The organism is candidate division TA06 bacterium (assembly GCA_016235665.1).
GTDB lineage: Bacteria > Edwardsbacteria > AC1 > AC1 > EtOH8 > UBA5202.
Map to the genome: position 1 here is coordinate 1 of JACRJI010000014.1, position 115,343 is coordinate 115,343.

Annotated in this window: 101 protein-coding genes, 1 tRNA gene and 1 other RNA gene (1 of these 103 running past the window's edge); 74 read left to right on the plus strand and 29 right to left on the minus strand. The window is 52.7% G+C overall.

Annotation, left to right across the window (positions count from 1 at the left end):
- Positions 1-274 precede the first annotated feature (274 nt).
- Both HZA73_08925 and HZA73_08930 read left to right on the plus strand, forming a co-directional pair.
- On the plus strand, positions 275-973 hold the full coding sequence (locus HZA73_08925; GenBank protein MBI5806155.1) for a cytochrome C biogenesis protein: 699 nt from the start codon (positions 275-277) through the stop codon (positions 971-973).
- A 17-nt stretch (positions 974-990) separates the two neighbouring features.
- Entirely contained in the window at positions 991-1,938 is a 948-nt protein-coding gene (locus tag HZA73_08930; protein ID MBI5806156.1) for a permease, read from the plus strand.
- A 104-nt stretch (positions 1,939-2,042) separates the two neighbouring features.
- Here the strand turns inward: HZA73_08930 and HZA73_08935 are convergent, their stop codons facing one another.
- Complete coding sequence (locus tag HZA73_08935; protein MBI5806157.1) at positions 2,043-5,210, minus strand: T9SS type A sorting domain-containing protein; 3,168 nt, start codon at positions 5,208-5,210, stop codon at positions 2,043-2,045.
- A 415-nt stretch (positions 5,211-5,625) separates the two neighbouring features.
- On the opposite strand from HZA73_08935, the gene HZA73_08940 reads away from it, so the two are divergent.
- The 11 genes from HZA73_08940 to HZA73_08990 all read left to right on the plus strand — a co-directional run bounded on the left by HZA73_08940 (position 5,626) and on the right by HZA73_08990 (position 28,843).
- Complete coding sequence (locus HZA73_08940) at positions 5,626-9,336, plus strand: tetratricopeptide repeat protein (protein ID MBI5806158.1); 3,711 nt, start codon at positions 5,626-5,628, stop codon at positions 9,334-9,336.
- A complete protein-coding gene (locus tag HZA73_08945) occupies positions 9,326-11,014 on the plus strand; it encodes a sigma 54-interacting transcriptional regulator (GenBank protein MBI5806159.1) in 1,689 nt (562 codons plus the stop codon). The genes HZA73_08940 and HZA73_08945 overlap by 11 nt, the downstream gene beginning before the upstream one ends.
- A gap of 241 nt (positions 11,015-11,255) precedes the next feature.
- Positions 11,256-11,609, plus strand: coding sequence for a hypothetical protein (locus tag HZA73_08950; GenBank protein ID MBI5806160.1), 354 nt, complete (start codon positions 11,256-11,258; stop codon positions 11,607-11,609).
- A gap of 517 nt (positions 11,610-12,126) precedes the next feature.
- Positions 12,127-13,083, plus strand: coding sequence for a hypothetical protein (locus HZA73_08955; protein ID MBI5806161.1), 957 nt, complete (start codon positions 12,127-12,129; stop codon positions 13,081-13,083).
- Between the two features lie 11 nt (positions 13,084-13,094).
- On the plus strand, positions 13,095-13,646 hold the full coding sequence (locus HZA73_08960) for a hypothetical protein (protein MBI5806162.1): 552 nt from the start codon (positions 13,095-13,097) through the stop codon (positions 13,644-13,646).
- The gene (locus HZA73_08965; GenBank protein MBI5806163.1) at positions 13,643-14,569 is read left to right on the plus strand and encodes a hypothetical protein; all 927 of its coding nucleotides are present in this window, start codon (positions 13,643-13,645) and stop codon (positions 14,567-14,569) included. Before HZA73_08960 ends, HZA73_08965 begins: the two co-directional genes overlap by 4 nt.
- 12 nt (positions 14,570-14,581) lie before the next feature.
- On the plus strand, positions 14,582-22,888 hold the full coding sequence (locus HZA73_08970; GenBank protein MBI5806164.1) for a DNRLRE domain-containing protein: 8,307 nt from the start codon (positions 14,582-14,584) through the stop codon (positions 22,886-22,888).
- A 332-nt stretch (positions 22,889-23,220) separates the two neighbouring features.
- Positions 23,221-23,697, plus strand: coding sequence for a ribosome maturation factor RimP (locus HZA73_08975; GenBank protein ID MBI5806165.1), 477 nt, complete (start codon positions 23,221-23,223; stop codon positions 23,695-23,697).
- 136 nt (positions 23,698-23,833) lie between these two features.
- Complete coding sequence (nusA, locus tag HZA73_08980; GenBank protein ID MBI5806166.1) at positions 23,834-25,264, plus strand: transcription termination/antitermination protein NusA; 1,431 nt, start codon at positions 23,834-23,836, stop codon at positions 25,262-25,264.
- Positions 25,265-25,338: 74 nt separating this feature from the next.
- On the plus strand, positions 25,339-28,092 hold the full coding sequence (gene infB / locus HZA73_08985; GenBank protein ID MBI5806167.1) for a translation initiation factor IF-2: 2,754 nt from the start codon (positions 25,339-25,341) through the stop codon (positions 28,090-28,092).
- A 169-nt stretch (positions 28,093-28,261) separates the two neighbouring features.
- Complete coding sequence (locus tag HZA73_08990) at positions 28,262-28,843, plus strand: hypothetical protein (protein MBI5806168.1); 582 nt, start codon at positions 28,262-28,264, stop codon at positions 28,841-28,843.
- Positions 28,844-29,010: 167 nt separating this feature from the next.
- Here HZA73_08990 and HZA73_08995 read toward each other — a convergent pair whose 3' ends face one another.
- Positions 29,011-29,877, minus strand: a complete 867-nt coding sequence (locus HZA73_08995) for a LamG domain-containing protein (protein MBI5806169.1) — start codon at positions 29,875-29,877, stop codon at positions 29,011-29,013.
- 289 nt (positions 29,878-30,166) lie between these two features.
- On the opposite strand from HZA73_08995, the gene HZA73_09000 reads away from it, so the two are divergent.
- The gene (locus HZA73_09000) at positions 30,167-30,511 is read left to right on the plus strand and encodes an ArsC family transcriptional regulator (protein ID MBI5806170.1); all 345 of its coding nucleotides are present in this window, start codon (positions 30,167-30,169) and stop codon (positions 30,509-30,511) included.
- Positions 30,471-32,024, plus strand: coding sequence for a tryptophanase (locus tag HZA73_09005; protein ID MBI5806171.1), 1,554 nt, complete (start codon positions 30,471-30,473; stop codon positions 32,022-32,024). Before HZA73_09000 ends, HZA73_09005 begins: the two co-directional genes overlap by 41 nt.
- 192 nt (positions 32,025-32,216) lie before the next feature.
- Here HZA73_09005 and HZA73_09010 read toward each other — a convergent pair whose 3' ends face one another.
- The 8 genes from HZA73_09010 to HZA73_09045 all read right to left on the minus strand — a co-directional run bounded on the left by HZA73_09010 (position 32,217) and on the right by HZA73_09045 (position 37,887).
- Positions 32,217-33,089 (minus strand): hypothetical protein, encoded by an 873-nt coding sequence (locus HZA73_09010; protein MBI5806172.1) that lies wholly within the window; start codon positions 33,087-33,089, stop codon positions 32,217-32,219.
- A gap of 47 nt (positions 33,090-33,136) precedes the next feature.
- A complete protein-coding gene (locus tag HZA73_09015; protein ID MBI5806173.1) occupies positions 33,137-34,066 on the minus strand; it encodes an alpha/beta hydrolase in 930 nt (309 codons plus the stop codon).
- An 11-nt stretch (positions 34,067-34,077) separates the two neighbouring features.
- Entirely contained in the window at positions 34,078-34,818 is a 741-nt protein-coding gene (locus tag HZA73_09020; GenBank protein ID MBI5806174.1) for a hypothetical protein, read from the minus strand.
- A gap of 89 nt (positions 34,819-34,907) precedes the next feature.
- Positions 34,908-35,858: a hypothetical protein gene (locus HZA73_09025; protein MBI5806175.1), complete on the minus strand. Its 951-nt coding sequence runs from the start codon at positions 35,856-35,858 to the stop codon at positions 34,908-34,910.
- Positions 35,859-35,995: 137 nt separating this feature from the next.
- Positions 35,996-36,535 (minus strand): peptidylprolyl isomerase, encoded by a 540-nt coding sequence (locus HZA73_09030; GenBank protein ID MBI5806176.1) that lies wholly within the window; start codon positions 36,533-36,535, stop codon positions 35,996-35,998.
- Between the two features lie 93 nt (positions 36,536-36,628).
- Positions 36,629-37,003: a metallopeptidase family protein gene (locus HZA73_09035; protein MBI5806177.1), complete on the minus strand. Its 375-nt coding sequence runs from the start codon at positions 37,001-37,003 to the stop codon at positions 36,629-36,631.
- A complete protein-coding gene (locus HZA73_09040) occupies positions 36,984-37,448 on the minus strand; it encodes a nucleoside recognition protein (GenBank protein MBI5806178.1) in 465 nt (154 codons plus the stop codon). The genes HZA73_09035 and HZA73_09040 overlap by 20 nt, the downstream gene beginning before the upstream one ends.
- Before the next feature lie 4 nt (positions 37,449-37,452).
- The gene (locus HZA73_09045; protein MBI5806179.1) at positions 37,453-37,887 is read right to left on the minus strand and encodes a nucleoside recognition protein; all 435 of its coding nucleotides are present in this window, start codon (positions 37,885-37,887) and stop codon (positions 37,453-37,455) included.
- A gap of 226 nt (positions 37,888-38,113) precedes the next feature.
- On the opposite strand from HZA73_09045, the gene HZA73_09050 reads away from it, so the two are divergent.
- From HZA73_09050 to HZA73_09220, 35 genes are all read left to right on the plus strand, one after another.
- Positions 38,114-38,731, plus strand: coding sequence for a TetR/AcrR family transcriptional regulator (locus tag HZA73_09050; GenBank protein MBI5806180.1), 618 nt, complete (start codon positions 38,114-38,116; stop codon positions 38,729-38,731).
- A gap of 80 nt (positions 38,732-38,811) precedes the next feature.
- Positions 38,812-39,675, plus strand: coding sequence for an efflux RND transporter periplasmic adaptor subunit (locus HZA73_09055; protein MBI5806181.1), 864 nt, complete (start codon positions 38,812-38,814; stop codon positions 39,673-39,675).
- 167 nt (positions 39,676-39,842) lie between these two features.
- Complete coding sequence (locus HZA73_09060; protein MBI5806182.1) at positions 39,843-40,754, plus strand: ABC transporter ATP-binding protein; 912 nt, start codon at positions 39,843-39,845, stop codon at positions 40,752-40,754.
- Between the two features lie 38 nt (positions 40,755-40,792).
- Positions 40,793-41,746, plus strand: a complete 954-nt coding sequence (locus HZA73_09065; GenBank protein MBI5806183.1) for an ABC transporter ATP-binding protein — start codon at positions 40,793-40,795, stop codon at positions 41,744-41,746.
- 43 nt (positions 41,747-41,789) lie between these two features.
- Positions 41,790-42,929: an ABC transporter permease gene (locus tag HZA73_09070; protein MBI5806184.1), complete on the plus strand. Its 1,140-nt coding sequence runs from the start codon at positions 41,790-41,792 to the stop codon at positions 42,927-42,929.
- Between the two features lie 113 nt (positions 42,930-43,042).
- Complete coding sequence (locus HZA73_09075; GenBank protein MBI5806185.1) at positions 43,043-44,176, plus strand: ABC transporter permease; 1,134 nt, start codon at positions 43,043-43,045, stop codon at positions 44,174-44,176.
- Between the two features lie 435 nt (positions 44,177-44,611).
- Positions 44,612-45,163 carry a translation initiation factor IF-3 gene (locus HZA73_09080; protein ID MBI5806186.1) on the plus strand — a complete coding sequence of 184 codons (552 nt, stop codon included), beginning with the start codon at positions 44,612-44,614 and terminating at the stop codon, positions 45,161-45,163.
- Between the two features lie 259 nt (positions 45,164-45,422).
- Positions 45,423-45,620: a 50S ribosomal protein L35 gene (rpmI, locus tag HZA73_09085; GenBank protein ID MBI5806187.1), complete on the plus strand. Its 198-nt coding sequence runs from the start codon at positions 45,423-45,425 to the stop codon at positions 45,618-45,620.
- A gap of 197 nt (positions 45,621-45,817) precedes the next feature.
- A complete protein-coding gene (gene rplT / locus HZA73_09090; GenBank protein ID MBI5806188.1) occupies positions 45,818-46,165 on the plus strand; it encodes a 50S ribosomal protein L20 in 348 nt (115 codons plus the stop codon).
- A 63-nt stretch (positions 46,166-46,228) separates the two neighbouring features.
- The gene (pheS, locus tag HZA73_09095) at positions 46,229-47,251 is read left to right on the plus strand and encodes a phenylalanine--tRNA ligase subunit alpha (GenBank protein ID MBI5806189.1); all 1,023 of its coding nucleotides are present in this window, start codon (positions 46,229-46,231) and stop codon (positions 47,249-47,251) included.
- Positions 47,252-47,291: 40 nt separating this feature from the next.
- Entirely contained in the window at positions 47,292-48,398 is a 1,107-nt protein-coding gene (locus tag HZA73_09100; GenBank protein ID MBI5806190.1) for a nitronate monooxygenase, read from the plus strand.
- 193 nt (positions 48,399-48,591) lie between these two features.
- The gene (locus HZA73_09105) at positions 48,592-50,655 is read left to right on the plus strand and encodes a phenylalanine--tRNA ligase subunit beta (protein ID MBI5806191.1); all 2,064 of its coding nucleotides are present in this window, start codon (positions 48,592-48,594) and stop codon (positions 50,653-50,655) included.
- A 178-nt stretch (positions 50,656-50,833) separates the two neighbouring features.
- Positions 50,834-51,109, plus strand: a complete 276-nt coding sequence (gene zapB, locus HZA73_09110; GenBank protein MBI5806192.1) for a cell division protein ZapB — start codon at positions 50,834-50,836, stop codon at positions 51,107-51,109.
- A 63-nt stretch (positions 51,110-51,172) separates the two neighbouring features.
- Positions 51,173-51,454, plus strand: coding sequence for a cell division protein ZapA (locus tag HZA73_09115; protein ID MBI5806193.1), 282 nt, complete (start codon positions 51,173-51,175; stop codon positions 51,452-51,454).
- A 98-nt stretch (positions 51,455-51,552) separates the two neighbouring features.
- Positions 51,553-51,736: non-coding RNA, 6S RNA (ssrS, locus tag HZA73_09120), on the plus strand.
- 234 nt (positions 51,737-51,970) lie between these two features.
- On the plus strand, positions 51,971-53,533 hold the full coding sequence (rny, locus tag HZA73_09125; GenBank protein ID MBI5806194.1) for a ribonuclease Y: 1,563 nt from the start codon (positions 51,971-51,973) through the stop codon (positions 53,531-53,533).
- Between the two features lie 92 nt (positions 53,534-53,625).
- Positions 53,626-54,402: a TIGR00282 family metallophosphoesterase gene (locus tag HZA73_09130; protein ID MBI5806195.1), complete on the plus strand. Its 777-nt coding sequence runs from the start codon at positions 53,626-53,628 to the stop codon at positions 54,400-54,402.
- A gap of 16 nt (positions 54,403-54,418) precedes the next feature.
- Positions 54,419-55,102, plus strand: a complete 684-nt coding sequence (locus HZA73_09135) for a DUF4145 domain-containing protein (GenBank protein ID MBI5806196.1) — start codon at positions 54,419-54,421, stop codon at positions 55,100-55,102.
- Between the two features lies 1 nt (position 55,103).
- Positions 55,104-55,970, plus strand: a complete 867-nt coding sequence (locus HZA73_09140; GenBank protein ID MBI5806197.1) for a bifunctional 5,10-methylene-tetrahydrofolate dehydrogenase/5,10-methylene-tetrahydrofolate cyclohydrolase — start codon at positions 55,104-55,106, stop codon at positions 55,968-55,970.
- Between the two features lie 196 nt (positions 55,971-56,166).
- Positions 56,167-57,870: a tetratricopeptide repeat protein gene (locus HZA73_09145; GenBank protein ID MBI5806198.1), complete on the plus strand. Its 1,704-nt coding sequence runs from the start codon at positions 56,167-56,169 to the stop codon at positions 57,868-57,870.
- A 16-nt stretch (positions 57,871-57,886) separates the two neighbouring features.
- On the plus strand, positions 57,887-59,092 hold the full coding sequence (gene xseA, locus HZA73_09150) for an exodeoxyribonuclease VII large subunit (GenBank protein MBI5806199.1): 1,206 nt from the start codon (positions 57,887-57,889) through the stop codon (positions 59,090-59,092).
- A complete protein-coding gene (xseB, locus tag HZA73_09155) occupies positions 59,089-59,358 on the plus strand; it encodes an exodeoxyribonuclease VII small subunit (GenBank protein ID MBI5806200.1) in 270 nt (89 codons plus the stop codon). The genes xseA and xseB overlap by 4 nt, the downstream gene beginning before the upstream one ends.
- Positions 59,345-60,634 carry a polyprenyl synthetase family protein gene (locus HZA73_09160; protein MBI5806201.1) on the plus strand — a complete coding sequence of 430 codons (1,290 nt, stop codon included), beginning with the start codon at positions 59,345-59,347 and terminating at the stop codon, positions 60,632-60,634. The genes xseB and HZA73_09160 overlap by 14 nt, the downstream gene beginning before the upstream one ends.
- A gap of 125 nt (positions 60,635-60,759) precedes the next feature.
- Entirely contained in the window at positions 60,760-61,212 is a 453-nt protein-coding gene (locus HZA73_09165; protein ID MBI5806202.1) for a divergent PAP2 family protein, read from the plus strand.
- A gap of 3 nt (positions 61,213-61,215) precedes the next feature.
- Positions 61,216-63,087 (plus strand): 1-deoxy-D-xylulose-5-phosphate synthase, encoded by a 1,872-nt coding sequence (locus tag HZA73_09170; GenBank protein MBI5806203.1) that lies wholly within the window; start codon positions 61,216-61,218, stop codon positions 63,085-63,087.
- Complete coding sequence (truB, locus tag HZA73_09175; GenBank protein MBI5806204.1) at positions 63,084-63,962, plus strand: tRNA pseudouridine(55) synthase TruB; 879 nt, start codon at positions 63,084-63,086, stop codon at positions 63,960-63,962. The genes HZA73_09170 and truB overlap by 4 nt, the downstream gene beginning before the upstream one ends.
- Positions 63,956-64,891 carry a bifunctional riboflavin kinase/FAD synthetase gene (locus tag HZA73_09180; GenBank protein MBI5806205.1) on the plus strand — a complete coding sequence of 312 codons (936 nt, stop codon included), beginning with the start codon at positions 63,956-63,958 and terminating at the stop codon, positions 64,889-64,891. Before truB ends, HZA73_09180 begins: the two co-directional genes overlap by 7 nt.
- Before the next feature lie 80 nt (positions 64,892-64,971).
- Positions 64,972-65,175 (plus strand): type II toxin-antitoxin system VapB family antitoxin, encoded by a 204-nt coding sequence (locus HZA73_09185; GenBank protein MBI5806206.1) that lies wholly within the window; start codon positions 64,972-64,974, stop codon positions 65,173-65,175.
- Positions 65,165-65,578 carry a PIN domain nuclease gene (locus HZA73_09190; protein ID MBI5806207.1) on the plus strand — a complete coding sequence of 138 codons (414 nt, stop codon included), beginning with the start codon at positions 65,165-65,167 and terminating at the stop codon, positions 65,576-65,578. Before HZA73_09185 ends, HZA73_09190 begins: the two co-directional genes overlap by 11 nt.
- 99 nt (positions 65,579-65,677) lie before the next feature.
- Positions 65,678-66,883: a PLP-dependent aminotransferase family protein gene (locus HZA73_09195; protein MBI5806208.1), complete on the plus strand. Its 1,206-nt coding sequence runs from the start codon at positions 65,678-65,680 to the stop codon at positions 66,881-66,883.
- A gap of 104 nt (positions 66,884-66,987) precedes the next feature.
- Positions 66,988-68,556: a sodium-dependent transporter gene (locus HZA73_09200; GenBank protein MBI5806209.1), complete on the plus strand. Its 1,569-nt coding sequence runs from the start codon at positions 66,988-66,990 to the stop codon at positions 68,554-68,556.
- 192 nt (positions 68,557-68,748) lie between these two features.
- Entirely contained in the window at positions 68,749-69,177 is a 429-nt protein-coding gene (gene arfB / locus HZA73_09205; GenBank protein ID MBI5806210.1) for an aminoacyl-tRNA hydrolase, read from the plus strand.
- Between the two features lie 36 nt (positions 69,178-69,213).
- Entirely contained in the window at positions 69,214-70,623 is a 1,410-nt protein-coding gene (locus HZA73_09210) for a tetratricopeptide repeat protein (GenBank protein MBI5806211.1), read from the plus strand.
- Positions 70,607-71,536, plus strand: a complete 930-nt coding sequence (locus HZA73_09215) for a nitroreductase family protein (protein ID MBI5806212.1) — start codon at positions 70,607-70,609, stop codon at positions 71,534-71,536. The genes HZA73_09210 and HZA73_09215 overlap by 17 nt, the downstream gene beginning before the upstream one ends.
- On the plus strand, positions 71,533-72,159 hold the full coding sequence (locus HZA73_09220; protein MBI5806213.1) for a CHAP domain-containing protein: 627 nt from the start codon (positions 71,533-71,535) through the stop codon (positions 72,157-72,159). Before HZA73_09215 ends, HZA73_09220 begins: the two co-directional genes overlap by 4 nt.
- Positions 72,160-72,218: 59 nt before the next feature.
- Here HZA73_09220 and HZA73_09225 read toward each other — a convergent pair whose 3' ends face one another.
- The 4 genes from HZA73_09225 to HZA73_09240 are packed head-to-tail and all read right to left on the minus strand — an operon-like array spanning position 72,219 to position 74,661.
- Positions 72,219-73,019 (minus strand): 4Fe-4S binding protein, encoded by an 801-nt coding sequence (locus HZA73_09225; protein ID MBI5806214.1) that lies wholly within the window; start codon positions 73,017-73,019, stop codon positions 72,219-72,221.
- Positions 73,020-73,025: 6 nt separating this feature from the next.
- Positions 73,026-73,784 carry a L,D-transpeptidase family protein gene (locus tag HZA73_09230; protein MBI5806215.1) on the minus strand — a complete coding sequence of 253 codons (759 nt, stop codon included), beginning with the start codon at positions 73,782-73,784 and terminating at the stop codon, positions 73,026-73,028.
- Positions 73,781-74,272, minus strand: coding sequence for a cupin domain-containing protein (locus HZA73_09235; GenBank protein MBI5806216.1), 492 nt, complete (start codon positions 74,270-74,272; stop codon positions 73,781-73,783). Before HZA73_09235 ends, HZA73_09230 begins: the two co-directional genes overlap by 4 nt.
- Positions 74,272-74,661, minus strand: coding sequence for a DUF1232 domain-containing protein (locus HZA73_09240; protein MBI5806217.1), 390 nt, complete (start codon positions 74,659-74,661; stop codon positions 74,272-74,274). The genes HZA73_09235 and HZA73_09240 overlap by 1 nt, the downstream gene beginning before the upstream one ends.
- A 91-nt stretch (positions 74,662-74,752) precedes the next feature.
- Between HZA73_09240 and HZA73_09245 the strand changes: the two genes are divergently transcribed.
- Positions 74,753-75,922, plus strand: a complete 1,170-nt coding sequence (locus tag HZA73_09245) for a saccharopine dehydrogenase NADP-binding domain-containing protein (protein MBI5806218.1) — start codon at positions 74,753-74,755, stop codon at positions 75,920-75,922.
- A gap of 91 nt (positions 75,923-76,013) precedes the next feature.
- On the opposite strand, the gene HZA73_09250 is transcribed toward HZA73_09245, so the two are convergent.
- The 9 genes from HZA73_09250 to tkt form a co-directional block, all read right to left on the minus strand.
- A complete protein-coding gene (locus HZA73_09250) occupies positions 76,014-78,260 on the minus strand; it encodes a polysaccharide biosynthesis tyrosine autokinase (GenBank protein MBI5806219.1) in 2,247 nt (748 codons plus the stop codon).
- A 94-nt stretch (positions 78,261-78,354) separates the two neighbouring features.
- Complete coding sequence (locus HZA73_09255; protein MBI5806220.1) at positions 78,355-78,828, minus strand: SLBB domain-containing protein; 474 nt, start codon at positions 78,826-78,828, stop codon at positions 78,355-78,357.
- Positions 78,829-78,835: 7 nt separating this feature from the next.
- Positions 78,836-80,575, minus strand: coding sequence for a PEGA domain-containing protein (locus tag HZA73_09260; GenBank protein ID MBI5806221.1), 1,740 nt, complete (start codon positions 80,573-80,575; stop codon positions 78,836-78,838).
- Between the two features lie 120 nt (positions 80,576-80,695).
- Positions 80,696-82,381 carry a carboxypeptidase regulatory-like domain-containing protein gene (locus HZA73_09265; GenBank protein MBI5806222.1) on the minus strand — a complete coding sequence of 562 codons (1,686 nt, stop codon included), beginning with the start codon at positions 82,379-82,381 and terminating at the stop codon, positions 80,696-80,698.
- Positions 82,382-82,468: 87 nt separating this feature from the next.
- Complete coding sequence (locus HZA73_09270) at positions 82,469-84,697, minus strand: polysaccharide biosynthesis tyrosine autokinase (protein MBI5806223.1); 2,229 nt, start codon at positions 84,695-84,697, stop codon at positions 82,469-82,471.
- Between the two features lie 6 nt (positions 84,698-84,703).
- Positions 84,704-85,108 (minus strand): SLBB domain-containing protein, encoded by a 405-nt coding sequence (locus HZA73_09275; protein MBI5806224.1) that lies wholly within the window; start codon positions 85,106-85,108, stop codon positions 84,704-84,706.
- Between the two features lie 306 nt (positions 85,109-85,414).
- Positions 85,415-85,939, minus strand: coding sequence for a lipocalin family protein (locus tag HZA73_09280; GenBank protein MBI5806225.1), 525 nt, complete (start codon positions 85,937-85,939; stop codon positions 85,415-85,417).
- A 133-nt stretch (positions 85,940-86,072) separates the two neighbouring features.
- The gene (locus tag HZA73_09285) at positions 86,073-86,252 is read right to left on the minus strand and encodes a hypothetical protein (protein ID MBI5806226.1); all 180 of its coding nucleotides are present in this window, start codon (positions 86,250-86,252) and stop codon (positions 86,073-86,075) included.
- A gap of 176 nt (positions 86,253-86,428) precedes the next feature.
- Positions 86,429-88,429, minus strand: a complete 2,001-nt coding sequence (gene tkt, locus HZA73_09290; protein ID MBI5806227.1) for a transketolase — start codon at positions 88,427-88,429, stop codon at positions 86,429-86,431.
- Between the two features lie 370 nt (positions 88,430-88,799).
- Here tkt and HZA73_09295 point away from each other — a divergent pair, with 370 nt between their 5' ends.
- The 3 genes from HZA73_09295 (at position 88,800) to HZA73_09305 (ending at position 94,796) form a co-directional block, all read left to right on the plus strand.
- A complete protein-coding gene (locus HZA73_09295) occupies positions 88,800-90,314 on the plus strand; it encodes a sigma-54-dependent Fis family transcriptional regulator (GenBank protein MBI5806228.1) in 1,515 nt (504 codons plus the stop codon).
- Positions 90,315-90,771: 457 nt separating this feature from the next.
- The gene (locus tag HZA73_09300) at positions 90,772-91,152 is read left to right on the plus strand and encodes a hypothetical protein (protein ID MBI5806229.1); all 381 of its coding nucleotides are present in this window, start codon (positions 90,772-90,774) and stop codon (positions 91,150-91,152) included.
- A complete protein-coding gene (locus HZA73_09305) occupies positions 91,149-94,796 on the plus strand; it encodes a T9SS type A sorting domain-containing protein (protein ID MBI5806230.1) in 3,648 nt (1,215 codons plus the stop codon). Before HZA73_09300 ends, HZA73_09305 begins: the two co-directional genes overlap by 4 nt.
- Positions 94,797-94,856: 60 nt before the next feature.
- Here the strand turns inward: HZA73_09305 and HZA73_09310 are convergent, their stop codons facing one another.
- From HZA73_09310 to HZA73_09320, 3 genes are all read right to left on the minus strand, one after another.
- Positions 94,857-98,630, minus strand: a complete 3,774-nt coding sequence (locus HZA73_09310; protein ID MBI5806231.1) for a tetratricopeptide repeat protein — start codon at positions 98,628-98,630, stop codon at positions 94,857-94,859.
- Positions 98,631-98,644: 14 nt separating this feature from the next.
- Positions 98,645-98,980, minus strand: a complete 336-nt coding sequence (locus HZA73_09315) for a hypothetical protein (GenBank protein MBI5806232.1) — start codon at positions 98,978-98,980, stop codon at positions 98,645-98,647.
- Between the two features lie 94 nt (positions 98,981-99,074).
- Positions 99,075-99,530: a cyclic nucleotide-binding domain-containing protein gene (locus HZA73_09320; GenBank protein ID MBI5806233.1), complete on the minus strand. Its 456-nt coding sequence runs from the start codon at positions 99,528-99,530 to the stop codon at positions 99,075-99,077.
- 73 nt (positions 99,531-99,603) lie between these two features.
- Between HZA73_09320 and HZA73_09325 the strand changes: the two genes are divergently transcribed.
- Positions 99,604-100,062, plus strand: a complete 459-nt coding sequence (locus HZA73_09325) for a cyclic nucleotide-binding domain-containing protein (protein ID MBI5806234.1) — start codon at positions 99,604-99,606, stop codon at positions 100,060-100,062.
- Here HZA73_09325 and HZA73_09330 read toward each other — a convergent pair.
- The gene (locus HZA73_09330) at positions 100,016-100,765 is read right to left on the minus strand and encodes a hypothetical protein (protein ID MBI5806235.1); all 750 of its coding nucleotides are present in this window, start codon (positions 100,763-100,765) and stop codon (positions 100,016-100,018) included. The genes HZA73_09325 and HZA73_09330 overlap by 47 nt on opposite strands.
- 99 nt (positions 100,766-100,864) lie before the next feature.
- On the opposite strand from HZA73_09330, the gene lpxK reads away from it, so the two are divergent.
- The 15 genes from lpxK (at position 100,865) to HZA73_09405 (ending at position 111,446) form a co-directional block, all read left to right on the plus strand.
- Positions 100,865-101,962, plus strand: coding sequence for a tetraacyldisaccharide 4'-kinase (lpxK, locus tag HZA73_09335; GenBank protein ID MBI5806236.1), 1,098 nt, complete (start codon positions 100,865-100,867; stop codon positions 101,960-101,962).
- Positions 101,959-102,894, plus strand: a complete 936-nt coding sequence (nadA, locus tag HZA73_09340; protein MBI5806237.1) for a quinolinate synthase NadA — start codon at positions 101,959-101,961, stop codon at positions 102,892-102,894. The genes lpxK and nadA overlap by 4 nt, the downstream gene beginning before the upstream one ends.
- An 85-nt stretch (positions 102,895-102,979) precedes the next feature.
- Positions 102,980-103,057 (plus strand) — tRNA-Ala (locus HZA73_09345).
- A gap of 276 nt (positions 103,058-103,333) precedes the next feature.
- On the plus strand, positions 103,334-103,702 hold the full coding sequence (locus tag HZA73_09350; protein MBI5806238.1) for a hypothetical protein: 369 nt from the start codon (positions 103,334-103,336) through the stop codon (positions 103,700-103,702).
- A 33-nt stretch (positions 103,703-103,735) separates the two neighbouring features.
- Positions 103,736-103,927 (plus strand): hypothetical protein, encoded by a 192-nt coding sequence (locus HZA73_09355; protein ID MBI5806239.1) that lies wholly within the window; start codon positions 103,736-103,738, stop codon positions 103,925-103,927.
- Positions 103,927-104,229, plus strand: a complete 303-nt coding sequence (locus HZA73_09360) for a hypothetical protein (GenBank protein ID MBI5806240.1) — start codon at positions 103,927-103,929, stop codon at positions 104,227-104,229. Before HZA73_09355 ends, HZA73_09360 begins: the two co-directional genes overlap by 1 nt.
- 127 nt (positions 104,230-104,356) lie before the next feature.
- Positions 104,357-104,779, plus strand: a complete 423-nt coding sequence (locus HZA73_09365) for a hypothetical protein (protein MBI5806241.1) — start codon at positions 104,357-104,359, stop codon at positions 104,777-104,779.
- An 18-nt stretch (positions 104,780-104,797) separates the two neighbouring features.
- Positions 104,798-105,172: a hypothetical protein gene (locus HZA73_09370; protein MBI5806242.1), complete on the plus strand. Its 375-nt coding sequence runs from the start codon at positions 104,798-104,800 to the stop codon at positions 105,170-105,172.
- Between the two features lie 37 nt (positions 105,173-105,209).
- The gene (locus HZA73_09375; GenBank protein MBI5806243.1) at positions 105,210-105,410 is read left to right on the plus strand and encodes a winged helix-turn-helix domain-containing protein; all 201 of its coding nucleotides are present in this window, start codon (positions 105,210-105,212) and stop codon (positions 105,408-105,410) included.
- A 96-nt stretch (positions 105,411-105,506) separates the two neighbouring features.
- The gene (locus HZA73_09380; protein ID MBI5806244.1) at positions 105,507-106,010 is read left to right on the plus strand and encodes a hypothetical protein; all 504 of its coding nucleotides are present in this window, start codon (positions 105,507-105,509) and stop codon (positions 106,008-106,010) included.
- 128 nt (positions 106,011-106,138) lie between these two features.
- On the plus strand, positions 106,139-106,402 hold the full coding sequence (locus HZA73_09385) for a hypothetical protein (protein ID MBI5806245.1): 264 nt from the start codon (positions 106,139-106,141) through the stop codon (positions 106,400-106,402).
- Positions 106,403-106,496: 94 nt separating this feature from the next.
- A complete protein-coding gene (locus HZA73_09390; GenBank protein MBI5806246.1) occupies positions 106,497-106,793 on the plus strand; it encodes a hypothetical protein in 297 nt (98 codons plus the stop codon).
- A gap of 3 nt (positions 106,794-106,796) precedes the next feature.
- The gene (locus HZA73_09395) at positions 106,797-107,204 is read left to right on the plus strand and encodes a hemerythrin family protein (protein ID MBI5806247.1); all 408 of its coding nucleotides are present in this window, start codon (positions 106,797-106,799) and stop codon (positions 107,202-107,204) included.
- Between the two features lie 77 nt (positions 107,205-107,281).
- Entirely contained in the window at positions 107,282-111,016 is a 3,735-nt protein-coding gene (locus tag HZA73_09400) for a PAS domain S-box protein (protein ID MBI5806248.1), read from the plus strand.
- Positions 111,017-111,134: 118 nt separating this feature from the next.
- Positions 111,135-111,446, plus strand: coding sequence for a hypothetical protein (locus HZA73_09405; protein MBI5806249.1), 312 nt, complete (start codon positions 111,135-111,137; stop codon positions 111,444-111,446).
- Positions 111,447-111,561: 115 nt separating this feature from the next.
- Here HZA73_09405 and HZA73_09410 read toward each other — a convergent pair whose 3' ends face one another.
- Complete coding sequence (locus HZA73_09410) at positions 111,562-111,906, minus strand: helix-turn-helix transcriptional regulator (protein ID MBI5806250.1); 345 nt, start codon at positions 111,904-111,906, stop codon at positions 111,562-111,564.
- Between the two features lie 148 nt (positions 111,907-112,054).
- On the opposite strand from HZA73_09410, the gene HZA73_09415 reads away from it, so the two are divergent.
- From HZA73_09415 to HZA73_09425, 3 genes are read left to right on the plus strand one after another with little or no spacing between them, the layout of a single operon-like run.
- Positions 112,055-113,035 carry a hypothetical protein gene (locus HZA73_09415; protein MBI5806251.1) on the plus strand — a complete coding sequence of 327 codons (981 nt, stop codon included), beginning with the start codon at positions 112,055-112,057 and terminating at the stop codon, positions 113,033-113,035.
- Between the two features lie 11 nt (positions 113,036-113,046).
- Positions 113,047-113,673 (plus strand): outer membrane beta-barrel protein, encoded by a 627-nt coding sequence (locus HZA73_09420; GenBank protein MBI5806252.1) that lies wholly within the window; start codon positions 113,047-113,049, stop codon positions 113,671-113,673.
- Between the two features lie 26 nt (positions 113,674-113,699).
- A complete protein-coding gene (locus HZA73_09425) occupies positions 113,700-114,266 on the plus strand; it encodes a porin family protein (GenBank protein ID MBI5806253.1) in 567 nt (188 codons plus the stop codon).
- A gap of 89 nt (positions 114,267-114,355) precedes the next feature.
- On the opposite strand, the gene HZA73_09430 is transcribed toward HZA73_09425, so the two are convergent.
- Positions 114,356-114,703, minus strand: a complete 348-nt coding sequence (locus HZA73_09430; protein MBI5806254.1) for a helix-turn-helix transcriptional regulator — start codon at positions 114,701-114,703, stop codon at positions 114,356-114,358.
- A gap of 131 nt (positions 114,704-114,834) precedes the next feature.
- On the opposite strand from HZA73_09430, the gene HZA73_09435 reads away from it, so the two are divergent.
- Positions 114,835-115,343, plus strand: partial view of a hypothetical protein gene (locus HZA73_09435; protein ID MBI5806255.1) — the 5' portion only. 430 nt of this gene lie beyond the right edge of the window; the window shows 509 of its 939 coding nt (coding positions 1-509); the start codon lies at positions 114,835-114,837; its stop codon lies beyond the right edge, outside the window.

Consider the following 115,343-nt stretch of genomic DNA (forward strand, 5'->3'; position numbering starts at 1 on the left):
AGAAAAGAACCAAAAGAAAAAGCTCGTCGCTTAAAACTCTCCGGGCCACGCTTACGCTAAAGCTTCAGCGTGCCCGCGCTGTGCTTCTCGTTGCTGACGGGCTTGTCTGAACTCGGGCTTTGGCCAAGCCCTCAAACATGCAGACAAGCTTTTAACCGCCATCAACTGCGATGCTCACTGATCGTTTTAACGCGACATACCGGGTCTTGCCCCGGGTGTTCAACCAGTTTACGGAACTAAACGGAGCTAATTGGATAAGATAAGTATTTAAAAAATAATGGAACACATCTTCATTAAATTATCCCACGCAGTGGAGGGGGCGCCCGCCATCGCCCTTGCCGCTTCTTTCATCTGGGGCATCCTCAGCATCATCCTCAGCCCCTGCCATCTGGCCAGCATCCCCCTAATCGTGGGCTTTGTGGACGAACAGGGCCGGATCTCCACCAAACGGGCCTTCAGCATCTCCCTGCTGTTCGGGCTGGGGATACTGCTTACCATCGCGGTCATCGGCGGGGTCACCGCCGCTCTGGGGCGGATGCTGGGCGACATCGGACGGTGGGGCAATTATTTTGTGGCCATCATCTTCTTCCTGGTGGGACTGCACCTGATCGGCCTGATCCCCATGCCCTGGGCCGGGGCCAATGCCTCGGGGTACAAAAGAAAAGGCTTGCTGGCCGCTTTGATCCTGGGCCTGATCTTTGGGATAGCCTTGGGCCCCTGCACTTTTGCCTACATGGCCCCGATGCTGGCGGTGGCCTTCCGCACCGCCTCCACCAACCCGCTTTACGGGGCCGGGCTCCTGATGGCATACGGCCTGGGGCACTGTTCGGTGCTGGTGCTGGCCGGGACCTTTACCGAGGTCATCCAGCATTACCTGAACTGGAGCGAGAGATCCAAGGGTACGGCCATCGTCAAGATCGTCTGTGGAATACTGGTGATCCTGGGCGGGGTTTATATGATACTAACTGCTTAAAAAAAGGCACAAGATACATGTGGCAGAATTTTGTCAACCGGCTGGTCTTTAACTGGCTGGGGATGGCCCCGGAAGCCCACTTTACCAAGGCCCTGCACTTTTTCATCTACGACAGCGTCAAGGTGCTGTTCCTGCTGGCGGTGATAATATTTCTGATCACCATGGTCCGGACCTGGCTGCCGCCGGAGAAGACCAGGAAGATACTTAGTCACAAGCGGACCTTCATCGGGAACATACTGGCGGCCCTGTTCGGCATCATCACACCGTTCTGCTCCTGCTCGGCGGTGCCGCTGTTCATCGGCCTGGTGGAGGCCGGGGTGCCGCTGGGGGTCACCTTCTCCTTTCTGATCTCCTCGCCCATGATCAACGAGATAGCCCTGGTGATGCTGTGGGGCATGTTCGGGTACAAGATAGCCCTGCTCTACATCGGCAGCGGACTGGTGATCGCCGTCACCGCCGGTTATATTATCGGCCGGCTTAAGCTGGAGAAGTGGGTGGAGGGATTCGTTTACCAGACCAAGGTGGGGGCGGCCCCGGAGGAGTCCTGGACCTTTAAATACCGGGTAATATATTCCAAAGACTACATGCTGGACATCCTGAAAAAAGTGTGGCCCTACGTGCTGATCGGAATAGCGGTGGGCGGGGTGATCCACGGCTTCGTGCCCCAGGACTTTCTGGCCAAGTACGCCGGCAAGGGCAACTTCTTTGCGGTGCCGCTGGCGGTGCTGATCGGCATCCCGCTTTATTCCAACGCCGCCGGGATGGTTCCGGTTGTTAAAGCCCTGCTGGACAAGGGTCTGGCCCTGGGGACGGCCCTGGCCTTCATGATGGCGGTGATCGGGGCCTCGTTCCCGGAGATGGTCATCTTAAGAAAGGTGCTGAAAATTCCGCTGCTGGTGATATTCTTCGGGATACTGACCATCGGGATCATCATCACCGGGTACATCTTCAACGCCCTAATCTGAACTCAGCTGCCAGCCATAAGCTGTAAGTGTCAGAAAGGGGGGCAATTCACAAAATAAAAAACGGGCCGTCAACGGGCCCGTTTTTTATTGCTATTTATCCTGTTCTATTTTACCAGCACCATTTTTCTGGCCTGGCTGAAATTACCGGATGACAACTTGTAGATATACACTCCCTCGGAGACCTTTCTTCCGGCCTCGTCTTTGGCATCCCAGATCACCTGCTGCTGGCCGGATTTCTGGTAGCAGTTGACCAGGGTCCGCACCAATTGCCCGTTGAAGTTGTAGATCTTTAGCGACACCTCCCCGGAATTCTCCAGCTGATAGGAGATCTGGGTCTTGCAGCGGACCGGGTTGGGGGAGTTCTGGGATAGGGCTGTAATCAGGGGAAGCACCGGCGCGGCAAAGCGCGCATCCTGTGCCACATCGTAGTCGCTGGTGCTCCAGGAGGCCGGCGGGGTGTAAAGAACGGCGGAATTCAAGGCGGCGGTGGTGCCCAGTCCCAGGGTGCCGGCCTGGTTCTCCACTCCGGCCACGTAGGTCTCGGCGGTGGTGATGCTGCCCCACTGGAGCTTGATCTTGCCGTCTGGGGTCAGGATCATCTGGAAGGTCTGGGTGCTGGTGTTGGCGTAGTTCTTGACCGCATTGAAGGATACCACGAACTTGGTGGCCGAGGAATAGTAGGTGATGGTGCCGCCGCCGGAGACGTTGAGGTCCCTCCAAACCCCGGCGATCAGCGCGTTGGGGGCCGCGGTGTTGGGGATGGCGGCCGGGGTGTAGGCGGTGGAACTGGTGCCGAAGTTTAAAAACCCGTTGGAGCAGATGTTGACCGCAGTATAGCTGGTCCCGTAGAAATTGAAGGCAAAGCCGATGTTGACCGCCACCGCTTGGTCGTCACCGGTCAGGCCGCTGGCCGTGGTGGCCGAGGCGTCCCAGCCGTAAGTGGCCGAGGCCTTGGTGTAATTGGGGGCGGTGGTCCCGCCGCTGGTCCCGCCCTTAAGGTACTCCTCCCAGGTGGTGGCGGCGCAGATGGGCAGGTTGTCATAGGTGGCATCGTAGTTGGAGGTGGTCGAGTTGTGGAAGATGGCGATGCCCCGGGCGCTGGCATAGGTGGTGGAGTTCTTGTAAAGCTTTACCGCATTGGTTACCCCGCTGATGATGCCGTCGCAGGCGGCGGTCAGGGTGGGCCTGGTGGTGATGGCGGCCTTGACCTTGGCGGCGAAGTCCGAAAGATCTATATGGTAGCTGAAATAGCTGGTGGAGAATTTCTGGGTGTTGGTCAGCGCGGTGGTGATAGAAGCGCTCAGGCCCGCGCCCCGGGCGGCCATCAGCTCGTTGGCAAAGGTGTTGACCGAGGTGTTGAGGGCCGCTATCTGGGTCAGGTCCACCACCGACAGGGTGGACTGTCCGGAGGTGCCGTTGATGATGGCCTTGCCCATGTCAATGGCGCTGGTGGTGGGTGTGGTGTTAAGGGTGTTGAGCCAGGTGGTGTAATACCAGCCGGCTGAGCCCTCGGTCTCCTCGGAGACGTTGGCCACGTTGGCGTAGTTGCGTGAGATGTCCAGCACTTCCCACATGCCCATCAGGCAGGCGTCCCAGCCGATGTGGTCCAGGTTCCGGCCCAGGGCGGTCTTGATCTGGGCCATGGCCCCGGCGAACTCGCCGTTGGCGATGCCGATCACCGAACCGTGGGAATCGTCATTGGAGAAGCCCTTGATAACCGCTGTCTCGCCGTCTTTCTTGTACCAGCCGTCGCCGTGGTCCCACATCACCAGTGAGTAACGGTTGGCCGGGTAGTTCTGGATGGCCCAGGTGGCGAAGTTTACCAAAGTGGTTGGGCTGCCCATGTCCACCTCGCCCAGGTCCGAGATCTGGTTGGCCGCAGTGGGGGTCATGCCGTTGGTGATCTTAAAGCGCTTGCAGGTGGTCCAGTTTTCGTACTGGGTGTCATAGCTGGAGGAGCGGTCCATCTGGACGATGACGTTGATCTTGCCCGAACTGTACGAGGCGGCGGCCATCTCCAAAAAGTCGGCTATGCCGTCGGGTTCCAGGTTGTTGTCGGCGTTCAGGTAGACCATGATGGTCCATTCGGCGCCGCCGGTGGAGGCTGCCGCCTGGCTGACGGTGATGGTCTTGGGCGAGCCGGTGGTTCCGGCCGGGGCGGTGGCGGTGACGGTCACCGTGGCCGAACGGGCCGCGCCGGTGTTGGCCGCGGCGGTCATGGTGAACGATCCCGGGGTGCTGCCGCTGGCGGCCGAGGTGGTCAGCCAGGTGGCATCATCGGTCACTGTGTAGGATATGACATCGGTTGAGCCGCTGTTGGTGACGGTTACGGCTGAACTGGTTCCACCGGCGGCGGCCGGGGTCCAGGAGCTCATGCTGACGGCCAGGGCCGGAACCGGCGTGGTTCCTCCGGTGACCGAGATGGTCAAACCGTAATTTCCGGCCGTCCCGGAATAGTATTTGCCCTTGGCATACCAGTAACCGGTGGCGTCAGCAGTGAATACCACCGAATCGGCCAGGCCTGCCCCGGCGGTGCTGGAGCCCTTCTGGACCTGGGAGGGGTTGAAAAGGTAAAGGTCAAAATCCAGGCTGGCTCCCGGGGTGATCTTAACTTTGATTAACTGGCCGGCGGTAACGCTGAACTTGTAATAGTCGGTGGTGTCGGTGCTGCTTAGGTAGCAGCCGGTCCAAGAACCAGGGCTTACCGAAAGAGCAGCTGTAAAAGTATTCCCGGCATCGGCGCCGGACCCAGCATCGTTCTGGATTACCGTGCTGGCGGTGCCGGTCAGTACCACGTCGTCGATATAAACCCCGGTGTTCTGGACGCTGGCATCGCTCATGAACCAGAACCGGACTTGGGTGGCCGTGACCGGGATGGTCACAGTCTGCTGGGCCCAGGTCTGGTAGCTGCCGGACCGGGACCAGGCCGTGGTCCAGGCGGTGCCGCTGTAGTACTGCAAATATATATAATCGTAGCTCGTTTCGGTGTATTGCCAGATGTAGAATTTTAGGGTGGCGCTGGTGTATCCGGAAAGGTTTACTGTCCTGGTCATATAATTGTTCTGGCTGGCGGCATAGGGGTTGACTTCGTCGCAACGGGCGCTGTACGAAGCGCTATTGTAGCTGGTGGTCGATTTTACCCATCCGGTGGTTGGGGAAAGAGTCCAGCCGGTGGGGAAATTGGTCATGTCATCAGAGAAAATGGTGGTCTGGGCCAGGGCGCCCCCGGCCAGTAGGACCAAAGCCAGAACCAGTAAACTTAACCGTTTCATTTTCCAAGCCTTTCTTTATGTTTGATTACAGGTCATTTTTGGAATTCAAATATATCATAATGCAAGATATGTGCCATTTGTATAATTAACTATATAATAACTTGCGTTGCAACATGTTACGTGTAAGGTCAAAATATCATAAAAGACTTTTACTGTTATTTGGATGTATCAATATGATACGATAATAAATATATATCTGGTTATTTTATTAATAACAGATTGCAAATAAAACAAATAAAATGAGTTATATAAAAATTATATATTGTAAATAAAAGATACAGTCGAATTATAGCTGTGTGATTAAAAGCAAAATGATGGGAAAAGAAGCAATAATACTTTAATTTATTTAAAATATTTCTTGCAAATCAAAATTATTTATGTTAAACTGAAATAATGAACGTATCATATTGTTACAATGAATAAATTACTTAAAGATCAAAAGGTCGGCACAAAATATCAGGTGTTGGAATTTCTGGGAGAAGGTTCCACCAGCCAGGTATATAAAGCCGTTGACCTGGCCGGGGGCCAAACTGTGGCCCTGAAGCTTTTCTTAAAAGATTTCATTAATATTGATCTGGTCTGCCAGGAGTTCCGCCTTTTGGCGGAACTCAGACATCCCAATCTGGCTGCGGTACATGGTTACGAAAATTTCCAGGGCGAATGTCTTTATGTGATGGAATATGTGTCGGGCCCGGACATCCTGTGCCGCAGCCGGGACCTGTCCCTGGAAGAAAAGGGACGCAAGCTGATCGACTTGTGCCACGCCCTGGAATACATCCATTCCCGGAACATCGTTCATCTTGATTTAAAACCGTCCAATCTTCTGCTGGACGGGAAGGACGCCGTAAAGCTGCTGGACTTCGGGCTGGCCCAGAGCGGCGCTTGTTTTCCCCTGAAGATATCAGGCACTCCTTTCTACATTTCTCCGGAGGTCATCTCCGGTCAGTCTCCGGATGGCCGGGCGGACCTGTATTCGCTGGGAGTGCTGATGTATCAGATATTCACCGGGGTCCTGCCATTTGAGGCCTCCTCGCTGAGAGAACTGGTCAAAAAACATCTCTATCAGCCGCCTCAGCCGCCCCAGTTATACAATGCCGTCCTATCCGAACGGCTTCAATCATTGATCCTAAAACTTCTGAGCAAAGATCCCAATGATCGGCCGGCCGGCGCCGGCGAGGTGGCGGCGGAGCTGGCCAGGATCATCAAGCAAAGCCCCGGCGTATCGCCCGATTTCCTCCCCCCGCCTTTTGTTTTCAACAGCCGTCTGGTGGGCAGGGATAAAGAAATGGCCGAACTGCGCCAGGCTGCCCAGAATGCCATTTCCGGCCAGGGCTCCACCGTTTTCATTTCCGGCGAGACCGGCATCGGGCGCACCAAACTGCTGACCGAATTCTCCCTGGAGGTCCAGCTTTTGGAGTGCCAGGTGCTGTGGGCCCGCTGTTATCAGCCAGATACCGCTGCCTATGACCTGGCGGCCCAGCTGTTGACCCAAGTTCTGCCTTTGGCCCAGAACTTTTGTCCCCAGGCCCTCTCAGAGTTCGGCCCCAAATTGGCTGAGATCGCTCCGGGTTTCAGGTCACTGCCCGAGGTCAGCAGCCTCCCGGTTCCGGCCGCCTTGCCGGCTCCGGAGCAGAAGCTGCGGCTTCTGGATGCCGTGGCCGGATTCATCATCAAAACCCTGGAGGCTGGCCCCTCCCGGGCAACGGTCATCATGCTGGAAAGCATCCACTGGATAGACCGGGAAAGCCTGGAGGCCATCAGCCACCTGATGCGCAACATCTCCCGTTCCTCCATTCTGGTGGCGGGCAGCTTCAGGAACGACGACCTGGCTCCGGGGCACCATCTGCCGGCGGCTATTGAGTCCCTGATCGCCGAAAACCTGGCAGAGCAATTATTCTTAAAACGATTGAGCTTGCCTGAGGTATCCGAACTCATCCGGAATATTTTCCCCGGGATCCAAAACCCCGGGCCGCTGATTTCCAGGATACATTCCGAAACCGGGGGGAACCCCCTGCTGATAGAAGAAGCGGTGCGGTACCTATTGGACTCGGGGGTTATACAGCGGCGCCACGGGCATTGGCTGATATCCGGGCCGGCGGATGGCCGGCTGAGCCTGCCCGACGATTTGGACAAGACCTTTAAAGTTAAGCTGGGAAAACTTTCTTCAGACCAGTTGCTGCTGATCCAATCCCTGGCGGTGATGGGGCGCCCGGCCACCGCCCGCCAAATCTCCGTCATGACAGAACAGGATATTTGCCAGACCGGAAAAGATCTGCTCTACCTTAAGAGCCAAAGCCTGCTGGCAGTTTTACGGGAGGAAAAAGGCGAGCCACTTTACGGGTTGCATCACTCCAAAATAACAAGCGAAATCTGCCGTTCCGCCCCTCCGGAATTGCTGTCCCGGCTGCACCGGGCCGCCGCCCGGATACTGGAACAGCAGGAAAATCATTCTCTGCAGGAATTGTCCGCTTTGTCCCGCCATTGGGAAGAAGCCGGGGAGCCGGGTAAAGCCAGGAAATTCCATCTTTTGGCCGGAGACGGCCTGGCGGAATTTTCCAAGCAGCAGGCCATAGAACATTACCGCCAGGCCATAGAGCTGTCTCCATCCCGGCAGGATGCTCCGGTGCTGGAAAAACTGCAGAAGCTTTACTATGTTTCGGGGGAATTCCAAAAAGCCTTTGAGGCCGCCCAAAGCCTGCACCAGGCCAAAGGGCCGACGCCGGAAAGCTATTATAACCTGGGGCGGTGCCAGGAACGGCTGGGAAATTATGAATCCTCCATAGAATACCTGCGGCTGGGATTGTCAATTTCTGGCAACGATCCCCAATTGTCCGCCCGCCTGATGGGGGCCATAGCCGTGACCTGCATCAGCCGTGGAGAATACCGGACCGCGGAAAAATACTGCCAGGAAGCCTTAAAATTACTTCCTCAAAACTGCAAGCCTTCGGTGGAGGCCGAGATTTTCAACACGCTGGGGCAGGCCTACTGGCATTTGGCCGAATGGAGCCAGGCCCTTTCGGTGCACCGGAAGAGCTTGGAGATCAAGGAGCGGGAGGGCAGCCTGTACGGGATCGCCAACAGCCACAACAACCTGGGGCTGGTTTATTACCGGATGTACGACTGGGACCGGGCGGCGGAGTCCCACCAGAAGAGTTTCGCCCTGCGGGAAAAGATCGGCGACATCAGCGGCCTGGCCAAATCCTACAATAATCTGGCCCTGATCTCCCGGCATCTATATGACTGGGACCAGGCCCTGGAGTACCACAACAAAGGTCTGCAGACAATGGAGCGGATCGGATCGGGCGTTGAGACGGCCGCCTCGCTGGTCAATATCGGATTGATCCACAAAGCCAAGGGGGAATGGGACCGGGCCTTGTGGAGTTATAACCGGGCCATCCAACTGGCCGTCACCATCGGAGCCAAGAACATCCTGCTGGACGCCTATATCCGCAAGGCGGAGTTTTACCTGGCTCTGGGGAGTCTGGAGGACGGCAGTTTGTTCTGCCAAAAATCGCTGGGCATGGCCGAAGAACTGGGCGGCCGCCTGGAGATGGGGCGGGCCCTGAACATTTCGGGACGCATCAGCCAGATGCGCCAGCAATGGGACAAGGCCAAGGACGACCTTTCCCGGGCCAGGGAGATCTTTGCCGGGCTGGACATCAAAGCCGGAGAGGCCTTTATCCTGAAGAACCTGGCCGACCTGCACCGCGAGCTGGGAGAGCTGGACCAGGCCGAAGTTTTGGCCGACAAATCCCTGAGCCTGGCCCAAAGGGTGGAGGAACAGCAGTTGGTGGCCGATATCCTGCTGCTGAAAGGCGAACTGCTGGAGGAGAGAGGCAAAAGCGGCCTCAAGTACATGGAATGGTCGCTGGAGATAGCCAATAAGGTCAACACCGCCGAAACGGCCTGGCCCATTTTCTCGGCCATGGCCAGACACTACGTCCGGCACAAGCGCCATGATCTGGCCCTGGAACATTATAAAAAAATTCTGTTCTGGTTCAAGCAGGCTCTGGCCAATATCAGCCAGCCGGAGCTAAAATCCTCGTACATCTTCGCCCCCCGCCGGCGACAGATGTTCAAGGACATCAAACTTTTCCGTCAGGAGGCAGCCAGCCATGCCGGTTAATCAGAGAGTGCAAAGCGCCGAGAACCTGGTGGTGGAGGCGGAACTTGATCTGGCCGCCATCGCCCAGGTTCTGGAAGGGCAAAAGAATATATCCTCGCTGCTCGATCCGGACCAGGGCAAGGAAAGGCTCAGCCTGTTATTGGAGGCCTCCCGCCGCCTGAGCCGGGTCTTAAATCTCGACCAGCTGCTAAATGTGACCATGGATTCGGTGCTTGCCCTGACCCGGGCCGAACGGGGATTCCTGATGCTGTACGAAGGGGAGATCCTGAAATTCAGAGTGATCAGGAACCAGAAAAGCCAAAACTGGGAGGGGGAGGATTTCCAGATCAGCCATACCATCACCCAGCAGGTAATAGACAGCGGCCAGCCTCTCTGGGTCAAGGATGCCTCCCAGGACGCCAATTACAGCCAGTCGGCCTCCATCGCCGATCTCAAACTGCGGTCATGCATGTGTGTGCCGCTTTTTTCCGGCCAGGCCGACAAAAGAAAAATGCTGGGAGTGATCTATGTCGACAGCCAGCAGATCCACGAGAGCTTTTCCCCCCAGGATCTGGACCTTTTTGCCGCCCTGGCGGCCCAGGCCGCCATCGCCATTGAGAACGCCGAACTGGTGGAGAACATCAGCCGGCTGGAGCGGGAAAAACGGGAGCAGCTGGAAAGAGAGAACGTTTCGCTTCAGAAACAATTGGAGGACCGGGGAGAGCTGCTGGGGCAGTGTCCGGCTATGGAGAAGGTTTTTTCCCTGGTGCGGCGGGTGTCCGGATCCGAGGTGAATCTGTTGTTGCTGGGGGAATCGGGCACTGGAAAAACCCTGGTGGCCCGGGCCGTCCATCATCTGAGCCTGCGGAAGAACAAACCGTTCATAGTCATAGACTGCGGCTCCATCCCGGAAAACCTGCTGGAGTCGGAGCTGTTCGGCTACGAGAAGGGGGCCTTTACCGGGGCCTTTGCCCGCAGGCAGGGAAAATTTGAGATGGCAGACGGAGGAACGGTTTTTCTGGACGAGATCGGGGAGATGCCCACCGCCCTCCAGACCAAGCTGCTGCGGGTGATCCAGGAAGGGGTGGTGGAGCACATCGGAGGAAAGGATACCATCAAAGTGGACCTGCGGATCATCGCCGCCACCAGCCGGGACCTGGAGCAGGACATTCGAAACGGCCGGTTCCGGAAGGATCTCTTTTACCGGCTCAACGTAATCACCATCCACCTGCCGCCGATGCGGGAGCGGGATAGCGATGCCCTGCTGCTGGCCGGATTTTTTCTGGAAAAATATTCGGCCAAGCACCGGAAACACATTGCCGGTTTAAATTCCGCCGCCAAAGCGGCATTGATGAGCTACGGCTGGCCGGGAAACGTAAGAGAGCTGGAGCATAAGATTGAACGGGCGGTGATCATGTGCGACGGCCGGGAAATAGCGCCATCACACCTGGAACTGGAGCCGGCATATTATGAACCCAATCTGCCGTCCGGGCTTAACGGCGCCAAAGCGGAGATAGAGAATAGGATGGTAATCCAGGCCCTGTCCCTGAACAACGGTGACATCACAGCTGTAGCCCTGCAGCTGGGGGTGACTCGGCAGCAGATCTACCGGATAATGAAGAGGCACGGGCTGAAGAAGGACAGGCAGGTTATTCCGGCAAAAAAGCAAAAAAGTATTGACAATCTTAATATAAAGTGATATCGTCAATACACTAGACAACTACTGCGTGAAGTCCCGACCCTAACAAAATTATAAATATTGGGGTGGTGAGAACGTTGAAAATAATATAAAGCCTTAATGTCTCCGGTAAAAAGGGATAGACATTGGGGCTTTTTGCGTTTAAATCCCGGAACCGGGTTGCCTGTAAAGGACTCTTATTGATATAACCCCTAAAACAAGGGGTAAACAAAACCATAAACATCAATAGGAGGAGAAAGCCATGCGCAAGCGACCCCAATCCACTGCGGACTTTCAGGGGACCGCCGAAGGCCTGGTAAAAGGCGGCGAGATCAACAAGACCGAGATAGCCAAGTGGGACCTAAGGGCTGCCGAACTGCAAAAACTTTCGGACAAATTCGTGGCCGCCAACGCCCTGCAGGAAAAGCTCAAAGGCGACCTGCACCAATCCACCGATGACTTGAGCGCAGTTAAAAAAGAACTGCAAAAAGAGATAGCCCGGTGGATCTCCGTTTTGGAAGGCCAATACGGCAAGACATCCGAAAAGTTGCAGGACTTTGGAATAACCCCCAGGATGCTAAGGCCGCATAAGGGGCCCAGGGCTAAGAAGGCGTAACTCAACCCCGGCCCTTCTCTCGAGGGAGGGGAGAAAGGGTTAGGTTAGATAGGAGGAATGGCAGGCAGGCTTGACGATCAATGTTTAGGTACAGCTTATATGTAACAACGGGAAGTTCAGATGAAAATCAAGCCTGCCTGCTTATAAACCACTGTAGTGAAAATTTAAAAAAGCAATAGAACGGGTCTTAAACGGGTGCGTTCATAAAGTGAACGCAGGCGGGGCAACATAGAACAACAGTGTGTTTGTAGAGAACGATAAGGTGCAGGTTCTTAACGAGTGCGTTTTACGGCAAGACATATAAGAATGAATATCAAACGCAAGTGTTCTTGAAATGAACGCAAGCGTTCAAATAGGGAACGATAAGGAATACATAAATAACGATAGCGTTTGAACGATGAACGATATCGTTGCGGTAGGTAACGGGTGTGTTTAGCCGGACAACGACAGCATTTAGATTTCACAACAATAAATATACCAAATAGTTAACCAATGTATATGGTAAGGAAGACAATTCATGAATCATAAAACTAAATGCATACTAATAGCCCTGATACTAGGACTGGTAAGTGTTGCCCACTCGTCAGAGTTCAAAAACCCCTATAAGCTGCGGGATGTAAAATTCAGCAAAAAGCCTAAATTGGACGAATGGTGCGATGTATCGTTCAAATTGGTGTGCGATGGCGATTATATGATTGATTCGTTGCCGCTTAAGTTTATAATATGGGGCATACAGACCGACCAGCCTAACGAACAAATGCCAAAATGGTATGACATCAGGAAAGACTCCGAAAAGATTGTGAAGATCAGGATACGGCCGTATTTTTACGGTTGGTGCAAATTGGGGATGGAAAGCTTTGATGGGGATATTAACATAGGTATAAATGATAAAGGCAAATGCACTTTTGCGGGTGGCAGCGCCGAGTTGGGGGCCAAGCTTGGTAAGCCGGAGATTGAAAGAGAAGTTATAACCATGGATGGGCCGCTGACTATAAGGGAATATTCACCCAGCCAGACAGCCAGACAAAGGAAGCTGTTATCGGTGGATACTATGGACGGGAATCTATATGGGTCTGATTACTATAAAAATGTTAAATTTATTAAAAGCAAGAAGGGGATATTGAAGTCAATCAGGGGCGGCGGAAACATATTGAGATATGATTTTTATCTGTCGCCATTACCGGAGTGGGGCAAGAAATCTAAGCTCAAGATAAAATTGGTGACAAGAAGGAATGAACCGCCGAAAGTTGAAGTATATAAACGGTTTGATTGGAAATTATTTTTGATAAATGATACGATACCTCCGCTAAAATATTCGGATAATGCTGTATTTATATTGGAGTTTAAAATTAAACCAATTAAAGCAAGCGGGCAACATGCTTGGTTCAAGTTTGTATATAATCAATCTGACTCAACCGTAAGGGGCTTTGATATATATTTTGATGAAAAAGGAATTTTAAAACCTTTAGAATAAGGGAACCTGAAATGAAGCAGCAATTATCATGTATAACAGCATTCATTCTAGTGATAGCTGTAAATGTTATGGCTTCGGGAATAAACGACAGCCATTTAAAGCCCTTGAGTGCTCAGAATGAATTAGTGCCCAAACGTGGTCGCATTGTGAAATATTACGACCGTGGACAGGGTTTAAAAACGGTGGTTTTATCAGGTTCATCGAGCCATTACCAAGACGAATCTGGCAAGTGGCTGGAAATAAATACCAAAATAGTTGGCAATACCAAAGGCACCTGGAATTACCGGTCAATTAATAATACCATAAAAGCCTATTGGAACACAGATCAGATGGCAGTTGCCGATGGTGATGAAAGAATACTGTTGGAATTAAAAGGATATGGCGCCAATAACGGGAAGGATATCGTTAAGACAGCAAGGGATAAAACTGCAAGGTCTTTGGCAAAGCAAAACCGCCTGGTTTTTAAGGATTTATTCAGCAATGCTTCCGAATTTTATCAGGTAGCACCCGAGCAAGCCTATTGGGAAAGCGAAGGGCGCATGTACAAAAGGGGTAACACATGAAGCTTAAAACCCAATGCATAATAATAGCCCTGGCGTTGGCGTTGCTAAACAATGCAGCCCACGGCACCTTTAGATCGCCTTACGAGCTAAGGGAAGCCAAGTTCAGCAAGAAACCAAAACTTGACCAATGGTGCACATTGAAGATAAAGGTGGTGTGCGAAGGCCGGCCCACCGCCGACTCGTTGCCATTGAAAATTAACAGCCCGGGAATACAGACCGACTTGCCCGGTGATTCTCTACCCGTATGGCGCGATATAAAAGAAGGCGGAGTATACCGGGCCGAGTTCAGGATCCGGCCCTATTTTTACGGCAGCTCATTGCTTACGGTTTCCATCGCCAATGGGGGGGTGTTTATTGGAATAAACGACAAGGGTAAAAGCAGCTTTGCCGGGACCAGCGCCGAGCTTAATAAGCTATTGGGCCCCTGGCAGGTGTCGGGCTATAATATTTACGGCCAGCCGGTGCATGACCTTTCGGAAGAGCAGGAAAGGAAGAAGGAAGAAATATTGAGCGGGTATTTGAAGGACGGTATAAAGTATATACAAAGCAAGAAGGGGATACTGAAGTCTATCCGGGGCGGCGGGAATATATTGAGATATGATTTTTACCTGTCGCCATTACCTGAGTGGGGGAAGAAATCCAAGCTTAAGATAAAGTTAGTGACAAGAAAGAAGGAACAGCCGAAAGTAGAAGTATATAAAACATCAGATATGAAATGTTTTATTAATATTGATACATTGGCGCAATTGCCTTTTGTAAAGGGGAAAGAGGGTATATTTACTTCGGAGCTGGTTGTAATGCCCAACAAAGAGAATGGCCTGCATACATGGTTTAATTTTATTTATGGTGAAAAAGATACAATCGAACGGGGGTTGGATATTAATTTCGATGAACAGGGCAAGATAAAACTTAATATATGGTAAAAAGGAGATAGAATGAAAAGACTTATTTCTATATGCTTTGTCGCTATATTGACACTGTCTTTATGCAATGCGTTTGCTTTAAATATAAATGAAAGACAACTTAAGCCGAAAGTCGCTAAAAACGAAATAAAAGAACAGCGCGGACGCAATGTGAAATACTACGACCGTGGGCATGGCATAAAAACAGCAGTTATTTCAGCATCATCCAGCCATTATCAAGATGAAACAGGGAACTGGCAGGATGTAAGTACCGCTATACAGACCAACACCAAAGGTGCCTGGAATTACCAATCTATTAAAAACACTATCAAAGCCTATTGGAACGCAGACCAGATGGCAGTTGCCGATGGTGATGAAAGTATACGGTTGGAATTAAAAGGATATAGCACCACCAGCGGGAAGGATATAGTTAAAACGGAAAGGAATAAAACTGCAACGACATCAGCAATACAAAATCAACTGGTTTATAAGGATGTTTTTAGCAATGCTTCCGAAATTTATTGTGTAGCCCCCGACAAGGTCTGTTTTGGTTTGCAAGTTAACGATAAATTTATGTCCCAAATCGCAAAAGGCGGGCAATTGGAATACGAACTTTATTTATCCAAAGGGATGGGGTTGTTTAAACCCAACGGCGAGCCAGTTAAGGATTCGTATGAAACCAATGGGAATGTCATTATAAGGGATAATGAAAAGGGAACCCAAAAATATATTCGTCCATTCGGCATGTTTTTAAAAGACAGCGCTAAAGCAATTGCACAGTGCATCAGCAAATATATTGTGGAAAATGACGGATCGGTAAAAATATTGGTTATAATCCCGGAAAACCTTAAAACTAAAAGTTCGATTATTGATACATTCTCCATAAAGAGCGCCATTGAGAAATATTATCCGGTTGCGGACGCTGCCATTTATGAGGGTTCGCCGGATATTGTACAACCTGCCTATAGTTATTATTTGTACGTAGGGGTAGATTCGTCGTGGTTTACCGGAGGCAATACCTATCTTGCCCGTTCCGTAATAAAATATGATATTAGTGCAATACCCGCAGATGTAGTAATAAGGAAGGCCACTCTGCGGTTGAACTTTATTAGCCGGTACGGACTAAATATATACTCAAATACACCGCATAAGATAACCGTATATCCTCTCTCCGTTGATTGGTGCGATACGAACATTTCTTGGAATAGAATAGGTGCTAATTATTACAAGACCGATACAGCTTCAATTTATATCATACCCGATACAGTTGTTGGCAAAGAATATTCGTGGTCCGTTACTGCAATAGTCAATAAATGGTATAAAGGTACCATACATAATTATGGTTTTATGTTGGATGGCTATGGTGATGGAAAAATTATTATTGATGAATTCTATTCAAAAGAAAGCTATTATTTCGGTCCCGACACCAATTTTTATGATCCCCAATTAGAAATAGATTATAGCTGCGGAGCCGATCTGGTTAGCGATAGTACACCGGATGGCTGGTCAGCGCCTATCATCGTTTCCCACACGCCCAATGCCGTGTCCAGCGATAACATATTCAGCCCTGAGGATTCGGTTTACATAAGCGCCAATGTTTACAACCGGCTTGATACGAATATTGTTGATTCATTTTCAAACGCGATATATGCCGATACCCAGATAATACACGCCTGGAGTTGTCCCGGCGGCTTGCCGGCCCAAACCAGCAGTCCCTGTCTTGACGTCCGTTATTGCCTTAAGCCGGGCATAAACGTCATAAAGACGGTGGCGGACGTCAACGGCGATATTCAGGAAACGGATGAGGACAACAACGAGTGCATTGTTAACATAAAAGCCAACCGGCCGCCATATGCCTGTTTTACAGACTCACCGGCTGTGAATAATATAGATGTTCAACTGCAACCTATATTCTACTGGCATTACCCCAACCCGGCCGATCCGGATGGCGATACCGTTGTAAATTTCAGAATACAGATTGCTACGGATTCATTGTTTGCCGGTGTGGTTTGCGACAAATGGACGGGTTCGGGCAATTGCTTTTGGACCTATGACGGCTATCTGAGCTTAAAGACAGCATACTACTGGCGCATAAGGGCCACCGACGGCCAGACCGAGCAGACAACTTGGAGCAATGTCAACAGTTTTACGACAACTGACAAGATACTGGTATCCGGGACTGTAAAATATGAGAACAATAATTATGGCATAGACTCAACAAGGCCATTGTCAAAAGTTAAAATAGAATTTTATGACCTTAGTATTAATTTGACGACTCCGTTAGATACGGCAACAACCGATGAATACGGGAATTTTAATTTTGGGTTGGTTAATGGCTTTAATGTGAATAATAGTACAAATAATTTGCGGCTTAAACTTATTTTAAAAAATAATGCTGTATGTGACATACTTGATGGGCAGACAACAGGGAATCCGGCAATGGAGATATGGTTACCACCTTTAAATAGGGCAGACTTAATCTATTCATCAGATGGCAGTATTTATTATAATAAATCCATAAATAGTGAATACACCGGTGATCAAATATACCCCGAAAACAATAAGGACCTTGCCGCTTGCTACATTTACGATGCCATATACAAAGAACGTGATTATTTTAAAACACAGGCGGCTGTCTGTAATCCAAATCTTTTACCCATTAATGTTTATTTTAAATACAGCAGCATAGACAGTATAAGCAGTTTTGAGGTTGATAATACTGACCAGCGCATAAAAATAACAGCAGTGCGCTGTGTAATGCTAAGCGATGGCACACCCAAGCCCGGATTTTACGGTTCAAGCCCGTTCCATGAATACGCCCATGCCGTAATGTACAATAATTACAAAAACCCAACTACCGGGGCATACGGCGTTTTCCCAGGCGGTCAGGCGCCTAAAAAACACTGTCCATACGACACGACTACGCCAGCAGAGGCCCTTATTGAAGGCTGGGCCGAGTTCGCCCCCTGTGCGGTTAATAACAGCACCTCTTATCTATATTATTGGAATGACTCGACTCAAAGCAAGGTAGAAAACATTGAAACTAACACCTGGCATGCCCAGATAAAATATAACCCGGACAGCACCAAAAGCGACAGGATAGAAGGCACGGTGGCTTCGGTATTGTGGGACATTTATGATTCCAACAACGGCGACGAAGCCGGATGCGAGATGACAAAAAATATCAACACTATCTTTAGTACATTGCAAAGAAACGTACCCGGTAAGACGTGGGGGCTTTCTTTGCAGCCGGAGGGCTTGGAGCAAATATATTTGACGTGGGATAGCTTAGAAAGACCGAAATTGAAAAATATATTCCGCAATCATTGGTATGACCGGGATAAGTTATATTCTTCCATAGATGCGGGCGAAAGAATTATTCATAAGAACAACGTGTTCAGCGGCAACATCACCACCCTTACCGCCACTGTGGTTGATACCGAAAACAATATCCCGCCCCATACTGGCGACAAGATGTACAAAATCGAAGGCCAGGACAACAACACCGGCGACAGCTACGCCTGGTGGGAATACATGAATAACTTGGATATTCCCCTTTCTCCCGACGCCGGTTATGCCGCCAAATATCTCTCATTTTGGATATATGTAGCCGAAGCGCCAGGCAGCGGCGGATATATCGGGCTTGATTTGGTGACCAAGAAAAAAGGAAGCATCAAGGATTATTCCTATAACGGGTTTTGCATAACCGACCAATATGGTCAAAGGCTTAACCCTGCTTTTCGCGCCGTACCCAAGGGCCAGTGGCTGCATTACGTGTACGATCTATCCGTCCTTAATCCCTCGATTTATCCGAACGATACTTTGAGCCAAATCCTTATTGGTTACGATGACGGCGACCCGGCCGAGACTGGTTACTTTTTGGCCTACGTGGATGACATAGAGATAAATCATTTTCCTTATCCGATCTTGGCAAATGGTTCAGTTGTGGACTCAACCACCGTTCGTCTAACTTGGACTGACAATAATTCTGATGAGAATGGGTTCCTGGTCTGGTGGAAACTCAAGGCCGACAGTACCTTTACTGTCCCGCCCATAACGGCAGACTCCGTGCCGGGGAGCGGCGGCACCGGCTCTTGTTTGGTAACCGGCCTTACTACCGGTCAAACTTATAATTTTATGGTACGCTCCAAACGTAGCGATCAGATTTCCGCTTATGAATGGAGATACCCGATAGTAACGCTGGCACTGCCTGAAAAGCCCGCTATCTCAACAGTGGTATTAGATTATAATTCGGAAGAGGATAAGCCGATTATAAAATCCATGGTAAGCGGGGGATTATTTGGAACGGGCACTACAACATATTATGATATCGAGAGGAAAATTGGAGTTGGTGGCGACTGGCAATGCATAGCCACAAAACAAGAACCTTACAACTGGGAATATTTAGATAAGATTGATTTCAATAACGATTATTATTACAGGTCCATTGCCGTAAATGGAATGGGAAAATCAGATTATTCTACAATTTACATGACTCAGGTATATTTCATGGCCCCGCAACTGTTGTCTGTTACCCCCGGCCCCGGCCACTTTTATATTGAGTGGAAAGACACGATGAAAACATTGGAAAGCGGCGTAATAGAAGAAGGGGAGGAAGATAGCTCAGGAATAATACCACAGTCAATAGCGGCAATAGGCAATCCCTATTACGACGGGGTGGCATTCTATTATAAAAAGGCGACCGACAGCACATGGCAGATGGCATATTATCCCGATGCAGGCATGATGTCGGACTTTGATCTAAATACTACGCTATCTCCAATGACCACGTATAATGTAAAAATAGCCCGTGTTTGGATTAATAACGGTAGGTTGGTTTATACGCCGTTTACACCGACGGTTGATGTATTCGTGCCAAAGAGTGGCTATACAAATTACAGTAACGCCCGTAGGTTGTTCCGCGGGGGCGACAACAAACTGAATGCAACGTTCTATGACGGAGCGCAGATATACTGGGCCTCGTCAATCAACAATGGTTTGTCGTGGTCTGTTGCGAATCCCAAAAACGGCAACAATTCAACCATAGCCGAAAAGCGTTCAAACAATTCGGTTTACTCGGTACGCATTAAAAACGACAGTTTGTTGCTGGACAGCTTGGGCACAACCTCTGGATTTGGCAAGGTAATTAAAACGGGCAAAAAGATGTTCAATCCGGCCATAGCCACGGATACTTTGGGAAATATTCATTGCGTCTGGGCTGAGACAACTTTGACGGTACAAAACAATGGTGTATCTGGGGTGCCTAATTATACGGTGAGCTTTACTGTGAAAATATATTATGCAAAAAGAACAAGTGGTGTATGGCAGCCAATAGAGATAATTAATCCCATAGTTTCCGGGTCGGGCACGGACTTAAGTTATCCTAAGTTACCCCTGCTGTATATACCCCATCCATCTATAACAACAATTTATTCCGGCACCCAAGTAATTCCCAAAATAACATGGGAACACCAGCATGTAGAATTGGAAGGTTTGTTCATTAATAAAGATTGGATTAGAGATACTTTGGCAGTATATTATTCAACGGGATTAAATACTGGTACAAGAATAAGCGCCGCCGGGCTTGTAGCGGAATACCCCTGCTTGGGCGTTAATCCTGGTGGTCAGCTTGCCCTTACCTACCAACAAAGTGGTGATATTTACCGTATCACCAATAACGGCACTACCTGGAGCACCCCATATAACGTAAGTAACAATACCGGCAGTTCCCAAATGCCAACCGTGGCTTACGACAAGGGCGGTGCCATGCACATTCTTTGGTATGATGACAGTGAAAGCGGTTTTGTACAAAAAACATCAACCTTGCCTGCCGGAACTGACGCCAAATTGGCCATAGCAAAACTTACTGAACTGCCACAAGGTGAGGAGTCAATAGTCTGGGAAGACAGCGGCAAAGATACAACAAACACAGTGAGCGTAACTCTGTCTAAAACTGTCACAACTGAAGAATTAACTGCAACAGAAAGCGTTCCTCAGATATTCTACCGCCGCTATAAAGACAATGCATGGTCGCCGACCTATCGTCTTACCGCCAGCGAGGATATATCAGTATACCCGGCATTGCCTCTGACCGATGATGCTGCCCAAATGGGCTTTTTATGGACCGAGGGTAATTATGTAAAATACAAACGCCTGCCCGATTTAGACGGACCAACAGTGACGGTCACATACCCCAACGGCGGAGAAGTGCTTTATTCAGGACGGAGATATAATATAACCTGGTCCAGCACGGATAACCGAGGCATAAAAGAATATGCCTTATATTACACCACCAATTATATGGCACAAGACGACCCCACCGCCATTGATGCAGTTACACTTTGGCGTCCTGTGGCGACCGTGCCAGGCAACCTTAATTCCTATTCCTGGCGGGTGCCCTATAATGTGGCTTCAAACGCTTGTAGGTTCAAGATCGTGGCCTACGATTCCAGCGGGAATATAGCCACCGATATCAGCGACAAGAGCTTTACTATAAAGAGCCGCGATATAGCAGTGGTGGTCACCGACAAAGCCATAGCATATAACAACGCCGGTAAAATTGCCCGTTCCAGCGATGGCCTGCTGCATGTCTGCTATAACGGTATAGACAGCGTGTACTATATGGCGTCGTCGGACGACGGGCAAACCTGGGCAACGTCTCTTGCCCTGGATAAAGGATCTTTACCGACGATTGCAACTGACAGTAAGAACATGCCAGCCATGGCCTGGATAAAGCAATGGGATAATATAGCCGGGGGAGGTGTATTCTTTAGCCGTCAGACTGCCGCTGGCTGGACCGCGCCCGAAACCCTGGCTTATATGCAAGGTGTTCTTTGGGATTACATAGGAGGGTACTCACCACCGGCTATGACCATCAAAAACGATACGGTCTCGATAGTTTATGAATACTCTTACGGCGGTGGCATACCCCCGCATATTGCCAAAGGTTGGGCTTTGCACCATACCCGGTTTGCCGTGAACAATGTCGCCGGTAAAAAAGATACGACGATAGACTCATATACTGAGATAATCAATCCCCCTATCTGGCAAACTCCGGCATCGGCTTCCATTGCCACCGACTATAAAGGATATGACCATATCAGCTGGCACCGAACTGATAAGGTCTATTACCGGATAAGAAAACCGGATGGCAACTACGGCAATATTGTAAAACTTTCCGGATCTGGTATCGCTCAAAATCCCTGCATCAGCATTTCCGGGGTGGCTTCAGCCGTTTGGGTGGAAGAAGGCGACATTTACCAGCGTACGGGCTTTGATCAGAAGTGGGAAACCGCCATCAATGTCAGCGCATCCGGGGCCAGTTCCATGATGCCATATATTTGCGGCAGCGACGTGCTTTGGACCGAGGATGTATTAAGCGATTACGAGGTTTATTTGTCCTCCTATTCTACTGCCAAGATGACCTACGATGTGTCCGAAAACCTCTCTTGTACTGATTACGCTTCGATCTTCCCACACGAAACAAAACTGCAAACCAATGAGGGAACGAAAACCTACCGTATCTGGGCAGAAGAGATAGAGCCTGAAGTGTTATGGGGGCTTACCTTCATGGCCGACACCACGGAATTGGAGCCCACTTATGCTTTGGATGTCGGGCAGGCGGAGCCGTCAATATTCACTGTGCAAAGAGATGGGTATATAACTTACGGCACGGCAGCCAAGGCCAAAAACACCGTTACCGAACCCTTTAAAACCGTGGATTATGATACTACCGCCCTGATTTATAGTTTTGACAACTTTGATCCTGACAAGAAGTATAAAATCACTTTGAGCTTTTATCAGGAAACAGGGCAGGAGATCAAACTTAAGCCAATCGTCAATAAACTGCCGTTGGGTGAGATAAAGGTAACTTCCGGCGAAGAAGCGATTTTGGGCAAGCCCTTGCCCGAGGCAAGTTATAAAGACGGGCAGATCACATTAACCATAGAAAAAATAAAAGGCCCAATTGCGGTTTGCGGCAAGATACTCATTTACGAAAATCCCCAGGGCAACGGAAACGGCGGGGCCCAGTCTGCAGAAATAACCAGTATCACCCCCAACTACATCAATAAACTCTACCAGAACTGCCCCAATCCCTTCAGCCACAAAACAAGCTTCAATTACCAGATCAAAAATCAGGGCTTGGTAACATTTAAAGTCTATAATGCCCTGGGCCAGTTGGTAAAGACCTTGGTCAAGGAAACCAAACCGGCCGGGGCTTATCAGGTGGAATGGGATGGCAAGGACGGTTGCGGGCTTAAAGTATCTTCCGGGGTTTATATCTACAGGCTGCAGACCGGAGACTTTATGGAGACCAAGAAGATGGTGATTATTAAGTAAATCCTAAGTATATAAGAAGCCTGAAAGCCCCGATGACTTGTCATCGGGGCTTTTTATTGTCCGGTTAAAAATTTCTCTTGCATTTTCCACCATTTTGCAATATAATATTGAGGACTTGATGATTAAGAGGAGAGCGGGTACAAAACCCGCTCTCTTTTGTCTTTAAACTGAACAGGCATTGTCCCTCATTGTTTGTGCTGCTTTACCTAACGCCACTTGTTTCATTAAGCGAAGATCCTTCGGCTTGTCAGGCAAGCAGCCAGGCTCAGGATGACTAACGGTTTGTCAGGCATGTTGCCGTTCAACAACAGCGCATGGAATTAAAAACCCCTATGCCGAGCGAAGCAGAAATAATAAATAAAGTAAGCGACCTGGCCGGATCTTTTTTAAATGAGATGGGGCTGGAACTTTACGACGTGGAGTATTCGTCCGTCTCCGGAAGCTTGCGGGTCTTCATCCAGCGGCCGCAGTCCGGGGTCAGCATGGGCGACTGCGCCAAGGTCTCCCGGAAACTTTCCGAGGAGCTGGACAAGGAAGATCTGATCGACTCGGCCTATATGCTGGAGGTCTCATCCCCCGGCCTGGACCGGCCGCTGAAGAAGGAAACCGATTACCAGAGATCCCTGGGGCGCCTGGCCAAGATGAAACTGGTCAAGCCGGTGGACGGCAGCTATGAACTGCTGGGCCGGCTGCTGGAATACCGCGAGGGCACGGTCAAAGTGGGAATGGAGGGCCAAGAGCCGATCTGGATCCCGCTTTCCCAGATCAAGAAGGCCCGGCTGGAACTGGAGAAAAGTCCAAAACCCTAAATGCCTGCAGACCTTTTCACACAAAGCCGCCAAGGATACAAAGTAAATGCAGAACTACTCTTAGTGCTCTTTGTGTCTCTGTGTGATGAACCTTGTAAAATTATTTGAAAAACAAAAAAAATTTTGGAGAAAGACCGTGGCCAACATAGATATCATTGAAGCTTTGAACGAAATAGCCCGCCAGAAGAACCTGGACAAGGAATTCGTGATAGAGAAGCTTAAGGAAGGCCTGCTGCAGGCCTGCAAAAAGAGGTTCGGCACCTCCGACAACATCGTGGTGGAGATCGAGGAGGAGGCCGGGGACATCGGGATCTTCGCCACCCGGACGGTGGTGGAGGAGATCACCCAGCCGGGACTGGAGATCAGCATTGCCGACGCCAAGGAATACCTGGACGATCCCCAGGTTGGCGACACGGTGGAGGTGATCCTGCCCTTCGAGGATTTCGGGCGGCTGGCCATCCAGTCCACAAAGCAGGTGCTGTTCCAGCGGATCCGGGAAGCTGAGCGGGAGCAGGTCTACAGCGATTTCGCAAGCCGGATCGGGGAGATAGTCTCGGGCACGGTCCAGCAGATCAACCGGGGCGACCTGCTGATCAGCCTGGGGCATTCCGAAGCGGTGCTGCCGTTCAAGGAACAGATCCACGCCGAGCGCTACCAGCAGGGGCGCTCCATCCGGGCCTGCCTGAAGGAGGTCAACAAAACCATCAAGGGGCCCCAGATCGTTCTGTCGCGGACCACTCCCGAGTTCGTCAAAAAACTTTTCCAGCAGGAAGTGCCAGAGGTCCGGGACGGCCTGGTGGAGATCAAGGCGGTGGCCCGTGATCCGGGCGACCGGGCCAAGGTGGCGGTCTATTCCAGGGAGAACAAGGTGGACGCGGTGGGGGCCTGCGTGGGCCTAAAGGGGGTGCGGGTCCAGGCGGTGGTGCGGGAGCTGGCCGGGGAAAAGATAGACATAGTGCCCTGGTCCTCCGACCCGGCCATGTTCGCCTCCCGGGCCCTGGCCCCGGCCAAAAGCCTGGACGCCTTCTCCGACGAAGAGCACAAGCGGATCACGGTGATCTCCCCCGACGACCAGTATTCGCTGGCCATCGGCAAGAAGGGGCAGAACGTGAGGCTGGCGGTACGGCTGACCGGATGGAACATCAACGTGGTGACCGAGAGCGAATACCAGGAGCGGATGGATGCGGTCAGCAAGGCGGCCATTCCCGTCAATGAGCTGGACCTGGCCGATAAGATAAAAGCCAAGCTGCTGGAAGCCGGATTGGATGACGCCGAAAAGATAATCGCCGCCGGCCAGGAAGGCCTGACCGACCTGCCGGGCATCGGAGAGAAGACGGCGGAAAAGATATTGGCCACGGCCAAGGAAGCCAAGGACCAGAAGCTGATGTCATTGATGGAACAGGCCGGAACCAAGGCCGGGGCCAAAAAGGAGGCCCTGACCGGGCCGGATGGGGAGCAGGAGGAAGATGATGAAGCCGCTTCCGTCCCGGATGACCAGTCCGCAGAAGTACCGGCCTCCCATCCGGAACCAAAAGAGCCGGAGCAGGAAGAAGAGAAGGCCCAATAATCCCCCGCTCCGTCCATAAAAACACAGGACCTGAAATATTTTGACCCCAGAGGGACAAGCAAATAGGAGAAATCATGGCTGAAGACAAAAAACCTGCCGCAAAAAAGACCACTGCCAAGCCCGCCCCCGCCAAAGCAACGGAGCACAAGCCTACTGCGGCCAAAACTACTGCCATCGCCAAGGCTTCGGCAGTCAGGCCGGAGCCCAAACCCGAAGCAGCCAAGCCGATGGCCGCCAAAACCGCTGCCCCCAAGGCCCCGGCCAAGCCGGTCGCCAAATCTGCCGCCGCCAAAAAAAGCGCGCCCGAGCCCACACCTCGACACGGAGCTCGACAGGTTCATCCCAGCAGCTCGGTGCAGGCACCGGCCAGGGTGCTCAAGGTATTTGAGGCCGCCAAGGACCTGAAGATGTCGGGAGACGCCCTGCTGGGCATCCTCAAGGAGCTTAACTTCAACGTTAAGACCAGGATGAGCGTCATCACCGATGATATGATAGCCTCGGCCAAACTGCGGCTGGAGCAGGGCAAGCAGGACGTCAAGAAGGAACAGGAACAGCAGAAGAAGATCCAGGAAAAGAAGGAAGCCTCGGTCAAGGCCGAAGCCGACGCCCAGGTGTATGTCCCGCCCACTCCGGTGATCGTTTCCCGGGTGGACTATCCCAAGGAATTTTCCGAGCCATATCCCGAGGCGCCCAAGGGAATAAAACCCGGGGTTGCCCGCCCCGGCGGCCCGATGCGCCCCGGAACTTCCCGTCCGGCCCTGCGGCCCGGAACTCCTTACACCGGAACCCCGCGCCCCGGAGGCCCGTTCACCGGAGCTCCGCGGCTGGGGACGGTGCGTCCCACTGCGCCGCACGCCGCCGGTTCCAGGCCGCCCATGACCGATGAGGATTCGGAGCAGCGCAGAAGGCGGAGACGCAGACGCAAGAAGAAGGAAAAGCGCCCGGTGCTGGACCAGGCGGTGGTGGCGGCCACGGTCAAGCAGACCATGGCGGCCATCCAGCGCGGCAAGGCTAGGCGCTCATATAAATCCAAGGACAAGGAAGAAACCCAGGGCCAGGAGACGCAGGAACAGGTGGTTCGCCTGCCGGAGTATTCCTCCATCAGCGACCTGTCCCATGCAATGGGGGTCAAGCCTTCCGAGGTGGTGGCCAAGGCGCTGGGGCTGGGGATCATGGCTACCATCAACCAGCGGCTGGACCTGGACACCCTGGCCACCATCGCCGATGATTTCGGTTACGTGGTGGAGGAGATGGAGGAATTCACTCCCGAAACTCCGCAGGCCCAGGAGAATACCGCCCCCATGAAGCTTGCACCCAGGCCCCCGGTGGTAACTGTGATGGGGCACGTGGACCACGGCAAGACCTCGCTTTTGGACCGGATCCGCAAGAGCAGCGTGGCCGAAGTCGAATTCGGAGGCATCACCCAGCACATCGGGGCCTACGAGGTCAAGGCCGGCAAGGGCAGCATAACCTTTCTGGACACCCCGGGCCACGCGGCCTTCACCGCCATGCGGGCCAGGGGCGCGCAAGTGACCGACATAGTCATACTGGTGGTGGCGGCCTCGGAAGGGGTGATGCCCCAGACCCAGGAGGCCATAGACCACGCCCAGGCCGCCAAGGTCCCGGTGATCGTGGCCATCAACAAGATGGACCTGCCGAATGCGGATCCCATGCGGATAAAACAGGAACTTTCCAAGCAGAACCTGGCTCCCGAGGATTGGGGCGGCAAGACCATATATGTGGAGGTCTCGGCCAAGACCGGAGCCAACATCGACAAACTGCTGGAGATGGTGCTGCTGCAGGCCGAGATGATGGACCTGAAGGCCGATCCCGACTACCAGCCCCGGGGGGTGGTGATCGAGTCCCGGCTGGACAAGGGCAAGGGTCTGCTGGCCACGGTGCTGGTGCAGCAGGGGACCCTGCAGAAGGGCCAGCCCTTTGTGGCCGGCAACTTCAACGGAAAGATCCGGGCCATGTACGGCGAACGGGGGAATCTGGTGGCCAAGGCCGGGCCGTCCTCGGCCGCGGTGATCCAGGGTTTCAACGGCGCGCCCATGGTGGGCGATATCTTCCAGGTGATGGACGATGAGTCGTCCGCCAAGGAGCTGGCCCTGAAGCGCCAGCAACTGAAGCGGGAACAGGAGTTCCGGCCCGGCAAGAAGGTTACTTTGGACGGATTGTACGACCAGATGCTGGCCGGCGAGATCAAGGAACTTAAGCTGATCGTCAAGGGCGACGCCGGCGGATCGGTGGAGGCCATCGCCGACTCGGTGTTCAAGATGTCCACCGACCAGCTGAAGATAGCGGTGATCCACAAGGGGGTGGGCGCCATCACCGAATCCGACGTGCTGCTGGCCGAGGCTTCGGGGGCCATCATCATCGGCTTCCACGTCCGGCCCGAGGAGCGGGCCCGGGAGCTGGCCGAGCGCGAAGGGGTGGACATCAGGATCTACAACATCATCTACGACGCTCTGGAGGACATCAAGAAGGCCCAGACCGGGATGCTGGCGCCGGTGTTCAAAGAATCGGTGCAGGGCCGGGTGGAGGTGCGCGAGACCTACAAGATCTCCGGGGTGGGGACCATCGCCGGCTGCTTCGTGCTTTCCGGCAGCATCGCCCGGAACAACAAGGTGCGCCTGCTGCGGGACAACGTGGAGGTCTTCAACGGGAAACTGGCCTCGCTCAAGCGCTTTAAGGACGACGTGCGCGAGGTGCAGAACGGTTTCGAGTGCGGCCTGGGCCTGGACGGCTTCAACGACATCAAGAAGGACGACATCGTGGAGAGCTACATCATAGAGGAAGTGGAGCGCAAGGAGGAGAAGGCCTAGGGCCCGAATACGGAATTCAGAAGATTGAATATTGGAGTTATGCGATAAACATGCAGGTTGGTTCAACGGCTATTGAATCAACCTGTTTTGTCAAAGAGTATGATGAAAACAAATAATATTGTTAACAATTTATAAGATGAAGCACTTTTTTCTTATAGCTGTATTTTATTTGCCTTTATCTGCCTTCGCCCAGCAGGACCATTTCTACGTTCCCAAGAACCTTAAAGCCAAAGCTCCGGCCCTGATCATCACTTCCTGCATCGGCGCCACCAAGGCCGACCTGGACAGCAACAGGGCAATCGCCGATAAACTGGGCTGGGTTCTTTGTACTTCGGCCAAGACCAGGAACCATCGCGATTCCCGGCAGAACGATGCGGACGTTATGGGTACTTACAAAGTCCTGATAGACAAGTATCCGGTGGATGCTTCCAGGATATATATCTACGGCTTCTCCGGTCAGGCGGTGCAGGCCCTGATGGCTGTTTTTCTGCATCCCACAAAATTCAAGGGTGCGGTGGCCATCTGCGCCCATGCCGGGGCCATGCAACATGCCAACTGGGAAATGCTGAGGGACAAACGCTTCTATCTGGTCTCCCGGGAGCGGGACTGGAACCTCAACGACAATAAACAAATTTACCAGGCTTTTCTGGAGAACGGTATTTCCGACACTTTGGTCATTACCCCCGGCCAGCATGCACCCAAGACCAGGCGGGAATTGTTCGAGGCTTGTAAATGGCTGGGAATACAATGAAACAATTGACTTGAAGCTATATCCATGGAAATAGGAATAAATATTAAACGGGTCCCTGCTTTTGCCGGAATGGATTGTGCCTGAGAGTATTATTGGTGCTTTCAAAAAAAATACCCGCAGAATGCGGGTATTTTTATTTTGATGAACAACAATTTTGGCTCTACATATCAGAAGCGGGTGCGGTGCCTTTGGGCTTCTCTTTCGATCTCCCGTTGCGACAAGCCCATAGAAAATATTTTTACCTCGTCAATGGCGCCGTTGAAAGTATACTCTATGGAACTAAACTGGTTTGGTCTGTAAGGATGATGCCCTATGCCGACGCCCGGCAAGTAGCTTGAATTAAGATAGGACATTGGCGTTACAGTGGTCGTTACGCGTGAAACCATCTGTCCGTTGATGTGAAGAGCAAGGAACTTGTCGCAGCCCGTGGTATTATATACTGCCGTTACATGAAACCATACGCCGCTGTCTGCGGGAGCTGAAACAGTTGCATGATTGCCGCCAGCGGGCACGGACGCGCTATCATGAATGTGAAAAAGAATCGTTTTGTTGATATCTATGGCAAGCACATACGGATCATAATTGGCTCTGCTGTCGCCCCTAAAAAGTATCACGCTTTGGGTGGGGTAGGTTGGCCACTTGTCGATGCGCAGCCAAGCCATGATCGTGAAGTGCCCGGTTAGGACAAATCCGCTATCATCGGGCACATTAACGCCGCCGTTATTTCCGAGATTCAGCAACGCATTGCCAATAACGCCCGTCGTGCGCTGAGCAAGCCCAACCATTATGCCGTCATGGCCGTTTCCGGAAGCGTCGATTACGGTGGTTCCGCTTTCTTCATCAAAAGGCCAGTACGCTACCAAATTGCGTTGTGATTTTGGCAGCGGCGATTGCTTTTGAGTTTCAACGTACTGATAGGAATCATTGTTGTTTGTGTTTGAAATGGATACGGGAGTTTTTTCAAGCGAGCAGGATACCAGAAGCAATACGATGAAAAAACAGGAAACCCTCATTAATATTTTGCCCACGCTCATATTAATTCCCTCCTTATAATAAATGAAAATGATGAGATGAATAGTAGAGTTTGGATGCATAATTCATGCCATCGTTGCTTTTTATTAAGTCACTATATATCAACAAGTAATATTATTCAAAACAATATTGCAAAGTGCATAATTTACGCCCCATGTATATTTTTGCATAAATCCAGCTAAGCCGGTTGATATTTTAGAAGTACTTTGACTGAATCTCTATATGGAAAACATTGAATATTGTACTCTAACTGTTGTATAATATCTTAAACAGATAATAATTAATAAAACCATGCCAATCATTCAGATATTCGGAACCAACAAATGCCAGAACACCAAGGCTGCACAGCGTTTTTTCAAGGAACGGCGAGTGCCTATACAATTCATTGATCTTACTGAAAAGGGCTTGAGCGAAGGCGAGTTCCAGAGCATCAAGAAAGCGGTGGGTTTGGAGAATATGATGGACAGGGAGGGCAAGGAATATCAAAAGCAAAATCTCAAATACATTACTTTCGATGTCGAGGCCAAGCTAAAGAGCAATCCGCTGCTCTTAAAAACTCCCGTTGTCAGACAATCGCCTAAAGCCACGGTGGGCTATGCGCCGGAGACCTGGAAACAGTGGCTGGTGCAGGAGTGACCTTTACCACGGAAGCACAGAATGCCCGAAACACGGAAAATATTTCAGTTATCTTGCAGGGGCGGTTGGTCAATCGCCCAAAGCACGAGCGATAATAATAATTAATATAATTCAAGGAGACATCTTGCAGCAGCAGCCGTTTGCCGAGCCTTTCAAGACCAAGATGGTGGAGCCCATCCGCCGCACCACCCGCCAGGAGCGGGAGAAACTGATAGCCACAGCCGGGTACAACCTGTTCAACCTGAAAAGCGAGGACGTGTTCGTGGACCTGCTGACCGACTCCGGCACCGGAGCCATGAGCAGCGCCCAGTGGGCCGAGATAATGCTGGGCGACGAGTCCTACGCCGGGGCCAGCTCGTACTACAAGCTCAAGCACACCATCGAAGAGCTGTTGGGCATGCCCTACTTCCTGCCCACCCACCAGGGCCGGGCGGCCGAGAACGTGCTTTTCTCCGCTTTGATGGGCATGGAAGCCCCGGGCTTTGTGGTGCCGGGCAACAGCCACTTCGACACCACCAAGGGGCACATCGAATTCCGCAAGGCCGAGGCCCTGGACTGCACCATCGATCAGGCCTTTGACACCACCTCCCCGCATCCCTTCAAGGGCAACCTGGACCTGAACAAGCTGGAGGCGGTCTTTAAGAAATATCCCAGGGAAAACATCCCGCTGTGCCTGATCACCGTCACCTGCAATTCCTCTGGCGGCCAGCCTGTGTCGCTGGAGAACATCAAGGCCGTGTCGGTTATGTGCAAAAAATACGGAATCAGATTATTCTATGATGCCGCCCGTTTTGCCGAGAACGCCTATTTCATCAAGATGCGCGAGCCAGGCTATGCGGACAAGACCGTCAAGCAGATAGTTCGGGAGATGTTTGACCTGGTGGACGGCTGCACCATGAGCGCCAAGAAGGACGGGATCGTCAACATCGGCGGTTTCATCGCCTTCAGGGACAAGGGGCTGTTCGAGCAGGCCTGCACCTTTAACATCGTGTTCGAAGGCTACATCACCTACGGCGGCATGGCCGGGCGGGACCTGGGCGCGCTGTCGGTAGGTCTGCGCGAGGTCACCGAATTCGACTACCTGGAGGCCCGGGTGCGCCAGGTGACCCTTTTGGGTGAAAAGCTGATGTCCTGTGGCATTCCCATCCAGCAGCCGGTGGGCGGCCACGCCGTGTTCGTGGACGCCAAGAAATTCCTGTCCAATGTTCCAAAGGAGCAGTTCATAGCCCAGACACTGGGAGTGGAGCTTTACAAGGAAGGCGGGGTGCGGGGCGTGGAGATCGGAACGCTTTTGGCCGACCGCGATCCCCAGACCAGGGAGAACCGCTATCCGGCCCTGGAATTGCTGCGCCTGGCCATCCCGCGCCGGGTCTACAGCGACAACCACATGCTGTACGTGGCCGAGTGCTTGAAGAATGTCTATGACAGGAGGAACGAGATAAAGAATGGTTATGCCATCGTGCATGAGGCGCCGATCATGCGGCACTTCACGGTGGAATTGAAGCCGGCCTGACCAATGGCTGATCCCAATAGACAGGAGCGCCTCCGCTGAAGCTATGGCGCTTGAAGAAGCCCGACAATAAAGCGTAAGCGGATTTACATGATTAACAGGATTTAATTTCAAAAGATAATAACAGAAAAACCCCGCCATTGGCGGGGTTTTTCTGTTATGGGCCAAAATAATATTCATGCAGTTGTCACAAGACTACTTGGCCGGAATAACCGTATAATTCTTCTGAATGTAAATGAATCCTGAGAATACGATCAGGGCAAGGACGAGGAAAACGACCATATCCCGCATCAGGAAGGTGGGGTCATGGTTGAAATACATCACCAAACCCATGGCATTGACCGCGATGATCATGGTAAGAAAGAAGCCGTAGAACAGGAATTGCACCGGATAGGCGGTATTGGGCCTGGTCCACAACAAGTAAACGCTGACCAAACCCAGCGGGATGGAAAACCCCAGGTCGAAGATGCGTACCACCCAAAATGCGGTGGGCGCAATGTCATAGGCCCGGGTGGTGCCGGTGGCCATGACCTCCATCACCTCCCTGACCCACATGGAGGCGAAGACCAGCAGGAAGAAGGAGAACAAGACGGAATAGGCTATCAGTGGTTTTTTCTTAAAACGGTTCTCCACGTTCTTGGGGAATATGGAAAGCGAATACAGCAGTATCAGAAGGGAGGAGATCAGTACAAAAAGGAAATAAAATGTGTGCCCCTCACTGTTGCCGGAGTATTTCGGGGAACTCCATTCCCAGCCGATAGTGTAGCTCAGCACAAAATATATCAAATAGAGCGGGGTAACGATCAGAAGGTATTTTGATATTTGTTTCTTGAAGAAAAGCGCCAACCCGCCGGCGATCAGGATGGGGCTTAACAGGAACAGGTTTACCAGGTCCTGACCGATCAGCTGATTGTTCAATATCTCCGCCGTTTTGTATTTTATCTGATTCAGAAACAAGGGGCCTTTGACTGCCAAAAAGACCAGAATGATGCCGGTCACAATGGACAAAAGCCCCATAAATATCCGCTCAAATGGGGAGCCGAAAGATGTTTCAGTATTGTTGTTCATGTTGTGGCAGCTTCCTCTAATGGAGGTTTTTACTTGCCAGATTCATATTACGCTTTCAGATGCTTTTTAACAAACCAGCAGATCTCTTCCATCGCTTCTTTTGCCTCGGGGAACATCGGGGCGCAGGCCGGGTAGCAGTGGAACAAGCCTTGGCCCACGATCAATGTAACGTCCACCCCGGCGGCTTTGGCCTTCTCGGCCAGGCGGGTGGAGTCGCTAAGCAGGGTCTCGTCGCCTCCGGCGAAGATCAGCATCGGCGGCAGGCCGCGCAGGTCCCCAAACAGCGGCGAGATCAGGGGATTCCTGGGGTCGTTATCTCCGGCATAGTACCGGCAGAAGGTGTTCTGGGCCTCCTTCCAGCAAAGGGTGTCCTTCTGGGCGTTGAAGGTCCAGGATTCCCCGGAGTTTGTCAGGTCGGTCCAGGGCGAGAGGGCTATGGTCGCGCCGGGCAGGGGAAGCCCCTGTTCCTTAAGGGCCAGCTGGGTGGCAAAGACCAGGTTGCCGCCGCCGGAATCACCCATGAACACTATGTTATTGGGCTTGATGCCGTGCTCCAGCAGATACTTGTAGGCGGCCACCGAATCATTCAGCCCGGCAGGGTAGGGATGTTCCGGAGCCAGGCCGTAATCAAACAACAGGGATTGTATCCCGCACTTTTTTACGAACTTGGCCACGATGCCCCGGTGGGCCCGGATGGAACCCACCACCAGCCCGCCTCCGTGGAAATAAAGGATAGCCTTGTTACGGGGCGCATCCTTGGGTCTCATCCATTCGGCCGCCAGGCTTCCGATCATGACCGGGGCCAGGCTGAATCCGTCCGGCAGTTTGCCGAAGAAGTCAGCGCCCCGCTCGACCTCGGCCCGCAGGGCCTGAAGCGAGGTGTCCCCGTCCACCGTGGTGGTCCTTTTCTTCTGGAATTTCAGCAGGTGCCGGTATTTCAAAAGAAATACGAACAGGCGGCTTTGAAAACTTGGCATGGGATGGTCTTTCAGAATTTTACGGTTATTCCGGCAGTCAGGTAATGGAACATGGAAAAAGTGTAAACCTTGCCCCCGCCATCGGCGCCGCCCTCCAACAACCGGTAGCCTATCCGGAGAGAATGGCTTTCCCTGGGGCTGTATTGGAAGGCCAGCAGAACGTCCTCGGCCCGGCCATAGGGCGACCACAGGGCGTCGCTTTCCAGCAGCAGGCCGGCCTTCTCCGTCATATTATAGCGGACCATCAGGTTGATCAGCGGGACCACCCCCAGGTCGGTGCGGCGGGCAAAGGCGGAATCGCTCATAAGGGCGATATCGGCGCTGCGGATCTTGGCGGTCAGCCCGGCCCCCAGTCCGAAAGCGGGCTTGTCAACAATTGAGTAGCGGTAGGTAAGCCGGTAGGAATCGAAACGATAGGAGGAATTGACAGTTGTTCCCTGGTGAAACAGCTTGCCCTGGTAGTCGATGTCACGGTCCAGAGTTCCCTCTCCTTTGACCGTCAACGGCGCGGCCAGGGCAAATACCGTATGTCTATCGGCCAGGATCACTCCTCCCCGGAACCGCAGGGCAATGGCCGGCGAGGAGACGATCTCATCGGCCAGGGAGAACCTGGTCCCGCTGTCGCTGGGGATCTGAACGTCATTGTATCCGGTGAAGACCGCACCGCCCTCGAAGTCTAAAAACCATTCGTAACCAGATCCGGTCCCGGAAAGAAGAGACAGCAAGAGAGCCAGAAAAATACAGTGTTTCATGCTACCTCCTTAAAATGTGACCGCCATGCCGGTCTTGTACCGTTGCCAGTTCGACCAATCCGGAAATTAAGGAAAAGGAGAGCCTTTGATCAATATTTTTCTTCTGTTATCCGTTTCTTCAGCCCCTGCCAGGAAGCCGATTCCTCCCATGCATGGCGGGACAGTTCCACCTGGGTCATCATGGCGTTCATTACAGACATCTGACCGTCGGACAGGATCTTATTGGTGGAAAAGTTCCTGGCTTTTTCAGCGTAGCCGCAGGCCGCCAGCTTCTTAAGGAAGTCGGCGTTGCGGGTCTTTATCCTCGCCACCTCGGCCTGCCAGCGGGCCCCGATCTGGGCCAGCCGCTTGTCGGCCACGGCGATGTGCTTGTCGGCGTATTTCATTTTCACGGCTTTCAACAGGACGGGGTCGGCATAGCTCATCTCTCCGGTGGACAACTGCGGCAGTTTGCTGATCTCAATGGCCTGGAGGGAATCCAATTCATTATGGGCTTGTTCGTATTCCCGTTGCAACTTCCCTTCCTCCTGCTGCATCTCCACTCCGCGCTGATGCTCCTCCATGGTCTGGGCATAAAGTACTTGCCAGGCTTCCTGGGCGGCCTTTATGGCCGGCGGTTCCATCTGGACCGGCTGACTCATCTTGCCGGCCATGGCCATGGCCATGGCGATCTGCTGTTCCTTGGTCATGGACTGGATGCGCTTGGCATCGGCTTCGGTCATTCCCGCGCCGGGCATTCCGGCCGGGATGCCGTTGGGATTGGCCCCTATGGCCGCCTCGGCTTGTGCGGTGTAGGTATCCTCAAAATCCTTTAACTGTTTGTCTGTGTTCTCAAACAATTTGGCGGCGCTGTAAGTGATGTTGCCCTCGGCGTCGGTCACCGCTGTTTTGGCGAAGGCATCCTTGGAGCTGGCCGGCGGGGCCGGCACGGCCTCCAGCATCTTGATCAGGTCCTGCTTGACCGGGGTCTGGGCAGTCAATATTGAAGCTGTTGTCCCGAAGAGAACAGCCAGAACAAGCAATTTTACTAAGGTTTTCATATGTGTTTCTCCTTTATTGTGAAACGGTTCTAGTTCTGCTTTGAACTCATCCCCTCCGTCCTCTTCTCTTGGGGAATATTTGGGCTAACAACGGGGTAAGAGAAGGGGATGCATAGGGGTTGAGTTTGGGATTTCCTTTAAAACTTTGAGATCTCAATGTCCTCAATGGTCATGGGCTCCTGAGGCTTGTCATTGGCCCCGGTGGCGGTGTTGGCGATAGCATCCAGCGCTTCAAATCCCTCAAACAACTGGCCGAACACGCTGTAACCCTCGGCCGGTCCGCCGCTCTGGGGGTGGTCCAAAAAGTGGGCGCCCTTCTGGGGATGGACGATGAAGAACTGGGAGCCGATGGAGTTGGGCTGGGCGGTCTTGGCGTAGGAGAGCGCCCCCCGGATGTGGGACAGCTCCGGGTGATACTGGTCGCCGATGTTGGTGCCGGGGCCCTTGTAGGAATGCCCTCCGGTGCCGTTCTTGGCGGTGAAGTCGCCGCCCTGGATCATGAAGTTCTTGATCACCCGGTGGAATGGCACGTCCTTGTACTTGCCGGCCTTGGCCAGCTCGGTGAAGTTCTTGACGCCCTCGGGGATCAGGTCGTCGAACAGCCGGGCCTTCATCGTTCCCTGGTTGGTCTTGATCACGGCTATCAGGTCGCCGGGTTTGGGTGCATCCTTCTGCATTATGGTCCTTTCTGTTATATTTCGTTTATTCGTTATCTTTAACCACAAAGACACTAAGACAAAAAATGATTTTCTATTTCCAGTTCCCTGTTTTCACTGATTCTGAAGATCTTCCAGCGTTTCTTCCGACAGTCCGAAGTAATGGCCAACTTCGTGGATGATGGTCTCCTTGATCTGTTCCCGGATCTGGTCATCGTTGGCGCAGATGCTCTCGATGTTCTTCTGGTACAGTTCTATCCTTTCCGGCATGGCCCCGGAAATTGGATAGGGCGGCCGCCGGTTGTAGGGAATGCCGATGTAGATGCCCAGCAACTGGTCTTTACGCGGTTTGGGGTCCAAAGAGGAAAGAATATCGCCGGACGGGTAATCCTCGATGGTCACTGCGATGTTCTCCAGCTTCTGGCGGAATTCCTCCGGCAGTTCCGAGATGGCCTGTCCGGCTATGTCCTCAAACTTTTTGCGGGTCATCTTCAAGGACGCTCTTGTCGGGGTAGAAGACGGCTATCAGCCAGGTCAGAAGTATGGCCAGGACCAGACGGGGAATGGTGATCCACCAGAAGTTGGCCCCGATCACCACGAACAGCCCGGTGTCCTCCACGATCCCGTGGCAGGTGGCCAAAAACAGGCTGATCAGGAACACCTGGCGCTTGTCCAGCTGCTGCTCGCGGGAGGAGGAGATGATTAGGCTGGCCCCGAACACGATGCCAAAGATGAACCCGGCCAGCAGGGGCATCCCTGACTGTTTCTTCAAGCCCAGGTGTCTGGTAAAGCGGTTGAGCCGCACCAGGCTGTCCTCCAGCATCCCCGAAGCCTTGATGAACTCCAGCAGCACGAACAGGATCATCACTATCAGGAAGATCTTGAGCGACAGGTCTCCCAGTCCCCAGAGATAATTTTTAAGGAAGGGTATCATGGTCTTACCTGATGATGAAAAAATGCAGTGACCAGCCCAGGAAAAGCGACAGCGACAGGCGGAAAAGGGATATCAGCACAAAACGGGTCTTGATCTGGGCAAAGACCGCGCTCTCCAGGATCTGGCTGTGGGAGATCAAAAGCATCAGCGAGAGCAGGGTCAGCTGCTGGGGCTGGAGCTTGAGCCCGGCTATCACCCCGATGGAGGCATAGAGGTTTACCAGATTGCCTACGATCAGTGCCAAAGCGCTCTCTCCCGGCAGGCCGAAATACTTCATGGCCGGGGCGCAAATCCCGGCGAACCAGTCCAGGGCCGGGGTTGCCTTAAGGATGCAGATGCCGGTGTAGACCGGAGCCACCATCTTCATCAGCTCCCGGAAGGAGGCCAGTCCCTTTTTGAGGCCTGAGGCCAATGTGGTCTTAAAGTCTATTTTGTTCATGCTTTTGCTATCCGCAGATTATGCAGATTGACGCAGATATTATATTCACAAATAAAGCTTGCCAAATAGAATGTAATAATAGCATTTTTGGGGCGGGTTTTCAAATGATATCGGACCGGATATAACAATTATTTTTTCTTAAGCTATTGACAAACGCGGTCAATAGTATTAGAATTAGGAAACTATGAAAACTAAAACAGTTTCCAATGTGCAAGAAAGCGCAACCATGACCAAAACCAAGGATCCGGTGCGGGAGCGGATAATAGCCAACGCCGAGGCCCTGTTCTTTGCCCGGGGCTTCTCCGGCGTGACCATGGACCGGATGGCGGCCGAGCTGGGGATCAGCAAGAAGACCCTTTACCAGCATTTCGCCAGCAAGCACCAGCTGCTGTACGCCGTCGTATCCCGGATGATGGCCGAAAGCGAGAGCGTCATCAAGGCCCTGACCGAAGATCCCATGCTGGACTACTTTCAGCGGATGGCTTTGCTGGTGGAGCATATCTCCCGGCGGACCTCCAAGATCAGCCGTGACTTCATGCAGGATTTGCAGAAAAGCGCCCCCGATATGTGGGAGGAGATAAACGAGTTCCGCCGCCGGAAGATCTACCACAACTTCGGGCTGCTGGTCCGAAAGGGCATCCGGGCCGGGCTGATCCGGCCGGAGGTCGATCCCGACCTGGTGACTCAGATGTATGCGGTGCTGGTCCAGCAGATGATCAATCCCCAGGCCTTGATCCATTCTTCTTACAGCCCGGGCCAGCTGATGAAGGCCATAGTGGAGCTGGTCTTTGCCGGGGCCATGACCGAAAAGGGAAGGATCAAATTCAAAAAGGATTTCAAGTAAGGCTGGCTGGGGGCTAAAATATAACAATTAAAAATGTAAATTGCAAACTGCAAAACAAACAATACTACGAGGCGGAGATGATGCACCAAAGAATTCATAAAACACTTCCGGCTTTGCTGGCGCTGACAATGCTGCTGGCGGTCTCCTGCTCCCGGAAGGACCAGAACAAGCTGGCCGGTTCGGGGATCATCGAGGTCACCGAGGTCATGGTGCGTTCCAAGGTCACCGGCCGGGTGGTGGAGATGCCGTTCGACGAAGGCCAGCAGGTGGAGGCCGGCCAGATGCTGGCCCGGCTAGCCCACGAAGAGCTTTCGGCCCAGGAAAGCCAGGCCCTGGCGGCGGTTTCCTCGGCCCAGAGCCAGGCAGCTGCGGCCGAGGCCAATTTCAGCACAGCCGAGGACAATTACCGGCGCAACCAGCCGCTTTTCCAGTCGGGCACCATCTCCATCCAGTCCTTCTCCCAGATAGAGAACCAGATGAAGGCCGCCCAGTCACAATTGGCGGCCAGCAAGGGGATGCTGGCCCAGGCCCAGGCCGCGCTTTCCCTGGCCAGGACCCAGGTGGGCAACGCCTACATCCAGGCCCCGGTCAACGGCGTGATGCTGGAGAGGAACATCGAGGTGGGCGAGCTGGCCCTGCCCGGGACTCCGGTCTGCAAGCTGGGGGACATCACCAAGGTCTACATCAAGATCTACCTGCCTGAGAAAGAATACGGCAAGATCAAGCTGGGGCAGAAGGCGCAGGTCTCGGTGGACTCCTATCCCGGCAAAATATTCGAGGGAACCGTGTCCACCATTGCCGGTCAGGCCGAGTTCACCCCAAAAGACATCCAGACCAAGGAGGAACGGACCAAACTGGTGTTCGCAGTCAAGATCAATTTGCAGAACCCGCAGGGCGAGCTTAAGCCGGGCATGCCGGCCGATGCGTTGATAGACATACAGTGATTCTTTAAACTTACCACAAAGGCACAAAGACACTAATTCAATTTTCAATATATGTTTATTCTGAGGCAATCTAAATGTACTGTCAAGGCGCAAAGAAACCAAATTAATAAATGGTTATTTATTGTTTGTGTTTGTGCCTTGGTGCCTTTGTGGTAAAAAGATATTAAATGATGTTTGCAGTAGAAACAAATAGGCTCGGCAAAAAGTACAAAAGCCTGGAAGCCCTTAAGCCACTGGATCTGGCCATAGAGCCGGGCGAGATATTTGGGCTGGTGGGGCCGGACGGGGCGGGCAAGACCACCGTCATCAAGCTGCTGGCGGCGCTGATCCGGCCGACCTCAGGCTTGGCTAAAATATTCGGACAGGACACGGTCAGGGACCCCGAAGGGTCCCGGCGCCACATCGGCTACATGTCGCAGAGCTTTGTGCTGTACCCGGAACTGACGGTGGCCGAGAACCTGGACTTCTTCTCCGACCTGTACCAGGTGACCGGCGAGGAGAAGAAGAAACGGATGGGGGAGCTGATGGCCTTTTCCCGGCTGGGGCCCTTCAAGGACAGGCTGGCGGGAAAACTGTCGGGCGGGATGAAGCAGAAGCTGGCCCTGTCCTGCGCGCTGATCCACACCCCCAAGCTGCTACTGCTGGACGAGCCCACCACCGGGGTGGATCCCATCTCCCGGCGCGAGCTGTGGAAGCTGCTCTACGAAATCTGGAAGCAGGGGGTCACCATCATCCTGGCCACACCCTACATGGACGAGGCCGAGCGCTGCAGCCGGATAGCCTTTTTGAACAAGGGGCAGGTGCTGTTATGCGACAAGCCGGAGAACATCAAGGCCGGGGTTAATTTCAAGGTTTACCAGTTGGAGGTTTCGGAACTTCAGAAAGCGTATGAACTCCTGGCGAAATCACAGACTGCCAGGAACGCCGGGCTTTTCGGGGGACACCTCCACGTCCATTTGGACAAGCCGGAGCAGCAGTTGGCGGATATCTCCGCACTGTTCAAGCAGAACGGAATAAAGGTCATCTCCCAAAAACAGATAGAGCCCAGCATCGAGGATGTGTTCCTGTCGCTGATGTAGTAAAGTAGTAACGACAAGAGTAGTAAAGACAAGTTATAATGTATTCCATAGACGCAAATAACCTCACCAAGCGCTTCGGCGATTTCACCGCGGTGGACCGGGTCTCGTTCTCGGTAGAACCGGGGGAGATCTTCGGGTTCCTGGGACCCAACGGCTCCGGCAAGTCCACCACCATCCGGATGCTGTGCGGCATCATCAGCCCCACCGAGGGCCGGGCCACGGTGGCCGGGCACGACATCACCGCCAGCCCGGAGCTGGTGAAGCAGAACATCGGCTACATGTCGCAGAAGTTCTCGCTGTATTCCGAGCTTTCGGCGGAAGAGAATTTCACCTTCTTTTCCGGCATCTACGGGAAAACTTCCGAGGAGATCGGCGAGCTCAGGCAGAAGGTCTTCGGCTCATTGGGCCTGTTGGGCTTGGAGGGCAGGATCGCCGGAGACCTGCCGGGCGGCTACCGGCAGCGTTTGGCCCTGGCCTGCGCCATCTCGCACGGACCAAAAGTGCTGTTCCTGGACGAGCCCACCGCCGGGGTGGACCCGGCCGCCCGCCGCAGTTTTTGGAGCATCATCCAGAACCTGGCAGCGGAAGGAATGACCATCTTCGTCACCACCCATTACATGGACGAGGCCGAGTACGCCGGGCGGCTGGCCTTCATCTACAACGGAAAAATCGTGGCCCTGGACACGCCGGAAAAATTAAAACAAGATTACAAGCAGAAGCTCTACCAACTATACGGCCCGCCGCCGCTGGAGATGATGGAAAGGATCTCCCTGGTCAAGGAAGCCTGCCAGGTGGCGCCGTTCGGCAACGCCCTGCACATCTCCTGCCGGCCGGAAACGGACGTGGCCCCCAGGATCAAGGCCCTGCTGGGCGGGCAGAAATACACGTTGGAACAGATAACGCCCTCGCTGGAGGATGTGTTCGTGGCGCTGATAGACCGTCCGCTGGCCACATCCCTCTCCGATGCGGGGAGGGGCGAAGGCCTGCACTGAGAATGGTTAATTATCTTGCTTTCGAAGTGGAGGGGTCAAAACCATGATACTCCTCAACCGCAGACTATACGGGGTATTCCGCAAGGAACTGCTCCACATCCAGCGCGATCCGCGCACCCTGTTCCTGACCCTGGCCTTTCCGGTGATGATGATGCTGTTGTACGGCTTCGGCATCCGGTTCGACGTCAAGAACCTGCCGCTGGTGGTGCTGGACTACGACCGCTCGGCCTTCACCCGGGAATACACCCAGAGCCTGATCAAGAACGAGGCCTTTGCCTATAAGGGCCACGTGATGAGCTACGCCGAGCTGGAGCAGAAACTGGAAAAGGGCCAGGCCCGGGTGGGATTGGTGTTCTGGCCCGGAGCCTCCCGCCGCCTGACCCGGGGCCAGAGCGTGCCGGTGCAGGTGGTGATAGACGGCTCGGATGCCAACACCGCCAACATCGCCATGGGGTACTTAAGCGCCTTCGGCCAGAGCTATTCCCAGAAACTCCTGCAAAGCGGACAGACCCGGCTGCCGGCCAACATCAACCTGGTGCCCCTGAACATCCGGCCCCGGGTGTGGTATAACCCCGAGCTTCGCTCGGCCAATTTTGTGGTGCCGGGGATCATCGGGGTGATCATGATCATGCTGGGCGCCCTGCTGACAGCCTTCACCATAGTGGAGGAGAAGGAGCGGGGCACCATCGAGATGCTGATCTCCTCGCCCCTGACCCGGTTCGAGCTGATGCTGGGCAAGATCCTGCCCTACCTGATCCTCTCGCTTTTAGCCATCGCCAGCATAGTGGTGATGGGCTACCTGATGTTCAACGTGCCCATCAAGGGCAGCCTGGCGGCGCTGACCGTTTCCTGCGTGGTCTACATGTTCAGCGTGCTGGGGATCGGGGTGCTGATCTCCAATCTCACCAAAAAGCTGCAGGAGGCCATGTTCGCCGCGGTGATGATCTCCCTGCTGCCGGGGATCCTGCTTTCGGGCTTCGCCTTTCCCATCGAAAGCATGCCGGCCTGGATCAAGCCCCTGACCTACCTGGTGCCCACCCGCTATTTTCTGGTGATCATCCGGGGCATCTACCTTAAGGGCATCGGGCCGCTGGTGCTGTGGCGGCAGGCCCTGCCGCTGATAGTTTTCGGGGCTGGGATACTGGTGTTCAGCGCGCTGAAGTTCAAAAAGAGTTTGGATTGAACGGTTTAACCACAAAGGCACAAAGGCACCAAAGTAATTTCAATTAAGTAAAAATGGAAATTGGTGATCGATTTAGTGTCTTAGTGCCTTGGTGGTAGAAAAAAATTAAGAGTATGAACAAACACCGCCTAAAATTTCTGATCCGCAAGGAGTTCATCCAGATCTTCCGCAATCCCATGACTCTGCGGATGATCCTGGTGATCCCCATCGTCCAGACCCTGCTGTTCGGCTACGTCACCACCACCGACGTCAAGAACATCAAACTGCTGGTCTGCGACCTGGACCAGAGCGCCTATTCCCGGGAGCTGGCGGCCAAGCTGACCAATACCGGCTATTTCACCAAGGCGGCCGAGGTCTCCGACCTCAGGTCCATCGACCAATACCTGGACCAGGGCCTGGTCAAGGCGGCGGTGGTCTTTCCTTCGGGCCTGGCCTCCGACGTCACCGCCGGGCGGACCGGGAACATCCAGATAATGATCGACGGCAGCAACTCCAGCGAGGCCAGCATCGCCCAGAGCTATCTGCAGAAGGTCCTGGCCAACGAGTCCATCCGCCTGATCCGGCAGCAGCTCTCCAGGGCCGGCACCACCGGCAGCCTGGAGATGCCCATAGACACCCGGCCCCGGGTCTGGTTCAACCCCGAGCTGAAGAGCGTCTACTACATGATCCCGGGGCTGATCTGCATGGTGCTGTTCCAGATGACCTCGATGCTGACCGCTTTGGGGATCGTCCGCGAAAAGGAGCAGGGCACCATGGAGCAGATCATCGTCAGCCCCATCACCACCTGGGAGCTGATCGCCGGAAAGACCCTGCCCTTTGCCTTGATGGCGCTGATAGACGTGGTGCTGGTGATGCTTTTGGGCACCCTGTGGTTTGGGGTGATCCTCAAGGGCAGCCTGTTCCACCTGTTCGGGGCCTCCATAGTATTCATCTTCACCGTGCTGGGGATCGGGATGCTGGTCTCCACCATCTCCCACACCCAGTCCCAGGCCATGATGATCAACCAGTTCTTCATGGCCACCAACATGCTGCTTTCCGGGTTCATGTTCCCCATCAGCTCCATGCCACAGGCCATGCAGTATTTCACCTACCTGGTGCCCTTGAGATACTTCTTGGAGATCGTGCGCAGCATCTTCCTTAAAGGGACCGGTCCGGCGGCCTGGTGGCCCCAGCTGTTGTTTTTGGCGGTGTTCGGGGTGCTGACCTTCGGGTTTTCGGCGTTGATGTTCAAGAAAAGGCTAGACTGAGCATAAATGGGTTATTTTTTATGGAGTTTGTTGCTCCCGATAAATGTTTTAGGGACCCCTTGCATTTCTTTTGTTATTTTGCTATAATGTTGTTGCTTGATAACAGGTTATCAAAGCACCAAAAGCATCTTGCTATTTTTTAGCAAAATAATCAGAATAAAAAGCAGAAGCCACACGCACCAAAGTTCATTCTTTGGCTCGCTTCTCACCGGGCGGCGCACCACAATGCTGTCAGCTCTGGTACAAATGCAGAGGGTTTCCATTTACCGGCCCTCAAAGTAAAGCGGGTGGCATAGTTTTTTGCCATCGGCTTTTTTCTTTTTACCGGATACAGCCACAGAGACGCAGAGGCACAGAGGGTTTTTATTTATATTGGGTATAAGCTTCGGAATCGGATCAAAAGGTATTCTCTGTGTTTCTGTGTCTCTGTGGCAAATGTATAAACATAAACTCATAACGGAGGGATCACCTATCAGCAAGGATTATCGGGTAAATAACAAGATTCGGGTCCCGGAGGTCAGGGTGGTGGGGCCCGATGGTCAGCAGATAGGCGTGCTGCCTATCGCCGAGGCCCTGCGCCAGGCAGAGGACAAGGGGCTGGACCTGGTGGAGATAGTGCCCGAGGCCAAACCCCCGGTCTGCAAGATCATAGATTTCGGGAAATTCCTTTACCACGAGGAGAAGAACAAGAAGGAGGCCCGGAAGAAGCAGCACGAGGTCAAGGTCAAGGAAGTCAGGCTGGGGCCCAAGATCGGTGAACACGATTACCTGGTAAAATTCAACCACGCCAAGGAGTTCTTGGCTCATAAGGACAAGGTCAGGGTCTCGATGCGCTTTAGGGGCCGGGAGATGGCCCACATCGACATCGGCCGGCGGGTGATCGACCGCTTTATGCTGGAGATCGCCGATGTGGCCGTGATAGAGCAGCAGCCCAAGCTGGAGGGAAACACTATGGTGGCCCTGCTTTCGCCCAAAAGCACCGCATAGCCTGACCTGACATTGTCCGGGTCACCGGTAGTTGAGTGCCCCGCTGTTGGCTGAGTGGCCGGCATTTCGATACGTTCACACTACTTGGGCTGAGTTCATCGAAGCCCTCAATGTCCGGCCGTACTTGTGCTGAGTGTATCGAAGCATCGAAGCCAAGCGGGGCGTATCGAAACCACCGGATGCAACTGATGTCCGGCCGGGATATTCTTGTTCCGGGAATATATAAATCAAAATAATATAAACCACCAAAGGAGAAGCCATGCCAAAGGTAAAGACCAGCCGGGCGGCGGCCAAAAGATTAAGGATCACCAGCAAGGGCAAGATCAAGCGCAACAAGGCCTGCAAGAGCCACAAGCTGACCACCAAGACCCGCAAACGCAAGCGCAACCTGCGCCAGGGAGGCCTGGTGGACAGCGCGAATTCCAAGAGGATCAACCGGCTGCTGCCCAACGGGTAGAACAGGGACTTTCCCGCAAAACACACTAAAATACGCGAAAAATAATTACCATACCGGGAATCAACTGCGAAGTTGCGCTAAGTTTCACAGGAGCCAGGTCAAAAGGATGTTAGCGGATATTTCGCGATTTTTCGCGGGCAGAAAAAGCAACAAAGAAACAGATCATAGAGATCATCAGAAAGGATAGGTAAGAGACCATGTCCAGAGTTACCACCGCAGCCGCCACCCGGCAGAAAAAGAACAAGATATTCAAGAAAGCCAAAGGCTTTTGGGGAGGCAGACACCGCCTATACCGCATAGCCAAGGAAGCCGTGATGCGGGCCGGGCAGTTCGCCTACCGCGACCGCCACAACAAGAAGCGCGATTTCCGCAGCCTGTGGATCATCCGGGTCAACGCGGCCTGCCGCCTGAACGGGATCAGCTACAACGCTTTCATCAGCGGTCTTAAGAAGAACAACATCGCCCTGAACCGCAAGGTGCTGGCCGAGATCGCCATCAACGATCCGCTGGCCTTTGCCAAGGTGGTGGAAGCGGCCAAGAAATAAACTGCCTAACAAGGCGGTTTGTTTGAAATGTTCGAAAAGTTGGAAATGTTTGAAACCGTTTAGATGATCGACAAGCTGAACAAAATAGGCGAAGAAGCCAAGCTGCAGATATCCGGATGCTCCACCCTGGAAAAACTGGAGGAGCTGAGGGTCCTCTATCTGGGCCGCAAGGGACAGGTGACCGAGCTGCTGAAATCGGTATTCTCGGTGGAACCGGCCCAGCGCCCGGCTTTCGGGGCTTCGGTCAACCGGCTTAAGGCGGAGCTGTCGGACCTGCTGGACCGGAAAAAGCAAAGCCTGGAGTCCGCATCCCAGGGCGCCGCCCGGCAGAAGGAAATACTGGACGTAAGCTTGCCCGGGAGGAAACCGCTGCTGGGCCACCGGCATCCCCTGCACCAGATCATTGCTGAAATGATCGGGATCTTCCACGGCCTGGGGTTCACCGTGGCCGAGGGCCCGGATGTGGAGACCGAGTTCAACAACTTCGACGCCCTGAACACGCCCCCCGACCATCCGGCCCGCAATTACCAGGACACCTTCTATCTTAAAGAAGGCGGTCTGTTGCTGCGGACCCAAACTTCCCCGGTGCAGATCAGGACCATGCTGTCGCAAAAGCCCCCGGTGCGGATCATCGCCCCGGGCCGCTGCTACCGCCGCGACGCCATCGACGCCTCGCACATGCCGGTGTTCCATCAGATCGAAGGCCTGTACGTGGACAAGAACGTCTCCCTGGCCGACCTCAAGGCCACCATCACCTATTTCGCCCGGGCCCTGCTGGGGCCAAAGATGAAGATCCGCTTTCGGCCGCACTTCTTCCCCTTCACCGAACCCAGCGTGGAATACGATTTTTCCTGCGTGTTCTGCCAGGGCGGGGGCTGCAGGGTCTGCAAGCAGTCGGGCTGGCTGGAGATCTCCGGGGCCGGGATGGTGGACCCCAATGTCTTCAACAACGTGGGCTATGACCCGGAAATATATTCAGGATTTGCCTGGGGCCTGGGAGTGGAGAGGGTGGCCATGCTGAAGTACGGCATCAACGACATCCGCCATTTTTATTCGGGCGATATCAGGTTCCTGGAACAATTCTAATTATAATCCCGGCTGATGGCGCCGGAGCAAAGAGGTTAAAATGAAGCCAATAAATATAGGGGACCTGAAGATCAAGCTGCCCCTGATCCAGGGTGGAATGGGGGTGGGGATCTCACTGGCCGGGCTGGCCTCGGCGGTGGCCAACGAAGGCGGGGTGGGAACCATCGCCACCGCCGGCATCGGGATGAACGAGCCCGATTTTGCCACCAATTATCTGGAGGCCAACCTAAGGGCCTTAAGAAAAGAGATCCGCAAGGCCAGGGCCATGACCAAGGGCGTGCTGGGGGTCAACATCATGGTGGCCCTTTCCAATTACGCCGACCTGGCCAAGACCTCGGTGGAGGAAGAGATAGACATCATCTTCTCCGGGGCCGGCCTGCCCTTTGACCTGCCCAAGTTCCTGACCCCGGATTCCAAGACCAAGCTGGTGCCCATCGTTTCCTCGGGGAGGGCGGCGGCCATCATCGCCAAAAAATGGTTCGACAAATACAACTACCTGCCGGATGCGGTGGTGGTGGAGGGCCCGCTGGCCGGGGGCCACCTGGGCTTTAAGCTGGACCAATTGGAAGACCCCAAATATTCCCTGAAGAACCTGATCCCCGAAGTGGTCGAGGCCCTTAAACCCTTCGTGGAAAAATATAAAAAAGCCATCCCGGTGATCGCCGGGGGCGGCATCTACACCGGGCAGGACATCCGGGAGGCCTTTGACCTGGGAGCCGACGCCGTGCAGATGGGCACCCGGTTCGTGACCACCAACGAATGCGACGCCTCCGAAGTGTTCAAGCAGGCTTACCTGGATTCCAAAAAAGAGGACGTGGTGATCATCAAGAGCCCGGTGGGGATGCCGGGCCGGGCCATCCGCAACCAGTTCCTGGACGATGTGGTCAAAGGCGAGAAGAAGCCGTTCAAGTGCCCCCACCAGTGCATCATCACCTGCGACTTCAAGAACACGCCCTACTGCATTGCCCTGGCTCTGATCAACGCACAGCAGGGGCTGATGAAGGACGGCTTTGCCTTTGCCGGGGCCAATGCCTTCAGGAACAACTGCATCATCTCGGTAAAAGAGACCATCCAGGCCATCATCCGGGAATTCAACGAGAGCGTCAGTTTGGCCGGGGCCCAGCCGGCGGGAATTCCCATATCATAGTAAATGTCTATCTAATTGGCTCAGGCACAACACCCCAAAAGTTTTCTATCCGCAGATTTCACAGATTTTCGCAGATTTTTCTAAGCCGGTTAATATTTATAGGTATAAATAGAATCGTTACCATCTGCGTTAATCTGTGGATAAAGGTTCCTAAGTAAGTTAGATAATCATTTCATAGCATTTACAGAGCACCATGAAGATCTCCTATAACTGGCTTAAAGAATTCATAGACTTCAACTGGTCCGTCAAGGAACTGGCCGGAAAGCTGACCTTTGCCGGGGTCGAGATCGAAGGCATCGAGGAGCTTCCCTCCGGGGACTTCCAGCTGGACCTGGAGATCACCCCCAACCGGCCCGACTGCCTTTCGTTCCTGGGCCTGGCCCGAGAGATCAGGGCCCTTAATGGCGGACAGATAAATGTCCCCGTATGTCAGGTAACCGAAGGAACACAGGATGTAAATGCTTTGGCCAGGGTCGAGGTGGAGGACAAACAGGGCTGTCCCCGCTATCTGGCCCGGGTGATAACCGGGGTCAAGGTGGCGGAATCGCCGGAATGGCTGAAGAAAAAACTGGAGAGCATAGGCCTGCGGCCCATCAACAACGTGGCCGACATCACCAACCTGGCGCTCTATGAATTCGGCCATCCCCTGCACGCCTTTGACCTGGACAAGCTGTCCGGCCATAAGATCATTGTGCGCCGGGCCAAAGCTGGCGAATCCATGGTAACCCTGGACGGAACGGAACGCAAGCTAACCCCGGAATACCTGGTCATCGCCGACGCCCAAAGGCCCGCGGCCATCGCCGGCATCATGGGCGGGCTGGAATCCGAGATCTCATCGGCCACCAAAAATGTCCTGTTGGAGAGCGCCTACTTTGACCCGCCGCTGATCCGCCGGGGCAGCAAGGCTCTTGGTTTAAAGAGCGATGCCTCCTACCGCTTTGAGCGGGGGGCCGATCCCAATATCCTGGAACAGGCGATCAACCGGGCGGCCCGGCTGATCTCGGAAATTGCCGGCGGACAAGTGGCCAAAGGGATCATAGATGTTTCGGCCCAAAAGTTCCCGGCGGACTGGGTGCTGAAACTCCGGCCGGAGAAGGTCTGCAGCCTTTTGGGGGCGGACATCAAACCTGAAAGAATGACAGAGATCCTCAACGCCCTGGAGCTTAAGGCCGGGGTCTCCGGAAACGTAATAAATGTGCAGGTCCCCAGCTTTAGGGCCGACCTAAGCCGGGAAGCCGACCTGATAGAGGAGATCGGCCGGATATACGGCTACGACAACCTGCCGTCCGAGGGGATAACCCCCTGGCCGGTGCCGGGAGTGCAAAGGCCCAGGGAAAAAGCCGTGGATAATATTGTGACCGCCCTGGTCTCCCAGGGTTTTTGCCAGCACTACGGCCTGCCCCTGATGGACCCGTCGCATTATGCCAAGCTGGGATTGGCCCAGGACGCCAACATGGTGGAACTGGACAACCCGCTTTCCTCGGACCTCTCGGTATTGCGGCCGATGCTGCTGCCGGGGCTTTTGGAGGCGGGGCAGAGGAATTTGAATAACGGGATGAACCGGATAAGGCTGTTCGAGTGCGGACTGGTCTTTGCCCCGGGCAAACCGGCACCTTCGGAATCACTTAAGCTGGGGATCCTGGCCTGCGGGGAAAGAGAGAACCAGAGCTGGGACCGGAAGCCGGGAAGTTTTGATCTCTTCGACCTGAAGGGGGCCCTGGAGGTCTTGTTTGAGTCCCTCAAGATCAAGGGGATCTCCTATTCTGCTGAATTCAAAACACCAAAACCATTCCTGCATCCCGGCCGTTCGCTGGAACTGCTGCTAAACGGGGTGGTCATCGGCTGGGCCGGCGAGCTGGACGCTTCCGTTCTCAAGGCCTGGGACATCAAGGAAAAACTATACTGTTCGGAGCTGGAGCTGGGAACAATTCTCAATCTGATGGCCGGGGCCGTCTCCCAGTTCTCCGAGATCCCCAAATTCCCGGGGGTCAAGCGCGACCTGGCCATCATGGTGCCGCAGCCGGTCACCAGCCGGGAGATACTGGATGCCATCACAAAAACCGGCGGGGCCACATTGGAGCGGGCCGAGTTGTTCGATCTTTACGCCGGGGACCAGGTGGAAAAGGGCCAAAAGAGCCTGGCCTTCTCGCTCTCCTACCGACATGCAGAGCGGACCCTGACCGACGCCGAGGTCAACCAGGTGCACCAGGAGATAGTCAAAGCGCTTAAGGACAAGTTCGGGGCCGGGATCCGTTGAGAGGACCCTGTCTTTCGGACGCTGATTAACGCAGATATTATCGATATCCTTCACAGAATCAGTAAATAGCTCGATATATATAGGTATTTTCAGTGTTTCCGTGGTAAAAGTTACTTTACATAATTCTGAAACACCCCAACAGGTTTTTAATATATAATTCAAAAGCGAGGACATCAATATGAGCGGAGATCCCCTGGCGATATTGGAAGAACGAATAAACCGGGCGGTTGACAAGATCACCGAATTGAAGAACCAGAAGGAAAAATTGGAAAAGGACAACCAGGACCTCAAGGACAAGATAGACCACCTGACCAAGAGGCTCAAGACCATCGAGGACGAAAAAAAGCAGCAGACCAACCTGGAGGACGAGAACCAGAAACTTCAGCAATCCCAGGATGAGGCCAAGAAAAGGCTGACAGAGATCATAGACAAGCTGGAAAAACTCAAGGACTAGTTTCCGGGGCCTGGGGCCCAAGAAACCGCAGGGACAAAAAGAAAAACCAAAATATAGGGTAACATGACCGTATCCAAAAACGGGATCAAAGTGGAGATCTTCGGCACCGAATACCGCATCAAGGGTGACGCCAACGGCGACTACATCAAGCAGGTGGCCGGGCTGGTGGACGAGCGGATGCGCCAGATAGCCGAGGCTTCGATGACCGGCTCGGTGGCCAAGATCGCCATTTTGGCGGCAGTCAACATAGCCGACGAGCTTTTAAAGGAGCGCCTGGCCCGGGAATCGGCTATGGACAAGCTGTCGGAACGCCTGAAGCAGGCAGAGGAAAACGGACAGGAATAATTTTTCACTTCCCTCTTGCATTTTTAGCTTCACGGTGTTATATTAGCCGAAGCGGAGGATGAAACGCCTCCCGGTTTTTGGTATATTATTAGTTCTTTATTTCCCTGCGGTGTCCGTATCGATCGGATTATTTTTGAGCCAACACCTGTTCATTTAGGGCCTAAACCTTCGGGCGCGGTGTGCATGCCTCTCTTAATTGGGGGGAAGCCTTAACCGTCTGAGGCGGCACCATTTTTTGAATAGGTTCAAAATGTCCTTTCGACCGGCACAGGCGGGGAATTTTTATTTCCGGGGACCACTAAGCGGGACCCTACCACGGAAACACCGAAATCATGCAGAACACGGAACTAGATTAAATCAAAGGTTCAGGTGTTAAGATTAATAGATTCCGTCATTCCGTGTTTCAGTGGTAAGGTTTTGCGCAGAACTCTCAAACCACAACAAGAAATCATCACCTAGTTATCGACCGACCCGGATCCGTTACAAGGCCGGGAAACGTGAAAAGGAAAGGGAAAAATGCTGATAGCACTATGGATAGCGATATCGCTGGTATGTCTGGGTCTGGGGTTCTTCTTCGGATACCTGCTGCACAAGAAAATGGGGGAAGCCAGGATCGGTGATGCCCAGAAGCTGGCAGAGAAGATGATCAACGAGGCCCAGCGCGAAGCGGCCACCTACAAGAAGGAAGCCCAGGTTCAGACCAAGGAAGAATGGTACAAGCTCAAGAATAATTTTGAAAAAGAGACCCAGAGCAAACGGAACGAGCTGAAGGACATCGAGAACCGGATACTGGAAAAGGAAAAGCAGAACGACCGTAAGGTGGACATCATCAGCCGCAAGGAGAAAGAGGTGGAGATCCGGGAGCGGGACCTGGTGGCCAAGGAGCGGGTGATACGGGCCAAGGACGAGCGGCTGACCATCATGATCGACGAGCAGAACGCCAAGCTGGAGCAGATCGCCGGACTGACCCAGGAGGAGGCCAAGAAACAGCTGATGCAGAATCTGGAGACCCAGGCCCGGCACGAGGCGGCCCAGCTGATCAAGACCATCCGGGACGAGGCCCGTGATAACGCCGAAAAGGAGGCCAAGCAGATAATAGGGCTGGCCATCCAACGCTACTCCGGCGAGCACACCGCCGAGACCACGGTGTCTGTGGTGCCCCTGGCCTCGGACGAGATGAAGGGCCGGATCATCGGCCGGGAAGGCCGCAACATCAGGGCCTTTGAGGCCGCCACCGGGGTGGAAGTGCTGATAGACGACACTCCGGAAGCCATCGTGATCTCGGGCTTTGACCCGGTGCGCCGGGAAATAGCCCGGATCGGTATGGAAAAACTGATCTCTGACGGCCGGATCCAGCCGGCCCGGATAGAGGAAGTGATCGAGAAGGCCAAGATAGAGGTGGACCGCAGCATCCGGGAGGCCGGCGAGGGCCTGGCTTTGGAGGTCGGCGTGGCCGGCCTGCACCCCGAGCTGATGGTGCTTTTGGGCCGCCTGAAATACCGCACCAGCTACGGGCAGAACGTGCTTCAGCATTCCAAGGAAGTGGCCTTTTTGGCCAGCGTGATGGCCGGGGAGCTGGAACTGGACCAGTCCATAGCCAAGCGCTGCGGGCTGCTGCATGACATCGGAAAATCCGTTGACCACAACATAGAGGGCACCCACACCCAGATCGGGATGGACCTGGCCAAGCGCTACGGCGAATCGGCAATGATCATCAATGCCATCGGGGCCCATCACGAGGACATCGAGGCCACCTCGCTGTACTCGGTGCTGATCGCGGCCGCCGACGCCATATCCGGCGCCCGGCCCGGGGCCAGAAGGGAATCGCTGGAGGCCTACGTCAAGCGGCTGGAGAAACTGGAGGAAGTGGCCTATTCCTTCAAGGGCATCAGCAAGGCTTACGCCATCCAGGCCGGCCGCGAGGTGAGGATAATGGTGATCCCCGAGGACGTCAACGACAACCGGGTCACCGAGATGGCCGGGGAGATCGCCCACAAGATAGAGCAGTCGTTGCAGTACCCGGGGCAGATCAAGGTCACCGTCATCCGCGAGACCCGCGGGGTGGGGTACGCTAAGTAACTAAGAGCAAATATGAGTAGTCAGTAGCCTGTATCCACTATACGGAATACAGTATACTGACTACTGAATAGTGGATACCCATAAGTGCCTTCATGAAAATACTATTCATCGGCGACATCATCGGGAGCCCGGGGCGGAGCGCGGTCAGGCACATCATGCCGGAGATCGTCAAGGAGCACGGGGTGGACTTCGTGATCGCCAACGGCGAGAACTCTGCGGCCGGCTTCGGGCTGACCGTGACCGTGGCCAAGGAGCTTTTTGCCCTGGGGATAGACGTGCTGACCACAGGCAATCACCTTTGGGACAAGAAGGAGATCATTCCCTTTCTCTCCAGCGAAAAGCGGATCCTGCGGCCGGCCAACTATCCCGACGGATCGGTGGGTTTCCCTTACGGAGTTTACAAGGCGGAGAACGGCACAAAAGTGGGCGTACTCAATCTCCTGGGCCGGGTGTTCCTGTCCACCACCGACTGTCCCTTTAAGGCGGCGGACAAGGCGCTGAAGGAGATCAAGAAGGAAACGGACATCGTGATCGTGGACATCCACGCCGAGGCCACCTCGGAGAAGATCGCCATGGGCTGGTACCTTGACGGCCGGGTGTCCGCGGTCATCGGCACCCACACCCACGTGATGACGGCCGACGAGCGGATCCTGCCGCTGGGCACGGCCTACATCACCGATGCCGGGATGTGCGGGGGATTCGACGGCGTGATCGGGATGGAGAAGGAAGGGATCATCAAGCGCTTTTTGGACCAGATGCCTGCCAAGTTCGCCCCGGCCGAGGGGGACGTGAGGTTCAATGGAGTAGTGGTGGACGTGGACGAGAAGAACGGGAAGGCAAATAATATTATACGCACTAATAAAACCTAGGCAAGGTAAGTATATAATGGCTGAAGAAACAATAAAAGCACATTGCAATAAATGTGTTGGAATACGTAATCACAATATCCTTTTTTCCGAAAAGGAGCACACTCAACAAAATGTTGATGATGACAGGGATGGAATTATAATTTGGTGGGAAGATAAATATGCATTAGTAAAATGTCTTGGTTGTGGCAATATAAGCCTTATGCACACGTCTTGGTTTTCCGAGGATTGTGACTATAACGGCAAGCCATATGAGAAAATTAATTATTATCCACCAGCGATATCAAAGCCCATTCCTAAATGGATTAACGACCTCGATACCTTTTTAAATTCTGAAGAAACTCAAATTGCAGAACTACTTAAGGAAATATATGCAGCACTTTACAATGATTCAAAGCGTTTAGCAATCTTGGGAATTAGATCATTACTTGAACATGTAATGATAGCCAAAACAAGTGATCAAGGTTCGTTCAATAAAAACATTGATAGCTTTTATGAATTAGGGTATATAGCTTCAAAACAAAAAGATTTGATTATAAAAGCACTTGATGTTGGGCATGCAACAACTCATCGCTCTTTTGTGCCATGTGTTGATGACATAATGACAACTCTAGGAATATGTGAAACGATAATTGAAATGATATATATTCATCCAAAGAAGATGGAAATCGTTTCAAAACGCATACCAAAGCGTAGTAAATAATATGGCTCAAATCATTGACGGTAAAATAATAGCGGCGGATATCCGCCAGGAAGTGAAAACCGAGGTCTCCGAGCTCAAGGCCCGCGGGACAGAGCCCCATTTGGCCGTGATCATCGTGGGCAGCGACCCCGCCTCCCAGGTCTATGTCCGCAACAAGCACCAGGATTGCGAAGAAGTCGGTATTCGTTCCTCGGTCATCGAACTGCCGGCGGACACCACACAGTCACAGCTGCTGGACAAGATCAAAGAACTCAACCAGGACAAGACCGTTCACGGCATCCTGGTGCAGTCGCCGCTGCCCAAGGGCTTGTCCGAGGAACAGGCCTTCCAGTCCATATCCCCGTCAAAGGATGTGGACTGTTTCCATCCCGAGAACGTGGGCCTGATGACCCTGGGGCGGCCACGCTTTTTGCCCTGCACCCCGGCCGGGGTGATAGAACTGCTGGTCCGCACCGGGATCGAGATATCGGGAAAATACATCGTGATCGTGGGCCGCTCCAACATCGTGGGCAAGCCGCTGGCCAACATGCTGCTGCAGAAGGCCAAAAACGGCAACGCCACGGTCACCGTCTGCCACACCGGCACCAAGGGACTGCCCTACTACACCAAGCAGGCCGACATAGTGATCGCGGCGGCCGGCAGCCCGGGGATGATCACCAGCAGCATGCTCAACAACAACTGCGTGGTGATAGACGTGGGGGTCAACCAGGTAAGCGACCCCAGCAGGAAGAGCGGGGTAAGACTGACCGGGGACGTGGATTTTGAGTCGGCCTCCAAGGTCGCCTCATACATCACGCCGGTGCCGGGCGGGGTGGGCCCGATGACCCGGGCCATGCTGCTGAAGAACACGGTGAAGGCGGCGACCTAACCCATTCGACCGCGCTCAGGGCAGGCCCCAACCCACTTTCGTATGCAACAATGAGCTGCTTCACTCATTGCAGGCTCTCCCCGATGCGGAGAGGGAGTGTTTAAAGAAATTCTACGTGTCTCTGCGTCTCTGTGGCAAAAATATGAATGATGACAAACAAATAACCTCACCGGTTCCGGTTTTTAAGAAAAGCCATTTGATCCTCGTCCTAACTGCGCTGGCCCTGCTGGTGCTGGCGGTGTTCTCGCCCTGTATAAGCAATGGGTTCATAAATCTCGATGACAACAGCTACATTGTTGAAAACAGCCTGATCCGAAACATTTCACCGGCCAATATAAAAAGCTGGTTCAGCTCAGGGTATGAAGGCAATTATTACCCGTTGGTTCTCCTGGCTTACGCACTGGAATATAAGGTCAACGGGCCCGACCCCAAGGTCTACCACATAACCGGCATCATCCTGCACCTGCTGAATGTTTTTTTAGTCTTCGCGCTCTTTTTCTTGCTGCTGAAGAACGGTTGGACAGCCGGGATCATCACGGCCTTATGGGCCGTCCATCCCTTGCGGGTGGAATCGGTGGCCTGGGCCGCCTCCCAGAAGGACCTTGTTTACACTTGCTTTGCCTTGCTGTCGCTGGTCACGTATCTCCGCTACAAGAATCAAGGATCGTTAAGAGACTATGCCGCTTCACTGTCCTTATTCCTGCTGGCTTGTTTTTCCAAGGGAATGGCGGTGGCACTGGTCCCGGTCCTATTCCTGGCGGACCACTTTCTTAGCAAGCCGTTCAGCCGAAGATCATGGCTGGAGAAAGCTCCGTATGCGGCCCTGGCAATAGTCTTTGGAGTGATCTCATATCACGTCCAGGGCCAAAGCCAGTTCATTCAGACCAGCAGGCCTTTGACCGCCAATTTGCTGACGGCCGGTTACGGTTTCGTTTTCTATATCATAAAATTGACCGCTCCTTTCCGGCTTTCAGCCTTTCATCCCTACCCCGGAACGCCCCTGCCCTGGACCTTTTACCTGGCTTCGATCGCCAGCGTTTTGACGGTCATTGCTCTTTTAATATGGGGGCGCAGGAACAAGACGGTCTTCTTCGGGGGAATGTTCTATCTTGTAACAATATTGCCGGTGCTGCAGATCGTTCCGGTGGGCGGGTTTGCCGCAGCCGAGCGCTATTCGTATTTTGCCTCTTTGGGCCTGGTCTTCATCGCCGGGTCGTATCTGTATAAGATGTTTCGGGGCGTATCCCGGCAGGTCATGGCCGCTGCCGTGATCCTCCTGGTCCTGATTACTACGGCGGAAGGCCTCGCCGCATACCAGCGCTGTTTTGTCTGGCGGAACAGCCTCACCCTTTGGAGCGATGCCATAAATAAATACCCCGGAGCCAACTCCTTTGCCCATAACCATCGGGGCAACGCTTACGATCTGCAAGGACGGAATGATCAGGCGGTGGACGATTTTACCAAGGCGGTGAACATTGATCCCCGGAACTTTGCAGCCTGGTACAACCGCAGTTGTGTATACCTGAAACTTAACCGGCCCGATGAGGCCATAGAAGATTGCTCCCGGGCCATCGTTCTTGATCCGGCATATGCCAAGGCTTACAGTAGCAGGGGCCTGGCCTACGGAATGAAGAAACAATACGATTCATCCCTGTCCGATCTGTCCCGGGCCATAACCCTTTCCCCGAAAGACCCGTTGTTCTACTATGACCGGGCCACTACCTACGGGCAAATGAAGAATTACCTTTTGGCCATCGCCGATTTCAGCCGGGCGATAGAACTTGACCCAGGCTATGGGCAGGCTTATTATTACCGGGGATATACATATTATATGACGGGCGACCGCAGGCAGGCCGAGCAGGATGTGCAAAGGGCCAAGAGCCTAGGATTCATAAAGTGAGCTTTTATCAGAACAAATGCCCGACGACAAACAAATAATCCTTTCGGTCAGCCAGCTCAACGCCCAGGTGCGGCGGGTGCTGGAGTCCTCCATCCCCAGGCTGTGGGTCAAGGGCGAGGTCTCCAACATGACGGCCCATTCCTCCGGCCATCTGTACTTCAGCTTAAAGGACAGCGGGGGGCAGGTGCGCTGCGTGATGTTCAAAACGGCCGCCCAGTCTTTGCTGCTTTTGCCCCAGGACGGGATGCAGTGCCTGGCCCTGGCTGATGTCACACTGTACGAGCGGGCCGGACAGTACCAGCTCAATGTCCAGCAGCTCCAAATAGCGGGGCAGGGCGAACTGGCGCTGGCCTTTGAGCGCTTAAAGAACAAGCTGTTCCAGGAAGGCCTGTTCGACCCGGAACACAAGCGGCCCATTCCCAAATATCCCACGGCCATCGGACTGGTGACCTCGCCCACCGGGGCGGTTCTGCGGGACATCATCAAGGTGGTCAAACGCCGCTGGCCACTGTGCCAGCTGATCCTGAACCCGGTGCCGGTGCAGGGAGTGGGGGCCGGGGACAAGATCGCCCAGGCCATAGAACAATTCAACCGTTTCGGCCAGGTGCAGTTCCTGATAGTGGGCCGGGGCGGGGGCTCGGCCGAGGATCTGTGGGCCTTCAACGATGAGGCGGTGGCCCGGGCCATTTACAACTCAAAGATCCCGGTGATCTCAGCAGTAGGTCACGAGGTGGACTTCACCATCGCCGATTTCACGGCCGACCTCAGGGCGCCCACCCCTTCGGCCGCAGCCGAACTGGCGGTGCCCGATTTGGCCGAGGTACGCTCCGGCCTTTCCGACTCCGGTTCCCGGATGAAGAACGCCCTGCTGTGGCTGGCCTCCCAATATGAACAAAGGCTGAAAGCAGTTGGCCGCAGTTATGGTATGATGAGGCTGGCCGACCTGATGGAGCAGAAATCGCAACAGCTGGACCGGACCCAGAAACAACTGGGCGCGGTCCTGGCCTGGCAGGTGGGATTATTGAAAACAAGACTGGACGGATTAAGCCAGTCGCTGGCGGCCCTCGGTCCCGGTTCGGTGCTGGCCCGGGGCTACAGCATCTGCCGCGACCAAAAGGGAATGGTGATCAAGGACTCAAAAACACTGAAACCGGAAGACAGCCTGACCGCAGAGTTTGCCAGGGGATGGGCTAAAACGAAAGTTAAGGAGACGGGCAGATGAAAACCGCCAAAAAAAACCAGCCGAAAGACTTCAAGCTGGAAACAGCATTGAAGCGGCTGGAACAGATCGTGGAGAAACTGGAATCGGGTCAGGTGGAGATCGACCAGGCCCTGGGCCTGTACCAGGAGGGAATGGAACTGACGGGCCAGGCCAAGGCGGCATTGAACGAGGTGAATTTCAAGATCAAAAAACTTACCCTAAGCGGCCAGGGGGAATTTAAAACCGAAGCAATGAAATTGGAGGAGGGTCCCAATGACCAAGATTAAAACCCACAAGACCAAGGCGGTAAAAGCCAAGATTCCCCCGAAGAAAGCGGCCAAGCAACCGGTCAAGCCGGTAAGCAAGAAAACAGCCAAACCCGCCGCCAAGAAGCTTGCCCTGAGCGGTGCCGAAGGGGCTAAACCATCGGCCATGCCTCGACCCGGCTCGGCGGCCAAGCCCCAGCCGGCCCCGCTCAGCCCCCTGGCCAGGCTTTTGGAAGAGGTCAAAAAGCGCAAGGAATTCGTCCACCAGTACCTTAAATTAAAAGACAGACCCGACAGGTTCCTGCCCGAGGACATCTACCGCGGGATGCACAGCTACCTGGGCATCGGCGGCAAATCCTTGCGGCCGGCGGTCTGCCTGTTCTGCTGCGGGGCGGTGGGCGGCGACGAGGACAAGGCCCTGCCGGCGGCGGCGGCCATAGAGGTCTACCACACCTGGACCCTGGTTCACGACGATATCATAGACCGGGACAAGCTGCGCCGGGGCGCGGCCACGGTGCACGAGGAGCTGACCCAGCGGGCCGCCAAACGCCTGGGGCTTAAGGGCGAGGAAGCCCGCCACTACGGCACTTCCATGGCCATTTTGGCCGGGGACCTGCAGCAGGGCTGGACCATCGCTCTTTTAACCGAGCTGGTGCGGGAGCGGGGGGTGAACCCCATCCTGGTGCTGCAGCTGATACTGGACCTGGAGATCGACGTCCAATCGGCCCTGATCGAGGGCGAAGCCCTGGATGTTCAGTATTCCAAGATGCCGCTGGAATCATTGAACGAAGAAAAGATCCTGTCCATGCTTTGGAAAAAGACCGGGGCCCTTTACCAGTTCGCCGGCAAGGCCGGGGCCATGATCGGGATCGATCAGCCCAATAACAAACATCCCTACGTAGAGGCCCTATCCCAGTTCACCTCCCACTGCGGAATGGCCTTCCAGCTTCAGGACGACATCCTGGGGATATTGGGAAACGAGAAGACCCTGGGCAAGCCAGTGGGCTCGGATATTCGCGAGGGCAAGCGGACGGTGATAGTTTACCATGCGCTTAACGCGGCCTCCCGGACCGAACGGAATCTGATCCTGAAGACCTTGGGCAATCCCAAGGCCACCCCGGCCCAGGTCAAAAGCGTCACCCAACTGTTCGTGAAACTGGGCGGCATAGAACATACCGCCGAGCTGGCCCAGAAATACGTGCGCAAAGCCATCACAGCGCTGGAGCCTCTGCCGGAGACGGAGTACAAGCAGCTGCTGATGCAGTGGGCCGATTACATGGTCAACCGGACGTTCTAACGAAACCAGTTTGGCGTTTACCGTTTTGTGTTCATCGTTCATTGTTAATTGTTTATTGTTTATAGTTTATAGTCTCTTGTCCCCCAGGCCCCAATATCAAATCCCAACTTCCAGTTCACTAATATATGCCATTCTGGGAGATCATAAATAACAAATTGTTATGGGCCGTGGCCGCCAGCGGACTGTCCACCCAGATCCTGAAGGCCTTCGCCTCGGTCATCTGGGAGGGACGCCTTAATTGGCGCCGGACCATGGAGCCCGGCGGCATGCCCAGCTCCCACGCCGCTTCCTCGGCCACCCTGGCCACCATGATAGGGTTAAGCGCCGGGTTTGACAGCTGGCTGTTCGCAATATCAGCCTACGTGGCCTTCGTGGTGATGTACGATGCGGCCGGAGTGCGGCGGGCGGTAGGCCGTCAGGCCATGGCCTTAAACCGGATACTGGAAACCAGGACCCTCAAGAAAAAAGCTCAGGGCCTGCAGATCAAAGAACTGCTGGGCCACACCCCGATCGAAGTCCTGGCCGGATGCGTTCTGGGCATATTCTGGGGGCTGACATTTCATTACTTTATAGGATGACGCATGATCCTGGACAGCATAAATAATCCGGACGACCTGAAAAAACTAAAACTGCCGCAGCTGCAGCAGCTGGCGGTCGAGGTGCGCCAGCACATTATAAGCGTGGTCTCCAAGAACGGCGGGCACCTGGCGCCCAGCCTGGGAACGGTGGAGCTGACCATAGCCCTGCATTATGTCTTTGACGCTCCGGAGGACAAGCTGATCTGGGACGTGGGCCACCAGACCTATGCCCACAAGATATTGACCGGAAGAAAAAAGGAATTCTGCACGGTCCGTACCTATCAGGGCCTAAGCGGCTTTCCCAAGCGGGCTGAAAGCTGCTATGACTGCTTCGACACCGGGCATGCCTCCACCTCCATCTCGGCGGCCCTGGGGATGGCCTGCGCCCGGGACCTGGCCGGGGAAAAATTCAGAGTGGCGGCCATTATCGGCGACGGTTCGCTGACCGGAGGCCTGGCCTTCGAGGGCCTGAACCACGCCGGCCAGCTGAAGAAGAACATGCTGGTGGTCTTGAACGACAACCGGATGGCCATCTCCAAACGGGTTGGCGCCCTGGGCCAGTACCTGACCCGGATCACCACCGCTCCGGCCTATACCAATTTCGAAAAAAATGTTTGGGACCTTTTGGGCAAACTGCCCAATAACTTCGGCCAGCCGACCAGGGTGATGTTCCGCCGTTTGCGCCAGGGATTCAAGAACCTGATCGTGCCGGGCCTGACCTTCGAGGAGCTGGGCTACCATTACGAAGGGCCGGTGGACGGCCATGATCTGGAGGCCCTGATCAAGATACTGTCCCGGATCAAAGACCTGCCCGGCCCCACCATGCTCCATGTGCTGACCACCAAGGGCAAGGGGTATGCCCCGGCCGAAAGCAATGCCGAAAAATTCCACGGGGTGGGGGCCTTCGATCCCGAGACCGGCAACTCCCGCACCCAGTCGGACATTCCCTCCTACACCGAGGTCTTCGGTCAGACCCTAAGTGAACTGGGTTTAAAGAATCCCCGGATCGTGGCCATCACCGCGGCCATGCCCGAGGGCACCGGCCTGGACATCTTCCGGGATGCCATTCCGGAAAGGTTCTATGATGTGGGCATTGCCGAACAGCACGCCCTGACCTTTGCCGCCGGACTGGCCGCCCGGGGCTTACGGCCGGTGGTGGCCATCTACTCCACCTTTTTGCAGCGGGGCTATGACCAGATCATCCACGACATCGCGCTCCAGAAACTGCAGGTAGTGCTGGCCATAGACCGGGCCGGGCTGGTGGGCGAGGACGGCCCCACCCATCACGGGCCTTTCGACATCTCCTATCTGCGCTGCATCCCCAACCTGCTATTGATGGCCCCCAAGGATGAGCAGGAGCTGAAGGACATGCTGATGACCGCCATCAAACATCAGGGCCCTTCGGCCATCCGCTATCCCCGGGGCAGCGGTTTCGGGGTTGTTTTAAGACCCCCGCAGGAACTGCCTTTGGGGCGGGCCGAAAACTTAAGGGAGGGAAAGGACGGGGCCATATTGGGGCTGGGCATCGGGGCCACCCTGGGGCTTCAGGCTGCAGAATTGCTGTCTGCCAAAGGACTGGAGCTGGAGGTCTGGAACGCCAGATTCGCCAGTCCCCTGGACGAGGAAGCCATCCGCAGCGTACTGGCCAGACATAATAAGGTGATGACCATCGAAGAAAATGTTCTGGCCGGCGGCTTTGGCTCGTCGGTGCTGGAACTGGCCAACCGGCATCAACTGAAAACCGGTATTCAACGGCTGGGCCTGCCCGACAGCTTTGTGGAGGCGGGTCCGCGGCCCCTGCTGTTGGAGAAGAACGGCCTGAGTGCTTCGGGCATCGCGGCTTCGGCAGAAAAATATTTTAAGGACCGGCCATGAGCAGCGCGCTGCAGGAAGATGCAGTTTACATCGTCAACAAGCCGCCGGGACCTACCTCCTTTGCCCAGGTAGCCAGCCTCAGGCGGCTTTTGGGCATCAAGAAGGCCGGGCACGCCGGAACCCTTGATCCCGATGCCTCCGGCATTCTGATAGTACTGACCGGCCAGGCCACCAGGGCCGCCAAGTTCTTTGAAGGGTTGGACAAGGAATACCTGGCCGTCATCAAACTGGGGATAACCACAGACACCTACGATCTGAGCGGACAGGTACTTTCCACTTCAGACGTTCCCGTCCTCAGCCGGGCTGAGATAGAGAAAGCGCTTAGTAATTTTCAGGGTCATATCATGCAGGTCCCGCCGGCCTTCTCGGCCATCAAAAAGGACGGCCAGCCGTTGTACAAGGCGGCCCGACAGGGAATAGCCGTGGAGCTGGTTCCCCGCCGGGTGGAGATCCAGCGGATCAAACTGGAAGGGATCAACCTGCCGGAGATCACCATTTCGGTAAAATGTTCCAAGGGAACCTACATCCGCTCGCTGGCCTATGATCTGGGCTGTCTCCTGGGCTGCGGGGCGGCCCTATCCAAACTGGTCAGAACGGCAGTGGGAGAATTCACCATCGACCGGGCCGTGCCCGGAAACGCCAGCAGAGCGGAATTTGCGTCCGCGGCTATCTCCATAGACCAGGCCCTGTACTTTCTGGATGCCTTGGAACTTTCCCAAGACCAGGTACAAAAGATACGCCATGGCAACCCGGTGGAATGTTCCCACCCCAATGCCGGACAGATCAAGGCCCGCTATCAGGACCAAATACTGGCCCTGGGCCAGATCCAGGACAATATCTTCAAACCGCAGACGGTATTGGCGCCGCAATGCTGACCATCACCCGCCTTAATAATTTCGGCCGGGAGCATCCCGGTGCGGTGGTGACACTGGGGGTTTTTGACGGACTGCACCGGGGCCACCAGGTTCTGATAAAAAAACTGATCACCAGGGCCGAAGCGGCCGGGCACCAAAGCGTGGTCCTAACATTTGAGCCCCACCCCCAGAAGGTGCTCCGCCGTACGAACCAACCGTTCATATTGACCACTGGAAACGAAAAGAAACAACTGCTTTCCCGGATGGGGGTAGATGTACTGGCCGTGATCAGGTTCTCTAAAAACATAGCCTCCATGGATCCGGAACAGTTCGTAAAAATAATATTGGTTCAAAAGCTGGGAGCCGCCACAGTCATTTGCGGACAGGACTGCGGGTTCGGGGCCGGCCGCCGGGGAGATATCTTGCTGCTGGAGAAGCTGGGGCAGAAATACGGGTTTAAGGTGGAGGGGATCCCCGCTTGCCAGTCACGGCAAAAAAAGATCGGCAGCACCCTGATCAGGAAGCAGATCAAAGACGGCTTTTTCAACCAGGCGGTAAAATTGCTGGGCCACCCCTACCTGGTCAGGGGCCGGGTAGTGAAGGGGAGGGGAATGGGAAGAAAACTGGGTTATCCCACCGCCAACCTAAAAGTCAGCGATAGGCTGAAACTCATCCCCGGGGACGGGGTCTATGCCGCCAGGGCTTTGGTAGAGAAGAAAAGCTATGAAGGGATGCTGTACATAGGAAGCCGACCGACCTTTGGCGGCAGAAGCACCAAGGCAATAGAGTTCAATGCTTTCGGGAACCCGGGAGACCTCTACGGTCGTGAGCTGATCCTGGAAGTTCACAAATTCATCCGGCCCAGCAAAAAGTACGGAAGCCTGGGGGAACTGAAGCGGGCCATTGCCGGGGATCAGGCGAAGATAAAGAAATATCCGTTCGGCCGTTAAACAGGGCGCACTCCTCATAACAAATTTTTACTTGACTTATATATATAAATGGCATATATTTATATATATAGGAGGTATATATGAAAACATTGGTTGAATTGGACGAGCATCTGTTAAAGGAAGCTTTCCGTCTGACCGGCGCCAAGACCAAGCGGCAGGTGTTAAACCTTTCCCTGGAGGAACTGGTGCGTCAGAAAAGGATGATCAGCCTTAAGCAGCGCCTGGGACGGACCGGATTGAACCTAACCCTGAGCAAGCTGGAGGCCTCCAGAAATGCCCGGTAGCGGATTGGTCCTGATAGACAGTTCGGCCTGGATCCTGGCCTTGAGGCCCAAGGGTTCGCCGCAGGCTCAAGCATTGGTGGGGGAGCTGCTGGAGCATGACCGGGCTGCCACCGCCGGAATGATCATGGCAGAACTTTTACAGGGAGCCCGAAACGAAGGAGAGTATCGAGATCTCTCCAGCGAACTGGGCTCCTTGCATTATCTGCCGTTCCCGGAGGAGGAATGGAAGATGGTTGCCCAATTGGGCTATCGCCTGATAAGGGCCGGCCTCAAGATACCAACGACCGACCTGATCATTGCCCGTCTGGCCATAAAGCACCGCTGCCTGCTGTTGCACGCTGACCGGCATTTTGAGCTGATGGCCAAAGAGACTGGACTGGAGCAGAAAAGCATTAAGATATAAATTCGTAATTGTCCGGAACTTTTGAAAAAGATTAGTTCTGAGAACGGCGCTAACACGATAAACCAATCAATCAATATAAAATATCGGGAGTCACCACCCATGATCAAAGATCTATCGGCCTTCTATTCCAAGAACGCCCTGAACATGAAGCGTTCCGAGATCCGCGAGCTCTTGAAGTTCACCCGCCAGCCCGGCATCATCAGTTTTGCCGGCGGACTGCCGGCCCCCGACACTTTCCCGGTTCAGGAGATAGAGGAGATCTCCTGCCGGCTGCTGCGGGAAAAAGGAGCCCTGGCCCTGCAGTACGGCACCACCGAGGGAGAGGCTCCCCTGCGCGAGGAGCTGGCCAAGTGGATGTCCCAGGAAAAGCCGGGCATCAAACCGGAGAACATCTTCATCACCTCCGGTTCCCAGCAGGGACTGGACATCGTGTCCAAGGTGTTTCTGGATCCCGGCGACACCGTGATCGTGGAGCTCCCCAGCTATGTGGGCGGGCTGCAGGCTTTCACCGCCTACCGGGCCAAGATGGTGGGCGTACCCCAGGATGACCAGGGAATGCGGATGGACAAGCTGGAAAAAGTGCTGGCCGCTATGGCCAAGAAGAACAAAAAGCCGAAGTTCATTTACGTGGTGCCCGATTTTCAGAATCCATCCGGGATCACCATGAGCCTGGAGCGGCGGAAGAAACTATTGGAGCTGGCTTACAAGTACGAAGTGCCTGTCGTGGAGGACAGCCCCTACCGCGATCTGCGCTTTACCGGGGAGCCGGTGCCGCCGATCTACAGCCTGGACACCCAGAACCAGGTGATAGTGCTGGGAACCTTCTCCAAGATCTTCTGTCCCGGACTGCGTTTGGCCTGGATCACCGCCCCGGCCGAGTGGATGGACCGGATGATAGTGGCCAAGCAGAGCATGGACCTATGCAGCCCTTCCTTCAACCAGCTGATCACCGCCGAATACATGAAGCAAGGCCTGTTGCAGCCCCAGATCGAGCGGATCAAACTGGTTTACGGCCAGAAGCGCCAGGTGATGTTAAAAGCCCTGAAGAAGCACATGCCCAAAGGAGTTAAGTGGACCAAGCCCGAGGGCGGGCTGTTCCTGTGGATCAAACTTCCAAAGAACCTGAGCGCCAACGAACTTTTCCCTAAGGCCATCGAGGAGAAGGTGGCCTACGTGGTGGGCAGCGCCTTCCATTGCGACGGCAAGGGCCAGAACGCTATGCGGATAAATTTTTCCTATCCCACCGAGGCGCAGATCGAGGAGGGGATACTGAGGTTGGCCACTATGATCAAGAAGAATATGTGACCTGAACCGGAATATAGAATATTGAAGACGGAATATTGACAGGTTGTTCTGTATTCCTTCTCCCAAACTCAATATTCACCCGAAGCGTTTAAAGAGGAGAAAGTATGTCAGAGAAACGCGAACAGTGGGGATCCAAACTGGGGGTCATTCTGGCCGTGGCCGGAAGCGCGGTGGGGCTGGGAAACTTCTTACGTTTCCCGGCCAAGGCGGTGCTCAACGGCGGCGGGGCCTTTATGGTCCCCTATTTCGTCGCCTTTCTGCTTTTGGGAATTCCCCTGATGTGGGTGGAGTGGACCCTGGGCCGGATGGGCGGGGAACGCGGCCACGGAACCGCGCCCGGCATGTTCGACAAGCTGGACAGAACAGGACGCTGGGCCAAATACCTAGGGACCATCGGTGTGCTGGGGCCGTTCGTCATCCTGATCTATTACATGTACATCGAATCCTGGACACTGGCCTACGCCTGGTATTCTTTCACCGGGCACCTGCCGTTCGGGTCCGGGCAGACCGAGATGAAGGCATTCTTGTCTGGGTTTCAGGGTCTGGCCCAAAACCAGTACTTCACCTCGCTGGCCCCGGCCCTGGTATTCTTTGTCCTGACCTTCCTGCTTAACTTCTACTTCATCTACCAGGGCATTCAGGGTGGGATAGAAAAACTTTCCAAATACGGGATGCCGGTGCTGATAGGGATAGGGATCCTGCTGGCCGCCCGGGTGCTATCCTTGGGAACCCCCGACCCGGCGATGCCTGAACTGTCTGTCAAGAACGCCCTGGGATTTGTCTGGAACCCGGATTTCTCCCAGCTCTCCAATGCCAAAGTCTGGATAGAAGCCGCCGGCCAGATATTCTTCACCCTGTCGGTGGGGATCGGGGTGATCCTGACCTATGCCAGCTATCTTAAAAAGAACGACGACGTGGTGCTCTCGGGGTTGACCGCTTCGGCCACCAACGAGTTCTGCGAGGTGATCCTGGGAGGCTCCATAGTGATCCCGGCGGCCTTCATATTCCTGGGCGGGGCGTCGGGGGCCCTGACCGCCGCCCAAAGCGGAACCTTTAACCTGGGATTCGTGACCATGCCCATGATCTTCGGGAAAATTCCCCTGGGCTTTATCTTCTCCGGCCTGTGGTTCCTGCTGCTGTTCATCGCCGGCATCACCTCCTCGGTCTCGCTGATCCAGCCGGCCATCTCCTTTCTGGAGGACGAACTGAAGTGGAAGAGGAATAAATCGGTACTAGTGCTGGGGGCCGTCTCATTGGCGGCCTGCCTGCCCGCCATCTTCTTTCTGGGACACGGCTTCGTGGACGAACTGGACTTCTGGGGCGGCACCCTGTTCCTGGTGGTGTTTGCCACCATCGAGACCATTCTGTTCTCCTGGGTATTCGGGATAGAAAAAGGTTGGAAGGAGATGCATCAGGGCGCCCAGATGAGGATCCCCGCGATCTACAAACCCATCATCAAATACGTGACCCCGGCCTACCTGTTGATCCTTTTGGGAGTGTGGTCCTATCAGCAGTTCTGGCCGTTCATCGCGATGAAGGGGGTGGCCCCGGCCGACCAGCCGTACCAGTGGGCCGCCCGGGGGCTGGTGTTCGGTTTGTGGTCGGTGATCATAGTTCTGGTGGCCTGGGCCTGGAAGCGCAGGAGCAAAGTACATACAGCCGGGAATGTTTGAATAGTCAATAAAGGAGGGAGCATAAAATGAACGCATGGGGTGTCCTGTTCATGGCCTTTTCCTGGGGCCTGATAATATTCTTGACAGTTTACAGTTTTGTCCTGGTGCTTAAAGGGAAATAATATCATCCCGTATCTATCCGGTGGAGCAACTCGCTGAAAGACGAAAAACAATTATTGAACATCTTGTCAAATGGCGCTGACAGTCAACCAGAACATAGCGATATCCGAGGACGAGCTCTCCGAGGAGTTCATCCGGGCATCGGGGCCGGGCGGGCAGAACGTCAACAAGGTGGCCACCGCGGTCAAGCTGAGGTTCAATGCGGCCGGCAGCCTTTCACTGCCGACGGAGGTTAAGCAGAGGTTGCTTTTACTTTACCGGAACCGGATCAACCTGGACGGTTATCTGGTGATCGACGCCCGCAACCACCGGACCCGGGAGGCCAACCGCTTGGAGGCCAGGCAGAGGTTGGTGGAGATGATCAGGCTGGCGGCCATACGGCCCAAGCTCCGCCGGAAGACCAAGCCCACCCATGCTTCCAGGGCCAAAAGGGTGGATGATAAAAAGAAAAAAGGACAAACCAAGTTAATGCGGAAAATAGTTGGGAACTCAGGCGACTGAACGGCCCGGTCTTTTTGGAAACGTTTTAAGGAACAGATGCCCAAACCCCGGTATCATATTAACAAACTGTGGCTGGAAGCCGGCGGGCAGTGCTATGCCTATTCGGTCTGTCTCAGCAAGGCTGATGTGCTGGAGCTGTCGGGCGAATGGCAGCAGGCGGAAGAACTATTCCGGAAGAACCTGGAATTCGCCAAACTAGCCGGTGCCAAAAGCCAGACGGCCGACTCCCAGATAAAACTGTTCCGGATAATGCGGTACATGGGAAATGTCCATGATCCCCTGGTCTCGCTGAACGAAGCCCTGGCCATTTATACCGAGCTGGGTGACCCGTCCGGGATCAGCCAGACCATCAACAACATCGGGCTGGTGCATGCCGCCCAGGGGAGGCATCAGAAAGCCGAGGAATGTTTCAATGATCTGATAGCCAGGAGCAGACTATACGGGGACAGCAAGCATCTGATCAGCGGGCTGGGCAACCTCAGCCAGGTTCATATCAGCCGGGGCCGGTTCGACCAGGCCCTGGCATGCCTGGAACAGTGCGCCGAGGCCTCTTTGCGGGAGAATGACAGTTTGTTCCTGAGCATCACCTACGGGACCATGGGCAACGTCTATTTTTTCCAGGACCGGCTGGACAGGTCCCATGAATATTACAAGAAACAGCTGGACCTGGCCCGGCGGCTGGGAGACCCCGCCAACCAAAGCATAGCAGTGGGCAATATGGGCAACATCTACTACCGCCAGGGGAAGTACAAAGAGGCCGTGGACTGTTACCGGACCAAACTGGAGATCTCCCAAAAACTGGATTACAAAACCGGTATCAGCCAGTCCTGCGGAAACCTGGGCATAGTGCATACCGAGCAGGAGCAGTATCAGACGGCGCTGGAATATTTTGAAAGGCAGCTTAAGATCTCCGAAGAGGCCGGAGATCCCGAGGGCCGGGAGGGGGGATGCTGCGGGCTGGGAACGGTATACGCCAAGACCGGGGAGTACGGGAGGTCCCGGGAATATTTTCAGAAAGCGGTGGAAATAGATCTGGAGGCCGGGTTTGACAGGGAGCTGGACTCAAATTATCTCCAGCTGGCCGAAGTATGTTTCAAGGCCGGGGACAAGATCGGGGCCCTGGATCATCTGGAAAAGGCGAGACTTTCGGCCCAGAAAAATAATAACGATGATATCTTGGCCAAAACGGAGATACTGGAAATAAAAATAACGGCCGGGAACGACCTGCCCCGGGCCGAAAAGATGCTTTTGGAGATCCTCGGCAAACAACCCGGAAACATGCTGGAAGCGCTGGTTTGCTACGAACTCTGCGGCATCACGGGGGATGAAGGACAAAAAACCCGGGCCATAAAGTTGCTGCAGGAACTTTACGACCAGACCTTCGATCATGATTATAAGCGGATGAAAACGGAACTGGAGAGGATAAAAGATGGCAGACAAACTTAAAACCATGCCTTCGCATCACGGGGTCAAACAGGCGGTTAAGTCCCGGACTACCAACCCCACCATCCGGCTGCTGCTGGAACGGGGAAGCTGCCGTATCTTTACGGACAAGAAGGTTCCGGCCAGTGTCCTGGAGCAGGTGCTCGAGGCCGGGATCCGCGCCCCCACCGGCGGAAACCTGCAGCCGTATTCCATTGTCAGGATAGAGAACCGGGCCACCAACGCCAAACTGGCCAAGCTCTGCGGACAGCCCTTTGTGGGCCAGGCTCCGGTCAACCTGCTTTTCTGCATCGACTGGCGAAGGCTGGAGCGCTGGTCAAAACTGTCTGATGCGCCATTCACCGCCGCCAGCTCCTTCCGTCATTTCTGGATCTCGTTCCAGGACACCATCATCAGCGCCCAGAACATCTGCACCGCAGCCGACGCTTTGAGCCTGGGCTGCTGCTACATCGGAACGGTACTGGAATTCTTTCCCGCTCTTAAAAAAATGTTCAATCTTCCCAAAGGGGTCTTTCCGGTGGTGCTGCTTTGCCTGGGATATCCCAAGGCAAAACCTGTGCCCCGCAAAAAACTCCCGGTCAAGGTCATGGTCCATTCCGAAAGATACCGGGACTTAAGCGACCGGGAGCTGGTCAAGGCTTATGACGAAAAATATCCCGGGATGAAGGTTTCCCTTACCCCGGAAAGGCTCAAGGACATGGAGAGGGTCTGCCGCAAGACCGGCGGCCCGGCCCTGGCCAAAAGGGCCCTGGTCAGGATCCAAAAACAGGGATACATCAACCCGGCCCAGCGCTACTTCGGCCTGCACTACAGCGCAGACTATATGCCGGAAGGCAATGACGGGTATCTGAAAATGATGGAGAAGTTCGGGTTCCACTGGTTCAAAAAATATGTTCCTTACGGGAAGAAAGCATGAGATACTGGCGTCATGGTCTGGTACTCTTCGCCGCAGCGCTGGCGGTATCCTGCTCCCCGGTCTATGTCCAGAGAAAGGAGCCGGCCGGCGATGAGACGCCGGCCCGGCTGGCGTTGGTCAATTATGCCAAGAGCCTTATCGGCGTAAAGCGGCTGAGCGAGCTGGACGGAAGGTTCAAGAATGACTGCTCGGGATATGTCAACGGGGTTTATGCCGTGATGGGCCGCAAGATAAAATACAATTTCGTCCGCCAGGGCCGCCAGCTCTCGGAGTCCCTGTACCTTACCTTAAGGGACAAGAACTTGTCATACGTTGATATGCCGCCCCGTCCGGCCGACGCGGTGTTTTTCAAGAACACTTTGGAGAATAGCTACGACAAGATCACCCATGTGGGTTTGGTGGAGGAGGTGCAGGAGGACGGTACGGTGGTCATTCTGCACTACGGTTCGGGCCGGGTGGGCCGGATCAAGATGAACCTGCGGTATCCCTATGACTACAAGAATGACCGGGGGGAGATAATCAACGATTACCTGCGGAGAAGCGGGGGGAGGCAGAGCAGGGATGATCTGGCCGGTGCGCTGTATTTTATGTTCGGGGATGTGTTCAGGTATACCTCTCAATAAGCAACCGTAAACAAAAAACCCGAAGGATTGTATCCTTCGGGTTTTCTTGTTTCACAATGTTATTTCTGCGACACCCCCGGGCACTTGGTGCACTGCATGCACCGGATGCACTTGGCCGAGACCGGGTCCTTTCTGATGTCAATGTCCACCGGGCAGAGTTTTCGGCAGTCGGCCTTGTCGCTGGTCTTATCCTTGTCCACGGCTATCTGCAGCAGGGATACCCGGTTGAACAGCCCGAAGATGGCACCCAGCGGACAGATGAATCTGCAGAACGGTCTCTTTATGTAAATGGCGGCTGCAACTGTTCCCGCCAAAAGTCCTATCTTGACCCAGAACAGCCAGCCGGTCATGCCCAATATCGTGGAATACTGCCCCAGCGCCTTGGTCTTGAAGAAGGCCCAGCCCACTATCGGTATCCCGGCCTCCAGCGTGCCGGCCGGGCAGAGCTTGCTGAACCATGGCTCCTTGGTGATAGCCGGAATTATTATGGCCACTCCGACCAGGGACACATAGCGGCCCCAGCCAAGCCATGATGGCATGGAAAACTTGGCTTTTCTTATTTTTGCCAGCAGGTCCTGGAACAGGCCAAAGGGGCACAGATAGCCGCAGGCCCATCTTCCCGCCAGTCCGCCCGCCAGGAACAGGATCCCCAGCAGGAAGAATGGGAACACCCCGATGATCACGAAATGTTGAAGGGTCCCGATGGGACAGGCGAAACTGGCCGCCGGGCAGGCATAGCAGTTGAGCGAGGGGCAGGGCAGGTATTTCAGATAGGGCGCCAGGAAATAGCTGTTGGTGACGATGACGGCGGCTATCTGAAGATACAGCCTTTTAACGGGGATGCTCAGGTTCTTGAACATGGCGTATTACGGTTGGTTGAAGAAATAGCTCCCCTTGCGGTCCACCATTATCAGGGGAACGGTTTTGTTGGTTCCAAAGAAATCATAACCCTGTTTCATGTTGTTCCAGAATCTCAAGAGAACCGGGTCTTCCCGGTGTTCCTCCAGCAGCTTCTGATAGCTTGGCCCCTCCATCCGGCAGGGAAAAATGTGGACCGGGATCTTTTCCTGTCCATTGTTCCTGGCTTCCAGCGCGATCAGGTACAGCTCCTTGATCCCCTCGTCGGTGATGGGGATGCAGCCGATGGTCACGCAGTCGCCGTGGATATATATAGCGCTGCCGGGGTCGTCCCGGTCGCCCAGAAGTTGATCGGAACGGTTGGGGTAATCAAGTCCCAGGGAAAGGTGAAAGTTGCTGGCGGGATTGAAATGGTTTATTGAGTAAAAACCCTCCGGCACCTGGCCGTCGCCCCTCTTTCTCTTGGGTCCGGGATCCCCGGAAGAAGCGCAGACGGAGTATTCTTTCACCTGAACCATGGCCTTCCCGGCAGAGTCAGCGGCCCAGAGCTCCAGCAAACCTTCCTGTTTGAATATCCTGATCAAGATCTCCTTTGGGGGATAAGTAAGTTCATGGGCTTTGAACAGTGCTTTTACTCCCGGTTCCTTTTGGACATAAGCCTGCCGCACCCTGGGGTTCCGCAACTGATCGCTCTTAAAACCGGTCTGGGCTGAAGCCGTTGCAGTCAACAAGGCCAGCGAAAGGGTTAAAAGAAAAGAGGTCTTCATTTTACAGTCAATGCAGTTATTGCTTGTTTGCATTTTGGGTAGAGCTTCAATAGTTCTTTCCTGCTACCCTGCTGGTAATCGGCGAAATCAAATCCCGGAAAAACAGTGGTGCCCAGCAGGGCGAGCCTTCCGCCGTTCAGCAAACGCGAACCCTGCCAGACATTCTTGGGAACCAGGAACTGAGGATGCTGGCCTTTTTCAATATCCGGCCCCAGGATCACTTTCCTGGACCTGCCACCGGGATAGAGCAGCAGCATCTCCACCGGATCCCCGAGATAAAAGTGAAAGATCTCGTCGGAGCAAACCAGGTGCATGGACGAATATCTATCCGGCGTTATCAAATAGTAAATTGAGGTTCCTACGCTGCGTTTGGCCCCTGGTCCGCGGACCACTTTCAAGGCAGAACGGTAGGTCTCGCGGTAAAGCCCGCCTTCCTGGGGCAGGGGTTTGAGCTTTAGAAGCTTCATTATCCTTTGGACTGTCAGCATCAGTACTTCCCCATTGCTTTAATTACCAGCCATACCAACAAAGCCAGGCTTAACAGCCAGACCAGCACCACCACGGTGGCGGCCTTGCGGCCCAGCGAACCAGTACCGTCCAATTTCTGACGGGCCCTCTGCCGGCATTCCGCCATTATCTCCGCCGGGATGAGCCTGATCGCAAGGGCGATCCCCAAGGGCACCAGCACCAGGTCGTCAAGATAGCCCAGCACCGGGATGAAATCCGGAATCAGGTCGATGGGGCTGACGGCGTAGGCCACTGTGGCCGCCGCCGCCACCTTGGCGTACCATGGGACCCTCGGGTCGCGGTAGGCCAGATACAGGGCGTAGGTCTCTTTCTTGAGGTCTTCGGCCTTTTGTTTCAAAACTTTGAGCATCGCCCATCAATTATATATGGCCGGGGCGAAATATGCAACCAAAACAAAAATAATTTTTGACAAATCACGGCCCTTGGGTTATAATCGAAACATGAAATACAAATACATAGTTTTGGGGGCTGGCCGCCAAGGCGTGGCCATAGCCTATGACCTGGCAAAATTCTGCCAGGCCGGGCCGGTCATATTGGCCGACTACGAACTGAAACTGGCCCAGACCGGTGCAGCCAGGGTCAACAAGCTGGTGAAGCCGGGGATCTCCAGGGCGTTCAAAGCCGATGCCGGAAACCCGGCAGCGCTTAAAAAACTGTTCGCCGGGGCCGATTGCGTGGTCAGCGCCGTGCCATATCATTACAATTACGGAGTGGCCAAGGCCGCGGTGGAGGCCGGGGCCAATTTCTGCGACCTGGGCGGCAACACCGATGTGGTGCTGAAGGAACTGTCGCTCCACAAGCAGGCCAAGGCCAGGGGCATCACCATCGTACCGGACACCGGGCTGATGCCGGGCATGGGCAACACCCTGGCCGCCTACTTCATCAACAAACTGGACAAGGTGGATGAGATCCACATGCGCTGCGGGGGCCTGCCCCAAAAACCCAAGGGTCCGCTGAACTACAAACTGGTGTTCTCGGTGGAAGGCCTGATCAACGAATATTTTGGCGACGCCTACATAGTCAGGAACGGCAAAGTGGCCAAAGTCCCGACCTTCGACGGGCTGGAAGCCATCGAGTTCCCCAAGCCGGTGGGCAGATGCGAGGCTTTCGTCACCAGTGGCGGCACTTCCACCGCGCCCTGGACCTTTGCCGGAAAAGTCAAAGAATACGACTACAAGACGGTGCGCTATCCGGGGCACCACCAGAAGATCAAGACCCTGCTGGAGCTGGGGTTCTTCGGCCAGGCCCCGCTGGAGGTCAAGGGCCAGAAGGTCATCCCCCGCCGCTTAAGCCATGCCCTGATCACCAAGGCCATAGATTTCCCCAAGGACAAGGACCTGATAGTGCTGAGGGTAACGGCCATCGGGAAACATCAAGGCAAAAAGTTGGAGGCCAAGATAGATATCATAGATTTCCAGGACGAGAAGACAGGCTTCACCGCCATGGAGCGGACCACCGGGTTCCCGGCGGCCATCGTGGCCCATCATCTGGTTCAGGGACTGACCCCCAAAGGCGCGGTGCCGCTGGAGAGGTCCATTGATCCGGTGCAGTTCATAAAGGATTTCAAGAAACGGGGGATACAGTTCAGGGAAACAATCAGGAAGATATGAAGATGAGAAGCTGATAAGCATAGCCAGGAGCAACAAAAAACCGGCGTATTTATATGTACGCCGGTTTTTTTATATACTGACCATATATCTCTTAACCCTTCAAAACATTCCACCATTTATGCCGCCGGTCCCGCTTCTTCTTGGAACCGTCATCGGCATAATAATAATTGTAATGGTAATAATAATCGTAGCTGCCCGCCAGTCCGGAGAGTTCTATCTTATTCAGCACCACGCCCAAAATATTGGCCTTGAGGTTGCTTAGGATGGTCTTGGCCCTTAGCAGGGCCCGCTTGTCGGTGGCGTGCGATTTGACCACCAGTACCAGCCCGTCCACCTGGGGGCTTAACACCGCGGTGTCGGTGACGGTGATCACCGGCGGGCTGTCGAACAACACTAGGTCAAATTGCTGGCTCAGCAGCTTGATCAGGTCGCGCATTCTCTGCGAACCCAGCAGTTCCGAGGGATTGGGCGGGATGGCTCCGCAGGTCAGGATGGAAAGGTTCTCGATCCCCGAGGGTTTGACCACCTTATCCAAGGGCAGACGTTCGGCCAGCAGGTTGCTTAAGCCCGGTTCCCGTTCCAATCCGAAAAGTGAATGGACCACCGGCCGGCGAAGGTCGGCGTCAACCAGCAGGGTCCGGATGCCGGACAGGGCGGTGGTGATGGCCAGGTTGGCGGCCGAGGTTGATTTTCCTTCCGAAGGAGCGGCCGATGTGATGACCACGGTCTTTAGGGGATCGTCGATCCGGGAGAACTGGATGTTGGTCCTTAATGAACGGTAAGCTTCCGACACATGGGAGCGCGGGGTATATTTGGTGACCAGGGTGGCCGAGATCCGGGCCACCTCATCGCCTCCGTTTTTGCGGTTGCTTTTTCCGTTCTCGGAATGAATGGCCGGGATCAATCCCAGCACCGGCAGTTCAAAGTTATGCTCGATGTCCTCCACAGTTTTCACGGAGTTGTCCAGGGAATCCAAAAAGAACGACAGTCCCACTCCCAGGGTCAATCCCACCACCAGGCCGATGGCTATGTTCAGCATCTTGCGGGGTTTGATGGGGAATTGGGGCGGCTGGGCCCGGTCTATCACCCGGACATTCCCGATCTTGCCGGCCTCGGTGATCTTGGCTTCCTCGTGCTTCACCAGCAGCAGACGGTAAACGCTTTCACCCACCTCCTTGGCCCGCAGCAGCCGGGCCAGCTGCAGTTCCTTGTTGGGAAGCTTAGCCAGGCCAAAATCATACTGGGACAGGATGGTCTTTAAGGCAGTTTCCCTGGCTGACATGGTGGCCCGCTGGATCTCCAGCGGAGGGATCTGGTCCAGCAAAGACTGGATCTGGGGCATCGGCGAAAGCCGGTTTTTCTGGGTTATCTTCTGTAGTTCCTCCAGCAGTCGGGCCTTGACATTGGCTATCTGGGCATTGAGATTCATGATCTGGGGGTGCTCGGGAGCATAGCCTTTAACCTGCAGTTTGATTATCTCCATCTGCAGGTTAACCAAATTGCTGCGCAGGCTGTCTGCCATGGAGCCGGCGCTCAGGGGCAGGCTGTTCTCTGTCAAGGCGCCCTGAGCTTTAAGCTGATCGTAGATGGCCGTCAGCCGGCCTTCGATGCTCTGGCGTTCGGTGGAGGCCGCGATCATCTGTTTGTCGGCCTCGGTGGCCCGGGACAAGATCTCCTTGCCTTCATCGGAAAGCGAGACCACCTGATTCTGGGACTTGAAGTTTTTGATGGCCTCTTCGGCGGTATTGAGGGTGGCCTCCACCGAGGGCAGCTGGGCCTCTATGAATTTACGGGTGGAGGAGGCCTGTTCCCGCTTGACCGATGCGCTCCTTTCCTTGATGACCTCGGCCACCAGATTGGCGATGTTGGAGGCGGCATCCGGAGTGGGGCCCTGCACTTTAACCAGTATCACGTCTGAATCGCGGATGGGCTCGGCGGTGATGCTTTTTTTGATGATGTGGGTCAGCCGGTAGTTTTGCCGATCGGGATTCAGGCTGCGGTCCCGTCCCCGCAACAGCAGCAGGGAATATTCCGGGTCCAAAAGCCGGACCACTTCCTCGGCCAGGCTGCGGGACTTGATCTCTTCGATCTGGTTCACTATATAGCTCTTGCGGGAGAAGGCCTCTGAGATGTCGAAGGACGGCAGCGGTTCCCGGCTCTGTTCAAAAATGATGGTGGTCTGGGCCTCGTAAACCGGGGGCATGGTAAAATTGGCCAGGGCGATTGGCAATACCACGCCCAGCAGGCAGGTGATGATCAGCAACCTGCGCCGCCATAAAAGGTCTATCAGTTCGTAAATATTGGACTCGCTGGTCCGGGTCTTTACATCCTGGTTCAAATGTTTCGGCCTTCATCAAAGATGTTAAATATTTTGTCCAGGTCAACTTATTATGGTGCGTTTTCCCGGTAAGTATTCGGAACAAGCCCACGGTTCAACGGTTCCGGGAAATGAGATAGTAGACGTTGGCGATGACCGCCATGTCTGCCACAAAAGAGATCGCGTCCTTCCAGAAAAAGCGGGCGTTGCGGGGCACCATCACGGCATCTCCGGGCCGCATCACTATCAGAGAATCGGCCCGTTCCTTGTTCAGGTACTTGTCCAGGTTGATCTTTTCGGTGCGGGGCATCTGTCCCAAGGCGTGGGAGATCTTGACCCGCCCCAACGCTGCGTATTGAGTGGGGCCGCCGGCCTTGGATATCACATCCAGCACCGTGGAGCCGTCCGGCACCCGGTAGACCCCGGGAGTGTTGACCTCGCCCCAGACATGGATCTCGATTTCCAGCTGTTGGTTTTGCCCCAGGTAAAAATTGTCCTTTTTAAAGTCCGGCTGCTGCTGGGATATCCCGTTGCTGGCGGCGAAGGCAAAGGAAAAAAGCAGGCTTAATATCTGATGTGATATTTTCATAAATGACTTATTTTCCTTTTTTAAGGCGATCCTTGGTCTTGCCCAGATATTCCTTGGCCTTGGCGTGTCCAGGATCGGCCGACAGCACCTGCTTGAAGGTTTTCTCAGCCACGGAGTATTCCTCGTTCATGAATTGCTGGACTCCCTTTTTATAAAGAGCGGCCACATCCTCTGCTGACATCTTGGCTGGCTTGGCAACCGCCGGCGGGGTTGGCTTGGGAGCAGAAACGGCAGCGGCTTTTGGCTTTTCCGCAGCCGGCGGTGCCGGAGCAGCGGAAGCGGGCGGCTGATAAGCCACCGGGGCCGGAGGCTGAGCCGAAGGGGTCTTGGTCTTTTTGCCCGAGGCAGGGGCGGGCGGCAGGGCCGCGGCCACAATTTCTTTTTCCAGCGCTATCTGGCGCTCGATTTCCGATTTATCCTTAAGGGTCAGTTCCTCTTCAAAGCTCCGGTATCCTTCCAGGCTGGCGGATACTTTATATTTTCCCGGGGGAACCACGGTGCCGAACTGCCCGGTTACGGGATCGGCGCTGACATCGCCGGCACGGCTGCTGTTGAAGGAAACGGTGGCCGGTAAAGGCTGGCCAGTGACCCGGTCAATCACTTTGCCCTTAAAGCCCGCTGTCTTCCGCTTCAGGGTCAGGTCCCATTTCTCCACCTTGCCTTCCTTGACATTGATCTTGCGCTCCAGCCAGCGGTAGCCGTTGGCGTAGATGTGGACCTTGTATTCCCCGGGAGGCAGCTTGGCCTGATAATCGCCGGCTTCGTTGCTGACCAGACCCGGAAGGTCGGAGCCGGGGAAGGTGATCATGCCCTTCATGGGGACGCCGGTCTCGCGGTCCTTGATCAGGCCGGCCACTGCGCCGCCGATGGTTCCGGAAATAGCCTTGCCGGCGGCAGCGGGGAAGTCAAATCCCAGGATCAGCTGCCAGGGAGCGGAGGCCCTGGTCAGCCCGATGTCGCATGCCAGGTTGAGCCCTAAAAACGGCAAGGGGGAATACCTGAGGCCGGGTGTTATTCTTAATTCGGTCCGGTCGGCTCCCCGGCCCCGCAAGACCAAATCATCGGGCACTGAGTCTTTTTGGGCTCCCAGCCGGTATTCGCCAGAGGCTTCCAGAAAAGCTGAAAGGTTCTTCTGGAATGAATATTCAGCCCCGGCCCCGAAAGGAACCTGGGGCCGCTCCTCGCCCCGGGTCAGAAAGCCCGCATTGATGAAGACCATGGTCTGTCCCAGGTTGATATCGGTCAATAATTTTGCGCCAAAATCAAGCTTACCGGTCTGGGACGGGCCGTCCTGGTATTTTTCCTTATTCATCGGCACCGACAGGGTTGGCATGAAACCCAGGTCCAATTTTCCGTCCATCAAAGGCAGGCAGTACTTTGCCGACAGCACCGCATCGCCGGGACAGCCCAGGCTCTTGTCGTCAGAGGCGCTGTCCAGTACCGCCACTGTCCATTGCTCGGCATGGCCCACTCCGGCCGCCATCAGGGCCAGGTTCTTTACCGGTACAAAATACAGGGTGTTAAAGCTCCAGGCATCAAGCAGGGCGTCCTGGTTTCCCGACTGTCCGTAGTAGTTCTGTCCGGAATATGAGGTCAGGGCCGCCAGGCTGCGCCCGCCGTAACCGATCCCGGTCTTGGCCGACTGCAAATGGATCAGCCCCGGTCCGCCAAAGACAGGGTAGCGGGCGGCCCCGGCCAGAGAGGCTCCCACTAATAACAGACCCAGTAAAGTGAACTGCCTTTTCATGTGTCACCCCTATAGTTTGAGGTACCTTAATTATAATGCTGCCCTGTAATTCCAGCCGTCTCCGGAAACCATTATCAGTCTGGTCCCGTTTACGGTTGTAGATTTTTTAGGAAAAAAGATCTATCCCTTTGATTTCTTCAGGCGGTCCCGGGTCTTGCCCAGATAGTCCTTGGCCTTGGTGTGTCCGGGGTCTGCCGCCAGCACCTGCTTGAAGGTTTTCTCAGCCGGTGCATATTCCTCGTTCATGAATTGCTGGACCCCTTTTTTGTAAAGCGCGGTCACTTCCTCGGCCGACATCTTGGGGGTGGCCGGGGTTGCAGGTTTGACCGTCGGAGCCGCCAACGGTGGTTTTGCCGTGACGGGCTTTGGTTTGATTTGGGCGGAAGTCACTGAAGGCGTTACCGGCTTGGGCGGAACCGCTGCCTGAACCAGCGGCTGCAGGGAAACGATCTGCTGCAGGTCTTCCTTGTCCTTGATAGCCAGGGCAAGATTTTGGGAGACATAACCGGGAGCGCCCACCGTCAAAGAATAATTTCCGGGAACAAGTTTTGCCAGATACTGGCCCGAGACCGGGTCGGTGCTGAAGATTTGTTGGCCGTCGGTTCCAAATGTCAGAGAAGCTTTCATTGGTCTTTGACCGGTAGCGTCGGTAACCTTTAGTGTCAGCTGCCCCAGCTTTTTATTAAGGTCCAGCGCCCAGCCGGCGTCCTGTCCGGCTTTCACTTCCATCTCCCTGGTAATTGTGCGGTATCCGTCAGCTTTGACCTGGATCTTGTAGCGGCCGGGTTTTAGTTTAAGACGGTAGTTTCCTTTGGCGTCGCTGATGACGGCCGGGATATCCTGGCCGGGGAAGGAGATGATCCCCTTGATGGCGGCTCCGGAAGAGTTATCCTTGATGATGCCGGCCACCGCCCCCCACAGCGGAGCAACCAGCGACCTGCCAGCCGCCGCCGGGAAATCGACCCCGATGACAGCCTGCCAGGGGGCCGTGGCCCGGCTTAGCCCGATGTCGCAGGCCAGGTTCAGTCCCAGGTAAGAGACCGGGGCAAAGCGCAGTCCCGGGGTGACCCGGGCCTCATTCCGGTCGGCTCCGCGACCCCGCAGGATCTGGTCAGTGCTCAAAGAATCTTTTTGGGCGCCCATCCGTAGTTCGGCCGAAACTTCCAAAAATCCCGAGAAGTTCGGGCTGAAACCATACTCCAATCCCAGTCCCAATGGTAGCTGGGGACGCTGGCCGCCCCGGGTCAGGAACCCGGTGTTCACCAAGACCGCCAGGTCGGAAAAGTTGATATCCGACAATATCTTTCCCCCGAAATCCAGCTTGCCGCTTTGCGACGGGGAATCCTGATATTTGGTGCGGCTCATTGGTATCGTGACCATGGGCATCAGCCCCAGATCCCACCGGCCATTCTGCAGGCTCCACTGGTATTTCAGGGCCAACAGGGCATCACCGGGACAGCCCAGCGATTTGTCGATGGTTTGTGCGGTTGAGGCCGGACTTTTCACCGTCCATTGTTCGGCGTGGGCCAGTCCGTTGCCGATCACCGACAGCCCTGGCATCGGCGAGTAGCTGATGGAATTGTGATTCCAAAGGTCTGTAAAGGCGTCATCCGTTCCCTGCAGGCCGTAGAAGGTCTGGTTGGAATACGAGGATACCGCGGCCAGGCTGCGGTATCCAAACCCCGGTCCGGCCTTGGCCGACTGAAGGTGAACCAAGCCAGGCCCCCCCACCAATGGGAACTGGGTGGCCGTGACAACTGAAGCCGCTATCCCCAGTGACAAGGATAGAAATAATTTTATTTTCATTAAAAAACCTCCCCTCCCACATTTCAGGGGGATTGAGTTTAATTACTGCTACTGTTGCCTGCGGGAATCATTGATCAAGTCAGGGTTCTATTTTTTATTCTTACGTTTGCCTTTTTCCCCTTTTTTGCGGTGGCCGTCCTCGTAGTAGTAGTGATAGTAATAACTGTACCCGGCCAATAAGTCGGAGCTGATATTGTTCAGCACCGTACCGGCGATCTTGGCTTTGACATTGGTTAAAAGACTCTTGGCCCGCCGGGCGGCCTCACGGTCGGTCTTGCCAGATTGTATTACCAGCACCACACAGTCGGCTTCGGCTGCCAGCACTGCGGCATCGGTAACGGTGATCACCGGCGGACAGTCAAGGATAACCAGATCGCAGCACTTCTTCATTTCCTGGATCAAATGTTTCATCTTCTGCGAACTCAGCAGCTCGGAAGGATTAGGAGGAATGGTGCCGGCCGGCAGAATGAAAAGATTTTCAATGTCGGTGGAGACCATGGCCTTCTGCAGGTCGCCTCCTTTCACCAAAAGCTCGGTCAGTCCCGGCTCCTGGGGAATGCCGAAAACCCCGTTGACCATGGGACGCCGGAGGTCGGCATCCACGATCAAAGTGCGGGATCCCACCTGAGCCATGGTAATGGCCATATTGGAAGCGGTAGTGGTCTTTCCCTCCGATGGTCCGGCGGATGTCACCAGGATGGTCTTCATCGGGGCGTCGGGGTTTAGAAACTGCAGGTTGGTGCGCAGTATCCGGTAAGCTTCCGAAATGGGCGACTTGGGCAGGTGGTGACTGATCAACCGTTCGGCAATGGCATTGGCCCCGTTGGGTATCTTGCCGTTTTCAGCCTGGCTGGCCACATCCTCCTGATCAATGGCAGGGATCAGTCCCAGCACCGGCAGCCCCAAGAACTGCTCGATATCATGAATATTCTTAAGCGAGGTGTCCATATATTCCATCAGCAGAACCAGCCCTATGCCCAAAGCCAGGCCCAGGAATCCGCCGAATATTATGTTGAGTTTCCGCCGCGGGCCTACCGGCTCCTTGGGGATCTCGGCCGGATCGATTATTTTGACGTTGCCCAGTTTGCCGGCCTCGGAGATCCTGACCTCCTCGTATTTTTCCATCAGCATCTTGTAGATGTTGTCGTCCAGCTCAAACTGACGGGTCAGGCGGGCCAGCTCCACCTCCTTGGGCGGGATGGCTTTCAGTTTTTCCAGATAATCATTCACCACCCTCTGTTGAGCCAATTCTTTGGCTTTGTATGTCTCTATCTCCACCTGAAGGTCCAGGATCTTTACTACCAGGTCCTCGGAAAATAAGATCGGATCAATTCCGCCGTTATCCTGGGCCACTATCTTGGATATCTCCTCCTTCAGCCGGGATTTGGTGTTTTCAATTTTCTTGCCCAGTTCCTTCATCTTGGGATGATCCCCCGGAAAACCCTGGGAGGTCATGGTAGCCATCTGGGTCTGGAGGGTCAGGAGATCCTGGCGCAGACCGGAGGCCAATGGCGAAGAGACCTGGGAAACGTTCTCCAGCATGTTCTTTTTCTGGAAGTCCAATTGGTCCTGCAGGTAGATCAGCCGCTTTTCGGCCGATTCCCGCTCTACCCGGGTCAGGTTATACTGGGATTCAAAGCCGGTCAGTTTGTCGATCAGGAATTTTGATTCTTCGGAAAGCGAAATCACTTGGTTGGTTTGCTTAAACAATCGCAATTGGTTTTCTTCGGAAAAGAGTCTTTTTTCAATTACCGGAAGCTGTACTTCCAAAAAGCGGCGGATCTCCGTGAACTCGCCCCGGCTATAACTTAAGTTCCGGGAGATGAAGGCCTGTCCTACTGTATTGGCAATGGCCGCCGCCTGGGTCGGGCCGTTGCTGCTGGCCACGACTGTGATAACGTCTGATGTGCGGGAAGAAAGCACGGCGGTGGAAAACATGATGGTTTCGGTCAGCAGGGTATCGGCAATGAAACCCAACTCCCTGGCATCGGGCCTGGCTTTCAGTATCATGGCGGCTTCTCCGGCCAGGCTGCGGCTGCGGATGATCTCCACCTGGTTATTGATCATGTTGCGGCTTTGTTCTGTCTCCATCATCATACCCAAAATGGGCTTATTGTCCCGCTGGACCAAAAGGCTGATGTTGGCTTCGTAGATATTTGGCTGTCTAGCCGAAAATATGATTGAGGAAACCAACACCGGAAGGAAGGCCCCCAGCACTATCCAGCGGCGGCGCATAATTACCCGTATCAGGTCCTGAAGGCCGGGCTGTGATGATTCTGTTGAAGTTAGTTTTCCCTGGGTAAATTCGTTTTTCATTTAATGCTACCTCACTCCAGTCACTACCAGATAGGCAGTGATTATTACAGCCGCCTGACTTAAAAAGGTGGCCGCCCTAATCATTTTGTGATACAGGGTGGAGGGCACAATCACCACATCGCCCTGTTCCAGCATAGGAACCAGGGACCGGTCGGCTTTTCCGGTATATTTGGAAATATTCACTTTTTGGGTTTGTCCGGAACCGAAAGTTCCCCTGACCAGTTTAACCCTGGAAAGGGCGGCATCTTCGGTGGGGCCGCCGGCATAAGAAATCAGGCCCACCACATCAGTGGTAACCGGAACCCGGTACCGGCCGGGTTTACTTACCTGGCCCCAGATCTGGACCTCGACCAAAACCTCGCGCTCGTAAATATCGCCGGAGGTGCCGGCCGGGCCCTGTGCTCTCTCCATATAACCGCCGGCTTGGGCAAAGGCCAAACTTGCTCCGCCGAAAAGCCAACAAGCTATCAGTATTGCCGCCTTAAATTTCAATGTAAAAAATCTCACCGCCCAAAGTCTCCTTAATAGTAGCGTTGAATTGTTGCAAACCCTTTTCGGGCAAACAGGTTATAACCAAATAAAATTAACACATTTCAAGGGCAAAGTCAACAACTAAAACATATTTTTTAAAATAAAAAAGCCTCTCCGTAAAATAGGGGGAGGCTTTAAAGCAAAATCTTGGAGACAAAGGTACTACCGGTCCATTTTATCCTAAATTCAGTATGTTTTTTGGGGAGTCTTTTTAAGGTTAGAGAGGTCATAACCATGGACCTCCTGCAGCCGCCTCAAAAGATCCCCATACAAGCCCTCATCCATCTTCGGGGTCCGGCAGAGGATCCACAGATAATTGCGGTTTGGGTGGCCCACCACGGCATACTGGTATCCAACGGAGTCTAACTCTATTATCCAATAAGAACCGGAGAAGGGCCAGAAGAACTGAACCTTAAGCTTGGCGTTGGTCTCTTTGTCAACCACCCAGGCCTTGCCGTGGACCGATTTGTACTTGCCGTTCAGGGAATCCTTGTAGCATTGGTTGAGTACGTCTATCTTTCCGTCCGGCCGCAGGCTGTAAGTGGCGGTAACACCGGTGCAGCCCTTCTGGAAACGCTGGGGGATTGTGGCGATCTCGTACCAGGTTCCCAGGTAGCGGTTCAGGTCAACTTTGGGAACGGTCTGAAGAGGAGGTAATTCAGCCACAACCTGCCCTGCCGTAAGCAGTAAAAGCAAAGGTATGAGATACATTTTACTCCTTTCCTATCTCCTAATGGTTGACAATTTTTTATTGGTGTTTACTGCGAGTCGGCGAAGATTTACGTTGGGCGGAAGGTCCGCAATCACTGATATCTTTTATAATTTCCTCTAAACTGCGCACCCGTTATACCGCCGGATGGTAATAAAAGACAGATTGATCTGTTTTTTCCCCCAGCACATAAATCAGAGGTTGTCCCTTTTCCAGAAAAGACGAGATGGCCGCCCCCAGCTCAACGTATTTGGCCCGGCCATCCACCGGCATGGAGAGGATAATGAATACGTCGCAATTCCGTATGCCTTTCATATCCATGACAGCAATTCCCCGTTTTTTTTTGGATCTTTATTCCTGTCCGGGATTGATGTAATGGGGCCTTTCGTCCAGTCGACGGTGATCCCGTGCCTAAATTTCCGCAGCGCTCTAAAGATTTCTTTCACTTGTTTTTCTGGCGGACATAGGCAGCGACATAGAATTTCATTGGTTTACTTCTCGATAAATGCTGTTATCTTTTTAGCCACCTGCTCCGGCGTAAAGCCGAATTCTTTAGCCAGAACCTTGTCCGGGGCGCTGGCCCCGAAATGCTCGATGCCTATGAACAGACCGTCCTGGCCGATCACCTGACGCCACAAGGCGCCGCGGCCGGCCTCCAGCGCCACTTTTAAGGAGCCGTGGGGAACGATGGTTTTCCGGTATTCTTCGCTCTGCTCCAAAAACAGCTCCAGGCAGGGGACCGAGACCACCGAGATCTCTAATCCCTGGGAAGCCAGCAGTTTGGCGGATTCCACCGCCAGGGCAACTTCCGAACCGCTGGCCATCAGCGTTACCTTGCGGCCCTGGCCGTAAACATGCAGATTATATGCGCCCCGGAGAACGTTGTTGGGCTTAAAACATTCAGAACGTTCCAGCGCCGGCAGTTTTTGCCGGGTCAGGATCATGGCAGTCGGCCCATCCTTTTTCTGCAGGGCCAGAGCCCAGGCGGCGGCGGTCTCCTGGGCATCGGCCGGCCGGATGACCCGCAGGTTGGGTATCAGTCTTAAAGCTGAAACATGTTCGATCGGCTGGTGGGTGGGTCCGTCCTCGCCCACATAAAAAGAGTCGTGGGTGAAGATGTAAACCGCCGGCAGTTTCATCAGAGCCGAAAGGCGGATGGCCGGGCGGCAGTAATCCGAGAACACCAGAAAGGTGGAGCCGAAGGGGACGAAAAACCCGTAGAGGGACATGCCGTTCATCATGGCCCCCATGGCGTGTTCCCGGATGCCGAAATGGATGTTGCGGCCGCTGAAATCCTCCGCCGAAACATGGGCCGAGCCCTTGATGTCTGAATTGGTGGAGCCGGCCAGGTCGGCCGAGCCGCCCGCCAACGAAGGAATGATCCCGGCTATCTTCTGGATCATATCTCCGGAAAGGCTACGGGTGGCTGCCGGTTCGTTTTTAATGGCGGAGGACAAAATGCCGTAAATGTCTGCGGGGATCTCTTTTTTCTCCAGCCTGTCCCACAGGCCGGCCTTTTCCTGGTTCTGCAGTCTCCAGACGGCCAGGTCCTTCTGCCACTTGTTATATTCCCGTTTGTTCCGGGATATCTTCTTTTGGCAGACCGATCTTACTTCTTCCGGGATGTAAAATGCCTGGTTGGGCCACCCTAAATTTCTACGGGTGGCGGCCACCTCTTCCTTTCCCAGCGGCGAGCCGTGGGCCGCCGACAGATCATGTTTATTGGGGCTGCCCTGGGCGATGTGGGTCCGGGCCAGGATCAGCGAGGGCTTGTCCGAAATCTTTTGGGCTTTCTTGATCGCCTTGTGAACGGTCTGGTGATCATGGCCGTCGATGCTTTGGGTGTGCCAACCCAGAGCCTTGAACCTGGCTCCCACATCCTCGGAAAAGCTCACATCAGTCCGGCCGTCAATGGTGATGCGGTTGTCGTCATATATGTAAATGATGTTGCCCAGTTTCAAATGCCCGGCCAGCGAGGCTGCTTCGGAAGATATGCCTTCCATCAGGTCTCCGTCCGAGACTAAAGCGTAAATGTAATGATCCAGGATTTTCTTCCGGTCAAGCCCCAGCCGGGCGGTAGCCATCTTCTGGGCCAGGGCCATGCCCACCCCGTTGGCAAACCCCTGACCCAGCGGGCCGGTTGTCACCTCCACTCCCGGGGTGTGCCCGGCTTCGGGATGGCCCGGGGTCAAGCTTCCCCATTGGCGGAAATTCTTAAGTTCTTCCAATGAGACATCATATCCGAAAAGGTGTAGCAGCCCGTACAGCAGGGCCGAGCCGTGTCCGGCCGACAGGATGAAGCGGTCCCGCCCCGGCCATTTGGGGTCTTTTGGGTTGAACTGCAAAAAATCGTGCCACAGCACAAAGGCAAAATCAGCCGCACCCATCGGAAGTCCGGGATGGCCGGAATTGGCCTGCTCCACCGCGTCCACCGCCAGCATGCGCAAAGTATCGGCGGCTTTTTGATATTGCTGGTTGGTTAGCTTGCTCATACGATAAATATTGTTGATATGGTTTGTTTGTTTTTTGCCTACACAGAACACCACGTTCTAAGCCCGCGGATGAATGCGATAGTAAAAGATGCTTCCATCTACGCTAATGCTACGGTGGACAGGTCGGCTGAAGTTGCTGATCACACTGTTTGGATAGCCGCGTTCTGGGCGGGGTAATCTATGGCATTTTTTGCGGGCTCCATAATCATATCATTTTTATTACGGATTTTGCAAACAAAAAGAATTTTATCCGGAAAACAATTATGAAAGGATACGGGCCATAAATTTTATGGATACCCACCCCCTTGACAATCATATATATCGCTGTTATCATTGGGTAAGAAAATATTAAAAAAAGGATATAAATCCCATGAACGACCAAAAATCCCGCCAGGAGCTTGAGTTTTTGCTGTCCTTCAGCAAATCTCTTTCTTCCACCCTGGATCAAAGCCAGCTGCTGGACATCATTATCGAATCGGCCAAAACGCTGACTGTGGCCGAGGCCAGCTCGCTTCTACTGCTGGACCGGGCCACCCAGAACCTGCATTTTGCCCATGCCACCGGGGAAGTTTCGGAGGAACTGAAAAAACTTTCCATCCCCATGGGTCAGGGCATCGCCGGGTGGGTGGCCCGGGAACAAAAACCCCAGATCGTGAATCAAGCCGAGCAGGACGAAAGATGGTACAAGGGCATAGACGAGAAGACCAAGTTTACCACCAAATCTTTGTTGTGTGTGCCTTTGCTTTCCAATGGCCAGACCATCGGCGTTATAGAGGTGTTGAATAAAAAGGACGGTCAGCAGTTTGACCAGCAGGACCAGGAACTGCTTTTGAAGTTCGCCGACCTGGCGGCCCAGGTGCTGGAGAATGCCGATAAATACAGCCGGTTGAAGGATGAGAACGTCCAGCTGCGCGACGAGTTGGCCAGCCGCTACACCATTACCGGCAAAAGTCAAGCGGTGGAAGAGGTGCTGGGGCTGGCCCGCAAGGTGGCCTCCGGCAACACCACGGTGCTGCTGCAAGGCGAGAACGGCACCGGCAAGGAACTGCTGGCCCGTTTCATCCATTACCAAAGCCCCAGGGCCGATAAGGCCTTTGTGGCCGTCAACAGCGCCGCCATCCCGGTGGAATTGCTGGAATCCGAGCTGTTCGGACACGAGAAGGGCGCTTTTACCGGGGCCGGCTGCCGGCGCAAGGGACGGTTTGAAATGGCGGCCGGAGGCACCATCTTCCTGGACGAAGTGGGGGACCTGCCCCAGGCCATCCAAGCCAAGATCCTGAGGGTTTTGCAGGAAAGGGAATTCGAGCGTCTGGGCAGCAGCGAAACGATAAAAGTAGATGTCAGGATCATCGCCGCCACCAACAAGGATCTGCTGCAGCTGGTAAAAGCCGGGTTGTTCCGTGAGGATCTGTATTATCGCTTAAATGTGTTCCAGATATTCCTGCCGCCGCTGCGCCAACGGGCGGAAGATATACCGGTTCTATCCCGGCATTTTTTGGAGCACTTTGGCCGGGAAACAAAAAAGCAGGTGCGGGGATTTACCGAGGAGGCCGCCCAGGCCATGCAGAACTATTCCTGGCCTGGAAATATCCGGGAGCTGCAGAATGCTGTGGAAAGGGCGGTGGTGCTTAGTTCCGGACAAACCATAACCCTGCAGAACCTGCCCCGGCTGGTGGACGATTCTTCCACCAGGGATGGCATCCCGCCCACCATGACCTGGGACGGCGCCCAGGATGTGTTTAAGCGGGAATACATGATAAAAGCGCTGGAAGCCAATGGTTGGAACCAAAGGAAAACGGCAAAGGTTTTAGACATTCAGCCATCGTATCTTTCCCGGTTGTTGAGGGAACTTAATATCATCCGGCCCCGAAACAGGGAGTCATGAGACGGATTATTAACAGATTCTCTTCGACCCGCACAAAAGGCCTTAACTTTGGTTAAGGCCTTTTGTGCGCAAGGAATCGCCCAAAGATGTAAAATTTACAGCTTATTATAACTATTTGAAAGATATGATATTGAATGAACAGGAGTGTAAATATTACACTTCCATACGTTGTTTGATGATAATAACCATGAGGCTAACTTATTGATAATAAAATAGATAGGAAATATCAGGATAAAATAAATAAAAGGTACGAAAAATGCATTATAAAAATAAATTGTGCAAAGACAATATGGAGATAAACAGTATATTTTTTTATTGACATTATATATAAATACAACCATTTTACGAAAAATTTAAAATCAATAAATAGCATAAATCAAGTTATTGCATGGCGATATAAAATAATATGCAAGTTGGCATAGTACTTGCAATACATAGTATTTCATAAAATACAACTATGCACAATATTAATGAAAATAAAGACTTAGGATCGTTCATTGAGCGATCGATACACAGCTTTACTGCGCTGGACATTGTATTGCATTATGCCCGCCAACCCAACTCCCAGGAGACACCTAAAACCATTTCTAGGTTGTTGGGCAAAAGTCAGGAGGAGATAACATGCTGTTTAGACCATTTTGTTGAACATAAAATACTGCAGCGGGTAAAAAAGAAAGGCGAGAACTGGTATCTGCCCAGTGCGGATGTAAAAAAAACAGAGATACTCCAACTGCTTAAACAGTGCCTGGACGACAAGGATAAAAGAATTAAACTGCTCTCGGTGGCTTTGGCTGCCATCAGGGAAAAAACCCCCGGTAAAAGGAGAAAAACCACATGAAAAAAATTGTTGGTCTATTGTTTGCGTTAATGGCCCTGGTTTCTTCAGCCATGGCTGCCTCGGACACAGTCAAAATATTTTTGTGGGATAACGATGCCGGTGAGACCGCCCAAAAATCCCCGGCCGCAGTGATGGACGAGAACTACTGCTCCCGGTATGTATGGGCCGACAGCCGGGACGGTAATTTCAACATCTACGGCCGGATCTGGGAACGGAACCCGGAAGCGGCTACCGGCGCTTTTCTAGTCAACCGGATCCGGGTGGACGAGCATACCCAGGAACAGCCCGATGTGGCAGGGACCGTGGGCGATTTTTTCTTCGTGGTCTGGCAGGACTCTGTGATGAAATCCGGGGAATTATGGCAGTTGTATGGTCGTAAGCTTGACAAGACCGGGCACCCGACGACCGACGAGATTCCGGTGTTGGAGGTGCCCAACAAGGGAAATGCCAAATACCCCAAGATCGCTGTCAACAAAAGGACCCAGGACTTCGTGGTGGTCTGGCAGGACGATAGGGAAGGACAAATTGACATCTGGGGCAGGCTCTTCAACTATAAGTTCGAACCGCAATCGCCAGACATCAAGATCAACGAGGACGGGCTCAAGGTCAGCCACATATTGCCTGTGGTCAGCTTTACAGATGAAGGCATAGCCATTGCCTGGCAGGACAACCGGGACGGCCTTTCCAAAGCGGACATTTACATGCGTTATTTCAAGCCCGACCTTTCCCCCCTGACTCCCAGCGCCATGGTCAACGACGACGTCGAAACCTGGCACTACACTCCGGCCATCGCCGCCTCGGACTCGGGTTTTTTCACCATCGTCTGGCTGAATTTCAGCAAAAGCGTCAAAGGCGACATTTATGCCCAGCGCTATGCTCCCGATGCCAAGAAAATAAATCAGAATCTTGCCATCAGCAATATAACCACTACTACTGAAGCCAACAGGATCCCCTCGGTAATCATGGGGATTGATAATGTTTCCTTCTGGACCAGCTGGGCGGATTCATCCAGCAGCACAAATTTGTACCAGATACGGGCCAGGTATTTTGACCAGTATGCCCGTCTGGGTGCCACCGTCAAAGTGGTGAATGATAACTGGGCATATGGCCAGCGGGCCCCGGATGTCTGCCGGTTCGGCGACTGGTTCTCTGTTGCCTGGCTTGATTCCAGCCGGGCCAATGGCCGGGGGGACATCTTTGGTCAATATTTTCTGCTGGACCAGAAGGATGACACCCTGGACAATCAAGGGATTAATTACAATATCAGCAAGGACCTAACTGCGGGACGCAAGGTATGGTATCACCCCAAGAAAGATTACGACAACCCCGCCACTTCCGGCTGGAACGAGGACCCCATTGCCGAACCGGAATCCTTATACGTTCCTTTGGATTCGGCTTATGTCCGGGCTTTGGCCGAGCGAAATATACCAAATCAGAACTTTTTCCAGATCACGGACACGGACACCCTGGAATATACCTGGCGGAAGCAAGGCAAGCTTAACAGCACCGAGTATGATCTGTGTCTTCTTGATCTGGGCTATGCCGAGGACGGCTCCAGCGCCGGCGCCATAGAAGACGAGCAACAGGACAGTCTGATAGCCTTTGCTTTGGATACCTTAAAATGTCTTTTGGTAACCGGAAACGATTTCGGCGAGATGTACAATAAGGATTCCATCTTTACTTTCTTCGGATCAAAATACGTGGGGCCTGGGAATTCTTCTGATGTGGGAAATATCCAGCAAATTGGAGGCGTTGCCGGGACCTTTACCGAAGGAATGTTATTCGACTATCCTTACCAGCAGGGGCCCGATAATTCGGTTGATATCATCGATGTGATGGCAGCGGGATCGGGGCTTATCATGGGCAGCGATGATCCCAAAATCAAATGGTCCTATGGCCGCGGTACTTCGTATGGCGACTACTATAAAGGCGGTAAAGCCTCTCCCCATAAAAACCTCTATCTTACTTTTTCTATTGGTTCATTGAGTAATGGGATTTTTCCCAGCACCGCCTCGGAGTTGACCCGCCGTCTTCTGGCTTACCAGGGCTTCAACGTGGAACCTGAACCCATTGTTGACCTGGTGGACTCTGTTTATACCGGAACCATCGAGGGTTCGGTTGAGCTTTCCTGGACCGCCGTCAGCGATGATGCCCTGACGGAAGCCGCTTCAAAATATTGGCTAAAATACACCAAGTACAACGCTTCTGCCGCTGATCTGGGCAAGATGAGCGCAGAGGAAGATTTTATTGATACCGGGATGACCTATTATCAAGCATGGACCCCGGCCGCCGCAGACGTTCGTGAGAAAAAAATCGTTTATGGGTTTGCTCCAACCGACACCCTGATCTTTGCCTTGAAGGCCGGCGATGAATCCTTGCCTGTCCGGTGGGGCACCCTGGGCAACGAACCAAGGATCGTGGTCTATGGCGATACGGTTACACCGCACACAGTCCGGCTGGGTTATACTTATGGCGGCGTCAATGATTTCACCAAAAGCGAACGGATAGGAATCCGGCTTAGCGACACGTTATTCACAACCTGGGATGCCTCCAATCTTTATCTGGGCTATGGCCGTTGCGATTGGCGCACAGCAGGCGATCTTTTCATCTATTTTGACACCAGGACAGGAGGTGCAGATTCCACCTGCACGTACAATGCAGGAGATTCCTGCTCCGGGTTTGATCCAGCTTTCCGGCCGGATTTCTGCCTGATAATTGAGAACGGGACCACCGCGGTCCTGAAAAAAGCCACCGGTAGCAAGACCTGGGTGGATTCCATAGCCGCTTACAGCACAACTTATCTGTCGCTGGACAGCATCAACAAGTACAATTATCTGGAAGTACAGGTCCCGTTCGCTTATTTGAAATACACGGTTGGAAATGTCTTTAAATATCTGGTGGTCTGCAACAACGAAACTAACGAACATTCCTGGAACGCTTTCCCCACCACCAACAACATCGGCAAAGACGCCAAAGCCCCGGTGGCCAAGTACCCGTATTTCTACCAGATCAACAGCCTTAGTGCAGGTCTATCCCCGCGGAATGGGGCACTGCCCTTGGCAATAGAGCTTTCTGAATTTGCCTGCCAGAGCGGGAGCGAGGGGATAACCCTGACCTGGCAGACTGCCAGCGAGAAAGACAACTATCAATGGTTGATAGAACGCTCAATTAGTCCGGCAGAGAATTTCCAGAACATAGATACCGTTGAGGCCGGGGGGGGATCATCGATTGGCAGAAGCTACAGTTACACCGACGCGGCGGTATCCCCCAATACCACTTACTATTATCGCCTGGGGGACAAGGACCTGAGCGGGCAGGTGACCTGGCACGGTCCGGTAATGGCGGTAAGCGGCGGTCTGGTCTACGACAAGCTGCAGTTGATGCCCTGCCATCCCAACCCGTCTTCGGGGGCGGTTGCCATCAAATATGCCCTGCACAAACCGGGAACGATGTCGCTAAATATTTATGATATCTGCGGACGGAGGGTAAATACGTTAGACCAGGGTCAAAAACAAAGCGGAGCTTACACCTTGACCTGGAAGGGTGATGACAACCAGGGAAGGATGCTGCCGGCCGGAGTGTATTTTTACCAGCTTAATTTTGAAGGAACCAACCTTACTCAAAGGATGGTTTTACTAAGATAGCACCCAGACAATTAAAAAAGGGCGGCCATTTGGCCGCCCTTTTTATCATCCCGGGACAGATCAGGTGAAGGCAAGTTTGCGGAAAGTATTCTCTATGAAACCTTTTCTTATATCCGGGGGCAATGCGCTTTCCATTCGTCTGATCATGTTCCTCGCACTTTCCAGTTCCTTTTCTGCCTGTTCCTTGTTCTCTTTCAGGCTGTAAAGTTTGCTGAGATGATAACTGGTCTGCCATAAAAGTTCAGGAGATCCTGTTTTCTCGGCCATTTCCAAAGCATCTTTTAAATAGTCCTCGGCTTCCCTGATATTGCCGCCCAATAAGGCTCTTTGGGCAAACAGCAGATAAATGCGGCCCAAAAGGAATTTATCCTTTAGTTCCTGGGCCATGACCAGGGAATCAGAAAGCGGATGTACCATTTCGTCTGGCGCATTCTTCTGTATCATCAGGGTTGATAAATTTAAAAGTCCGTAGGCCATTTCCCGTTTGTTTTGTGTTTTTTCCGCCAATCCCAGAAGCCGGTTGACATGCTCCTCAGCTCCGGTAAGTTCTTCGGTATCCAGCTTAAGCTCCACCAGGGCCCGGGCCGAAGCCAGGATGACCTCGGGGTCCCGCACCCTACGGGCCTCATCAAGAGACTCTGCTATAGTCTTGTCGGCCTGTTCCAGCTGGCCCAAAGTATGGTAGAGGGCTCCAAGATTGGCTTTTATAAAGGCCTGCATGCGGGGGTCGCCCATCTGAACTGCGAGCTTAGCTGCCAGCAAGAACTCGGACAAAGACTCCTTGTATCTTCCCTGAAGGCCCAGGTCCAGGCCCAGATTTCTGCGGATCTCACTTTCGTTGCCAACGTCCTTGAGGGCGATTGAAATTTCAGCTGCCTCCCGGTGGCGTTCCAAAGCCTTCTGGGTGTCCCCCCAAAGCTGGTAGACGCATCCTATGTTGTTGATCATCTGCATCTTTTGCTGGGGTTCGCGCGTCTCCTCGGCAGCGGCCAGGGACATTTCAAAAAACCCCAGGGCCAGATCGTAATCACCGGCCATGGCATTGATGATGCCGATATTGCCAGAAGACAGGGATTCGACCCTGATGTCGCCTATTTTCTTTGCGGTCTCCAGCGCTTTGGTGAAATGCTTTAAAGCCTCTTCGATCTCCCCCTGCATCAGCAAAGGATTGCCGATATTGTTGTTCTGCAGGGCGACGCCTTCGGCGTAGTTGATGGTTGTTGACAGTTCAAGGGCGGCCCGGTAATTTTCCACAGCTTTGGGGATTTCACCGGTCAATTCGAATGCTTTGCCCAGACTGCCGTGAATCAAAGCGATTTCTTTGTCATTCCTTAAGGTTTGGTAAATCGAAAGGGCCTTTGAAAACGAAGCAATCGCCTCGCCATTGTTGCCGGTATGCAATAGAATGTTACCTCTATTGTGCAGGGCTATTGCTTGAGCCATGAAATCCCCGCCCTTTTCCGCTGAATCTAAAACCGTTTCAATAATGTTCCTGCTTTTATCTAGTTGCCCCAGCATGTCGTAGACTATTCCAGCCGAAAGCAGGTACTTCCTCTCGGCCTGGTCCTCCTTTTCCCGCTGGGATATCTTGGCTGCGGTGATGAAATTCTTCAGGGCTAGGTCCCGCTGGCCTATCAGCCGGAAGATGGCCCCCTGGGCTCCCAGCAGTTCGGCGGTCTCCATCAGGTTGGGCCGGCTTTCCTTGAGCAGCTTGACCACCTCCAGTCCCTTGCGGTAGAACTCCACCGCTTCGGGGTTGGCGTAAAGCCCCCGGGCCTTGTCTCCGGCCCGGTGCAGGTAGTTTACCGCCTTGTCGCTGTCCTTGCTGTGGTAGTAGTGGTGGGCCAGGTCTTCGTAATGGGAATAGAGGTCCTTATGGTGCTCCCGCTCCAGGGCCTGGGCGGCCTGGCCGTGAAGCTCCCTTCGCCGGCCTTTAAGCAGGGTGGAGTAGGCGGCCTCGTGGGTGGTGGTGGAGTGGAACTCATAGGTCCGTTTCCCCTCCAGTAGCTTGGAATATAACAGTCCTTCAAAATGTTCCAGATTGTCCAGCAGGGGCTGGACCTGTTCTGGGGTCTGCCCCGAAAGTTTTCCCAGCAGCCGGGTATCGAATTCCTTGCCGATCACCGCAGCATACTGCAGGGTGCGGCGCAGCTCCTCGGAAAGCTTGTCGATCCGGCCCAGCACCATGGCGGCCACCGTGTTGGGAAGGGAAAGCTTGGCAAAACGTTTGGAGGCCTGCAGGTTGGGGCCGTCCCGTTTGACCAGCCGGCGGGAGAGCAGGTTGCGGATGGTCTCCTCGATGAACAGGGGGTTGCCCTCGGTTCGTTCCTCTATCTTTTTAAGCACCTCTTCGCTGACATCCTGGACCTGGGCTAGGCCGGAGACCATCTGCAGGATCTCCCGGACATCCAGCTTCTTCAGTACCAGGCTCAGGCAGTTGGGCCGGGCGATGAATGGCAGGGCCAGCTCCGGCCGGTAATCGCAGCAGATCAAAACAGGCTGCTGCTCCAGGTCAGCCACCAGATGCTCCAGCAGTTCCAGGGTGATGGTGTCGGCCCAATGCAGGTCCTCGAATGCCAGTACCAGGGGCTGCTTGGAGGAGGTTTTGGAATATAGCTGGGCGAAGGCCTCGAAGGTTTTTCTCTTGCGTTTTTCCGGGTCCAGGGCCTCGGTTTCGGGATAGCTCAGACCCAGCAGAGAACCCAGGTAAGGCTCAAAGTCCAGCAGGTCCAGCGACTGAAGGCAGGCCTGTAGTTTTTCGGCTTTTTTTGGGCTGAGATCGGATTCCGCGATCCCGGTCAAAACATTCAGCTGGCGCAGGAACGGCAGATAGGCCACCCCGGAGGCGTAGGAGTAACATTTGCCCTTGATGAATTTAAAATTCTCCTCCCGGGCCAAAAGCTCCAGCTCCTTGGCCAGGCGTGATTTTCCCAGTCCCGGTTCGCCGGTGATGGCCACGATCTGTCCGGTTCCGGTTTTGGCCCGTTGAACAGATTGCCGGATCCCGTCCATCTCGGCCTGGCGGCCCACCATCCTTATGGACCCGGAACGCAGGCTGGCGGCCTTTTCTTCGGCCTCCATCCGTCCCAGGATCAGATACACGTTCTGGGGCTTGGATTTTCCCTTGACCATCACCGGTTTCAGTTTTTTCAGCCGGATCTTGCCCTTGACCTGCTTGTAGGTGTTCTCACCAATCACGCATTCCCGGGCGCTGGCTACCTTCTCCAGCCGGGCCGCCAGGTTGACTGCGTCGCCGATGACTGTGTATTCCATTCTTTCCCGGGATCCCACATTCAGGGCCACCACCTCACCGGAGTTCAGGCCGATGCTCATGGCCAGGGCCATCTTGCGTTCGGCGGCGAAGCGGTCCATAGCCTCAAGCATCTCTATGGCCGCCAGGCAGGCCCGCAGCGGGTCATCCTCGTGGACCACCGGCGCCCCGAACAGCACCATCAAAGCGTCGCCCATGAATTTGTCGATATGCCCGCCGTAGCGGGAAGCGATCTCCACCATGGCGTCAAAGTATTGGTTGACCACCTCCACCACCTGCTCCGGGTCCATGGTCTCGGACATTGAGGTAAACCCGGAGAGGTCCCCGAACAAAATTGTCACCGGACGGCGTTCGCCCTCCACCTGGGTTCCTTCGGGGTTGAGCAGGATCTTGTCAATTATCCGCTGAGGCAGGTAACGTTCGATGGAGCTGACAATTTTCTCCACCTGATCCAGCCTTACAAACACTGTCTGTTCCTGCTGATCCGCCGGGACGGTCAGCTCCTTGCGGGTGATCTGACCCAGCCGCTCCAGTATTTTACTGACCAGTTCAGTTCGTTCCATTATGCAAACTCCGGTTACAGGGTGGTTGATTTTTTTCCGCTGCGCCGTTCATCCTTCTCTATGGCCAGCATCAGTTTTTTCATCTGGTATTCCTGGCTGGCAAAATGTTCCTCCAGTTTCTGGCCCCAGGCGTGGATCCGGTCGGTCAGTTCCATGGCCTGCTCGTCGCTGATCAGCCCATCATGCCTGGCGTCCAGGATTTTATTCATCAGTCTGGGGCCGAATTCCAGGTCGCTCTGCCGTTTAAGCCTTTCCAGCACCTTGACCATTCCCAGATAATGGCGGTAGCCGGATCCGCCAATATCATTTGGAGCTTCCGGAACCATCTCGGCTTTAAGCTGTTTGTTCATGGCCAAAAAAATTAATGTTTTTAGATGGGCCTTATCGGCTTGACAGGGGCAGAGACTTTTGATATGCTATAATATCCGGGGGAATAATTGATGCCTAGGCCGGTTTCAAACTTTTGAATTTTTCGTCAGTGGAGCGCAGTCTGCCCAGGGCCACTTTCAGCAGGGCCACCAGTATCTTGGAGGTGATGCCGGGATCGGTCAGCAGCATCTGGTCAAAGACCTTTTTGGTGATCACCACCAGCTCGGCGTCCTCGGTGATCCGGGCGGTGGCCGAGCGGGGCTGGGCGTCCACCAGGGACATCTCCCCGAAAAAACTGCCTGGGTTCAGGACCGCCAAAAGCAGGTCATCCTTGCCGGGGACCGACTTGTATATGCCCACCTGACCGGAATGGATCAGGTACATCACCTCTCCCGGCGTGCCCTCAAAGAACAGGGTCCGGCCCTGGCGGTAACTGCGCAGGAAAATAAGCTTGGCTATCCGCTCCAGCTCATCCGGGGTAAGCGAAGAGAAAAGGTGATTGTTGGTCAGGGCTTCAATGATCTGGGACATACCGGCAAACTCCTTGGTTTTAATATTCTAAAATTCCGAAAAATCCAATACTTTATCAAACAGGAGGGGGTAAATGAGCTCCATCAATAACCTCAGGGATTTTCTGCTTTTCCAGGAACTGGCCGAAGACGAGATGATGCGCCTGACCCAGCTGTTTTCCACCGAGGCAGAGGATTTCATGCCCGGCGCCATCATCTGCCAGAAGGACGCCCCCGGCGACAGTATGTACCTGATCAAGAGCGGCAAGGTCCAGATAAGCCTGCCCACCGATCAGGGCGACGTTGTGCTGGCCGAGCTGGGGCCGGGAAAGTTCTTTGGTGAAATGTCCCTGCTGGACAAGGCCCCCCGTTCGGCCAATGTCAACGCGGTGGAGAGCACCGAGCTGTATATTCTGACCCGCAAGCACATCGCTTTTCTGATGGATAAAGAAGCCAAGATCGCGGCCAAGATGATGCTGGCTATGTCCCGGATCCTGTCGGCCCGGATCAGGGTGATGGACGAACGGATCCAGGATTCGTTTGCCACGGAATAGCCCCATCCAGGGGCCAGAACAGGTCCCGCTCGGTCAGTTTCAGTTTTCCGGCCAGTTCCAGTGAATAGTCCAGGCGGCACATCTTCTCCCTGTCGTGCCCGTCCGATCCCAACGAAAACTTAAGTCCGGCCTCTTTGGCCATCGCCGCCAGCTTATAGTCCGGCACCAGCCACCGGGAGCTGAGCTCGATGGCCAAATTGCATTTAAGGGCCAGTTCCACCAATTTCATCCGCCAGCCGTCAGTTATGGCGTCCTTCTGCTCCCGGAAATTGCAGGGCAAAAGGCCGGGATGGGCCAGGATGTCAAAAGAATATCTTTGGGACTGGTGGGCGATCATTTCCAGCATTTCATCCAAAAGCAGGGCCAGGTCAATTGCAGTGACCTGGGGGTCAAAGAAATCCACCGGCCCGGCCGAATGCACACCGCCGATCAGGTAATGACAACGCTTCAGGTCCGCCGGCGGAACAGGGATCTCCCGCCCCAGGTCCAGTTCCACAGCCCGGTAAACCGGAAGATCATAGATGGCAGCAAGGTATCTTTCAATCCGGTCTGGGCTGTCCAGTTGGAAATTTCCCGGTCCGCAGTGGTCGGCCAGGCCCACCCGGTACCCCTTTTCCAAAGCGATCTGCAAGACCTCCCGGGGAGAAAGCCGGCCGTCTGAAAAAACGGTATGGGTATGTAAGTCGGCGATGGTTTTTAGCATACAACATTTAATGATAAGTCTAAATCGGGCCAAAGTCAAACAAAATATGCGTAAATTTTGCTTGTTTTTTCCGGCAGTTTGGGTTATCCTAATAGTGCAATGATTTTTTCAGATATCATAAAGATCGCTTTCCTTTGGCCTTTTTCCCTGCTTTACGGGTTGATAATGGAGCTGAGGGTTGGCGCCTATAAGGCAGGTTTGTTCAGGGGTCATAAAGCTGCGGTCCCGGTCATCTCCATCGGCAACATCACGGTTGGAGGCACCGGCAAGACGCCGATGGCCATTTATGTGGCGCAGATCCTGATGGGCCAAGGCTTTCGAACGGCGGTGCTTTCGCGGGGATACAAAAGAAAATCAAAAACCAACCCTTCGGCATCGCTCAGGGCAAGAAATCAAAAACAAAAAACACTGGTGGTCAGCGACGGCATCTCGGTCCTGTGCCAGGCCGATGAGGCGGGGGATGAGCCGTTTCTGATGGCCTCGCGTCTGCTGGGGACAAAAGAGCGACCAGGCGCATTGGTCATCGTCGGCCGGGACCGGGCGGCCGGGGCGGAGAAGGCCGTGGAACTGGGGGCGCAGGTCATAGTGCTGGACGACGGCTTCCAGCACCTGCGGCTGAAGCGCGATCTGGACATCGTCCTGTTGGACGACGGCCAGAGGCCTTATGACAACGGCTGGTTGCTGCCGGCCGGGATGCTGCGGGAGCCGGTCAGAGCGCTGCGGAGGGCGGGGGCCATAGTGCTGACCAGGTGCAACAATCAGAATTCAGAATTCAGAATTCAGAATTCTGAAGCCGCAATGTTTAAGACCCGGCATAACGCCGGACTGCCGTATGGGTTTGCTGACAGCCTATCGGCGGACATGGATAAACTGAAGAAGGCTAGGATAATTTTGTTCTCCGGTATTGCCAAGCCGGGATCCTTTGAACAGATCGTCAGGCAGGCCGGGCTTTCTTTTGCAACCCACATAAAATATCCCGACCATCATCACTATACCCGGGAGAACTTAAAGCAGATCACCGGGATGGCCCAGGGTTGCGATTACCTGTTGACCACCGAAAAGGACGCGGTAAAACTTCCACCCGGTCTTGACCTCGGCAAACCGTTGCTGGTGCTGCCGGTGGAGATAGGGTTCATGGACGAAGCTCAGCAACAAATATTCAATCAACTAGTGTTGGATGGGGCTAAACTAAAATGACGCTGGCCGAATACCAAAAACTTCCGAACGAAAAGCTTTACGGCATCATAGCTGGCCTGAAGCGGCAAAAGGACGCGGTTTTTCTAGTTCACAATTACCAGACCCTGGAGGTGCAGAAGATCGCCGATTTTCTGGGCGATTCCCTGGCTCTGGCCCAGGCCGCGGTTCAGGTTCAGGCCAGGGTCATCGTCTTTTGCGGGGTGCACTTCATGGCTGAAAGCGCCAAGTTGCTGAACCCGTTTAAAAAGGTCATCATGCCCGATCGGAGCGCCGGCTGCCCCATGGCCGACATGATCACGGCTGAGGCCCTGATAGCCGCCAAAAAGCAATACGGCGATCCGCTGGTGGTGGCCTATGTCAACAGTTCGGCGGCGGTGAAGGCCCAGAGCCACATCTGCTGCACTTCCTCCAATGCGGTGAAAGTGGTGAACTCCCTGCCCCGCGACCGGCAGATACTGTTCGTGCCGGACAGGAATCTTGGTTCCTATGCCTCCAAAATTTCGGAACGGGAACTGATACTATGGCCGGGATTCTGCTTTGTGCACAATCGTTTCACGGCAGAAGATGTAAAGGCCGCCCGGGAGGAGCATCCCGGCGCCCGGCTGATAGTGCATCCCGAGTGCCGGCCGGAGGTGGTAGCGCTGGCCGACCAAGCGGCATCCACTTCGGGGATGGTCAAGGCGGTCAGCGAACAAAGCGGGACAAGCGAGTGGATAATCGGCACCGAGATGGGACTGGTGGAACAGTTAAGTCAAAGCCACCCCGGCCAAGGGATATACCCGCTGGCCCGCCATGCGGTCTGCCAGAATATGAAAATGACCACGCTGGCCAAGGTGGCCTGGGCATTGGAAAATGAGGAAAATGAGATCAGCCTGCCGGGAGAGACGGCGGGAAAAGCCAGGGAGTCTTTGGAAAGGATGCTGGCGCTTTAAAGTCCGATAATGCGCATATCCTTCATTTACATCTTGACTTAAGCTTGTTTTTTTGGTAAACTTATAATCTGTTTGGATTTCACTCGGGCCTGTAGCGCAGTTTTGGTAGCGCGCCTGACTGGCAGTCAGGAGGTCAGGGGTTCGATTCCCCTCAGGTCCACCAGCATTCTTCATAGGCAAATGAAATAACATCTTGTTTGACACCATCTTACTTGACTGTTAGATTCTTTTGCCTATTTTCTTTGTTTAGTTCTAATACTGCCACTTTTGACCCCGATGTGGCACAAATATGGCACAAATAATTTTTTGCTGTAAAATAGATCCCTTTAGCTATTCTGCTAAAGGGCTTTTCTTTTTTGTTCATTAATAAATAGTGCTTGATTTTATTTTAGAAGGGGTGTATATTGTTAACAAAGATAATTATTAAAGAGAGGAACGCATGTCTACAAAATATCCTTGGTTAAACACATTATCGTTTGTTGGGTTTGAAGTAAATTCAGCAATTGAAGGGGGATTTGGTGATGGTGTCTCGTTCGATGATATCTATACCAGCATAGAACGAGGTGCTTTATTGGAAGATCTTGATAAATTGATAACGGATACCTTTGATTTTAGCTTATATCCAGCAGCGAGCGAACAAAATATTGCTTTCAATTACGCAATAAAGATAGCTTCAGAAGGTATTCAAGGACGAGAGAGCAGGAAAGTTGGCATTAAAAAGTCTGGTCTTCATTTATTGGTAGCGATAATACTAGAGGCAATACAGCAGCAATATTGGGTAATTCCAGATCACCGAAAGAAAAAATAAAGATATTATAAAACAAATAAAGTAGAGTATTTTATGGCAAAAGAAGAAGGTTGGTTAACAGTTTTAGGTATAGCAGCAGGGGGTGCTTTATTGGTGCTACTGCTGAATGAACTTGCAAAAAATAAAGGCTCTTACTATAAATGTCCTAGATGTAATTATCCCGTAAGTAAGGGTGTTGACGCTTGTTCTAATTGCGGTCAGCCTTTGACATGGGAGGAGAAGTGATGATTAAGAAGATCAAGCCGCTCCCTCCAATTAAACAATCTATTAATAAAACTGATTGGAATAAATTAAAGTTTTATAGGTTTCTTTGTTGGGTGCTCTCAAGTATTCTTATTGTATCGGCTTTATCAATAATAGCGCATTTTGCTTTTCTTGTTTTCACGGAGGGTTTTTGTTCTGAAGAAGCAGCTAAATATGCTATGTATCTTGTAGCAGGTAGTTATGCGTTTTTAATTATCGATAGAATAAAAATTAAACAGTTATTGGGAATAAAAGATGTTTCGTATATCGACGAAGGCACATAAGAATAAACACCCCATTAATACTACTAAAGGCTATAAATAGAATATGACTCTTTACTGCACCAACAAACTTCTCACCCAATGGGGAATATCTCCGGATAAATGCATAAACAAACCATCACAATCATTTATGGAAGACTGGACAGCCACGTATTTCATATTTGATGACAGGCTAATTTATTTGTTTGTTAACAACGCTACTTTGTTTTCATTCGTGCTCAAGGACATTGATCTTAAAAATATAGAATATGAGTTCAAGTCGGGAGTGTCCGATGCACTGCATAGGGCAGGGATTTCATTTGAATCAATCGGCAAGATTACCAAAGAAAATAAAAATATTGTATTCGCGAAAAACACCGACCGGCGCATCTTAGGCTCGATGAACAACCTGGTCTCTCTATATCAGTACACCATGAGCCAACACAGAAGTTTCGACACGGTCAATATGAGCGAGGTCGAAAGCAAAATGCTGAAAGTGCCGTTTAAACATTTATCCTATAAACAACCGGTAGAAATGCTGAAGGAAAGATTAAAGATTGAAAACAACATTTAATAAATAAGGAATAAAAATATGGAACCAAGTTATAAAGTCTGGGTGGATCCCGTCAAAAACCGGTTATATCTGATTTTGAAAGGTTCCATCCCCGACGACATGGCCAAAATCGCCGCCGATAAAACCATTGAAGAAGCAAAGAAACTACAGTCGGGGTTTTTTGTCGTCAACGATATTTCCGAAATGCAACCAACAGGCTTTAAGGGTGCCGCGGAGATCAAACGAGCCCAAGCTTTCTTGGGGTATCTCGGTGTCAGGCGTATAATTCGTGTAGTTCCCCAAACCGGCCTCGAGGCTAAAAAGCAGTTTGAAAACCCTATTCAAGGTTATCCCGTCGCCAATACGGCTTTTTCGATAGAGGAAGCCGACGCCATATTGGATAAACCGGCATAAGCCGGTATCAAACCATAATATGAAGGAGGGAACCAAAATGTGGACTCCGATCATAGGTCAAAATGCAGGCGTTTTGTGGAAAATGCTAAACACCAAGGATGAGCAAAACCTCAGCGCTCTGAAAAAGCAGGCCAAGTTGGACGACAAGCAACTTTATCTGGCGTTGGGTTGGCTGGCTCGGGAAGACAAGGTGAAATTTACCCAAAGCAAGCAACAAGTCATTGTTTTCCTGAAATAAGGATTATTGGACTGGCATTATCTACGCTCCGGCCGTAATTTTCGAATTGGTCGGTAATATAGCAATATTAAGGTAAATATAATATGAAAATAAAACATGCGCTCGCTTAACTGCACTAGAAAGCTTGCCGACCATTTGGGATTATCAATTTCTCCAGACGAGCCAGAGCAGACACCGTCTATTCTTGGTGACTGGACCGTTACCTATTTTCTTTTTGGCGATCAAACCATTTATCTTTTTGTAAACAACGACACTCTATTCTCATTTACATCCAAGAATGTTAAAGCTGATAATATTAAAACAGAATTTCTCTCTGGGTTGGTGGACGCCTTGTATCGAGCAGGCACGCCATTTGAAAAAATAAATATGATCCATGAAGAGTATTGCCAAATAGCCATTGCAAAAAACACCAACAAAAGAATACTTGGATCAATTAATAATCTTATTTACCATTACGACTATACGATGAGGCGATCCTTGAAAAACGGAAACACTAATTTAGATGCAGTAGAGGCAAAGATGATAAAACTACCATTTAAATATTTATCATATAAATACCCGATAGAGCTTTTGAAAGCGAAATTGGGGAGAGGAAGCTGATTCATTATTGGATGATTGCAACTTGGCAGTACTACATAGTAAGAGAATCCAAAAACAACCTGGCTCTGAATATCAGCAGATCACGAATAACTATAATTTATCAACTATATACCAACCGGAGGAATATGATGCCCAACGACGAAGATATTGAAAAGGAAATAGAGAAACGGATAAAAAATGCTAACGTGGTAAGCCACGGTGTTTGGAATATTGGCGTTACTGGTTCTCCAAGGCTATGTAAGAAATTCCACAATTACCCTGCGCATTTCATGTATTGGAAGGCCGGGGATCCGGTTATTGCCCTAAAAATCAAAGAACATTTTCTGCAAAAGGGCATGAAAGAGGCTATCGGCCAGGACGATGCGAAGGCCGACTATGTTTTTATCTATTGAGCAATGCTTCTCTCGCCGGTAAACGTAGCCAATAGACTCCGCGGCAAGCAACAAACCATTATTCATTGAAAACAATTCTTAGAGAGCAGTAAATATGTATGCAACAGCGCTTACCGAAAGTGAAGAAAAATTAGGTTTTGTGTTGGGCGAAATGCCAAGCACCAGAAGCCAGTGTTTGCCTGAACCGGAAATTGTTCCAGCAGTATTGTTCAAATTTGATGAAAACAATATTGTTGTTAAGGTTATAAATCCGATGGGCGGTTACCGTTACTGCCACAAACACCGTCGTAAGTCTGGCTGGATAACCGTTAGCAATGTCGAGGTTGACCCCGACGAGGCCATTTTAAAGTCAAGGGAATATCTTTGTAACTTGAAAATAACGGAGGAATAAAAAATGCCACAAATGCAATGGACCGATGAATTAAGCGTGAACATCCAGACAATCGATGATCAACACAAAAAACTTATCGGACTCATTAATAGTCTGTATACGGCCATGAAGGTGGGCCATGGAAAATCAGTGCTTGACCAGGTGTTAACGGAAATGACGAACTATGCCGCCTATCATTTCAAAACTGAAAAAGATTTATTTGAACGTTACCAGTATCCTGATACCATACAACACCTGCAAGAACATAATGAGTTTGCAAAGACAATAAACGGGTTAAAGGAAAAACATGAAAAGGGGCAGCTTACCGCCAGCATAGAAACCATGCTCTTTTTGCGGGAATGGCTGTCCAAACATATTTTAGAAACCGATAAAAAGTACGTGCCGTTTTTGAAAGACAAGGGTGTCATTTAACATTTGTAAGCATTGTATAGTGACAAAGAACAGTCTTTGGGGCCGCATAAAACCATATCGGAATAGGGGAATATTGCATGAGAGCAAAAGCTGAGAAACGCGCTACTCGGGAATTGATAGTATTGCTTGTTATTTTGTCGGTGATTCTTCTTGCGATTGTTTTAGGATCAATGTATTTTTACCGACGACAGGCCAAAACAATAGCCGAAGCTCAGAAGCAGAATCTGGCAATGGTAGCTGATCTCAAATGCTTCATGATAGAAAATTGGTACCAGGAGAGGATGAATAATGCCTGGGGCATTGCCGACAGCCGCTCCTTTGCGGAGACTGCGTTCCGTTGGTTTGCAAATCCCGCGGATGGCTCTTTGAAGGAAGCTGTGGCCACTCGCATAGGGTCTTTAATGAGGTACAAACAATATAGCGCCATTTTGCTGCTTAAGCCAGATGGCACGGTGATGATGGCTGCCAATGACACCAGTAAACATACCGGTCCGAGGGTAAATGGCCTTACCCGCCAAGCGCTCAATACCAGACAGATTGTTACCAGTGATATTTACTTTTGTCCCGTAGCCAAACACCCCCACTTGGATTTTATCGCGCCGATAAACCTCGGACGTAAAAAAGTGGGGGTGATGCTTTTGAGGGTTGATCCAAAGACGTATTTCTATCCCTTCATCAACAATTGGCCAACCTCCAGCCGGACTTCCGAGACTTTATTGATAGAACGAGATGGAGATTCGGTGCTTTTTATGAACGATGTTCGTCATAAAAAGGGTACTGCCCTGAAAATGCGAGAGCCGTTATCGAAAAAAGAACTTCCGGCGGTGATGGCGGTAACAGGAAAAACAGGGACAGTAGAGGGACGAGATTACCGAGGCATGCCGGTACTGGCCGCCATTAGAAAAATATCTGGTACAAACTGGTATATGGTAGCCAAGGTGGACTCTGATGAAGTGTATGCGCCAATAAAAAGTTTGTTTACGATCATTGCCTTACTGGCCGTTATTCTTTCAATTGCGGTCACTGGAGCGATGGGTATGGTTTGGTATCGTCGCCGGCATCATTACTTAAGGTCCATTATGACGGCTGAAATGCAACTTCAGGAGGCCAATCAGAAGCTTATCGAGAGCAATCAGGAATTGGAAGCTTCAGTTGAGGAGCTGACCGCTTCTGAGCAAGAACTCAGAACAGCCGAGGAGGAACTCCAACAGCAATATGCTCAATTGCAAAAAAGCGAAGAGAGATACCACTCAACGCTTGACAATATGCAAGAGGGATGTCAGATAGTAGATCGCAATTGGCGGTATGTGTATATTAACGATGCTGCCGAAAGACACAACCGCAAACCAAAAGCCGAAATGTTGGGTAATGTTATGGCCGATATGTGGCCGGGCATAGAAACTACCGGGGTGTATGCCGCCGAACGCCGCTGCATGGAAGATGCCGTCTCCTGTATTATGGAAAATGAATTTGTTTTTTCCGATGGAACCAAGGGGTGGTTTGCTTTAAGCATATTGCCGGTGCCCGAAGGTATATTTATTCTATCTGTGGACATAACGTTGCGAAAACGAGCAGAACTTGAACAAAAGCTAACGGTGGAAATATTGCAATTATTGAATCGAGCCGAGGAATCCCATCAAATTGTTGAAGATATACTTGATACAATAAAACCCATTACCGGCTGCGAGGCCTTGGCTATCCGGCTAAAAGATAATGGCGATTACCCGTATTACATGACAAACGGCTTTCCCAAAGAATTTGTTGAAAAAGAACGAAGCTTATGCGCCCGTACCATCCAAGGTGATTTGGTGACGGGTCCGGACGGCAAACCTTTTTTGGAGTGTATGTGCGGCAATATAATAAAAGGACGCACCGATCCGACGAAATCATTTTTTACCCCAGGAGGCAGTTTTTGGAGCAATTATACTTCAGAATTGCTTGCTTCGACTAACGATGCCGACCGCCAAACGCATACACGCAATTATTGTAATAAGATGGGTTACGAGTCGGTGGCGTTAATTCCTTTAAAATCCGAAGACGATATAATAGGGCTGTTGCAGTTGAATGATCGCACAAAAAACAAATTTACCCGGGAATTTATAGAATATTTAGAAGGCATAGGCTCCAGTATTGGGATCGCTTTAAGCCGTAAAAAACATCAAATGGAAATTCAGGCGCAAAGGCAACAATTGATGGCCAACAACGAAGAACTGATGGCGGCCGAGCAAGAATTGAAAGCAGCTGAGGAAGAGCTGAAACAGCAACTGGAGGAACTGGTAAAGAATCAAGAAGCACTTTACCAAAGTGTTGAACAGTTCCGGCTATTATTTGAAAACGCTCCAGATGCCATCTATATTCAAATTGACGGGAAATTTAAATATGCCAATACTGCCTGTCTCCGCCTCTATGCAGCGGATAAGGCAGGTCAGTTGTTGGGTACAGCTGTATCTGAACGGATCCATCCTGATTGCCGTGAATTGGCGGGTGAGAGGGATAGAACCCTGATTCAGGAACGCAAAGCGGTTCCTCTGGTAGAGTATAGGCATGTAAGATTAGACGGAACACTGGTGGATGTGGAAGTATCTGCGGTGCCATTTGTATACAAGAATGAATCAGGCGCATTGGTTTTTGTAAGAGATATCAGCCGCCGGAAAAGTATCGAGGAGGAGTTGCGCCACTCACAGAAAATAGAGGCCATTGGTCTTTTGGCGGGAGGAGTGGCTCATGACTTCAATAATATGTTGGCTGGGATCATTGGCAACGCTGAACTTCTGACTATAAAACTATTAAGAGATAAAGAACTATCAGGGTATGTTAACAACATTGCTAATGCTGCTGAGCATGCCGCTTCTCTTACCCGCCAACTATTGACCTTTGCAAGAAAGGGCCAAATGATCCGGCAACCTGTTGACATCCATAAACTGATAACAGATACATGTAATATTTTAGGAAAGACCATAGATCGCCGGATAATGGTAAAATGGAATTTTGGAGCTCCCCGGCCAGTGGTCGTCGGGGATCCCTCCCAATTGGAAAATATGTTATTAAATCTTGGGGTTAATGCCAGGGATGCCATGCCAAAGGGTGGAGTGCTGACTTACTCTACCCAGGAAAAATTGCTGGATGCCGGTTTTATAGTCGGTCGCGGTTATTCCATAGAACCAGGAAAATATATGCTGGTATCCGTTTCTGACACCGGGTGCGGGATGGATGAAGGAACCAAACGCCGCATATTTGAACCATTCTTTACCACTAAGGACTCCGGAAAAGGAACAGGGTTGGGTCTGGCCAGCGTGTACGGAACGGTTATGAGCCATTTAGGTGTAATCGAGGTTGAAAGCAAACTTGGTGAAGGGGCAACTTTTAACATTTATCTACCGCTGGCTCAAGCCGAGGTATTGGTGGAAACTGAAAAGGATATAACGATATCTGCAGAATCTGGTCATGGAAGGATATTGCTGGTTGACGACGAAGAGATGATCCGGAAAATGGCCGAAAACTTGCTTGTTTATCTAGGCTATGAAGTGCACACTTGCCGGGATGGGGCAGAAGCTGTAAGTTACTATGCTGACAATGGCAAGGAAATAAACCTCGTTATAATGGATATGATCATGCCGGTGATGAACGGAATGGACGCTTTCCTTGAATTAAAAAGAATAAACCCGTCGGTAAAGGTATTAATATCCTCCGGTTTCAGTGCGAGCGGAGAAACACATGAAATGTTAAAACTTGGCGTCATAGATTTTATAGGAAAACCTTACCGCGTGACGGAACTATCGGCAAAAATCAAGAAAGCTATCGAAGGGGAATGATTCTACAGAAATGGCCGGCCGGTTCTCCAAGGCTATGTAAGAAATGCCATAATTTTCCGGCGCATTTCATGTATTGGAAGGCCGATTATGTTTTCATTTATTAGGAGGCACGAGAATTATGGCTTGGTCCAAGGACAAAAACGGAAATTGGCGTAATATCGAGGATATTGATGTTTATGACACTTGTTTTGAGGGTTTAAATGGTATTTGCGTGGTTTTTAAAATGTTTAATAGTAATTATGCTAGTAAAGAGAGTTACCGGGTGATTAGAACGGGCCGGGGACATATCCGTTCCATATTGGATCAATACATAGCTGAGCTAAAGGGCAAGAATAAGCTTTACGTTACCTGGCTTATAACACCCTCTTTTATACCCGAATTCCTCGCCGGCCTGTTAGATGAAAAACTGGAACTTATAATGAAAAACTAACAACGATAAATTTGATCAAATCGTTCGCAATATAATATCTCGAGATAAAACGATATAATATATAAAAAGCCGTTCCTTTTCAGGAACGGCTTTTTACGTTTACATAAGCATTAATTTATTTTTTGATTTTCTTTTCCCTTACTAAATCAATAATCTTAAGAGCAAGGTCAATATCGTCGGTGTCCTGTTCTTTGCATGTTTTAATCAGTTTTTCTAATAATTGTTTATGTGTATATTCGGTACTTTTCTCTTGGTCGAAAATGAAAAAACTACTGATATGCACATTCAAAGCTTTAGATATTTTGTCGAGTGTTTCAATAGAGGGGGATCTATGGCCACATTCTAACAGGGCAATGTAATTATCACTCAAACCAGTAATTTCAGCTAAGTCGGCCTGAGTATATTTAGCGTCTTTACGTAACGCTTTTATTCTTTTTCCAATTATTAAAAGTATATTCATAGGCCTAATTTAACATCAAATCAACAACAAAGCTATTGACTAAAAGTAAAGAAAATATTAATATTATGGATAATATATTGACAATTAGTTATTATTATGATATTATTCTTCAAAATAAACCATAAAATCAAACATAAGGAGCATTACCATGAAACGCCTTCTTCTTGCTTTGTCGCTGTCAATTGCCCTGGTCCTCGTCGGGTGCAGCAAAAACGAAACTCCGACAGAAACAGAAACCGGGACAGCGCCAAGCGCCCCGACCCTTTCCAGCCCGGCAAACGGAGCAACGGGAACAAGTATCTCCCCAACCCTGACCTGGAACGCAGCCAGCGGAGCAACCAGCTATTCCCTGCAAGCTTCGACGGACAATACCTTTGCTTCAAACATAACTATTAACCAAGCCAGTTTAACAAGCACAAGCTATTCGGCAAGTAGTTTAGTAAATTCTACGACCTATTACTGGCGGGTCAATGCAACAAACAGCTACGGAACATCAAGCTGGTCGTCGGCAAGTTCTTTTACAACCGTTGCTGCCCCGCCAAGCGTAGTCTGGGAAGATGGGTTTGAAACCTATGTCGCGAACAGTTGGCCGTCCAATTGGACCGCAGATGGGAATGGAACAGACAGCACGGCGAACTATGTGGATAATTCTGTGTTTAATAGCGGAGCAAAATCAATAAGGTTATTTGGCGTTATTGGCAGTTGTTGGGGTGCATTGTCATACCGGCCACTAACGGTAGTTGCGCCCTATGAAATAGAGGTTAAAGTCAGAAACGGTAATGACGCGCTTTCCGGTTGCCACCCCGACAGAGCTTATATTGGCCTAAGACAAGGGACAAGTTGGGTAAACCCGTCAAGAGTATTAATTAGTTTTATGGGTGATGGTTCTATAAGGAGCGGGGCTTCAAATATTTTAGATTCGAGCTACTCAACGCTGACTTGGTATACAGTACGTATTCTTTATGAAAGACCTTCATCCACCCAGGTAAAAATCAGCTACTGGATTAATGGCGTTTCAAAAGGATATGAGACACTGACGGCCATAGCCGAAGAAGATCAATTAGACAATCTTGATCTGACAGCCCAGGAAGGAACTGTTTGGTTCGATGATGTTAAGGTGATTAAATAAGGAGAGCAGCCATGAAAAATAGAATACCTATTTTGATTATCATTGGCGCGATTGTCTGCTGTAATGTCGCCCGAGGGGATATCGGAGCTAAAATGGGCTATTTTGTGCCTGCTGAAAAATCCATTAAAGAAATATACGGATCAGGCGGGCTTACTTTTGGTTTGGATGGCGTTTTCTGGAGGGCAAATAATGTCGGATTTGGAGTTTCCCTCGATTATTTCCGCAAGTCAGGAACGCCTGTATTTATCATCAACGGAGATACCGTGGAGACCTCCGATACTGCAATTGCGCGAGATGCTTCCTGCAAGATCACATTCATACCCATAACCTGCAACGTGTATTACAAATTAGGAAATAAAGATGCCGTAGTCCGACCGTATATCGGCGGGGGCATGGGTTTCTATCTTGCCAACGAGGAGCTTAAAGCTGTTATCTATGGTGATGACAGGTTCGGCTCTGCCTCGAAGACAGAAATTGGTTTTCAGGTTCTGGGAGGAATAGAAAGCAAGATAGGCGATAAATCAAAACTGGTTGCAGAAATTAAATATTCAATTGCCTCAGCGTCGGGCGAAGGCGGGTTGGCCGGGGAAACTGTAGATATGGGCGGACTGACGCTAAGCGCCGGTATCAGGTTTTAACAATAATCAATTAAAGTAGACAAATAATGGGTAAGATCAAAGGAATAATAATGGTGTTATTGGCTTTTGCATTGCTGTTCATTCCATTGGTTGGGTTTGCTGCAGGGAACAGCGACGGGATATCAGCCAACCTGGGGATATATCTGCCCCAGGGAGGAGATGATTCATACGATGCTATAAAAAGCGGGATGGGATTTACATTAGGCTACGAGCATTGTGTGAGTCAAAATACTATAGTGTTGGCCAGAGCCGGTTATATCAGATGGGGCACGACGGAGAATGATGAGTATCTATCCAATATACCGCTTATGGCAGGGGTCAAATTTCGTCTGGGTAGTGGTTCATCCGTCTACCCCTACTTTTTAGCTGACCTTGGGCTTAATATGTGGTCCTGGATGGAACGTGGGGAGCAATCATATAGTCATCAGGATCTCGGCTTTGGCTTTGGCGCCGGTTTGGAGTTCCCATTAAACAGTAATGTGAATTTTGATCTTTCAGGGAAATACAGCATCATATCTTGGCCGTCAGACTGGTGTGAGGAAAGCTTCAAGAATATTGAGATCGGCGTGGGGATAAAATATCTTTTGAAGTAACGGTAAATAAACATAATAACAAAAGCCCCCGAAAGGGGGCTTTATTAAAATAAAAAGAAGTATGACAAGTCAATGTGATCCTATAAGGGCTATTTCAGTAAACGCAGAATTTTCTCAAATGTTCTAATTCTCTTAATATTTGATTTCCTCAATTGCTTTGAAACACGTTCTATTGCCTGTTCTTTTGCGGTTGGCTCTTTAGGCGTACGTTTCTTTTTCTTAACCTTTGCGCCAGCACATAAGTCGCACATTTCAATGCCAAGGGCTTTGGTTATCTTTTCTATGGTTTTTACGGAAGTGCTGATCCGGCCCTGCTCTATAAAGCCGATATAACGAAAATTTAACCCGGACTTCTCAGCTAACATGGTTTGAGTAAGGCCCTGTTCCTTGCGTATTCGGCGTATTTGGGAACTTATTTGTTTCATGAAAGTGGACATTTTAGGTTTCTCCTGTAAAATAATAAATAATGGATATATGTTCTTGACATTGTTGTAAGAATTATAGTATTATAATATAGGAATCAAAGAAAGTAAAGACATCGGCGTGAAGTCCCTTCCAGGAACTGAAATTGATAATAAATGGAAGGTTAGTTAAGGTTAATGAGAACGCGAAGAAAATAAAGCCTCAAATGTTTGCCTCACAATGGCAGGCATTGGGGCTTTTGTGTTTTAAGCTATCGCAAAAACAATTAAAGAGGTTAATAAAATTGATGACAAAAAAAACATTATCGTTAATGTCCGCAACATTATTTATATTGATGTTTGCTAACTGTAGTAAAAAGGCTAATCCAGTTAATGTAATTAATATAATTAACGACCCTAAAATATTTTACTGTTGGTTACAAGTGCCCACTCAAAATGCAGTGTTATACTCGGATCCGATTACGGATCCATCAAATACCACTGTTACGATGATCTGGGGCAGCCACAATCAAATGCTTCTGTCGAATATTAGTAACGGGCAGATGAATTTTTATTCCGACAGTGGGCATTATTTCGGAGATACAACTATAACCATTAAAATTACATCTGATTCTGATACCGGTATTGGATGCATTCAAGTGCCGAGTGGCACAAG

What these genes read in the sequence shown, in the direction of transcription:
- HZA73_08930 (MBI5806156.1), top strand. Translation starts at nt 991, where the DNA reads ATGTGGCAGAATTTTGTCAACCGGCTGGTCTTTAACTGGCTGGGGATG.
- HZA73_08935 (MBI5806157.1), bottom strand. Translation starts at nt 5,210, where the DNA reads ATGAAACGGTTAAGTTTACTGGTTCTGGCTTTGGTCCTACTGGCCGGG.
- HZA73_08940 (MBI5806158.1), top strand. Translation starts at nt 5,626, where the DNA reads ATGAATAAATTACTTAAAGATCAAAAGGTCGGCACAAAATATCAGGTG.
- HZA73_08945 (MBI5806159.1), top strand. Translation starts at nt 9,326, where the DNA reads ATGCCGGTTAATCAGAGAGTGCAAAGCGCCGAGAACCTGGTGGTGGAG.
- HZA73_08950 (MBI5806160.1), top strand. Translation starts at nt 11,256, where the DNA reads ATGCGCAAGCGACCCCAATCCACTGCGGACTTTCAGGGGACCGCCGAA.
- HZA73_08955 (MBI5806161.1), top strand. Translation starts at nt 12,127, where the DNA reads ATGAATCATAAAACTAAATGCATACTAATAGCCCTGATACTAGGACTG.
- HZA73_08960 (MBI5806162.1), top strand. Translation starts at nt 13,095, where the DNA reads ATGAAGCAGCAATTATCATGTATAACAGCATTCATTCTAGTGATAGCT.
- HZA73_08965 (MBI5806163.1), top strand. Translation starts at nt 13,643, where the DNA reads ATGAAGCTTAAAACCCAATGCATAATAATAGCCCTGGCGTTGGCGTTG.
- HZA73_08970 (MBI5806164.1), top strand. Translation starts at nt 14,582, where the DNA reads ATGAAAAGACTTATTTCTATATGCTTTGTCGCTATATTGACACTGTCT.
- HZA73_08975 (MBI5806165.1), top strand. Translation starts at nt 23,221, where the DNA reads ATGCCGAGCGAAGCAGAAATAATAAATAAAGTAAGCGACCTGGCCGGA.
- infB (MBI5806167.1), top strand. Translation starts at nt 25,339, where the DNA reads ATGGCTGAAGACAAAAAACCTGCCGCAAAAAAGACCACTGCCAAGCCC.
- HZA73_08995 (MBI5806169.1), bottom strand. Translation starts at nt 29,877, where the DNA reads ATGAGCGTGGGCAAAATATTAATGAGGGTTTCCTGTTTTTTCATCGTA.
- HZA73_09000 (MBI5806170.1), top strand. Translation starts at nt 30,167, where the DNA reads ATGCCAATCATTCAGATATTCGGAACCAACAAATGCCAGAACACCAAG.
- HZA73_09005 (MBI5806171.1), top strand. Translation starts at nt 30,471, where the DNA reads ATGCGCCGGAGACCTGGAAACAGTGGCTGGTGCAGGAGTGACCTTTAC.
- HZA73_09010 (MBI5806172.1), bottom strand. Translation starts at nt 33,089, where the DNA reads ATGAACAACAATACTGAAACATCTTTCGGCTCCCCATTTGAGCGGATA.
- HZA73_09015 (MBI5806173.1), bottom strand. Translation starts at nt 34,066, where the DNA reads ATGCCAAGTTTTCAAAGCCGCCTGTTCGTATTTCTTTTGAAATACCGG.
- HZA73_09020 (MBI5806174.1), bottom strand. Translation starts at nt 34,818, where the DNA reads ATGAAACACTGTATTTTTCTGGCTCTCTTGCTGTCTCTTCTTTCCGGG.
- HZA73_09025 (MBI5806175.1), bottom strand. Translation starts at nt 35,858, where the DNA reads ATGAAAACCTTAGTAAAATTGCTTGTTCTGGCTGTTCTCTTCGGGACA.
- HZA73_09030 (MBI5806176.1), bottom strand. Translation starts at nt 36,535, where the DNA reads ATGCAGAAGGATGCACCCAAACCCGGCGACCTGATAGCCGTGATCAAG.
- HZA73_09035 (MBI5806177.1), bottom strand. Translation starts at nt 37,003, where the DNA reads ATGACCCGCAAAAAGTTTGAGGACATAGCCGGACAGGCCATCTCGGAA.
- HZA73_09040 (MBI5806178.1), bottom strand. Translation starts at nt 37,448, where the DNA reads ATGATACCCTTCCTTAAAAATTATCTCTGGGGACTGGGAGACCTGTCG.
- HZA73_09045 (MBI5806179.1), bottom strand. Translation starts at nt 37,887, where the DNA reads ATGAACAAAATAGACTTTAAGACCACATTGGCCTCAGGCCTCAAAAAG.
- HZA73_09050 (MBI5806180.1), top strand. Translation starts at nt 38,114, where the DNA reads ATGACCAAAACCAAGGATCCGGTGCGGGAGCGGATAATAGCCAACGCC.
- HZA73_09055 (MBI5806181.1), top strand. Translation starts at nt 38,812, where the DNA reads ATGCACCAAAGAATTCATAAAACACTTCCGGCTTTGCTGGCGCTGACA.
- HZA73_09060 (MBI5806182.1), top strand. Translation starts at nt 39,843, where the DNA reads ATGATGTTTGCAGTAGAAACAAATAGGCTCGGCAAAAAGTACAAAAGC.
- HZA73_09065 (MBI5806183.1), top strand. Translation starts at nt 40,793, where the DNA reads ATGTATTCCATAGACGCAAATAACCTCACCAAGCGCTTCGGCGATTTC.
- HZA73_09070 (MBI5806184.1), top strand. Translation starts at nt 41,790, where the DNA reads ATGATACTCCTCAACCGCAGACTATACGGGGTATTCCGCAAGGAACTG.
- HZA73_09075 (MBI5806185.1), top strand. Translation starts at nt 43,043, where the DNA reads ATGAACAAACACCGCCTAAAATTTCTGATCCGCAAGGAGTTCATCCAG.
- HZA73_09080 (MBI5806186.1), top strand. Translation starts at nt 44,612, where the DNA reads ATGTATAAACATAAACTCATAACGGAGGGATCACCTATCAGCAAGGAT.
- rpmI (MBI5806187.1), top strand. Translation starts at nt 45,423, where the DNA reads ATGCCAAAGGTAAAGACCAGCCGGGCGGCGGCCAAAAGATTAAGGATC.
- rplT (MBI5806188.1), top strand. Translation starts at nt 45,818, where the DNA reads ATGTCCAGAGTTACCACCGCAGCCGCCACCCGGCAGAAAAAGAACAAG.
- pheS (MBI5806189.1), top strand. Translation starts at nt 46,229, where the DNA reads ATGATCGACAAGCTGAACAAAATAGGCGAAGAAGCCAAGCTGCAGATA.
- HZA73_09100 (MBI5806190.1), top strand. Translation starts at nt 47,292, where the DNA reads ATGAAGCCAATAAATATAGGGGACCTGAAGATCAAGCTGCCCCTGATC.
- HZA73_09105 (MBI5806191.1), top strand. Translation starts at nt 48,592, where the DNA reads ATGAAGATCTCCTATAACTGGCTTAAAGAATTCATAGACTTCAACTGG.
- zapB (MBI5806192.1), top strand. Translation starts at nt 50,834, where the DNA reads ATGAGCGGAGATCCCCTGGCGATATTGGAAGAACGAATAAACCGGGCG.
- HZA73_09115 (MBI5806193.1), top strand. Translation starts at nt 51,173, where the DNA reads ATGACCGTATCCAAAAACGGGATCAAAGTGGAGATCTTCGGCACCGAA.
- rny (MBI5806194.1), top strand. Translation starts at nt 51,971, where the DNA reads ATGCTGATAGCACTATGGATAGCGATATCGCTGGTATGTCTGGGTCTG.
- HZA73_09130 (MBI5806195.1), top strand. Translation starts at nt 53,626, where the DNA reads ATGAAAATACTATTCATCGGCGACATCATCGGGAGCCCGGGGCGGAGC.
- HZA73_09135 (MBI5806196.1), top strand. Translation starts at nt 54,419, where the DNA reads ATGGCTGAAGAAACAATAAAAGCACATTGCAATAAATGTGTTGGAATA.
- HZA73_09140 (MBI5806197.1), top strand. Translation starts at nt 55,104, where the DNA reads ATGGCTCAAATCATTGACGGTAAAATAATAGCGGCGGATATCCGCCAG.
- xseA (MBI5806199.1), top strand. Translation starts at nt 57,887, where the DNA reads ATGCCCGACGACAAACAAATAATCCTTTCGGTCAGCCAGCTCAACGCC.
- xseB (MBI5806200.1), top strand. Translation starts at nt 59,089, where the DNA reads ATGAAAACCGCCAAAAAAAACCAGCCGAAAGACTTCAAGCTGGAAACA.
- HZA73_09160 (MBI5806201.1), top strand. Translation starts at nt 59,345, where the DNA reads ATGACCAAGATTAAAACCCACAAGACCAAGGCGGTAAAAGCCAAGATT.
- HZA73_09165 (MBI5806202.1), top strand. Translation starts at nt 60,760, where the DNA reads ATGCCATTCTGGGAGATCATAAATAACAAATTGTTATGGGCCGTGGCC.
- HZA73_09170 (MBI5806203.1), top strand. Translation starts at nt 61,216, where the DNA reads ATGATCCTGGACAGCATAAATAATCCGGACGACCTGAAAAAACTAAAA.
- truB (MBI5806204.1), top strand. Translation starts at nt 63,084, where the DNA reads ATGAGCAGCGCGCTGCAGGAAGATGCAGTTTACATCGTCAACAAGCCG.
- HZA73_09180 (MBI5806205.1), top strand. Translation starts at nt 63,956, where the DNA reads ATGCTGACCATCACCCGCCTTAATAATTTCGGCCGGGAGCATCCCGGT.
- HZA73_09185 (MBI5806206.1), top strand. Translation starts at nt 64,972, where the DNA reads ATGAAAACATTGGTTGAATTGGACGAGCATCTGTTAAAGGAAGCTTTC.
- HZA73_09190 (MBI5806207.1), top strand. Translation starts at nt 65,165, where the DNA reads ATGCCCGGTAGCGGATTGGTCCTGATAGACAGTTCGGCCTGGATCCTG.
- HZA73_09195 (MBI5806208.1), top strand. Translation starts at nt 65,678, where the DNA reads ATGATCAAAGATCTATCGGCCTTCTATTCCAAGAACGCCCTGAACATG.
- HZA73_09200 (MBI5806209.1), top strand. Translation starts at nt 66,988, where the DNA reads ATGTCAGAGAAACGCGAACAGTGGGGATCCAAACTGGGGGTCATTCTG.
- arfB (MBI5806210.1), top strand. Translation starts at nt 68,749, where the DNA reads ATGGCGCTGACAGTCAACCAGAACATAGCGATATCCGAGGACGAGCTC.
- HZA73_09210 (MBI5806211.1), top strand. Translation starts at nt 69,214, where the DNA reads ATGCCCAAACCCCGGTATCATATTAACAAACTGTGGCTGGAAGCCGGC.
- HZA73_09215 (MBI5806212.1), top strand. Translation starts at nt 70,607, where the DNA reads ATGGCAGACAAACTTAAAACCATGCCTTCGCATCACGGGGTCAAACAG.
- HZA73_09220 (MBI5806213.1), top strand. Translation starts at nt 71,533, where the DNA reads ATGAGATACTGGCGTCATGGTCTGGTACTCTTCGCCGCAGCGCTGGCG.
- HZA73_09225 (MBI5806214.1), bottom strand. Translation starts at nt 73,019, where the DNA reads ATGTTCAAGAACCTGAGCATCCCCGTTAAAAGGCTGTATCTTCAGATA.
- HZA73_09230 (MBI5806215.1), bottom strand. Translation starts at nt 73,784, where the DNA reads ATGAAGACCTCTTTTCTTTTAACCCTTTCGCTGGCCTTGTTGACTGCA.
- HZA73_09235 (MBI5806216.1), bottom strand. Translation starts at nt 74,272, where the DNA reads ATGCTGACAGTCCAAAGGATAATGAAGCTTCTAAAGCTCAAACCCCTG.
- HZA73_09240 (MBI5806217.1), bottom strand. Translation starts at nt 74,661, where the DNA reads ATGCTCAAAGTTTTGAAACAAAAGGCCGAAGACCTCAAGAAAGAGACC.
- HZA73_09245 (MBI5806218.1), top strand. Translation starts at nt 74,753, where the DNA reads ATGAAATACAAATACATAGTTTTGGGGGCTGGCCGCCAAGGCGTGGCC.
- HZA73_09255 (MBI5806220.1), bottom strand. Translation starts at nt 78,828, where the DNA reads ATGAAAATATCACATCAGATATTAAGCCTGCTTTTTTCCTTTGCCTTC.
- HZA73_09260 (MBI5806221.1), bottom strand. Translation starts at nt 80,575, where the DNA reads ATGAAAAGGCAGTTCACTTTACTGGGTCTGTTATTAGTGGGAGCCTCT.
- HZA73_09265 (MBI5806222.1), bottom strand. Translation starts at nt 82,381, where the DNA reads ATGAAAATAAAATTATTTCTATCCTTGTCACTGGGGATAGCGGCTTCA.
- HZA73_09270 (MBI5806223.1), bottom strand. Translation starts at nt 84,697, where the DNA reads ATGAAAAACGAATTTACCCAGGGAAAACTAACTTCAACAGAATCATCA.
- HZA73_09275 (MBI5806224.1), bottom strand. Translation starts at nt 85,108, where the DNA reads ATGGAGAGAGCACAGGGCCCGGCCGGCACCTCCGGCGATATTTACGAG.
- HZA73_09280 (MBI5806225.1), bottom strand. Translation starts at nt 85,939, where the DNA reads ATGTATCTCATACCTTTGCTTTTACTGCTTACGGCAGGGCAGGTTGTG.
- HZA73_09285 (MBI5806226.1), bottom strand. Translation starts at nt 86,252, where the DNA reads ATGAAAGGCATACGGAATTGCGACGTATTCATTATCCTCTCCATGCCG.
- tkt (MBI5806227.1), bottom strand. Translation starts at nt 88,429, where the DNA reads ATGAGCAAGCTAACCAACCAGCAATATCAAAAAGCCGCCGATACTTTG.
- HZA73_09295 (MBI5806228.1), top strand. Translation starts at nt 88,800, where the DNA reads ATGAACGACCAAAAATCCCGCCAGGAGCTTGAGTTTTTGCTGTCCTTC.
- HZA73_09300 (MBI5806229.1), top strand. Translation starts at nt 90,772, where the DNA reads ATGCACAATATTAATGAAAATAAAGACTTAGGATCGTTCATTGAGCGA.
- HZA73_09305 (MBI5806230.1), top strand. Translation starts at nt 91,149, where the DNA reads ATGAAAAAAATTGTTGGTCTATTGTTTGCGTTAATGGCCCTGGTTTCT.
- HZA73_09310 (MBI5806231.1), bottom strand. Translation starts at nt 98,630, where the DNA reads ATGGAACGAACTGAACTGGTCAGTAAAATACTGGAGCGGCTGGGTCAG.
- HZA73_09315 (MBI5806232.1), bottom strand. Translation starts at nt 98,980, where the DNA reads ATGAACAAACAGCTTAAAGCCGAGATGGTTCCGGAAGCTCCAAATGAT.
- HZA73_09320 (MBI5806233.1), bottom strand. Translation starts at nt 99,530, where the DNA reads ATGTCCCAGATCATTGAAGCCCTGACCAACAATCACCTTTTCTCTTCG.
- HZA73_09325 (MBI5806234.1), top strand. Translation starts at nt 99,604, where the DNA reads ATGAGCTCCATCAATAACCTCAGGGATTTTCTGCTTTTCCAGGAACTG.
- HZA73_09330 (MBI5806235.1), bottom strand. Translation starts at nt 100,765, where the DNA reads ATGCTAAAAACCATCGCCGACTTACATACCCATACCGTTTTTTCAGAC.
- lpxK (MBI5806236.1), top strand. Translation starts at nt 100,865, where the DNA reads ATGATTTTTTCAGATATCATAAAGATCGCTTTCCTTTGGCCTTTTTCC.
- nadA (MBI5806237.1), top strand. Translation starts at nt 101,959, where the DNA reads ATGACGCTGGCCGAATACCAAAAACTTCCGAACGAAAAGCTTTACGGC.
- HZA73_09350 (MBI5806238.1), top strand. Translation starts at nt 103,334, where the DNA reads ATGTCTACAAAATATCCTTGGTTAAACACATTATCGTTTGTTGGGTTT.
- HZA73_09355 (MBI5806239.1), top strand. Translation starts at nt 103,736, where the DNA reads ATGGCAAAAGAAGAAGGTTGGTTAACAGTTTTAGGTATAGCAGCAGGG.
- HZA73_09360 (MBI5806240.1), top strand. Translation starts at nt 103,927, where the DNA reads ATGATTAAGAAGATCAAGCCGCTCCCTCCAATTAAACAATCTATTAAT.
- HZA73_09365 (MBI5806241.1), top strand. Translation starts at nt 104,357, where the DNA reads ATGGAAGACTGGACAGCCACGTATTTCATATTTGATGACAGGCTAATT.
- HZA73_09370 (MBI5806242.1), top strand. Translation starts at nt 104,798, where the DNA reads ATGGAACCAAGTTATAAAGTCTGGGTGGATCCCGTCAAAAACCGGTTA.
- HZA73_09375 (MBI5806243.1), top strand. Translation starts at nt 105,210, where the DNA reads ATGTGGACTCCGATCATAGGTCAAAATGCAGGCGTTTTGTGGAAAATG.
- HZA73_09380 (MBI5806244.1), top strand. Translation starts at nt 105,507, where the DNA reads ATGCGCTCGCTTAACTGCACTAGAAAGCTTGCCGACCATTTGGGATTA.
- HZA73_09385 (MBI5806245.1), top strand. Translation starts at nt 106,139, where the DNA reads ATGCCCAACGACGAAGATATTGAAAAGGAAATAGAGAAACGGATAAAA.
- HZA73_09390 (MBI5806246.1), top strand. Translation starts at nt 106,497, where the DNA reads ATGTATGCAACAGCGCTTACCGAAAGTGAAGAAAAATTAGGTTTTGTG.
- HZA73_09395 (MBI5806247.1), top strand. Translation starts at nt 106,797, where the DNA reads ATGCCACAAATGCAATGGACCGATGAATTAAGCGTGAACATCCAGACA.
- HZA73_09400 (MBI5806248.1), top strand. Translation starts at nt 107,282, where the DNA reads ATGAGAGCAAAAGCTGAGAAACGCGCTACTCGGGAATTGATAGTATTG.
- HZA73_09405 (MBI5806249.1), top strand. Translation starts at nt 111,135, where the DNA reads ATGGCTTGGTCCAAGGACAAAAACGGAAATTGGCGTAATATCGAGGAT.
- HZA73_09410 (MBI5806250.1), bottom strand. Translation starts at nt 111,906, where the DNA reads ATGAATATACTTTTAATAATTGGAAAAAGAATAAAAGCGTTACGTAAA.
- HZA73_09415 (MBI5806251.1), top strand. Translation starts at nt 112,055, where the DNA reads ATGAAACGCCTTCTTCTTGCTTTGTCGCTGTCAATTGCCCTGGTCCTC.
- HZA73_09420 (MBI5806252.1), top strand. Translation starts at nt 113,047, where the DNA reads ATGAAAAATAGAATACCTATTTTGATTATCATTGGCGCGATTGTCTGC.
- HZA73_09425 (MBI5806253.1), top strand. Translation starts at nt 113,700, where the DNA reads ATGGGTAAGATCAAAGGAATAATAATGGTGTTATTGGCTTTTGCATTG.
- HZA73_09430 (MBI5806254.1), bottom strand. Translation starts at nt 114,703, where the DNA reads ATGTCCACTTTCATGAAACAAATAAGTTCCCAAATACGCCGAATACGC.